Origin of the sequence: Aliiroseovarius halocynthiae, assembly GCF_007004645.1 — a bacterium.
Taxonomy (GTDB): domain Bacteria; phylum Pseudomonadota; class Alphaproteobacteria; order Rhodobacterales; family Rhodobacteraceae; genus Aliiroseovarius; species Aliiroseovarius halocynthiae.
This window is the reverse complement of sequence record NZ_ML660027.1, coordinates 1-92,543: the sequence shown is the minus strand read 5'-3', so window position 1 is coordinate 92,543 and position 92,543 is coordinate 1. Positions and strand designations below refer to the sequence as shown.

108 protein-coding genes, 2 tRNA genes and 2 riboswitches are annotated in these 92,543 nt (G+C 56.7%); of the genes, 47 read left to right on the top strand and 63 right to left on the bottom strand.

Annotated features, from left to right (window positions below):
- Nucleotides 1–60: 60 nt before the first annotated feature.
- The 15 genes from FIL88_RS16760 to FIL88_RS15675 all read right to left on the bottom strand — a co-directional run bounded on the left by FIL88_RS16760 (nt 61) and on the right by FIL88_RS15675 (nt 6,507).
- Nucleotides 61–207: a hypothetical protein gene (locus FIL88_RS16760; RefSeq protein ID WP_185960984.1), complete on the bottom strand. Its 147-nt coding sequence runs from the start codon at nt 205–207 to the stop codon at nt 61–63.
- 114 nt (nt 208–321) lie between these two features.
- The gene (locus tag FIL88_RS15740; protein WP_185960983.1) at nt 322–573 is read right to left on the bottom strand and encodes a hypothetical protein; all 252 of its coding nucleotides are present in this window, start codon (nt 571–573) and stop codon (nt 322–324) included.
- A gap of 117 nt (nt 574–690) precedes the next feature.
- Entirely contained in the window at nt 691–1,092 is a 402-nt protein-coding gene (locus tag FIL88_RS15735) for a hypothetical protein (protein WP_142854834.1), read from the bottom strand.
- 176 nt (nt 1,093–1,268) lie between these two features.
- Nucleotides 1,269–1,457, bottom strand: a complete 189-nt coding sequence (gene rpmD / locus FIL88_RS15730) for a 50S ribosomal protein L30 (RefSeq protein WP_108857538.1) — start codon at nt 1,455–1,457, stop codon at nt 1,269–1,271.
- A 13-nt stretch (nt 1,458–1,470) separates the two neighbouring features.
- Nucleotides 1,471–2,034: a 30S ribosomal protein S5 gene (gene rpsE / locus FIL88_RS15725; RefSeq protein ID WP_142854833.1), complete on the bottom strand. Its 564-nt coding sequence runs from the start codon at nt 2,032–2,034 to the stop codon at nt 1,471–1,473.
- 117 nt (nt 2,035–2,151) lie between these two features.
- The gene (gene rplR / locus FIL88_RS15720; protein ID WP_142854832.1) at nt 2,152–2,511 is read right to left on the bottom strand and encodes a 50S ribosomal protein L18; all 360 of its coding nucleotides are present in this window, start codon (nt 2,509–2,511) and stop codon (nt 2,152–2,154) included.
- A gap of 12 nt (nt 2,512–2,523) precedes the next feature.
- A complete protein-coding gene (gene rplF, locus FIL88_RS15715; RefSeq protein WP_142854831.1) occupies nt 2,524–3,057 on the bottom strand; it encodes a 50S ribosomal protein L6 in 534 nt (177 codons plus the stop codon).
- Between the two features lie 10 nt (nt 3,058–3,067).
- On the bottom strand, nt 3,068–3,460 hold the full coding sequence (gene rpsH / locus FIL88_RS15710; protein ID WP_142854830.1) for a 30S ribosomal protein S8: 393 nt from the start codon (nt 3,458–3,460) through the stop codon (nt 3,068–3,070).
- Nucleotides 3,461–3,472: 12 nt separating this feature from the next.
- Nucleotides 3,473–3,778: a 30S ribosomal protein S14 gene (rpsN, locus tag FIL88_RS15705; RefSeq protein ID WP_142854829.1), complete on the bottom strand. Its 306-nt coding sequence runs from the start codon at nt 3,776–3,778 to the stop codon at nt 3,473–3,475.
- 19 nt (nt 3,779–3,797) lie between these two features.
- The gene (gene rplE / locus FIL88_RS15700; RefSeq protein ID WP_142854828.1) at nt 3,798–4,361 is read right to left on the bottom strand and encodes a 50S ribosomal protein L5; all 564 of its coding nucleotides are present in this window, start codon (nt 4,359–4,361) and stop codon (nt 3,798–3,800) included.
- Complete coding sequence (gene rplX / locus FIL88_RS15695; protein ID WP_142854827.1) at nt 4,361–4,666, bottom strand: 50S ribosomal protein L24; 306 nt, start codon at nt 4,664–4,666, stop codon at nt 4,361–4,363. Before rplX ends, rplE begins: the two co-directional genes overlap by 1 nt.
- A 1-nt stretch (nt 4,667) precedes the next feature.
- Nucleotides 4,668–5,036, bottom strand: coding sequence for a 50S ribosomal protein L14 (gene rplN, locus FIL88_RS15690; RefSeq protein ID WP_013963207.1), 369 nt, complete (start codon nt 5,034–5,036; stop codon nt 4,668–4,670).
- An 88-nt stretch (nt 5,037–5,124) separates the two neighbouring features.
- Nucleotides 5,125–5,355, bottom strand: coding sequence for a 30S ribosomal protein S17 (rpsQ, locus tag FIL88_RS15685; protein ID WP_142854826.1), 231 nt, complete (start codon nt 5,353–5,355; stop codon nt 5,125–5,127).
- 14 nt (nt 5,356–5,369) lie between these two features.
- Nucleotides 5,370–5,570 carry a 50S ribosomal protein L29 gene (rpmC, locus tag FIL88_RS15680; protein ID WP_108857547.1) on the bottom strand — a complete coding sequence of 67 codons (201 nt, stop codon included), beginning with the start codon at nt 5,568–5,570 and terminating at the stop codon, nt 5,370–5,372.
- A gap of 202 nt (nt 5,571–5,772) precedes the next feature.
- Complete coding sequence (locus FIL88_RS15675; RefSeq protein ID WP_142854825.1) at nt 5,773–6,507, bottom strand: hypothetical protein; 735 nt, start codon at nt 6,505–6,507, stop codon at nt 5,773–5,775.
- A 144-nt stretch (nt 6,508–6,651) separates the two neighbouring features.
- On the opposite strand from FIL88_RS15675, the gene FIL88_RS15670 reads away from it, so the two are divergent.
- Complete coding sequence (locus tag FIL88_RS15670; RefSeq protein WP_142854824.1) at nt 6,652–7,275, top strand: TIGR02466 family protein; 624 nt, start codon at nt 6,652–6,654, stop codon at nt 7,273–7,275.
- Nucleotides 7,276–7,278: 3 nt separating this feature from the next.
- Here the strand turns inward: FIL88_RS15670 and FIL88_RS15665 are convergent, their stop codons facing one another.
- Complete coding sequence (locus tag FIL88_RS15665; RefSeq protein ID WP_142854823.1) at nt 7,279–8,037, bottom strand: CPBP family intramembrane glutamic endopeptidase; 759 nt, start codon at nt 8,035–8,037, stop codon at nt 7,279–7,281.
- 79 nt (nt 8,038–8,116) lie between these two features.
- Complete coding sequence (locus FIL88_RS15660; RefSeq protein ID WP_142854822.1) at nt 8,117–8,518, bottom strand: hypothetical protein; 402 nt, start codon at nt 8,516–8,518, stop codon at nt 8,117–8,119.
- A gap of 75 nt (nt 8,519–8,593) precedes the next feature.
- Here FIL88_RS15660 and FIL88_RS15655 point away from each other — a divergent pair, with 75 nt between their 5' ends.
- Nucleotides 8,594–8,950 (top strand): MerR family transcriptional regulator, encoded by a 357-nt coding sequence (locus FIL88_RS15655; protein WP_142854821.1) that lies wholly within the window; start codon nt 8,594–8,596, stop codon nt 8,948–8,950.
- A 212-nt stretch (nt 8,951–9,162) separates the two neighbouring features.
- Entirely contained in the window at nt 9,163–9,744 is a 582-nt protein-coding gene (locus FIL88_RS15650) for a hemerythrin domain-containing protein (RefSeq protein WP_142854820.1), read from the top strand.
- 150 nt (nt 9,745–9,894) lie between these two features.
- Here FIL88_RS15650 and FIL88_RS15645 read toward each other — a convergent pair whose 3' ends face one another.
- The 16 genes from FIL88_RS15645 to mutM all read right to left on the bottom strand — a co-directional run bounded on the left by FIL88_RS15645 (nt 9,895) and on the right by mutM (nt 24,846).
- Entirely contained in the window at nt 9,895–10,326 is a 432-nt protein-coding gene (locus FIL88_RS15645) for a hypothetical protein (protein WP_142854819.1), read from the bottom strand.
- Between the two features lie 218 nt (nt 10,327–10,544).
- A complete protein-coding gene (gene rplP / locus FIL88_RS15640; RefSeq protein WP_142854818.1) occupies nt 10,545–10,958 on the bottom strand; it encodes a 50S ribosomal protein L16 in 414 nt (137 codons plus the stop codon).
- Between the two features lie 13 nt (nt 10,959–10,971).
- On the bottom strand, nt 10,972–11,679 hold the full coding sequence (gene rpsC, locus FIL88_RS15635) for a 30S ribosomal protein S3 (RefSeq protein WP_142854817.1): 708 nt from the start codon (nt 11,677–11,679) through the stop codon (nt 10,972–10,974).
- Nucleotides 11,679–12,059: a 50S ribosomal protein L22 gene (gene rplV, locus FIL88_RS15630; RefSeq protein WP_142854816.1), complete on the bottom strand. Its 381-nt coding sequence runs from the start codon at nt 12,057–12,059 to the stop codon at nt 11,679–11,681. Before rplV ends, rpsC begins: the two co-directional genes overlap by 1 nt.
- A 3-nt stretch (nt 12,060–12,062) precedes the next feature.
- Nucleotides 12,063–12,341 (bottom strand): 30S ribosomal protein S19, encoded by a 279-nt coding sequence (gene rpsS / locus FIL88_RS15625; RefSeq protein ID WP_108857556.1) that lies wholly within the window; start codon nt 12,339–12,341, stop codon nt 12,063–12,065.
- Nucleotides 12,342–12,344: 3 nt separating this feature from the next.
- Entirely contained in the window at nt 12,345–13,187 is an 843-nt protein-coding gene (gene rplB, locus FIL88_RS15620; RefSeq protein ID WP_142854815.1) for a 50S ribosomal protein L2, read from the bottom strand.
- A 183-nt stretch (nt 13,188–13,370) separates the two neighbouring features.
- Nucleotides 13,371–13,748 carry a hypothetical protein gene (locus FIL88_RS15615; protein WP_142854814.1) on the bottom strand — a complete coding sequence of 126 codons (378 nt, stop codon included), beginning with the start codon at nt 13,746–13,748 and terminating at the stop codon, nt 13,371–13,373.
- A gap of 231 nt (nt 13,749–13,979) precedes the next feature.
- Nucleotides 13,980–16,397, bottom strand: coding sequence for a DNA topoisomerase (ATP-hydrolyzing) subunit B (gene gyrB, locus FIL88_RS15610; protein ID WP_142854813.1), 2,418 nt, complete (start codon nt 16,395–16,397; stop codon nt 13,980–13,982).
- A gap of 156 nt (nt 16,398–16,553) precedes the next feature.
- Nucleotides 16,554–17,174, bottom strand: a complete 621-nt coding sequence (locus tag FIL88_RS15605; protein ID WP_142854812.1) for a LysE family translocator — start codon at nt 17,172–17,174, stop codon at nt 16,554–16,556.
- Nucleotides 17,171–17,587, bottom strand: coding sequence for a VOC family protein (locus FIL88_RS15600; protein ID WP_142854811.1), 417 nt, complete (start codon nt 17,585–17,587; stop codon nt 17,171–17,173). The genes FIL88_RS15605 and FIL88_RS15600 overlap by 4 nt, the downstream gene beginning before the upstream one ends.
- A complete protein-coding gene (gene recF, locus FIL88_RS15595; RefSeq protein ID WP_185960982.1) occupies nt 17,584–18,693 on the bottom strand; it encodes a DNA replication/repair protein RecF in 1,110 nt (369 codons plus the stop codon). Before recF ends, FIL88_RS15600 begins: the two co-directional genes overlap by 4 nt.
- Before the next feature lie 36 nt (nt 18,694–18,729).
- Nucleotides 18,730–19,848 (bottom strand): DNA polymerase III subunit beta, encoded by a 1,119-nt coding sequence (gene dnaN, locus FIL88_RS15590; protein WP_142854809.1) that lies wholly within the window; start codon nt 19,846–19,848, stop codon nt 18,730–18,732.
- A gap of 136 nt (nt 19,849–19,984) precedes the next feature.
- Nucleotides 19,985–21,349, bottom strand: a complete 1,365-nt coding sequence (gene dnaA / locus FIL88_RS15585; protein WP_142854808.1) for a chromosomal replication initiator protein DnaA — start codon at nt 21,347–21,349, stop codon at nt 19,985–19,987.
- A gap of 604 nt (nt 21,350–21,953) precedes the next feature.
- Complete coding sequence (gene rpsT / locus FIL88_RS15580) at nt 21,954–22,217, bottom strand: 30S ribosomal protein S20 (RefSeq protein ID WP_142854807.1); 264 nt, start codon at nt 22,215–22,217, stop codon at nt 21,954–21,956.
- A 935-nt stretch (nt 22,218–23,152) separates the two neighbouring features.
- A complete protein-coding gene (locus FIL88_RS15575) occupies nt 23,153–23,929 on the bottom strand; it encodes an enoyl-CoA hydratase (RefSeq protein ID WP_142854806.1) in 777 nt (258 codons plus the stop codon).
- A 65-nt stretch (nt 23,930–23,994) separates the two neighbouring features.
- Nucleotides 23,995–24,846 carry a bifunctional DNA-formamidopyrimidine glycosylase/DNA-(apurinic or apyrimidinic site) lyase gene (gene mutM, locus FIL88_RS15570; RefSeq protein WP_142854805.1) on the bottom strand — a complete coding sequence of 284 codons (852 nt, stop codon included), beginning with the start codon at nt 24,844–24,846 and terminating at the stop codon, nt 23,995–23,997.
- 74 nt (nt 24,847–24,920) lie between these two features.
- Here mutM and ubiE point away from each other — a divergent pair, with 74 nt between their 5' ends.
- Together ubiE and ubiB are read left to right on the top strand one after the other, a co-directional pair.
- A complete protein-coding gene (ubiE, locus tag FIL88_RS15565) occupies nt 24,921–25,673 on the top strand; it encodes a bifunctional demethylmenaquinone methyltransferase/2-methoxy-6-polyprenyl-1,4-benzoquinol methylase UbiE (RefSeq protein ID WP_142854804.1) in 753 nt (250 codons plus the stop codon).
- Nucleotide 25,674: 1 nt separating this feature from the next.
- Nucleotides 25,675–27,204 (top strand): 2-polyprenylphenol 6-hydroxylase, encoded by a 1,530-nt coding sequence (gene ubiB, locus FIL88_RS15560; protein WP_142854803.1) that lies wholly within the window; start codon nt 25,675–25,677, stop codon nt 27,202–27,204.
- Here ubiB and FIL88_RS15555 read toward each other — a convergent pair.
- The 3 genes from FIL88_RS15555 to FIL88_RS15545 are packed head-to-tail and all read right to left on the bottom strand — an operon-like array spanning nt 27,190 to nt 30,244.
- Nucleotides 27,190–28,101: a phosphotransferase family protein gene (locus FIL88_RS15555; RefSeq protein WP_142854802.1), complete on the bottom strand. Its 912-nt coding sequence runs from the start codon at nt 28,099–28,101 to the stop codon at nt 27,190–27,192. The two genes, ubiB and FIL88_RS15555, sit on opposite strands and share 15 nt — an antisense overlap.
- Before the next feature lie 36 nt (nt 28,102–28,137).
- Entirely contained in the window at nt 28,138–28,818 is a 681-nt protein-coding gene (locus tag FIL88_RS15550; protein WP_142854801.1) for a flagellar hook capping FlgD N-terminal domain-containing protein, read from the bottom strand.
- A gap of 10 nt (nt 28,819–28,828) precedes the next feature.
- Nucleotides 28,829–30,244 (bottom strand): flagellar hook-length control protein FliK, encoded by a 1,416-nt coding sequence (locus tag FIL88_RS15545; RefSeq protein WP_185960981.1) that lies wholly within the window; start codon nt 30,242–30,244, stop codon nt 28,829–28,831.
- Nucleotides 30,245–30,520: 276 nt separating this feature from the next.
- Here FIL88_RS15545 and FIL88_RS15540 point away from each other — a divergent pair, with 276 nt between their 5' ends.
- The 6 genes from FIL88_RS15540 to FIL88_RS15515 all read left to right on the top strand — a co-directional run bounded on the left by FIL88_RS15540 (nt 30,521) and on the right by FIL88_RS15515 (nt 34,324).
- A complete protein-coding gene (locus FIL88_RS15540) occupies nt 30,521–30,817 on the top strand; it encodes a rod-binding protein (RefSeq protein ID WP_142854842.1) in 297 nt (98 codons plus the stop codon).
- Entirely contained in the window at nt 30,804–31,139 is a 336-nt protein-coding gene (locus tag FIL88_RS15535) for a flagellar biosynthesis protein FlgN (protein ID WP_142854799.1), read from the top strand. Before FIL88_RS15540 ends, FIL88_RS15535 begins: the two co-directional genes overlap by 14 nt.
- A gap of 203 nt (nt 31,140–31,342) precedes the next feature.
- Nucleotides 31,343–32,680, top strand: coding sequence for a flagellin (locus tag FIL88_RS15530; protein ID WP_142854798.1), 1,338 nt, complete (start codon nt 31,343–31,345; stop codon nt 32,678–32,680).
- 83 nt (nt 32,681–32,763) lie between these two features.
- Complete coding sequence (gene flaF / locus FIL88_RS15525; RefSeq protein WP_322788902.1) at nt 32,764–33,132, top strand: flagellar biosynthesis regulator FlaF; 369 nt, start codon at nt 32,764–32,766, stop codon at nt 33,130–33,132.
- Nucleotides 33,129–33,533: a flagellar biosynthesis repressor FlbT gene (gene flbT / locus FIL88_RS15520; RefSeq protein ID WP_142854797.1), complete on the top strand. Its 405-nt coding sequence runs from the start codon at nt 33,129–33,131 to the stop codon at nt 33,531–33,533. The genes flaF and flbT overlap by 4 nt, the downstream gene beginning before the upstream one ends.
- The gene (locus FIL88_RS15515) at nt 33,530–34,324 is read left to right on the top strand and encodes a DUF1217 domain-containing protein (RefSeq protein WP_142854796.1); all 795 of its coding nucleotides are present in this window, start codon (nt 33,530–33,532) and stop codon (nt 34,322–34,324) included. The genes flbT and FIL88_RS15515 overlap by 4 nt, the downstream gene beginning before the upstream one ends.
- 7 nt (nt 34,325–34,331) lie before the next feature.
- On the opposite strand, the gene FIL88_RS15510 is transcribed toward FIL88_RS15515, so the two are convergent.
- Nucleotides 34,332–35,657 (bottom strand): FliI/YscN family ATPase, encoded by a 1,326-nt coding sequence (locus FIL88_RS15510; protein ID WP_142854795.1) that lies wholly within the window; start codon nt 35,655–35,657, stop codon nt 34,332–34,334.
- Between the two features lie 81 nt (nt 35,658–35,738).
- Here FIL88_RS15510 and FIL88_RS15505 point away from each other — a divergent pair, with 81 nt between their 5' ends.
- The 10 genes from FIL88_RS15505 to FIL88_RS15460 all read left to right on the top strand — a co-directional run bounded on the left by FIL88_RS15505 (nt 35,739) and on the right by FIL88_RS15460 (nt 41,050).
- Entirely contained in the window at nt 35,739–36,131 is a 393-nt protein-coding gene (locus tag FIL88_RS15505; RefSeq protein WP_142854794.1) for a FlgB family protein, read from the top strand.
- Nucleotides 36,132–36,137: 6 nt separating this feature from the next.
- Nucleotides 36,138–36,530 carry a flagellar basal body rod protein FlgC gene (gene flgC / locus FIL88_RS15500; protein WP_142854793.1) on the top strand — a complete coding sequence of 131 codons (393 nt, stop codon included), beginning with the start codon at nt 36,138–36,140 and terminating at the stop codon, nt 36,528–36,530.
- Nucleotides 36,531–36,541: 11 nt separating this feature from the next.
- Nucleotides 36,542–36,832: a flagellar hook-basal body complex protein FliE gene (gene fliE, locus FIL88_RS15495; protein WP_142854792.1), complete on the top strand. Its 291-nt coding sequence runs from the start codon at nt 36,542–36,544 to the stop codon at nt 36,830–36,832.
- Complete coding sequence (locus FIL88_RS15490) at nt 36,832–37,101, top strand: flagellar biosynthetic protein FliQ (protein WP_142854791.1); 270 nt, start codon at nt 36,832–36,834, stop codon at nt 37,099–37,101. The genes fliE and FIL88_RS15490 overlap by 1 nt, the downstream gene beginning before the upstream one ends.
- A gap of 1 nt (nt 37,102) precedes the next feature.
- Nucleotides 37,103–37,822, top strand: coding sequence for a flagellar hook-basal body complex protein (locus FIL88_RS15485; RefSeq protein ID WP_142854790.1), 720 nt, complete (start codon nt 37,103–37,105; stop codon nt 37,820–37,822).
- 12 nt (nt 37,823–37,834) lie between these two features.
- A complete protein-coding gene (gene flgG / locus FIL88_RS15480; RefSeq protein WP_142854789.1) occupies nt 37,835–38,620 on the top strand; it encodes a flagellar basal-body rod protein FlgG in 786 nt (261 codons plus the stop codon).
- Entirely contained in the window at nt 38,620–39,054 is a 435-nt protein-coding gene (gene flgA / locus FIL88_RS15475; protein ID WP_142854788.1) for a flagellar basal body P-ring formation chaperone FlgA, read from the top strand. Before flgG ends, flgA begins: the two co-directional genes overlap by 1 nt.
- A 12-nt stretch (nt 39,055–39,066) precedes the next feature.
- Nucleotides 39,067–39,795: a flagellar basal body L-ring protein FlgH gene (gene flgH, locus FIL88_RS15470; RefSeq protein WP_142854787.1), complete on the top strand. Its 729-nt coding sequence runs from the start codon at nt 39,067–39,069 to the stop codon at nt 39,793–39,795.
- A gap of 11 nt (nt 39,796–39,806) precedes the next feature.
- Nucleotides 39,807–40,301: a flagellar basal body-associated FliL family protein gene (locus tag FIL88_RS15465; protein ID WP_142854786.1), complete on the top strand. Its 495-nt coding sequence runs from the start codon at nt 39,807–39,809 to the stop codon at nt 40,299–40,301.
- A 95-nt stretch (nt 40,302–40,396) separates the two neighbouring features.
- The gene (locus FIL88_RS15460; RefSeq protein ID WP_142854785.1) at nt 40,397–41,050 is read left to right on the top strand and encodes a GntR family transcriptional regulator; all 654 of its coding nucleotides are present in this window, start codon (nt 40,397–40,399) and stop codon (nt 41,048–41,050) included.
- Here FIL88_RS15460 and FIL88_RS15455 read toward each other — a convergent pair.
- From FIL88_RS15455 to FIL88_RS15415, 9 genes are all read right to left on the bottom strand, one after another.
- The gene (locus FIL88_RS15455) at nt 41,047–41,739 is read right to left on the bottom strand and encodes a fumarylacetoacetate hydrolase family protein (protein WP_142854784.1); all 693 of its coding nucleotides are present in this window, start codon (nt 41,737–41,739) and stop codon (nt 41,047–41,049) included. The genes FIL88_RS15460 and FIL88_RS15455 overlap by 4 nt on opposite strands.
- Nucleotides 41,736–42,572 (bottom strand): alkaline phosphatase family protein, encoded by an 837-nt coding sequence (locus tag FIL88_RS15450; protein WP_142854783.1) that lies wholly within the window; start codon nt 42,570–42,572, stop codon nt 41,736–41,738. The genes FIL88_RS15455 and FIL88_RS15450 overlap by 4 nt, the downstream gene beginning before the upstream one ends.
- A gap of 158 nt (nt 42,573–42,730) precedes the next feature.
- Entirely contained in the window at nt 42,731–44,368 is a 1,638-nt protein-coding gene (locus FIL88_RS15445) for an ABC transporter ATP-binding protein (protein ID WP_142854782.1), read from the bottom strand.
- Nucleotides 44,365–45,180, bottom strand: coding sequence for an ABC transporter permease (locus FIL88_RS15440; RefSeq protein ID WP_142854781.1), 816 nt, complete (start codon nt 45,178–45,180; stop codon nt 44,365–44,367). Before FIL88_RS15440 ends, FIL88_RS15445 begins: the two co-directional genes overlap by 4 nt.
- Nucleotides 45,177–46,133, bottom strand: a complete 957-nt coding sequence (locus tag FIL88_RS15435; RefSeq protein WP_142854780.1) for an ABC transporter permease — start codon at nt 46,131–46,133, stop codon at nt 45,177–45,179. Before FIL88_RS15435 ends, FIL88_RS15440 begins: the two co-directional genes overlap by 4 nt.
- Before the next feature lie 10 nt (nt 46,134–46,143).
- A complete protein-coding gene (locus FIL88_RS15430) occupies nt 46,144–47,733 on the bottom strand; it encodes an ABC transporter substrate-binding protein (protein ID WP_142854779.1) in 1,590 nt (529 codons plus the stop codon).
- Nucleotides 47,734–47,981: 248 nt separating this feature from the next.
- A complete protein-coding gene (locus FIL88_RS15425) occupies nt 47,982–50,636 on the bottom strand; it encodes a TRAP transporter large permease subunit (protein ID WP_142854778.1) in 2,655 nt (884 codons plus the stop codon).
- A gap of 11 nt (nt 50,637–50,647) precedes the next feature.
- Nucleotides 50,648–51,640: a TRAP transporter small permease subunit gene (locus FIL88_RS15420; RefSeq protein ID WP_142854777.1), complete on the bottom strand. Its 993-nt coding sequence runs from the start codon at nt 51,638–51,640 to the stop codon at nt 50,648–50,650.
- A gap of 115 nt (nt 51,641–51,755) precedes the next feature.
- Nucleotides 51,756–52,844 carry a TRAP transporter substrate-binding protein gene (locus FIL88_RS15415; protein WP_142854776.1) on the bottom strand — a complete coding sequence of 363 codons (1,089 nt, stop codon included), beginning with the start codon at nt 52,842–52,844 and terminating at the stop codon, nt 51,756–51,758.
- A gap of 365 nt (nt 52,845–53,209) precedes the next feature.
- Here FIL88_RS15415 and FIL88_RS15410 point away from each other — a divergent pair, with 365 nt between their 5' ends.
- From FIL88_RS15410 to FIL88_RS15350, 13 genes are all read left to right on the top strand, one after another.
- Nucleotides 53,210–53,668 (top strand): MarR family winged helix-turn-helix transcriptional regulator, encoded by a 459-nt coding sequence (locus tag FIL88_RS15410; RefSeq protein ID WP_185960980.1) that lies wholly within the window; start codon nt 53,210–53,212, stop codon nt 53,666–53,668.
- A 9-nt stretch (nt 53,669–53,677) separates the two neighbouring features.
- Nucleotides 53,678–54,745: an efflux RND transporter periplasmic adaptor subunit gene (locus tag FIL88_RS15405; protein ID WP_246066747.1), complete on the top strand. Its 1,068-nt coding sequence runs from the start codon at nt 53,678–53,680 to the stop codon at nt 54,743–54,745.
- Nucleotides 54,746–54,756: 11 nt separating this feature from the next.
- Nucleotides 54,757–57,801 (top strand): efflux RND transporter permease subunit, encoded by a 3,045-nt coding sequence (locus FIL88_RS15400; RefSeq protein ID WP_142854840.1) that lies wholly within the window; start codon nt 54,757–54,759, stop codon nt 57,799–57,801.
- 104 nt (nt 57,802–57,905) lie between these two features.
- Nucleotides 57,906–58,119, top strand: a riboswitch (cobalamin riboswitch).
- Nucleotides 58,120–58,207: 88 nt separating this feature from the next.
- Nucleotides 58,208–58,927 carry a (2Fe-2S) ferredoxin domain-containing protein gene (locus FIL88_RS15395; RefSeq protein ID WP_142854773.1) on the top strand — a complete coding sequence of 240 codons (720 nt, stop codon included), beginning with the start codon at nt 58,208–58,210 and terminating at the stop codon, nt 58,925–58,927.
- On the top strand, nt 58,914–59,846 hold the full coding sequence (locus FIL88_RS15390) for an ABC transporter substrate-binding protein (RefSeq protein WP_142854772.1): 933 nt from the start codon (nt 58,914–58,916) through the stop codon (nt 59,844–59,846). The genes FIL88_RS15395 and FIL88_RS15390 overlap by 14 nt, the downstream gene beginning before the upstream one ends.
- Nucleotides 59,847–60,854: a FecCD family ABC transporter permease gene (locus FIL88_RS15385; protein WP_142854771.1), complete on the top strand. Its 1,008-nt coding sequence runs from the start codon at nt 59,847–59,849 to the stop codon at nt 60,852–60,854.
- Entirely contained in the window at nt 60,844–61,608 is a 765-nt protein-coding gene (locus FIL88_RS15380) for an ABC transporter ATP-binding protein (RefSeq protein WP_246066746.1), read from the top strand. The genes FIL88_RS15385 and FIL88_RS15380 overlap by 11 nt, the downstream gene beginning before the upstream one ends.
- 79 nt (nt 61,609–61,687) lie before the next feature.
- Nucleotides 61,688–61,880, top strand: a riboswitch (cobalamin riboswitch).
- Nucleotides 61,881–61,963: 83 nt separating this feature from the next.
- Nucleotides 61,964–62,185 (top strand): glutaredoxin-like protein NrdH, encoded by a 222-nt coding sequence (nrdH, locus tag FIL88_RS15375; RefSeq protein ID WP_142854770.1) that lies wholly within the window; start codon nt 61,964–61,966, stop codon nt 62,183–62,185.
- Nucleotides 62,186–62,200: 15 nt separating this feature from the next.
- Nucleotides 62,201–62,614, top strand: coding sequence for a class Ib ribonucleoside-diphosphate reductase assembly flavoprotein NrdI (gene nrdI, locus FIL88_RS15370; RefSeq protein WP_142854838.1), 414 nt, complete (start codon nt 62,201–62,203; stop codon nt 62,612–62,614).
- A complete protein-coding gene (gene nrdE / locus FIL88_RS15365; RefSeq protein ID WP_142854769.1) occupies nt 62,596–64,719 on the top strand; it encodes a class 1b ribonucleoside-diphosphate reductase subunit alpha in 2,124 nt (707 codons plus the stop codon). Before nrdI ends, nrdE begins: the two co-directional genes overlap by 19 nt.
- A 14-nt stretch (nt 64,720–64,733) precedes the next feature.
- Nucleotides 64,734–65,705 carry a class 1b ribonucleoside-diphosphate reductase subunit beta gene (gene nrdF, locus FIL88_RS15360; protein WP_142854768.1) on the top strand — a complete coding sequence of 324 codons (972 nt, stop codon included), beginning with the start codon at nt 64,734–64,736 and terminating at the stop codon, nt 65,703–65,705.
- A gap of 149 nt (nt 65,706–65,854) precedes the next feature.
- Nucleotides 65,855–65,928 (top strand) — tRNA-Gly (locus FIL88_RS15355).
- A gap of 92 nt (nt 65,929–66,020) precedes the next feature.
- A complete protein-coding gene (locus tag FIL88_RS15350) occupies nt 66,021–66,707 on the top strand; it encodes a D-lyxose/D-mannose family sugar isomerase (protein WP_142854767.1) in 687 nt (228 codons plus the stop codon).
- 15 nt (nt 66,708–66,722) lie between these two features.
- Here FIL88_RS15350 and FIL88_RS15345 read toward each other — a convergent pair whose 3' ends face one another.
- From FIL88_RS15345 to FIL88_RS15325, 5 genes are all read right to left on the bottom strand, one after another.
- Nucleotides 66,723–66,914, bottom strand: a complete 192-nt coding sequence (locus tag FIL88_RS15345; protein WP_142854766.1) for a Trm112 family protein — start codon at nt 66,912–66,914, stop codon at nt 66,723–66,725.
- Entirely contained in the window at nt 66,911–67,555 is a 645-nt protein-coding gene (locus FIL88_RS15340; RefSeq protein ID WP_142854765.1) for an LON peptidase substrate-binding domain-containing protein, read from the bottom strand. The genes FIL88_RS15345 and FIL88_RS15340 overlap by 4 nt, the downstream gene beginning before the upstream one ends.
- A 27-nt stretch (nt 67,556–67,582) precedes the next feature.
- Nucleotides 67,583–68,485 carry a thioredoxin gene (gene trxA / locus FIL88_RS15335; protein WP_142854764.1) on the bottom strand — a complete coding sequence of 301 codons (903 nt, stop codon included), beginning with the start codon at nt 68,483–68,485 and terminating at the stop codon, nt 67,583–67,585.
- Nucleotides 68,486–68,615: 130 nt separating this feature from the next.
- Nucleotides 68,616–69,404, bottom strand: coding sequence for an exodeoxyribonuclease III (locus tag FIL88_RS15330; protein WP_142854763.1), 789 nt, complete (start codon nt 69,402–69,404; stop codon nt 68,616–68,618).
- Nucleotides 69,405–69,491: 87 nt separating this feature from the next.
- Complete coding sequence (locus tag FIL88_RS15325; RefSeq protein WP_142854762.1) at nt 69,492–69,869, bottom strand: VOC family protein; 378 nt, start codon at nt 69,867–69,869, stop codon at nt 69,492–69,494.
- Between the two features lie 85 nt (nt 69,870–69,954).
- On the opposite strand from FIL88_RS15325, the gene soxR reads away from it, so the two are divergent.
- The 3 genes from soxR to FIL88_RS15310 all read left to right on the top strand — a co-directional run bounded on the left by soxR (nt 69,955) and on the right by FIL88_RS15310 (nt 71,885).
- Nucleotides 69,955–70,419, top strand: a complete 465-nt coding sequence (gene soxR, locus FIL88_RS15320) for a redox-sensitive transcriptional activator SoxR (protein ID WP_142854761.1) — start codon at nt 69,955–69,957, stop codon at nt 70,417–70,419.
- A gap of 150 nt (nt 70,420–70,569) precedes the next feature.
- Nucleotides 70,570–71,274, top strand: a complete 705-nt coding sequence (locus FIL88_RS15315) for a hypothetical protein (RefSeq protein WP_185960979.1) — start codon at nt 70,570–70,572, stop codon at nt 71,272–71,274.
- A 119-nt stretch (nt 71,275–71,393) separates the two neighbouring features.
- Entirely contained in the window at nt 71,394–71,885 is a 492-nt protein-coding gene (locus FIL88_RS15310) for a hypothetical protein (protein ID WP_142854759.1), read from the top strand.
- An 80-nt stretch (nt 71,886–71,965) separates the two neighbouring features.
- Here the strand turns inward: FIL88_RS15310 and FIL88_RS15305 are convergent, their stop codons facing one another.
- Together FIL88_RS15305 and FIL88_RS15300 are read right to left on the bottom strand one after the other, a co-directional pair.
- On the bottom strand, nt 71,966–73,156 hold the full coding sequence (locus FIL88_RS15305; RefSeq protein ID WP_142854758.1) for an MFS transporter: 1,191 nt from the start codon (nt 73,154–73,156) through the stop codon (nt 71,966–71,968).
- A gap of 285 nt (nt 73,157–73,441) precedes the next feature.
- A complete protein-coding gene (locus FIL88_RS15300; protein ID WP_142854757.1) occupies nt 73,442–74,128 on the bottom strand; it encodes a response regulator transcription factor in 687 nt (228 codons plus the stop codon).
- 151 nt (nt 74,129–74,279) lie between these two features.
- On the opposite strand from FIL88_RS15300, the gene ribA reads away from it, so the two are divergent.
- Nucleotides 74,280–75,359 carry a GTP cyclohydrolase II gene (gene ribA / locus FIL88_RS15295; RefSeq protein ID WP_142854756.1) on the top strand — a complete coding sequence of 360 codons (1,080 nt, stop codon included), beginning with the start codon at nt 74,280–74,282 and terminating at the stop codon, nt 75,357–75,359.
- A 17-nt stretch (nt 75,360–75,376) separates the two neighbouring features.
- A complete protein-coding gene (locus FIL88_RS15290; RefSeq protein ID WP_142854837.1) occupies nt 75,377–75,865 on the top strand; it encodes a L,D-transpeptidase family protein in 489 nt (162 codons plus the stop codon).
- A 3-nt stretch (nt 75,866–75,868) separates the two neighbouring features.
- On the opposite strand, the gene FIL88_RS15285 is transcribed toward FIL88_RS15290, so the two are convergent.
- Nucleotides 75,869–76,522, bottom strand: coding sequence for a YggS family pyridoxal phosphate-dependent enzyme (locus FIL88_RS15285; RefSeq protein ID WP_142854755.1), 654 nt, complete (start codon nt 76,520–76,522; stop codon nt 75,869–75,871).
- 92 nt (nt 76,523–76,614) lie between these two features.
- A complete protein-coding gene (locus FIL88_RS15280; RefSeq protein ID WP_185960977.1) occupies nt 76,615–77,496 on the bottom strand; it encodes a porin in 882 nt (293 codons plus the stop codon).
- A gap of 295 nt (nt 77,497–77,791) precedes the next feature.
- Between FIL88_RS15280 and FIL88_RS15275 the strand changes: the two genes are divergently transcribed.
- The 4 genes from FIL88_RS15275 to holA all read left to right on the top strand — a co-directional run bounded on the left by FIL88_RS15275 (nt 77,792) and on the right by holA (nt 82,604).
- Nucleotides 77,792–78,322, top strand: a complete 531-nt coding sequence (locus FIL88_RS15275; protein ID WP_142854753.1) for a DUF3576 domain-containing protein — start codon at nt 77,792–77,794, stop codon at nt 78,320–78,322.
- A 73-nt stretch (nt 78,323–78,395) separates the two neighbouring features.
- Complete coding sequence (leuS, locus tag FIL88_RS15270; protein WP_142854752.1) at nt 78,396–81,098, top strand: leucine--tRNA ligase; 2,703 nt, start codon at nt 78,396–78,398, stop codon at nt 81,096–81,098.
- Nucleotides 81,085–81,582, top strand: coding sequence for an LPS assembly lipoprotein LptE (lptE, locus tag FIL88_RS15265; RefSeq protein ID WP_142854751.1), 498 nt, complete (start codon nt 81,085–81,087; stop codon nt 81,580–81,582). The genes leuS and lptE overlap by 14 nt, the downstream gene beginning before the upstream one ends.
- Nucleotides 81,579–82,604: a DNA polymerase III subunit delta gene (gene holA / locus FIL88_RS15260; protein WP_142854750.1), complete on the top strand. Its 1,026-nt coding sequence runs from the start codon at nt 81,579–81,581 to the stop codon at nt 82,602–82,604. The genes lptE and holA overlap by 4 nt, the downstream gene beginning before the upstream one ends.
- Here the strand turns inward: holA and FIL88_RS15255 are convergent.
- From FIL88_RS15255 to FIL88_RS15240, 4 genes are all read right to left on the bottom strand, one after another.
- The gene (locus FIL88_RS15255) at nt 82,601–83,776 is read right to left on the bottom strand and encodes a TIGR03862 family flavoprotein (RefSeq protein ID WP_142854749.1); all 1,176 of its coding nucleotides are present in this window, start codon (nt 83,774–83,776) and stop codon (nt 82,601–82,603) included. The genes holA and FIL88_RS15255 overlap by 4 nt on opposite strands.
- Nucleotides 83,773–85,098, bottom strand: coding sequence for a mechanosensitive ion channel family protein (locus FIL88_RS15250; protein ID WP_142854748.1), 1,326 nt, complete (start codon nt 85,096–85,098; stop codon nt 83,773–83,775). Before FIL88_RS15250 ends, FIL88_RS15255 begins: the two co-directional genes overlap by 4 nt.
- A 197-nt stretch (nt 85,099–85,295) precedes the next feature.
- Nucleotides 85,296–85,907, bottom strand: coding sequence for an enoyl-CoA hydratase/isomerase family protein (locus FIL88_RS15245; protein ID WP_142854747.1), 612 nt, complete (start codon nt 85,905–85,907; stop codon nt 85,296–85,298).
- Nucleotides 85,904–86,659 carry an SDR family oxidoreductase gene (locus tag FIL88_RS15240; RefSeq protein ID WP_142854746.1) on the bottom strand — a complete coding sequence of 252 codons (756 nt, stop codon included), beginning with the start codon at nt 86,657–86,659 and terminating at the stop codon, nt 85,904–85,906. Before FIL88_RS15240 ends, FIL88_RS15245 begins: the two co-directional genes overlap by 4 nt.
- Before the next feature lie 116 nt (nt 86,660–86,775).
- On the opposite strand from FIL88_RS15240, the gene FIL88_RS15235 reads away from it, so the two are divergent.
- From FIL88_RS15235 to FIL88_RS15220, 4 genes are all read left to right on the top strand, one after another.
- Nucleotides 86,776–88,122: a TldD/PmbA family protein gene (locus tag FIL88_RS15235; RefSeq protein WP_142854745.1), complete on the top strand. Its 1,347-nt coding sequence runs from the start codon at nt 86,776–86,778 to the stop codon at nt 88,120–88,122.
- Nucleotides 88,109–88,900, top strand: a complete 792-nt coding sequence (locus tag FIL88_RS15230) for an inositol monophosphatase family protein (RefSeq protein ID WP_142854744.1) — start codon at nt 88,109–88,111, stop codon at nt 88,898–88,900. Before FIL88_RS15235 ends, FIL88_RS15230 begins: the two co-directional genes overlap by 14 nt.
- Before the next feature lie 80 nt (nt 88,901–88,980).
- Nucleotides 88,981–90,021, top strand: coding sequence for a LacI family DNA-binding transcriptional regulator (locus tag FIL88_RS15225; protein ID WP_246066745.1), 1,041 nt, complete (start codon nt 88,981–88,983; stop codon nt 90,019–90,021).
- A 36-nt stretch (nt 90,022–90,057) separates the two neighbouring features.
- Nucleotides 90,058–90,134, top strand: a tRNA-Arg gene (locus FIL88_RS15220).
- Between the two features lie 10 nt (nt 90,135–90,144).
- Here FIL88_RS15220 and FIL88_RS15215 read toward each other — a convergent pair.
- The 4 genes from FIL88_RS15215 to FIL88_RS15200 form a co-directional block, all read right to left on the bottom strand.
- A complete protein-coding gene (locus FIL88_RS15215; RefSeq protein WP_142854743.1) occupies nt 90,145–91,083 on the bottom strand; it encodes a tyrosine-type recombinase/integrase in 939 nt (312 codons plus the stop codon).
- Nucleotides 91,084–91,330: 247 nt separating this feature from the next.
- Complete coding sequence (locus FIL88_RS15210) at nt 91,331–91,726, bottom strand: phage portal protein (RefSeq protein ID WP_185960976.1); 396 nt, start codon at nt 91,724–91,726, stop codon at nt 91,331–91,333.
- A 105-nt stretch (nt 91,727–91,831) separates the two neighbouring features.
- The gene (gene tnpB, locus FIL88_RS15205) at nt 91,832–92,053 is read right to left on the bottom strand and encodes an IS66 family insertion sequence element accessory protein TnpB (RefSeq protein ID WP_142854741.1); all 222 of its coding nucleotides are present in this window, start codon (nt 92,051–92,053) and stop codon (nt 91,832–91,834) included.
- Nucleotides 92,050–92,543 (bottom strand): hypothetical protein (locus FIL88_RS15200; protein ID WP_221931166.1); only part of this gene is annotated, 494 nt, incomplete at its 5' end. The genes tnpB and FIL88_RS15200, both read right to left, overlap by 4 nt.

The window sequence follows — 92,543 nt, the reverse complement described above, 5'->3', positions numbered from 1 at the left end:
AGAAAAAAGAAAAAAGCCCCAGCGATAAACGGTGGGGCTTTCCTTAACATTCAAAATCCATCAACCCTTGTGGCAGTCCTTCATGAATTCAGTCCACGTCGGAGTGCATTTTGAGTTCATGAAACGACGCGTTGCGGATTGCAGTGCTACGAACACGTCAGCGATGGCTGTGGCGAGTGGCGCAACAGGTGTGATAATCGAGTTCATCTTGGCGGTCCTACTAAAGGTATGTCAGTTGCCGCTCTGATAAGAGGGGGCCAGCAAGACAACCATCGCTGAATCGGAAAGTCCGGGTTGCAAGGTGTGCATGGGTGGTGAGGGTTAGGAGTGAATTGTCTCAATCCAAGCAACCCACTCCTCGGGAATTGAAACTGTTGTGATGTAAGTTTGCCGATCTTCTTCAGAAAGAGTGGAGAACCAATCCCGGAAATAATCCAGATACGTTTCACCCGCCCCCATACGCCATCCCATACTTGTTGGCGAATAGTTGGGAAATTCCGTCCATGGTGGTGCAAGTGGTCGAGGCAGAGCATCCAGCGCATTTTGCATGACCCGCAACTTCTTCTTAAGCATCGCCGACAGATCTGGCGGAATAGTTTCGCCTTCAAGCCTCCAGCTTCTCCCATCGTTCTTCATGCAGATAAGCTTACCTATTCTCCACGGTGTACTCTCTAACCCAGATCATAACCGCTACCAACGCTCATCGATCACAGTCAAAATTCCATCTTGGTAACCGATTGCTAGCCTTTGATCAGGGTGTTCCGAATAAATGTTGAACGGAGCAGGTCCATCACTTTTTTCCATCACCGTTGTTCCATCAGACCACCAAACATAGCCAGTCGCGATGAATTGAAGTTCTGGATTACTCTCAAGAATTCTGTCTTCGAATTCGTCTTGGATACTCGATGGGCCTGATGCCTTAATCATAGTGCTGAAATCTTTGCCCCCATAATACTCGCAAGAAACCATTTCTGCATCCTGCGGTAGATAGTCTTTGAGCGGACAATGGTTCCGTTCAGTCACAATGAGCATGATTGCAAGTGCTGCGATGGTGGAGGTCAAAGTAGCTACAATCTTAGCGCTGCGTTTCATGTTTCGAACTTCTCGCACCTAAACGAATACACAAAAAAACACCCCAGCCATTTCTGACCGGGGTGTCTCTAATCTTCAATGAAAAGTTTAAGCCGAAGCTTGGCCGGGGCTCCGCCCGTTCAAACCTCAATCGTTCCACTGGAACGATTGCCGGACCTTGCGGTCCGATCCGGTCTTCACCCCTTCTCTTCGATGATCTCAACCATGTGCGAGATCTTCGAGATCATGCCACGCACTGCCGGGGTATCTTCCAGCTCGCGGGTTTTGTGCATCTTGTTCAGGCCCAGACCGATCAGCGTAGCACGCTGGTCTTGGGGGCGACGGATCGGCGAGCCGACCTGTTTTACAACGATGGTTTTAGCCATTGGTCAGATCTCCTTACGCGTCTGCGGCTTCAGCCGGAGCGTCCGACTTAGCACCCAGAATGTCAGCAACCTTCTTGCCACGACGCTGTGCGACCTGGCGGGGGCTGGCTTCTTTCTTCAGACCGTCGATGGTGGCGCGGATCATGTTATAAGGGTTCTGCGAGCCGATCGACTTCGACACAACGTCCTTGATGCCCAGCATCTCGAATACGGCACGCATCGGACCACCGGCGATGATCCCGGTACCTTCAGGTGCGGTCCGCATGATCACTTTACCGGCGCCGTGACGACCTTCGGCGTCGTGGTGCAGGGTGCGGCCCTCTTTCAGAGGTACGCGGATCATCTGGCGCTTGGCTTGCTCAGTGGCTTTGCGAATGGCTTCAGGAACCTCTTTCGCTTTACCTTTACCAAAGCCGACGCGGCCTTTCTGGTCGCCAACGACGACGAGAGCTGCGAAGCCGAAGTTTTTACCACCCTTAGTGGTTTTCGACACGCGGTTGATCGCAACCAGGCGATCTGCAAATTCCGGAGCTTCGTCGCGGTCGCGGCGGTTCCGGCGGTTTTCACGTTCTGCCATGAGAACATCCTTTTATAAGGCGACGTCTTGCGCCATTTAACTCAATCCCAGTGGGCGCGGATGCACCCCCGGATTATCGGAGGGGCAGCGGATCACCGTTGCCCCTCTCAAAGTTTTTTAGAACTTCAGGCCACCTTCACGGGCAGCGTCGGCCAAGGCCTTCACTTTGCCGTGGAACAGGAAGCCGCCACGATCGAAGTAGCATTCTTCGATCCCAGCTTTTTTCGCGCGCTCGGCAATTGCGGCGCCCACTTTGGAAGCGGCGTCCACGTTGTTCTTGCCAACAACACCAAGTGCTTTTTCCAGCGACGAAGCCGAAGCAAGGGTAGTCCCTTGAACGTCGTCGATGATCTGCACGCTGATGTTTTTCGACGAGCGGTGCACCGAAAGGCGCAGCTTGCCGACATTGTGCTTGCGAAGTTTGTTCCGGACGCGCAGGCGGCGCTTGAGGAACAGGGTCCGTTTGCTGTTTGCCATCTGTCTGGTCCTTTACTTCTTCTTACCTTCCTTGCGGAAGATATACTCGTCTTTGTATTTGATACCTTTGCCTTTGTAGGGCTCGGGCTTACGCCATTCGCGGATGTTAGCCGCGGTCTGGCCGACGAGTTGTTGGTCGATGCCTTCAACGATGATGATCGTCGGCTTCGGAGCGGTGACAGTAACACCTTCCGGAGCAACGAAATCAACGTCATGCGAATAGCCAAGGTTCAGCTTCAGGGTGTTGCCCTGCATCTGAGCACGATAACCAACACCGTTGATTTCCAGCTCTTTCTTGAAGCCTTCGCTTACGCCGGTCACCAAGTTGGCAACCATCGTGCGGCTCATGCCCCACTGCTGACGTGCGCGCTTCGACTTGCCGCGCGGTTCAACCGACACGGTGTTGTCTTCAATCGCGATGGTCACATCATCTGTGGCGGTGAAAGTGAGGGTTCCCTTGGGGCCCTTCACTTCTACGGTCTGGCCCGACAAGCTGGCAGTTACGCCAGAGGGCAGCTCGACCGGTCGTTTACCAATACGAGACATCTAGACCTCCTTAGAAGACGGTGCAAAGCACTTCGCCACCAACATTCTGGTTGCGAGCGTTTGCATCGGACATGACGCCTTTCGAGGTCGAAACGATGGACACACCCAGACCCTGACGGACCTGCGGGATATCGTTCGAACCCATATAGACGCGACGACCAGGCTTCGATACTCGCTTCAATTCGCGAATAACGGGCGTGCCGTCGTAGTATTTGAGGCTGATTTCCAAGGTGGCGTGGCCACGCTCGTCAGTGCCTTTTTCGTAGCCGCGGATATAGCCTTCGTCAGCCAGTACATCCAGAACCCAGCCGCGCAGTTTCGACGCGGGGGTCGAAACGGTGGACTTGCCACGCATGTGAGCGTTGCGGATACGGGTGAGCATATCGCCGATAGGATCGTTCATATCTTCTCTCCCTTACCAGCTCGATTTCACCATGCCGGGGATCTGGCCAGCAGAGCCAAGTTCCCGCAGCGCGATACGCGAAACCTTCAGCTTACGATAGTAAGCGTGGGGACGGCCGGTCAGCTGGCAGCGGTTGTGCAAGCGTGTGGCCGACGAGTTACGCGGCAGTTTTGCAAGCTTCAGGCGGGCGGTGAAACGCTCTTCCATCGACTTGCTTTCGTCGTTTGCGATCTCTTTCAGCGCAGCACGCTTAGCAGCATATTTTGCCACCAGCTTTTCGCGCTTCTTCTCGCGTTCGATCATTGCTTTTTTAGCCATGTCTATTCCTTCCCGCGGATCAGCTGTTGAAGGGCATGTTGAAGTGCTTCAACAGGCTCTTTGCTTCCGCGTCGGTTTCAGCGGTGGTGGCAATCACGATGTCCATGCCCCAGGTTTCATCAACTTTATCAAAGTCGATTTCCGGGAACACGATGTGCTCTTTCAGGCCGGTGGCATAGTTGCCGCGACCGTCAAAAGAGGTACCCGATACGCCGCGGAAGTCGCGGATACGGGGCATCGCGATGGTGATCAGGCGGTCCAGGAATTCATACATCCGTTCACCGCGCAGGGTCACCTTTGCGCCGATGATCATACCTTCACGCAGACGGAACGGAGCGTGCGATTTGCGCGCTTTCGTACCAACGGCCTGCTGGCCGGCGATTTTGGTCAGATCTTCGATTGCCGACTTGGCTTTCTTCGAGTCCTTAACAGCTTCTGCACCGCAGCCGATGTTCAGAACGATTTTGTCCAGACGGGGGATCTGCATGTCGTTTTTATAGCCGAACTCTTCTTTCAGAGCGGCACGAATGCTGTCTTGGTAGACCGTCTTAAGACGCGGGGTGTAGTTTGCGTTATCCAGCATCAGACAGTCTCCCCGGTGGTTTTGGCGAAGCGTACTTTCTTGCCGTCTTCCTCGCGGAAGCCAACACGGGTCGCTTTACCGTTTTTGTCCAGCAGGGCCAGGTTCGACAGCTGGATCGGCATCGCTTTCGGGATGCGGCCACCTTGTGCGTTTTGGCTCTGACGGGTGTGGCGGATTGCCATGTTCACGCCGTCAACAACGGCTTTGCCAGCTTTCGGGTCAACCGACGAAATTTCGCCCTGTTTACCTTTGTCTTTGCCGGCCAGAACGACAACCTTGTCGCCTTTTCTCAACTTAGCAGCCATCTTACAGCACCTCCGGAGCCAGCGAGATGATCTTCATGAAGTTCTTCGCGCGAAGTTCGCGAACAACTGGTCCGAAGATACGTGTGCCGATCGGCTCGTTGTTGTTGTTCAGGATGACAGCAGCGTTGCGGTCAAACCGGATGGCGGTGCCGTCGTCACGACGGACTTCTTTGGCGGTACGTACGACGACGGCCTTACGGACGTCACCTTTCTTTACGCGACCGCGCGGGATGGCTTCCTTAACCGAGACAACAATGATGTCGCCAACGGATGCGTATTTACGCTTGGAACCACCCAGAACCTTGATGCACTGAACACGGCGAGCGCCGCTGTTGTCAGCTACATCCAGATTGGTTTGCATCTGGATCATGTGGTTTCTCCCGACCTTTGGGGCGCCGATGCATGGCGGAACCCCCAGGGTTTCGACTTGTTAAGTCGTCCGGGAAGGTAAGATAAACTTAGCCTTCCAGAACTTCCCAACGCTTGGTTTTCGACTTCGGTGCACATTCGATGATGCGAACCTTATCGCCTGCCTTGAAGGCATTCTTTTCGTCGTGAGCGCGATATTTCTTCGACTTACGAACGGTTTTCTGAAGCAGCGGGTGCTTGAAGCGGCGTTCAACCGAAACAGTCACGGTTTGCTCGTTTGCGGCGCTGGTAACAACACCATTCAGGATACGTTTGGGCATTCTTCAGGCTCCTCTTACTCAGCCGCAGCTTTGGCTTGTTCGCTCAGGATGGTTTTTACGCGCGCAGCGTCGCGGCGTACTTTACGCATCTGAGAAGTGTTTTCGAGGGCACCTGTCGCCTGCTGAAAACGCAGGTTGAAGCTTTCCTTTTTCAGCTCTGCCAGCTTTTCGCGCAGCTGGTCAGGAGACTGATCACGCAGTTCCTTGGCGTTCATTCGCCTTTTCCTTTCCTTGCACCAGAGAGCTCTTCCCGTCGTAGCGGAAGGTCACCCTATGTCTGGTGGGTTATATGCAATACACACGAATCCCGTTGCCGGGAATCCGCGAGATGTGCGTCTATAGGGTGGAAAGGGGGGCGGGGCAAGGGAAATTTTGGAGTTGCTCTCACGAAGATAGTCAGTGCGAGCAAACCAGCTATTAATCTAAAATCGAGAAACGATAAAGCTGCGGCCTACCATCGTAAATGTCCCTCGGAAGCTGTTGAGCATAAGCGTCACTTTGAACACCCTCTGCCCGAGCAAATTCAACCGCTTCACGGGCCTTCTCCTCAGATGTCCAAGTCGCAAGTGCAACCCCCCAAAACTTGCGATCGCCATATAAGAACACGAATGTACGCAGGTTCGGCCAGTTTTTTGATACAGTTTTCGCATGCGAAATGGCATTATCTTTACTTGAAAAAGACCCGATATAGGCAAACCAAGTCCGCTCGTCCTGATAGGTTTGCGGACGCGGCAACAGGTATGCTTCAGCATTCGAAAATCTCTCTTCCGAGGCGTCCGTCATCTCCGAAGGAGCACTTTCTGCTCGAGCCCCAGCTTCAGAATCGGTCAAGGTAGAACCCGTTTCGTTAGCGTCACTTTCTGTTTGATCGCTTCGATCGACAATAACTGGGGTTTCGTTTGCCAGCACAAAAATACCCAAAGAACCCACACAACTTATGACGATCAAGATGACAACAAAACGCAATCCATGGTGGGCATCTTTGAAAAACTGGTAAACAACTAGAAGCGTAGCCACCGCGAGAACTACGAATAATTTGAATGGTTCGTCCTGAATGTACTCCAGAACACGAATGTAGAAATCCTGTTCCACAGGACCGTGAGAAACTTGCGTCGAAATTACAGGGCCTTCCAAAGCACCGCCATCAGCCATAGCACGAAATCCAACTTCCTAAAACTACCTTGGACTATAGCTGCTTACGTCAAGCCCGCAAATAAAATCAGTTCGAGGTTCTGGGACTAGAAAATATTTCAATTTCCTGATGTGGCGTGCTCCGAATTGAAGTATCCCTGCCCCATGGCCAATATATCCTCCCTCTTCGTGACCCGCCTTTACCATGCTCAACTGTCCGAGTTTGACCCCAAGGTCAGCCAGGACGAGCTTTATGACAGCTGCTATTCCATCGCCGAGGATGACGAGGCAGGGCAGGAATGGTGCGAGGCCGAGGGGTATCCCGGCTACACCTCTTACGCGTCCCTGACCGACCTGCCCTGGCGTTTTCCGATCTTCAAGGATCTGGTCGACAGCTTGGACAAGCACGTCGCCGCCTTTGCCAAGGATCTGGAGTTCAATCTGGATGGGCGTGAATTAGTGCTGGAAGATATCTGGATCAACATCCTGCCGCCCGGCGGCTATCACTCGGCCCATATCCACCCACATTCGGTCATTTCCGGCACCACCTATCTGGCTCTGCCAGAAGGTGCCGGTGCACTGCGCTATGAAGACCCGCGTCACGTCCACATGATGGCCGCCCCCCCGCGCCACAAAACCGCCCGTGAAGAGCTGCAAAGCTTCATCACCAAGCGCCCCGCCGAGGGTGACGTTCTCCTGTGGGAAAGCTGGCTGCGCCACGAGGTGATGCAGAATACTGGTGAAGATGAACGCCTATCGGTGAGCTTCAACTACAAATGGGGTGAGTGATCCCTACCCGGCATGACCCGCGTCCGACGGCAACGGAATGGCGCGGGTTTGCCACCACAATATCGCGATCAGAACAAGTTCGATCGGCAGCGCCAAACCCGCAAGCGGTGTCTGCACCCCAAGAGCACTTCCTGCGACCAATGCAAAATCCCAAAGCGCGTGCCAGATGATCAAGGGCCACAGGTTGCCAATGCGTAACGCGATTGGGGCCAGCAACAGTCCGACAACAAATGTCAACACCAGCTGCACAACCATCGCCGACGGCGCAAGGCCCCCAAGCACGTTCACAGCGTGCAGGGACGAGAATGCCGCGGCGCTTAGCACCATCGCCGTTTTCACCCCAAATCGCTTTAGCGCCGCATGCAGCAACGCGCCGCGAAACATCACTTCTTCCGAGAAGCCAACCAAGGCCGTGGTCAGACCGATGACGCCCAACAGCCCCCATTGGGACGCTGAAAGACCGCCAGCGATCGCCGCGACCAGCACCTGAACAGTTCCAATCACGGCAATCAGCAAAAGCGGTAGTATCCAAAAAGTCTGCTTCCAACGGATTGGCCCAAACCCGTTCCGCGCAAAACCGCCAAGCGACAGAACAGCCGCGATGGCTATTCCCGTCAGGGCAACCTCGACCGCCCAAAGAACCCGCGTCATCTCGGGCATCTCGTAACTATACCCGAAACCGAAATGCATGATCGACATTCCGATTGCCATTGCGGCTATATAGGCGGCAGTAAAATAGATTGCTTTGCGGAACGGTCCCATAACTCACTTCTCACCATCGGTTTGTGACAGGGTTAGGCATCAATCGGGTATTCCGCAACTCCCGTGTCAAGAAATGCCATCACGCCTCGCGCGGCCTAAGCGGTAACGATTGCAGCACACCAAACGCGATCTCGATGATCACGACAGGCACCAAGATCGGCGATGCGCCGTGCCACAAAGCCACCAGCATCGCCGCCGAAAACAGCCAACGCGCAGCGGCATCATATCGGGCAAGCCGAACATCATCCCAACGTAAGCGAACCAGCGACCAGACGATCACGACCGACCCAGTGAAGTTCGCGAACATGACCCCAAGGGCCGTAAATGGCGGCAGCGCTTCGATCCCCAATGCGCCGTGCAACTGGTTCAGCGCCCAGAAAACCAAAAGAAATCCCGGATAGATCGCCAGGGGCGCGGTGACGATCAAATCATACCATGCCGAGGCTCGGTAAATCCGGTTTAGACGTGTTTCACATATCATTTTGCAGTCCTGCTGTTGATTTCGACAGCGCGTTGCTACACCTTTGAGCGCACTCTAAGGTCAAGTGGAAATCACATGAAGATCGGCGAAATTGCAGAACGTGTCGGGGTCAGCACCGACACTCTGCGCTATTATGAAAAACGTGGCTTGATCCGGTCAGACCGCCACACAAACGGTTATCGTGATTTTCACAAGGACGTGGCGGAACGGGTCCGCCAGATCCGTCTGGCACAATCTCTGGGCTTCTCATTGACCGAGATCGAAGCCCTTCTCAGCACGCTGGACAGCACCATCCCAGTAGACCAGCTGCGTCAGGTCCTTGACGAAAAACTGACCGAGATTAACCAGCGCATCAGCCAGCTGAAGCAACTTCGCGCCGCAATTAACCTGCGGTTAGAGCAAGCCTGCCCCCTAAACGTCCCCCGCGGGTAAGCTTGCGGGGCCACACGCCCAAATAATCTTAGCCACAATCCTCAACTTCAAAGTTGCTGCCCTTGCGCACACGGGGGTCACCTGAAACGCAAGGAAAACGTGGTATTCACATTAAAGGTCATTGGAATCATCCCGTAGCATCTTACCTGATGCAGTGGGCGGATCGGACGCCTGAACCCTAGCCAAGCCTTAATGCGCGCCCGGAGATTGTGATGAGTGACTTAAGTGATACCCCCCTGCCCCAACTGACCGTCGACTATGGTACCCGCCCGACCATGCCCGCGCTGCCCGAGGCAACGGATGATGATCGTCGTATGGGGCGACGGTTGGCGGCGATCCACCGGATGCATCTGAACGATGTGGGCCGGATCGGCATCGTGCTGGACCGGATCGAAGAGGGCGAGGCCTCGGGGCGCGATCTGTCCGACGCCTTGACCCAAGCCGAGTTCGCGCAGAACGTCCGCCAGTTCGGATCGCTGTGCGGACGGGAATGCAAAGTGTTGAACGGGCATCACGACATCGAGGAATACGCGCTATTTCCGGAACTTGCCGCGAAAGGCAACGACGCCCTGCGCGCCGTGGTCGAACGCCTGAAGGAAGAGCACAAGGTCGTGCACGAACTGCTGGTCCGCCTAGAACGCGCCGCGATGGCGCTGATGTTCGAAGTCGACGCCGAGAAGTTCAACGAGGCCCGCGCGGTGTTTCGACAACTGGAAACCGAGGTGCAGTCGCATTTCGGCTATGAAGAGAGCCAGCTGGAAGAAGCGATTGGGGTTTTGGGGATTGGGGTGTAGGGCCACGCCCGACCCTGGGTGGGCGTTTCGCTCCGGTCCTGTTTCGCGTGGCATTGCCGCACCGCGAACTTCTCTAAATTTCGAGACGTCGCAATACGCCCTCCCGTGGGGAGGGTCGGGCGTGGCCCGTGCGAGGCACGGGCCGTAGAACTACTTCTTGGATTTTCCAAATACCTCGTGACAGCGACTTAGATCCCAGTCACCGACGGTATCTTTGTGAGCTGCGATCTGCTTAATAACACCGCGACGGTCGGCAATCACTTTCAGCTGGCACTGAACATTATACGATCCACCACCATAGAAATTAGTAGTTGCGTATGAAGTTGCACCATAGTTGTTGAGTGTGGTGTTTGCAGTCGGTGGAACATAATAGTTCTTTGGTTCTTCTGCCCAGATGTAGATTGTTTCCCCAGCTTTCGTCCGGAACGAACGAACTGGTGGGCCATGCTGAAGGAAAAACGCATCCACCTGCGAACCTTGGTACTTTTGCGCAAGGACGTTGTTAGCTTGTTCAGTCGAGTTGCAGCTAGCAACCGTTAAGAATGAGCCGAAAACAACAGCTGTAAAAATCTTTTGCTTCATTTAAATCCATCTCTCTCAACCTCTCACAACCCCTAGTATCGTTGCGACTCGATCGTTTCAACTTTGTATCGTTATTCTGCCAGATGAACAGATGAAAAAGCCCCCGCCGATTTCTCGGCGGGGGCTTTCTATTCTTTCTACCGGGGTGCGGCCCGCGAGTTTCCTTCGGAAATTCGCTACACCGCGCGCCTCGATTTTGCTTTCAGCAAATTCGAGGTTTACCAGTCTTCACGAACCACGACGCGCGATTTGATCGGCAGTTTCATGGCAGCAAGACGCAGAGCTTCGCGAGCTACGTCGTCGTTGACGCCGTCGATCTCGAACAACACGCGGCCCGGCTTTACTTTGCAGGTCCAACGGTCCACGGAACCTTTACCTTTACCCATACGAACTTCGATGGGCTTGGCGGTTACCGGGGTGTCCGGGAAGATGCGGATCCATACACGACCCTGACGCTTCATGTGACGCGTCATGGCACGACGGGCAGCTTCGATCTGACGTGCAGTCACACGCTCAGGTTCCAAAGCTTTCAGACCATAGGAACCGAAGTTCAGATCCGAACCACCCTTGGCCAGACCTTTGATCCGACCTTTGTGCATCTTGCGGAATTTTGTACGCTTAGGCTGAAGCATATCTCATATCTCCTTAGCGACGGCCGCCGGCGCCACGGGGCGCGGGACCTTCCTGGAGCTCAGCTTGACGACGATCACGAGCAGCAGGATCGTGCTCCATGATTTCGCCTTTGAAGATCCAGGTTTTGATACCGATGATGCCGTAAGGCGTCATAGCTTCTGCATGTGCATAGTCGATGTCAGCGCGCAGGGTGTGCAGCGGCACACGACCTTCGCGATACCATTCGGTACGCGCGATTTCAGCACCACCAAGACGGCCAGCAACGTTGATACGAATGCCAAGGGCACCCATACGCATTGCGTTCTGCACGCCGCGCTTCATGGCACGACGGAAGGACACACGACGTTCCAGCTGCTGAGCAATCGATTCTGCAACCAGGGCAGCGTCCAGTTCGGGCTTACGAACTTCGACGATGTTCAGGTGCAGTTCCGAGTCGGTGATGTTGGCGATTTTCTTGCGCAGACCTTCAATGTCCGCACCTTTCTTGCCAATGATCACACCGGGACGAGCTGTGTGGATCGTCACGCGGCACTTTTTGTGCGGACGTTCGATGATCACACGGCTGATACCAGCCTGCTTGCATTCGGTCTTGATGAAGTCACGAATCTTCAGGTCTTCCAGAAGAAGATCACCGTAGTCTTTCGTGTCTGCGTACCAGCGGCTATCCCAGGTGCGGTTGACCTGAAGACGCATGCCGATCGGATTTACCTTATGACCCATTAGGCTTGCTCCTCAACTTGACGCACCTTGATGGTGAGTTCCGAGAACGGTTTAATGATCTTGCCGAAACGACCACGGGCGCGCGGGCGACCGCGTTTCATGGTCAGGTTCTTGCCCACATAGGCCTCGGCGACGATCAGTTCATCGACGTCCAGGTTGTGGTTATTCTCGGCATTGGCGATGGCCGACTGAAGGCATTTCTTCACGTCTTGTGCGATACGCTTGTTCGAGAAAGTCAGATCGGTCAGTGCACGATCAACTTTCTTGCCGCGGATCATACCAGCAACCAAGTTCAGTTTCTGCGGGGACGTACGAAGCATGCGGGTTTTCGCCATTGCTTCGTTATCGGCCACGCGGCGGGGATTTTTATCCTTACCCATGGCTTACTTCCTCTTCGCTTTTTTGTCAGCCGCGTGACCGTAATAGGTACGGGTCGGCGAGTATTCACCGAATTTTTGGCCGATCATGTCTTCGGTCACCAGCACGGGAACGTGCTTTTGGCCGTTATAGACGCCAAAGGTCAAACCCACGAACTGGGGCAAGATGGTCGAACGACGCGACCAGATCTTGATGACCTCGTTTTTACCCGACTCGCGGGTCTTTTCAGCCTTTTTGAGGACGTAAGCGTCAACAAAAGGGCCTTTCCATACAGAACGTGCCATATCTTAGCGGCCCTTCTTCTTGGCGTGACGCGAGCGGATGATCAGCTTCGACGACGCCTTGTTCTTGTTGCGGGTACGTGCACCTTTGGTCGGCTTACCCCAAGGAGTAACCGGGTGACGACCACCAGAGGTACGACCCTCACCACCACCGTGCGGGTGATCGACCGGGTTCATAACAACACCACGGACCGACGGGCGGATGCCTTTGTGGCGCATACGACCGGCTTTACCGTAGTTCTGGTTCGAGTTGTCAGGGTTCGACACGGCACCAACGGTGGCCATGCATTCCTGACGTACCATGCGCAGCTCGCCCGAGGACAGGCGGATCTGAGCGTAGCCACCGTCACGACCAACGAACTGAGCGTAAGTACCAGCGGCACGTGCGATCTGGCCGCCCTTGCCCGGTTTCAGTTCGATGTTGTGAATGATGGTACCGATCGGCATGCCCGAAAACGGCATTGCGTTGCCCGGCTTCACGTCGGCCTTGGCCGATGCAACGATGGTGTCACCAACAGCCAGACGCTGCGGTGCTAGGATGTACGCCTGCTCGCCATCTTCGTATTTTACGAGGGCGATGAAAGCGGTACGGTTGGGGTCATATTCGATCCGTTCAACCGTGGCTGAGACGTCAAATTTGTTACGTTTGAAGTCAACGATACGATAGAGACGCTTCGCACCACCACCTCGGCGGCGCGACGTGATCCGTCCGGTGTTGTTCCGGCCGCCCGACTTTGTCAAACCCTCAGTAAGGGCTTTGACAGGACGTCCTTTCCACAGCTCCGAACGGTCGATCAGAACCAGCCCACGCTGGCCCGGCGTCGTCGGTTTGTACGACTTAAGTGCCATGTTTACTGTCTTCCGTTTGCATGTGCGGGCAAATGGTTTGCCCGGATGTTATAGGGCCCCGAAGGTCCCCAAGTTCAAAATATCACAGGCCCCGGAACGAATCCGAGGCCGTAAGACTTGCGCGATCTATCAGGGTTGGGGGGATGTGTCCATAGTCAACAAGTGAATTTGCGACTATGTTTATCACAGCATTCCAAGTGTAATCGCCTTCTCCAACTCGGCTATCAGTGCTTCCAAATCCTTGCGCGCAGAACTCGGCTCCAAGATCACTATTCCGGCCAGCGCTCCCTGTATCGTCAGCAGATCGGAAATCTGTTGATCTGATGTGACCCGTCTTAGCTCTTGTTTCAGCCGAGTATATTGTCCCGCCTGATGTTGATCATTGCCGTGAACCGCATAATGGAACAGGATCTTTAGCCAACCATCACAGGCATGCGTCGCATAATCGTTAGATATGCCGGCAATCGGAGTTCCCGAAATACATTGGTCTGCCACATACTGGTCAGCCTGTGCCGCGAATACAGCGAACTCAGGATATGCGGTACGTAGATCGGTTGCCAAATTCTTCTCCAAATAGGTTTCTCTCACACGCCCAAGGCACATTTCGTGCATGTTATGATAACATATCGCCCATTTCAGAACTTTCTAGGCGGCAGGATATACAAGTTTCAGACACCCCACCACAGACCGCCCTGCCCCAGACATCACCGGGACAAGGCACTCGGATCGCCGCATGACCGTGGCCGCCCGACGCGCAGACATAAGGGGCTGATCGTGACGGTCTACACCAAATCAGAAATCCAAGTTCTCGACTGACAGTGCATTCTGCTGAATGAACTCACGGCGCGGTTCAACAACATCGCCCATCAGCTTGGTAAAGATGTCATCAGCCTCGGCCAGATCGTCCACTTTCACCTGCAACAAGGTACGGGCTTCGTGGTCCAGCGTGGTTTCCCACAGCTGGTCAGGGTTCATCTCGCCCAGACCTTTATAGCGCTGCAAAGTCAGGCCTTTTTCGCCTTCCGCCAGAATGGCGTTCAACAGGTCAATCGGCCCTTGAACCAAAAGCTCGCGATCCTTGCGCGACAGGTGCGAATGGTCGCTATAGATGTCGCGGGTGTCCTGCGACACTTCCGACAGACGACGTGCCTCGCCTGAACGCAATACTGCACCATCCAGCGTGCGGATTTCCTCGACGCCGCGCAGAACACGGGCCAAACGGATACCGTGATCTTGCGTGATCCGACCCTGCCAACCACGCTCATATTCCACGGCAACCTTGTCCAAACGGGCCGCCACATCATCTGCCACGCGCTGCAAATCAGCATCCGCACGGCCGGGGTCAAAAGCACCTGCAAGGGCAGCTTGCTCCAGAATGTTGCGCGGATAGTGAGTCGGAAATGCATCCAGAATACGCTTGAAGTTCCGGGCACCCTCAACAACACGGGCCAAGTCAGCGCCGGCGATTTCCTCGCCATTCTTAAGGCGCAGAACCGTTCCGTCGATCCCCTGATCAATCAGGTAATCTTCAAGCGCGATCTGGTCTTTGACATAGACCTCGGATTTGCCACGGCTGACCTTATACAGCGGCGGCTGCGCGATATAGAGGTACCCACCCTCGATCAACTCAGGCATCTGCCGGAAGAAGAAGGTCAAAAGCAGCGTCCGGATGTGCGCACCATCCACGTCAGCATCAGTCATGATGATGACCTTATGATAGCGCAGCTTGTCGATGTTGAATTCGTCGCGGCCAATCCCGGTGCCCAACGCCGTGATCAGCGTGCCGATTTCCTGACTGGACAGCATCCGGTCAAACCGCGCGCGCTCCACGTTCAGGATCTTCCCGCGCAGGGGTAGAACCGCCTGATCGTGACGCGAACGACCCTGCTTGGCCGACCCACCAGCCGAGTCACCCTCGACCAGGAACAATTCGCGTTTTGCAGGATCTTTTTCCTGACAATCCGCAAGCTTACCGGGCAGCGACGCCACATCCAGCGAAGACTTTTTCCGTGTCATCTCGCGCGCTTTACGGGCCGCTTCACGTGCCAATGCAGCCTCGACGATCTTGCCAACGATCATTCGGGCGATCTGCGGGTTTTCGTCAAACCATTCTTGCAGTTTCTCGTTCACCAAACCCTCGACTGCCGGGCGCACTTCGGACGAGACCAGCTTGTCTTTCGTCTGCGAGCTGAACTTCGGATCAGGCACTTTCACCGACAACACACAGGTCAGACCTTCGCGCGCATCGTCGCCGGTGAAGTTCACTTTTTCCTTCTTCGCCAGCCCGGACGAATTCGCATACAGGTTCAGCGTCCGTGTCAACGCACCCCGGAAGCCCGCAAGGTGCGTGCCGCCGTCTCGCTGGGGAATGTTGTTGGTGAAGGGCAGCACGTTTTCGTGGTAACCATCGTTCCACCACATCGCGACCTCGACCCCGATGCCGTCTTTTTCGCCGGTGACAAAGATCGGTTCTTCCATCAGCGGGGTTTTCGAGCGGTCCAGATACTTCACAAACTCTTTCACGCCGCCGTCGTAATGCAGTTCCGAGGTCAGCTTCTCGGCCGGGCGCTCGTCTTCAATGATGATGCGCACGCCCGAGTTCAGGAAGCTTAGTTCGCGCAGACGATTTTCCAGCGTCTTGAACTGATAATCGAGGTTCGAAAACGTGTCGGTTGACGCCAGGAACCGCACCTCGGTCCCGGTGCGATCACCGCAGTCGCCAACCACTTCCAGATGCTTCGCCGTCTCACCGCGTTCAAAGCGGGCGACATGCTCTTTGCCATCGCGCCAAACGCGCAGCTCCAGCCAGTCAGACAGGGCATTCACAACCGACACGCCCACGCCGTGCAGACCGCCAGAGACCTTGTAGGAGTTCGAGTCAAACTTACCGCCAGCGTGCAGCTGGGTCATGATAACTTCGGCTGCGGACACGCCTTCTTCGGGGTGAATATCCACCGGAATCCCGCGCCCGTTGTCATAGACAGAAACCGAGTTATCGGCGTGGATCGTGACGGTTACGGCGTCCGCATGACCCGCCAAAGCCTCGTCAATGCCGTTATCCACGACCTCGTACACCATGTGATGCAGGCCCGAGCCATCGTCGGTGTCACCAATATACATGCCGGGGCGCTTGCGCACCGCCTCTAAACCTTTGAGAACCTTGATGGATTCAGCGCCATACTCGGCACTGTTCTGCGCGTCATCAGCCATGTGGGCCTTCCTGTTATGTGTTCCCAAATATATAGAGAATCAGGCAGGGAATGTCACGCAAGTGACACAAGTTTTCCGCCTAGGACGGCGATGTTTTTCCGATGGCTTTTGCGCCTGTCGCCACCACCTTGGAATTCCACCAACGGACCGCGCGTCTCAGGTGAATGGAATGATGCATCCCACGATGATCAACAGCCCACCCGCAACCTGATTCATCCGCTGAACCGCCGCCTCGGATGACAGCAAAGCCCGCGCACGTCCGACAAAAAAAGCGATCATCAAATTGCCAACCAAAGGCACCACGAAAGACGCGGTCGCAATCAGCAGGATATCCTGTTTCGTCAGTGCCGAAAGATCAAAGAAGCCCGGCAATACCCCCATATAGAACAGGATGGCCTTGGGGTTTGCCAGGATCACGATCAGGCCGGCCAGGAACCCCGCCACCACCCCCGGCTGTGTCAACTTACCATCTGTGCGGATTTTGCCCTTCGCCGACCGCAAGATCGTGAACCCCATCCACAGGAAAAACAACGCGGCGACGATCTTCAGGGCAAACATTGCCCCATCGAAACTAGAGGCGATCCAGCCCATTCCAAGCGCCGCGGCAATCGCCCAGAAGAAATCTCCGATGGCGACCCCCATCGTCAGCGGCCATGCTTGCTTGAACCCACCCGCCAATGTGCGCGCCACCAGCGCCACCCAGACCGGACCGGGGGTTAGAAACAGGATGAACAGACCGATGATGTAGAAGCCAAGCTCGGTGAAGGTGATCGTCATGTTAGGTGGCCATCTTCGTCTAGTTCCCAATACGGGTTCATTGCGTATTCCCAGACATGCCCGTCGGGATCTGCGAAATAACCTGAATATCCGCCCCAAAATATCTTGTCGGGTCGCGTGACAACCGTGCCGCCTGCGGCGATTGCTGCGTCATAGGCCGCGTCAACTTCGGCCTCGGTGGGGAAGTTCTGGCCCAGCGTCATAGCGCCCACGCCAAGCGCTTCGACCGGGCGCTTCATGTCTTCGGCCAACCCGTCCAGCGTATAGAAACCGAACTTCATGCCGTTCATGTCATAGAACGCCACTTTTTCCATGACGTTCGACGGTTCCCACCCGATGGCGTTATAAAACGCAACAGCCCTGTTCAGGTCTTTCACTCCCAAAGTGATCAACGTCACGCGATTGGTCTTCATCCTGAAATCTCCTTCACATCCGAGACTCCATCGACCTCGGTCACTTCAAAATGGCTGGCGCGATCGCCCAGCTCGGTAAATAATTCCGGCCCGGTACCAGTCATGAAGGCCTGCGCACCCAGCGCGCAGATCTCATCGTACAGGGCAGCGCGGCGGTCTGCGTCCAGATGCGCTGCAACCTCATCCAACAACAGGATCGGGGGGGCTCCGAAATCCCGCGCCAGCGCGCGACCATTGGCCAAGATCAGCGACACCAAAAGCGCTTTCTGTTCGCCCGTCGAACAATCCCGCGCCGCCACGCCCTTGGCGGCATAGACGGCCGCCAGATCCGAACGGTGCGGGCCAACCAATGATCGACCCGCCAGCAAATCACGCGAACGGCTGTCCGCAAATGCCACGGCCAGATCACTTTCACTGCCCGGTAATACGCTTTCATCCGCCTGAACCAATGACAGATCCGCAACCGGAAAGGCCGTTTCCGCCTTCGCCTGCGCCTCTTGCAATTGTTCTAGACACTCAGTGCGATTTTCAATGATCCGCGCACCTGCCTGCGCCATCTGCGCCTCAAGCGCGCCGTACCAATGGGCGTCACGCTGCCCATCTTTCAGCAACCGATTGCGTTCACGCATCGCTTTTTCATAGGTCAGAACCGCATCGGCGTGGCAGGGCTCGAAGCTCATCGTCATGCGATCCAGAAACCGCCGCCGTCCCTCGGCACCTTCGACCCACAGCCGGTCCATCACCGGCACCAGCCAGACAATCCGTGCGATCCGGCCAAGCGCAACCTGCGCGGCGGCCTTCCCGTCGATCTTCACCTGACGCGAGGCCCCGGCCTCTAGCCATGTCTCGACCTCGTGCATCTGATGCAGACTTTGCAGCACGCCAGAGATTTTCCAGCCCAGCGCTTCGGGCTTGCGGATCATCTCGTCCAGCGCGGCCCGGCGCAGCCCGCGCCCGGGGGACAGCATCGATACGGCTTCAAGGATGTTGGTTTTCCCAGCCCCGTTGCACCCATGAATGGCAACAGGCCGCCCATCCAAGGATAGGCGGGCCAGCTTGTGACTGCGAAAATGGCTGAGTGTCAGCTCGCGAAGGGCGAGTGTCATCACGCCCTCCTTTTCAACGCTTCAAAGACCCGTTGGTCACACGCGCATCGGCATAACGACGTAAACGGCACTGGTATCATTGCCTTCACGCATCAAGGTCGGATCGCCCGAGGAATTGAACATGAAGACAGCGTTTTCACGATCTACCTGGCTGGCGATTTCCAACAGGTACTTGGCGTTAAAGCCAATCTCCAGACGCTCGTCGCTGTAAGCCACCGCCAGCTCTTCTTCCGCCGCACCGGCATCCGGGGCATTCACGGACAGAACCAGACGGTCTTCGTCCAGCTGCAACTTCACCGCACGCGAGCGTTCGCTGGACACGGTGGCCACGCGGTCCACAGCCTGCGCGAATTCCGAGGCATCAACTTCCAGCTTGCGCGTGTTACCCGATGGGATCACGCGGGTGTAATCGGGGAAGGTGCCGTCGATAACTTTCGAGGTCAGAGTGATGACCGGGGTCGCAAAGCGCACTTTGGTTTCCGAAACCGACACAGCAATCGTCGCGTCGTCGTCATCCAGAAGCTTGCGCAGCTCGCCGACCGTTTTACGGGGCACGATGACGCCCGGCATCTCTTCTGCACCGGGGGGCAAATCGGCGTCGATGCGGGCCAGACGGTGACCGTCAGTCGCAACCGCACGCAGAACCTTGCCGCCCTCGGCATCCGACACGTGCATGTATACACCGTTCAGATAGTAACGAGTCTCTTCCGTCGAGATTGCAAATTTCGATTTGTCGAACAGACGACGCAGAACTGGCGCCGGGGCCGAGAAATTGGCCGAGTATTCCGACGATGCCATCACCGGGAAATCTTCCTTGGGCAAGGTCGCAAGCGAGAAGCTGGAGCGGCCAGCCTCGACGCTTAGGCGTCCGGTGGCACCATCATCGGTCAGTTGAACCAAAGCCCCGTCGGGCAGTTTTCGCACGATTTCATGCAGCGTCACAGCCGACACGGTCGTTGCGCCCGCGCGTTCGACCATGGCGTCGGTTTTGTCGACCACCTCGATATCCAGATCGGTGGCACGGAAGGACACGCTGTTGCCTTCGGCTTCTATCAAAACGTTAGCCAAGATTGGAATGGTGTTCCGGCGCTCAACCACCGATTGCGCCTGTGCCACGGCCTTCAGAAGCGCGCCGCGTTCAATACTGATCTTCATGTCCCACTCCTGACAGATACCGGGGCGCAGACCATATCAGGATCCCCGCCCGGCTCAATTCTTTATTCGGAATGTCCGCTTCTTTCTTGGGCGGGTCAAGGCTTTAAGGCCTTAATCCCTCCAATTCTGGTGCGGTTTACGCTTCCAATGCGCGGCGCAGCAACTCAAGATCTTCTGCGATTTGATCATCGACGCCCTTCAGTTCGTCGATCCGCTTGACGCCATGCATGACCGTGGTGTGATCCCGACCGCCAAAACGACGCCCGATTTCCGGCAGCGACCGCGAGGTCATGTGCTTTGCCAGATACATTGCCACCTGACGTGGACGTGCAATGGTACGCACGCGCTTGGGACCGATCAGATCAGACAGACGGATGTTGTAATGCTCGGACACTTTGCGCTGGATCTCTTCCACGGTGACCTTGCGGTCCGACGCACGAAGGATATCCCCCAGACAGTCCTGTGCCAACTCCAACGTGATCTCGCGACCCACAAGAGACGCGAATGCAAACAGACGCATCAAGGCGCCTTCCAGCACACGAACGTTGGTCGAAATGCGATGCGCCAGGTATTCCAGCACGCCATCGGCAATCACCAAGCCTTTATACTGCTCGCGATAGGCATTGACCTTGGTTTGCAGCACACCCAAGCGCAATTCATAGTCGGTCGGGTGCAGATCCACTACCAGCCCGCATTGCAGGCGGCTTTTGATGCGATCCTCAAGATCCTTGATCTCGCCTGGCGCACGGTCAGCCGAGATGATGATCTGTTTGTTCTGGTCCACCAGCGCGTTAAACGTGTGGAAAAATTCTTCCTGCGTGCTGTCCTTGCCTGCGATGAATTGAACGTCATCCACCATCAGCACATCGACCGAACGGAACAGCTGTTTGAAGTCGATCATCTGCTTTTCACGGATCGCCTGAACGAAGCGATACATGAATTGCTCGGCGGAAAGATAGACAACGCGCAGGTCGGGCTGACGCGTCTTCATCTCATGCGCGATGGCGTGCATCAGGTGCGTTTTCCCCAGACCAACGCCACCGTACAGGAACAACGGGTTAAACGTGACGGGACCGCCTTCACCGACGCGGCGGGCCGCTGCGTGGGCCAGCTCGTTCGGCTTGCCGACCACAAAGCTGTCAAAGGTGAAACGTGCATCAAGCGGCGCACCGGGCAGATCGCTGATGTCTGGCTTGGCAATGGAAGGCGCGGGGGTGGCGGCTTTCTCGGTCGGTTGTGCCGCAGGGCGCGGTTTGACCTTCTCCGGCACCGTAAATTCGAGACGCGCAACTTTGACGCCCTCGGTGTTCAGATGGTTCAGAATTTGATCCCCAAAATTCTGACTAACCCAATTTCCCAAGAAGTTCGTCGGAACCAAAAAGCGCGCAACGCCACCTTCAAGTTCCGCAAATTCCAAGGGTTCAATCCAGCTGGTATAGTTGTTTTGTCCCACTGCTTTTTGCAGCTTGTTTCGGACCTTGCCCCATTCTTCGTTCGTCATTTTACCTCGACCCAGCGTTTGTTCTTGAAGACCGCCCAAGACAGTCCTTCACAGGCACTAATATCCTATTCACACGCCGCACGTGCGGCGCACCCCTTCGTCGCGAAACACGAAATCCACAGCCCGCTGGCCACGAGCTTGATTTGAACGCCGCGCCAAACAGGAACCGTGCAATATGGTTACCCATATTGACGAGGTGTCCGTTCGGACGTTCGGAACTTGACAGTCTGCTCGACCACCCTTGCAGGCAGGGCGGCAATGCGCCTTGCTAGGCCCCTTTGCAGGTCGGCGCATAGCAGGCAATGGGATTTGACCTCAAAGAATCAAATCCTAATGTGGCAAAAGGGGATTTCCCCTTATAATTCGTGAGTTTGCCCCACGTTTGTCTGATAGTCCCAAGTCGGCGAAGTGAATCGCTGAAGGCAAGCTAGCAACCTGTCAGCGGGGCACGCAATAGAACTTCATGCTTGACTCTGCCTTTCCCAAAACGAATCCCAAACACGGCTGGCAAAATCAAATTTCTTGGCAGACTTAGCAAAAAGAGCGTGCCCAATTGGACACGCTCTTTTTTTGTTTTCGGATGCTGATCAGCAGTTAAGCTGATTCAGCCCAGTGCTTTTACACGTGCGCTCAGACGCGAAATTTTACGCGACGCGGTGTTCTTGTGGTAAACCCCTTTGGTGACGCCACGCATCAGCTCGGGCTGGGCCGCTTTCAGGGCAGCAGCGGCTGCGTCTTTATCACCCGTTTCCAGGGCTTCTTCTACAGCGCGCAGGAAGGTGCGGATGCGCGAACGGCGGGCTTTGTTTACAGCGAAGCGGCGCTCGTTCTGGCGGGCACGTTTTTTAGCTTGGGGCGAATTTGCCATGTGTCTGATCCCTCTTTCGGGTGTGTTACGTTGTCAAAGCTGCGCGTACAGCACCCGACCGGGTTCAGAACCGGTGATTCTGGCCTAAGCGGGCCTCACGCGCATGGATGGATCGTCATTTATCCGATCCAGAAACAAATGGAAAGGCGTAATTAGTCAAAGTTGTGTGTTCGGAAAGGAAGGCTGTACTTGTTCGAAAATGCATTCACTTTATCTCGTAGCCTGTTTTTGAACACATGCCATTCCCGACAATATCGCTTGTCCAATCCGCATCGCCCTCGTCTGGATGAACGATAGGACCGACGGGAAAAGCATAACCACCGCCCTGCTCTGACAGCCAGCAACGGATCAATACATCCACTGGTGCCCAAATACATTGACTGTGCCTCAAGCAATTCTGCGCTCCGCGCCTACTCCAGAGCAATCCAAATGTACCATAAGGAAACCTGTAGGATCTTTGAAGCGTGTGGGTGAAGCCATTAAGCAAAATGTCAGCCACAGTCGTCACAATTGAATCTGCGGCTGCCCGAGATTAACAAGAGACCAATCAGCGTCGACTTCGTTCAACACATGCACGGTACGCGCACAAAACTCCAGGAGCCCGGATGGGGGGAGTACATCATCCTCCAAAACAACCCCAGATTCTGCGCCTGAGGCTAAGAAACTTTCAGCGGCTCGAATGTGGCTAACGAACCACCCAATCTCGCCCGGAAGGACATCGCGCCCGATCGCTGTCGCACATCTCGAAACCATGGACCGACGCACCGCGGGCGTCACAGGCTTCGACACGTCTGTACGGTAGCGAAATGCGCTCGCAATGCGTGGCAAATTTTGCCATGCGACCAACGCTATCCAGAAGATTTATTACAAGGACTTCGGCCATTAATGCCCAATTTCCCTGATACTTTACTGTCTGTTCTCCACCAGACAATCAGTCACCTATCGCGGAACTGCGGTTCACGTTTTTCGTTGAATGCGGCCATGCCCTCTTTCTGGTCCTCGGTCGCAAAAAGCGAATGGAAAACGCGGCGCTCGAACAACAGGCCTTCGGTCAGCGGCAGTTGCTCGGCGCGGTTCACGGTCTCTTTGATGGCCATCACAGTGATCATCGATTTCTCGGCAATCTTTGCAGCAGCCGACATGGCTTCGGACATCAACTTCTTCGCGGGCACCACGCGGCTGACAAGGCCGGAACACTCGGCTTCCTCGGCATCCATGAAACGGCCAGTCAGGTTCATATCCATTGACTTGGCGCGACCGACCAGTTTGGTCAGGCGCTGCGTGCCACCAATCCCCGCCATCACACCAAGATTCACTTCGGGCTGACCGAATTTAGCAGTGTCCGCCGCAATGATGAAATCGCACATCATCGCCAGCTCGCAGCCACCGCCCAGCGCATAGCCCGATACGGCCGCGATGATCGGCTTGCGAATACGCATGATCGCCTGCTCTTCCGCGGTGAACAGATCGCCCGCGAAGACATCGACAAAGCTTTTCTCGGCCATCATCTTGATGTCTGCGCCGGCGGCGAATGCCTTTTCCGATCCGGTGATGACGATGCAGCGCACCTTGTCATTGGCTTGCGCCTCGGCCAGCGCCTCGCCCAGTTCACCCAGCAGCTCCAGGTTCAAAGCGTTCAGGGCGTCCGGCCGATGCAGTTTGACCAGTGTAACGTGATCTTCGGTTTCAACGATGATGTTTTTATAGGCCATGGATGTCCTGCCTTTGTCGCAATTGGTTGAGGCGGAGTCCTAGCACGCCACCCCGTTGGATCAAGTTATCTTTGGCATTGCGGGCAATAGAATGTCGAGCGCCCAGATTGGGATATTCGCGCGATTTCCTTTGTGCAGCCTGATGTGACGCAACGTTCACCTTCACGGCCATAAACGCGGAAATTGTGTTGAAAATAACCAAGATCGCCATCTGCCTGTCGGTAATCTTTCAGCGACGACCCACCGCTTTCGATGGCGTCCGACAACACATCGCGAATGATCGGAACCAAACTGGCAACACGCTGTTTCGCGATCTTCGCCGCCTTGCGTGTGGGATGAATCCCAGCCCGAAACAGCACTTCACAGACATAGATGTTACCAAGCCCCGCGATGATTCCCTGATCCAAAAGCGCCGTTTTGATTGGAGAGTTCTTCGTGCGAAGCGCCTCAACCAGATACGATTCGTCGAACTGGTTGCCTAGGGGTTCCGGCCCCAAGACGCGGATCAGCTTGTGATCATCCAGCGCACCCGTCGGGCACAGATCCATAGCGCCAAACCGACGCGGGTCATTGAACGTCACCCGCGCCCCGTTCTCCATATCAACGACCACGTGGTCATGCTTTTCAGGCGCGGGGTGTTCGTGATGGAACTTGCCGAGCTTATGGCCCGAGATCAGCATCCGCCCCGACATCCCCAGATGCACGATCAGCGTCTCATCCGTATCCAGATCCACCAACAAGTATTTTGACCGTCGCCCCAGCCGCGCAATCGTTGCGCCGGTCAGCCGTTCGGCCATCCGATCCGGAAACGGCCAGCGCAATCCTTCGCGCCGCGTTTCGGCCTTCGCAATCCGCACGCCCTCCATAACGGGCAACAAACCGCGACGTACTGTCTCGACCTCCGGTAATTCGGGCATGTTCAAAGCCTCTCCATTGTGCGTGCCTTACTGTCGCGATATGAGGGATCAACCGCAAGAAGCGAGTATGCCCAATGAGCACGTCAGACAACCGCACCACACATTTCGGGTTCAAAACCGTGAACGAAGACGACAAGGCCGGAATGGTTCATGGCGTCTTTACTAATGTGGCTTCGAAATACGACATCATGAACGACGTGATGTCTGTCGGCATTCACCGCGTCTGGAAAGATGCGATGATGGATTGGCTGACCCCGCGTGACGGGCAGCGCCTGTTGGATGTGGCAGGCGGGACCGGCGACATCTCGTTCCGGTTTCTTGGCCGCGCTCCGGGGGCTGAAGCCGTTGTTCTGGACATGACCGAAAGCATGCTGGTCGAAGGCCGGCAACGCGCTGAAGCCTCGCATCTTGCTGATCATCTGGACTGGGTTGTTGGCGACGCGATGGCCCTGCCGTTCGAAGATAACAGCTTTGACCGCTATACGATCAGCTTCGGCATCCGCAACGTGACCCGCATCCCGGACGCCCTGAAAGAGGCGTATCGCGTGCTGAAGCCCGGCGGACGTCTGATGGTGCTGGAATTCAGCCAGCTGCCGGATGAGGGCATGCAGAAGCTTTATGATCTCTATTCCTTCAACGTCATTCCCAAGATGGGGCAACTGATCGCAGGTGACGCGGATAGCTATCAATATCTGGTCGAATCAATCCGCAAATTCCCGGATCAAGACAGTTTCGCTCAGATGATCCGCGAAGCAGGATTTGACAACGTGAAGTATCGCAATCTGTCGCTGGGCATCGCTGCCCTGCATTCTGGGTGGAAAATCTAAGATGCGTGGCCCCCACAACATCTGGCGCCTGATCCGAACTGGCGCAACCTTCCAACGCACCGGCGCAATGGGTGTCGTACTGGACGCGATGAAAGCCCCGCCTGCCATCCGCATCGCGGCACATGTGGTTGGCTGGCCCTTTGCGTGGCTTGGAAAGAAGGGCGACCCCAATCTGCCCCCCGTGACCCGCGCGATTACCGCGCTTGGTCCTGCCTACATCAAGTTCGGCCAGATCATGTCGACGCGCCCCGATGTGGTTGGTCCCGAGCTGGCAGACCAGTTGCAATATCTGCAAGACAAGCTGCCACCCTTCGAGCAATCCGTTGCACGTCGCATGATCGAGAAAGAGCTGGGGATCGACATCGACAGCGTGTTCTCCGAATTCTCGGAACCCGTCGCTGCCGCCTCGATCGCGCAGGTTCACAAGGCGCGCTTGGCTGACACAGGTGAAGCAGTCGCCGTCAAGGTGCTGCGCCCCGGCATCGAACGCGCATTCCGCACCGATATTGACGCCTTCCATTTCTCGGCCCGCGTGATCGAGATGCTGCTGCCCTCGACCCGCCGCTTGCGCCCGACCGATGTGGTCGAGCACTTCGAAAGCGTCGTGATGGGCGAGCTGGATTTGCGCCTTGAAAGCGCATCAGCCAGCGAATTCGCCGAAAACACAGCGAAGGACGATGGTTTTGTCGTGCCCGAGGTGAACTGGGGCCTGTCCGGCCGCACCGTCATGACCCTTGGCTGGGGCGAAGGCATTCCGGCCAACGATTTGGACGCCATCCGTGCATCCGGTTTGGACATGAAGCATCTGGGCGAACGTGTGTTGCAGCTGTTTCTGTCCCACGCATTGCGCGACGGGCTGTTTCACGGGGATATGCATCAAGGCAACCTGAAATTCGCCGCCAATGGCGACATAATCGCGCTGGATTTCGGGATCATGGGGCGGATCGACGAATACACCCGCCGCGTCTATGCCGAGATCCTGTATGGCTTCATCACGCGCAACTATCGCCGTGTCGCCGAGGTGCATTTCGAAGCTGGCTACGTTCCTGCCGACCGCGATGTCGAAGAATTCGCCCGCGCCCTCCGCGCCGTCGGCGAGCCGATTTTCGGCATGAATGCTACACAAATTTCGATGGGGCGCTTGCTGGCGTATCTGTTCGAAGTGACCGAGAAATTCGGAATGGAAACACGGACCGAACTGATCCTGTTGCAACGCACAATGGTCGTGGTCGAGGGCGTATCCCGGTCCCTTTCCCCGGACATCAACATCTGGAAGGTCGCCAGACCCGTGGTGGAAAGCTATATCTCGAACTCGATCGGGCCAAAGGCGTTGTTGCAGGATTTGGTGCTTACAGCCCGCGTTCTTGCCCGTTTTGGCCCCCGTTTGCCTGAACTGGCAGAAGCCGCTTTGATCCGCCAATCCGAAGCACATGCAGAAAGCGACCGTGCCCGACCGTTGCGTGCGATGAGTTATGTTACCCTTGGTGGCGGACTTGCATTGGCGGCGGTCTGGATCTCAACCCTGCTCTGACGCGCGGATTTCGAGATCCGCAACCGCGCCATAGGCCGCGTCGCCTTGCGCGGTTTTCCAGTGGCAATAACACGCCATCCTCCAATGAAAGAGTGGCGCCAGCGCTTTGTAGCGGGCAACGCCAACCGCATCCCCCCCGGCGGCCTCGTAGGCGGCAAGGAACGCGGACCGTTCTTCCGCCGTAAGCGGCCGGTTGCCATAAAGAACCTGCATTGCGGGTGACAAAAAGATCGCAAGATCTGCCGCAGGATCGCCAATACTTGGACATTGCCAGTCGATCAGACGCAGGCCGTCCTTGGCGTTCACGATATTGCCCGGCACCACGTCTCCATGCAGAAACCGCCGCGTCGGATTTGGTGCGGCCTTGGACATTGCGGGCGGGCGCGGCAAATCAACTTTCGCAGCACGCGCCATCGCCTCGGTCTCGGCAATCAAAGTTACGGGCGAGGTGATCGTCTCGGGCAGTCCTTCAGGTGGAAGGGTTTGGTGAAGCCGAGCCATCAAGATGGCCACATCTTTGACATCGCCGCGCCAAGCAGCGCCCTCGATGTGGCGATACAGCACGCTTGCACCCAGCGCGCTGTCCATGAACGCCACGAAGTCGGGGGCAATACCAGAGCCAGTCAAGTGCTTCAGCGCCAGCGCCTCGCGCGTGCCATCATTGGCAAATAAAGGTGTGACGGCCGCGTCATCATAAAGTTTGCAGACCAAATCAGCCCGCGCGTCATCGAACGTGATTCGCCAGACTGGATTGCTGCGCCCCCCGAAAAGCTGGGTCCATATTGCCCCTTCAGGAACATGCCCATCTTCTTGCCAAATCAGCGCCAACGCCCGCTGAAGCGCATCATGGTCATGCACGGGGAGCATACTTACAGAGTTGGTATCGCGCAGCGTCATGCGCCTTGTATAACCCGCAGTTCAGGGGGCGAAAACTTATTCCGCGGCCTCACGCAGGGCAGAAACGGCATCTGCTGTCACACGTTCACCGCTTTCCAGCACCAACCACAACTGCCCACCATTGTTTTGCGTCTCAACAATGCGCCCATAGCTTTCTACGGGATCCGTCGAAAGGTGTAACCCGTTGCTGCGGCTTGTCAGCTCGAACGAATAGACACCATGTGGGAAGCTTTGTCCGGTTCCGTCCAACCCATCCCATTCGACGGGATCCGTCGAAACTGGCAACGGCTTGCTGTCGACAATCGTGCCTTCCGCGTTTTTCACCACAAGAATGACTTCGTCCGCAGCGGCAACCGGGTTCGGCGACAGCGTGATGGGATCACCATCAAATTGAACGGGGGCAGCGACACGCGCCTCTTTGCCGACCCAATCTGCGATATCTGACATCCCCATCAAGCCCAGCTGAACACCCATGTTCTTCAAAAGATCATTCGTGCGCACCTGCTGCTCAACACCCGAGAACGTGGCCAGTTGCACCGCATAATCTGTCGATTCAATCGGGTTCAATGGGTCTTGGTTCTCCATCTGAGCCGTCAGCATCACCAGAAAGGTTTCGAAATCAGACGATATTTTCGGCCCATCCGATCCCGACGCCTGTACATAGTCGGCGGGCGGGGCGGTCAACGCTGATGGCATGGCTGTTGGGGTTACACTCATGCTGTGCTCCTTATACTCGAATATCCACGCCGGTTTGACCCGCGACGTTCAACACGATCGGCGTGTCATCCGCAGGTCCGGCAAGGGTGTTATGCGTGTCAGTTTCCGCGAACCCCGGCCTGCCATCACCCGAGGGTGATCCGTCGCCGCCGTCCGCAGTTTGCTGTTGAAAAGTAAAGCTGACATCCGACAGACCGGATGTTCGAAGATCCTGCGCCAACTGATCGATATGTCGACGCATCAGATCCAGCGTATCGGGGCGTTCGAAACTTAGCGTCACATGCATCGAGGAACCATCAGACTGAAACGACATCCTAAGCCGCCCTAACTCCTCGGGGCTGAGCGTAAGTTCCACAGGCCGGTCCGGTTGCTGTCGAATAATCTCGGAAATCTGGGCTGAAACCATGCGCGGAATCTCAGGCCCGCGGGCTGGTGGTGATTGCTTCGATTCACTGGACTGGATCGAGACATGATCGACACTTCGAAACCCAATATCGTCTTCAATCGACTGTTCAGCATCAACCTCGGACTGCATAGCCATGACAAAGGGATTGGTCTGGGCGATTTGAACCGCCATATGGCTTGGAGCTGTGTCGCCGGTGGTGGATTGCGCGACAGTACGCTGACCCGTCACACGCGCCTCGCCACCTGAATTGGTATATTCCCTTGGCGTTTGATCGTTATCCGTTGCGACATCGACCGGCACAGCCGGGTTCGCCATGGCCTGCGAACTGCTTTCGGTTTGGGCTATCGCCGGGCGATTGACGGGCATGATACTCGGGGGTGTTGAAGGCCCCTCTTCAAGCAGTCGCAGATCGGCGCCCACCTCTTTCCCAGCAAACCCCATCACCCCAACCTGCACGGTCACGGGCGGGATCATTTGGGTTGATGATGTTGGCGTCGCATTCGGCATCCGATCAACGGCATGCTTTGCCGTCGCCGTGTCAGCCCGCGTTGCGTGGTTTAATGCGTTCTGCGCTTCAGGGCCATGGCCTTTAGCGTCAGGATTTTCGATGCGTCCTACGCGATTCTCTGGCAGCAACCCGATGGCGGTCTCGACACTCACTTGCGCTTGCTGCTCTGTAAGACCCTGTGCGGGCAGAGAGACAGGCACGCTTCCTGCCGGCAAACCGGAATCAGGTCCTTCATAATTTCGCTTATTCAACTCTGACGTGGCGGTGGTTTCGGTCAGGCGTGCTCCCGGCATCTCTGGCATCACATCCTGCTGAGCTTTTGCCCGAATGGCGGCATCACTGCCGCCCAAACCATCCACTTCAGGAACACGTCGAACCTGCTGGCCCCCATCCACCTGAGCAAAGGGAGTATCGGCCGCTTCCAATTCTTCGCGATTCGCGGTGTCGAGAGTGGGGCTAGGCTCTTCAAAACCCGCCTCGTCGGAAAACGTCTCGGGGTCCTGAGCATCCACAGCATGCTCAGGAGGCAACACCGCTTGCTGTGCAAGAAACACAACATCAAACGTCGCCGCCTCACTTACGCCTGCGCGCCCGCTCCCCTCTGGCACAGGGGGGGGAAGATCATGGTCCGTTTGCCCCATCTGGGGGGGGAGAGGTCGTGCAATCTGCATCTGGTCCGTCCGGGAGTTCTGCCTCGGTTGAATTCAGAATTGCAGACGGGAATTACCAAATCTTTACTGGTGTTGGGGATAGTTGGAAAAACCGCGATCAATTTGAAAGGTCAGGCGATGGATCCGATATCAGGCCTTGCGACGCCTCTAACGACACAAAAAACCGCCCCTCAAGAAAGCGATGGTGCTTTGTGGGATGCGGCGAAAGAACTTGAGGCAAGCTTTCTTTCCGAAATGCTAAAATCCGCCGGCATTGGCAAAACACCGGACAGTTTCGGAGGGGGAATCGGTGAAGATCAGTTCGCCTCGTTTCTGCGACAAGAACAAGCGCGCACCATGGTCGATAGCGGCGGCATTGGCCTGGCTCAATCACTTTTTGAAGCATTGAAGGAGCAATCAGATGTCTCACGTTGATGCCCTGCTATCTCTCTTGGACGATGAGCGTCGCTTGATTTTAGATGGTGACCTTTTGGCCCTGCCAAAACTGGGGCTGGCGAAAGAACAAGCGCTATCCGAACTACGCCATCATACTCCAAGCCAAAGCCAGCTTGTCAGAATCCAGACCGTTCTTGCGCGCAATCAGCGCCTGTTATCCGCTGCGGCAAATGGGATTCGCGCCGCACAGAACAGAATTGATGCTATTCGAAACCCAGATCGAAGCGTCAAAACATATACGCGTGCGGGCGCTGCACAAACCATCGCGCCAACACCTTCCAGCTTCGAGAAGCGTGCGTGACCAGATCAGTTTAACTCAACTTGTGGGTAACTGGGGCAGAACGATTCAGCATTCCTTCAGAATTTCCATCGCAGGGTCGTCAGGCACCCAGGCGGGTGGCGCAGCCGACAGTTTCGGCCTGCAGATGTCAGAAGGCAAAGGTCCCCACATGAATCGGGGTCATGAAAACAGGCGCAAAGCGCCTAAGATTGAAGGAACTAAAGATGTCCAGCATTTTGACAAACAACAGCGCCATGGTGGCCCTGCAAACGCTGAAATCTATCAACTCGAACCTTGCCTCTACCCAGTCGGAAATCTCGACCGGTAAAGCGATTAGCTCGGCCAAAGACAACGCCGCTGTCTGGGCCATCTCGAAAGTCATGGAATCTGATGTGAAGGGCTTCAAGGGCATTTCGGAAAGCCTTTCGCTGGGCGAATCGACCGTCGCTGTTGCGCAAAAAGCCTCGGAAACGGTGACCGATCTGCTGACACAGATGAAGGGTAAGATCGTTGCTGCTCAGGAAGAGAACGTGGACCGTTCGAAACTGCAGACCGACATTGCCGCGCTGCGCGATCAGATCGGCTCGGTTGTGAATGCAGCCCAGTTCAATGGTCTGAACCTGATCGACGGCTCAAGCACTGACACAATGGACGTTCTCGCGTCGCTGGATCGTGATTCGTCGGGCAACGTGACCGCGCGCCATATCGAAGTCGGACGTCAGAACCTGTCCGTGACCACTCCGGTGACCTCGGCCGCGTTCGGGACAACGGACCCAGCGTCGCAGGCAGCAGGTAACGCGCTGATTCAAGCGGGTGCGAACAACACCCAGATTGACGACACAGCTTTTGATCCGACGTCGCCGGTCGCAACGATTGCAGATGGCGGCAACCTGACCTTCACCATTGGCTCGGTCAGCGAAGGCGATAGCTATCAGGTCATTCTGGATGATGTGAATGTCAATGTTGCCGGTGGCGGCACATCGTTGGGCCAGCGAACCTTTGAATATGTCGCTGGTGCCAATGACGGTACTGCTGATGTTGCGCAGCAACTGGTGTCACAGATCAGCTCGTTCTTCGCGGCGGCAACCGGGTCGGCTGAAGGCTACTCGATTGCTCAGGGAACAGGCGGCAACACCAACCAGTTCACCATCACGAATGGAGCGGGCGGTGCGGCCGGCAACATTAACGTGGGCGTACGCGCACAAACCGGCGGAACACCGGGCACCACAACGGCCTCTGGTGGCCTGGGTAGCCTGCAGACCATCGACGTGACCAACGACGCTGGTGCAACAGGCGCTCTGACCGCAATCGAGGGATTGATCGACCAGTCGATTGATGCCGCTGCAGCCTTTGGCTCGGCTCAGGGTCGGATCGAGACGCAGTCGAACTTCATCTCGTCTCTGTCAGATTCGCTGACCTCGGGCATTGGCGCGCTGGTCGACGCCGATATGGAAGCGACCTCGGCACGTCTGCAAGCCCTGCAGGTTCAGCAGCAGCTTGGCACCCAAGCGCTGTCGATCGCAAACCAGGCGCCGCAGAACATCCTGTCGCTGTTCCGCTAAGGGCATGATGCGGGGCGCCAAAAGGTGCCCCGTACTCCCTTGATTGACCTTAATCGTTTCCGGAAGGACATCCTTTGACCGCTATGAACATGACCAAAACGGCTTATGCGGCAACTCAAAACACCGTACGCACCCCGCGCGGCATCGAATACGAAGCTTTCGCTCGTATCACACATCGCTTGAAGTCTTCGGCAGAGAAAGGCCGCAACGAATTCGGGCAACTCGCACAAGCAATCCACGAAAATCGCCAGCTCTGGACTTTGCTGGCCGCCGATGTCGCCGCCGCAGAAAACGGCCTACCCGCCGGCCTACGTGCCCGCATCTTCTATCTTTATGAATTCACCAACCAGCATTCACGCAAAGTTCTGAAAGACCCTGACGAGGTCGGAGTCCTGGTTGAAATCAATACCGCCGTCATGCGCGGCCTGAGACAGAAGGCAGAAGCAGCATGAGCGGCCTTGTTCTGAAGCTCAGCCCGAAAGAACGTGTGCTCATCAACGGTGCCGTGATCGAAAACGGTGATCGCCGATCGCGCCTGTCAATCGTCACACCCAATGCAAACATTTTGCGACTGAAAGATGCCATCCACCCAGAAGAAGCAAACACGCCTGTACGGCGCGTATGCTATATTGCACAGTTGATCCTGTCGGGTGACGCCGCACAAGATGAAGGCCGCTTGCAGCTTCTGCGTGGGATTGAGCAGTTAAGTCAGGTCCTTACCGACATTGACAGCCGTTCGATACTGGATGCTGCAAGCAGCGCCGTGGTCGATGATCAGTATTACAATGCGCTGAAGCAGCTCCGATCTCTGCTTCCGCGTGAACAGCGCCTGTTGTCGGCGCGCTACGCATGAGCTTTCAGCCGGTCATACCGTTCAGCGGCGCGGCCGGCTGGTCCTTTCTGCAGCGCACAAAGGAAACTCAGCAAACTGCGTTTGAGAGTAGTGCTGTTCTTCAACGGGACGTGAAGTACTTTGAAGAGAAGATTGGCAACATAGATACCGCAGAACAACTTGTTAGTGATCGTCGACTTCTGTCCGTCGCATTGGGCGCTTACGGGTTAAACGACGATATTAACAATACCTATTTCATCCAGAAAGTGCTGGAGGATGGGACCATTGATCCAAGCGCTTTATCGAACAAACTGTCTGACAAACGGTATTACGAGATGGCCAAGGATTTCGGGTTTGGTGATCTTGGCATTCCAAGCACTCAAATTTCGGATTTTGGTGTGAAAACCATCGATTCGTACAAAGAACGCCAGTTTGAGATTGCCGTCGGAAACCAAAGTCAGGACATGCGTCTGGCAATGAGCTTGGAGCGCGACCTGAGCAACATCATCAACAAAACAACAAGCGAGTCTGGGAAGTGGTTCTCGGTCATGGGGAACCCGCCTTTGCGGCAGGTATTTGAAACCGCGTTGGGGCTGCCCACCTCCTTTGGAACGCTTGATATCGATAAGCAGCTGGGCATATTTCAAGAGAAATCCGAACGGTATTTTGGCGACCAGACGGTCGATCAGTTTAAGGATCCTGATCGGTTGGACGAACTTACGCGATTATTCCTTGCACGATCACAGATCGCACAAGGGGCTGCGGCTTACAGTTCGAACTCCATCGCGCTAACCTTGCTGCAGAACATCTGACCAAGCCCTAATCCTGCGCCAAACACGCCTGTAACCGCGCGAAGCTGGCGCGTGTATCCACAACTTCAGGCGCGGCAAGAAATTCGTCGATCTGCGACCAAGCCCCAACTGCATGATCCAGTTCTGCATCAGTTCCAGCGGAGTACAGCCCCGCCTGAATCATCATCTCTGAACGATCATAAAGTCCCATCAACCGGCGCCCTTGCAACAACAGTGCGTTCTCATCCTTGGTGGCCGCATCAGGCAAAGCCCGCGAAACCGAACGCAAGATGTCTATTGCTGGAAATCGGCCGCGCTCTGCGATCTTACGGTCCAAGACAACATGCCCATCCAGAACGCCGCGCAAGATATCCGCCACTGGTTCTTCCATATCGGATCCGGCCACAAGCACCGAAAACACGGCCGTAATGTCGCCAGCTGATCCAACCCCTGGGCCCGAACGCTCACACAGCGAAGTAATCTGTTGGGTGGTCGATGGTGGAAACCCACGTAAATTCCCGGTCTCGCCTGAAGCCAATGCGATCTCTCGGTGAGCTTCAGCAAATCGCGTGATGCTGTCCGCGAGAAACAGGACCTGCCGACCCAAATCGCGAAAGTGTTCCGCCACGGCCATCGCCGTCCACGCGCATCGGCGGCGCATCATGGGTGACTGGTCTGAGGTCGCGGCCACCACCACCGCACGCTTCATGCCCTCTTTTCCCAATACACGGTCAACAAATTCGCGCACTTCGCGTCCACGCTCGCCGATCAGGGCGATAACCACCACATCCGCATGTACGCCGCGCGCAAGCTTGGCAAGCAACGTAGATTTCCCGACACCTGACCCGGCAAATAATCCAATGCGCTGACCGCTGACGATCGGAAGGAAGGTGTTAAACACAGTCATTCCAGTTTCAAGCCGATCCCCAAGGGGGCGGCGCGCCGTCGGATTTGGTACGTCGCTCTTTAATGCGCGTGCGCGCACACCTTGCAAAATCGGCGCCCCATCAAGGCTGTGCCCCAATGGATCCACCACGCGCCCAACCCAACTGTCGTCTGGCGCAATGCTGGTGCCGCCCAGCAAGACGACCTCGTCTCCGATCTGCAGGCCGGCACAGTCCCCATCTGGCAGCACGCTGACAGCTTCACCGGTCAGACCCAAGACTTCACCCATGCGCGCATCGGCTATGCGTGGTCGGATCTGCACCAGATCCGCTTGCGCTGCGACCTTCGTCAAACCCGAGACGCGAACAACGCCTTGTTGGATTCCAGTCACGCGCCCAATCGGCTGCACAACCTGCGTAGACGCGACCGCTGCAGACACCTGTTCAAATCCAACATTATGCACCGGCATTCTCCTAAAATTTTCACTGAAACTGTTTATAAAGGAATCAGGGTTAAGCCTTGGTTGAAGCCAATCGAGGGAGAAGCCCCGATGTTTGAAAAATTGACTATATTTGCCAAGGCTAACCACCTTGCATTGCATGCCGCGGCACGACAGTCCGTCATCGCACAGAATGTGGCGAACGCGGATACGCCGGGCTATCGCGCCCGTGATGTTGCCTCGTTTTCCGAAACCTATAGGCCCGATCAGGCCGATCAGATGCGTGCAACACGAACTGGGCATTTCGGTGCGCCGGGCGATGCAACAGCCAAACCTGAAATAGATACAGTATACCGCCCCGGCGCGACATCGCCCAACGGCAACTCGGTCTCGCTTGAAACCGAAATGATGATGGCTGCCGAGGCCAAACGCGATCATGACATGGCGCTGGCCGTTTACAAATCAACACTGGGCATAATGCGCAGCTCGTTGGGGCGGAGGTAACGCTGGATGAGTGACCTTCGAAATTCCGTCGCCGCCGCAGCGTCTGGCATGCAAAGCCAGGCTCAACGCCTGCGACATGTCTCGGAAAACATCGCAAATGCGGATACGCCGGGTTACCGCCGCAAGATGGTCAGCTTTCAGGCCGCCATTGATGGTGGTCGCCCAACTGGTCTGGTGGAAACGGGTCGCGTGCAGTTGGATAAAACTGCCCTGCCCGCCATCTACGACCCATCCCATCCCATGGCTGACGATACCGGGCATTATGAAGGCTCGAATGTCGATTTGATTATCGAGATTGCGGACGCGCGCGAAGCGCAGCGCAGTTATGAAGCCAATCTGAAAATGTTCGACCAGTCACGTCAGATGTCACGCGGCCTGTTGGACCTGCTGCGACGCTAGGAGAAATAATTATGGACATTCGCGCGACCCTTGCCTCGCAACAATACGCAGCCTCGCGTCAGGCGGCCGAGCCAAAGGCGAATAATGAACAAAAAGTGAACAATTTCGCCGGGGTCGCGCAAGACTTTGCGCAAACCCTGCAAAACGGCGAACAAACGGCAATGGCCGCCCTGTCGGGTGATGCTGATCCCCATGCGTTGGTGCAGGCTCTGGCTCAGACCGAGCTGGCAGTCGAAACCGCCGTCACTGTTCGTGACAAAGTCGTCGAAGCCTATCAAGAAATTCTAAGGATGCCGGTCTGATGATGGATGAAATCATCTTCTATGACACATTACGGGCCGGACTGTGGAACGCGGTTCTGATCTCGATCCCGATCTTGTCGGTGGCGTTGATCGCGGGTCTGATCGTGGGCCTGTTTCAGGCACTGACGTCGATCCAGGAAATGACCCTGACTTTCGTCCCAAAGGTGGCCGCCATTCTTGTCGTGTTCTGGGCCAGCATGGGCTTTATGACCGAAACGCTGGTCAGCTTTTTCCAATTGCGCGTCATTCCACTGATTGCGGGGGGATAAGATGGATAATATCGGCTATACATCCCTGACCCGGCAATCCGGCTTGATGCGTGAAATGCAGAGCATCGCCAACAATATTGCCAATTCGTCGACCACTGGGTTCCGGCGCGAAGGTGTCATTTTTTCCGAATACATTCATGCGCTTGAGCGGCAGGATCCATCACTGTCGATGGCCACCGCCAACACACGTGCGCTGAATTTAGAGCAAGGCGCGCTGACCCAAACGGGGGGGACATTTGACTTTGCCATCGAAGGTGACGGTTTTTTCCTGCTGGACGGGCCGACTGGGCAATTTCTAACCCGCGCTGGGGTTTTCACACCCTCCGCAGAAGGCGAACTTGTGACCCCAGATGGCTATCGACTGTTGGATGGCGGGGGATCGCCCGTTTTCATTCCTCCCGATGCGACATCTGTTTCGCTGTCATCTGACGGCACATTGTCTGCCGATGGGCGGGCCTTGGCGCTGATCGGTCTGTTCTCGCCGGTCGATCAAACCGATCTTCAGCATCGTGACGGTGTTCGGTTCGAAGCCCCCGGAGGCGTTGAACCCGCCCTAAGCGAAGCCTCGATTCTGCAAGGGTATGTCGAAGGGTCAAACGTCGATCCCATCGCGGAAATCGCCCGGATGATCGAGGTGCAGCGCAGCTATGAGCTGGGTCAGAAATTCATGGAAAAAGAAGACGAGCGTATCCGCTCGGTCACGAAAACCGTCTTGGGATAACAGGAGACCTAAATGCGCGCTTTGAACATTGCAGCAACCGGGATGCTGGCCCAGCAGATGCGGGTCGAAACGATCTCGAACAACTTGGCGAACATGTCGACCACGGGATACAACACCCGCCGGGCGGAATTCGCGGATCTGCATTATCAACAAGCCACCCGTGCTGGTACGATTAATGCCTCGGACGGGACCGTCCTGCCCACGGGCGTGCAGCTGGGGTTGGGTGTACGGCCAACTTCAGTCACGATGATGGTGCAACAAGGGACGCTTGCGCAAACAAATGGCAAGCTGGATCTGGCAATTGAAGGCCTGGGGTATTTCGAAGTCACTCTGCCGTCGGGCGCATCCGGGTATACCCGCGATGGAGGACTGAAATTGTCCGGCGATGGATTGATCGTAACCTCGGACGGCTATCCTGTCTCGCCCGAGATCACCGTGCCTAGCGATGCACGCGATATCTCGGTCAATGCAGACGGCGAGGTCTATGCCTATTTCGAAAACACCGTCGAGCCGCAGCTTCTTGGGGCATTTACGATGGCCAACTTCACCAATGACAAAGGGCTGGAAGCGATTGGATCAAACTTATTTCGTGAAACACCCGCCTCGGGTCCGGCATTTGTCGGCGCCCCCGGCGAAGATGGGCGTGGAACCTTGCGTCAGGGATATCTGGAAAACAGCTCGGTCGACGCAGTGCGCGAAATCACCGAACTTATTGCCGCTCAACGCGGGTACGAGTTGAACTCGAAAGTCATCACCGCGGCAGACCAGATGCTTGCGGCAACCACACAGGTGCGCTGATGAGGCAACTATTGATTCTCCTTTTGATAAGTCTCGCGCTGCCCGCAAGTGCCGATACCGTCGTCACCGCCCGAAACCTGCGCCCCGGGATGATTGTTACCGCACAAGACGTGAAACTGGTGGCGACCGACCTTGCCGGCGGGTTTCAGTTGCTTGAGGACGTTATTGGGCAAGAGGCCCGCGTGGTGCTGTATACTGGTCGCCCTGTTCTTCCGAACGACATTGGTCCACCTTCGGTGATTGACCGAAACCAAATCGTCACGCTGGTCTATACGGCAGGCCCCATGACCATTCTGGCCGAGGGGCGCAGCCTTGGGTCCGGCGCAATTGGGGATCGGGTGCGCGTAATGAACCTGTCATCACGCACCACAATCACTGGCTCGGTCTCAGCCAACGGCGACGTCATCGTCTCGAACTCTCACGCCCAATTTTGACAAGGAAACCCAATGCGTCTGACACTGCCCATCCTGATACTATCCATAGCTGTAACCGCATGTTCCCGAATGGAAAATGTTGGCAAAACTCCGGAGCTAAACCCCGTCGAAATGAGCGCCGAGCATCAGGCAATGAGTGCCTCAGCCTTGCCGCAGGACATCCCGCCGCAGGGTACCGTAGATCGCTCGTCCCTGTGGAGCGGCGGGCGCCAATCTCTGCTTGGCGATCGGCGTGCCCAACAGTCGGGCGACATCCTGACTGTGGTAATCGAAATCAATGATCGGGCGGAGTTCTCTAATAGCTCGTCGCGGGCACGCGGTGCCTCCGAAGATATGGGTGTTCCCAACCTGTTTGGAATACCGCAATCAGTCGACAAAGATTTACCTGAAGGTGCATCCCTTGCAAACGCCGTTGGCTTGTCGTCGAAAAGCTCGTTCAAAGGCAATGGCTCTGTCAAACGGAACGAAAAACTCGAACTGCGAGTGGCCGCCACCGTTCTAGGCACATTGCCCAACGGTGTGTTGCAGATCCAAGGCACGCAAGAGGTTCGGGTCAATTTCGAACTGCGCGAACTTCTGGTCACAGGCTTCGTCCGCCCCGAAGACATCTCGCGCCAGAATGAGATTCCGTATGACAAGATCGCGTCTGCCCGAATTTCCTATGGCGGTCGCGGGCAGATCAGCGACGTTCAGCAGCCACGCTATGGCCAGCAGGTCGCAGACATCATCCTGCCATTCTAAGGGGGAATTCAATGGGAAAGCTTATCCCGATTATTCTGGCCTTGTTAGGCCTGGGCGCCGGCGCTGGCGCTGGCATGATGCTTCAACCCGAACCCGAGCCTGTCGTGATGAACCCTTGCGGTGATGTTGACCCAGATAAGCACGGGGATACCAAAGAGAAAATAGCCGACGAAGCGCCAACTGACACCGAATTTGTAAAGATAAACAATCAGTTCGTGGTGCCGGTCGTCGCAGATGGAAGAGTCTCGTCGCTGGTTGTTCTGTCGTTGAACGTCGAGGTGGACCTTGGCGGGCGGGAAGCCGTTTACAAACGCGAACCCAAGCTGCGGGACGAATTCCTTCAAGTGATGTTCAACCATGCCAACACTGGCGGGTTTGACGGCATGTTTACACAGTCCAGCCGTTTGGATCCGCTGCGCGCGGCCCTGCTTGAAGTGGCGCAATCCATCCTTGGGAAAAACGTTAAGGATGTATTGGTTACCAACATCGTACGTCAGGACACATGATGGCTTAGGCTTTACACATCTTCGTTATCAGTGGACGATGCGAATTGCTTCGGGAACGAGAATAACGATTGCTAGTCTGTATGGGGGATCAGTTTATGCAGTTAAAATCCGTAGACGTGTCAAAGACAGCTTCAGCGACAACAATCATTTTCGATGCTTTGAAACAAGCCATTGTCGAGGGCGAACTAGAGGACGGCACACCTTTGCGTCAAGACGAGATTGCCAAGATGTTCAACACCTCTCGGATTCCGGTGCGTGAAGCCATCTTGAAACTGGAAGAGCACGGATTGGTCACGTCGAAGCGATACAAAGGCGCGGTGGTGTCGTCTTTGACGCAAGACGAGGTACGTGAAATCTTTGATTTCCGGGCATTGCTTGAATCCAATGTGATTGCAAAGGCTGTTCCAAAGATGGATGATCAGGTCTTGCGCAAAGCCCGCGGGTACTATGAGGCCTTGGCAACCTCGACAGATCCTTCCGAATGGGGGGATTTGAACCGAAAATTTCACGAAACCCACTATGCGGCCAGCGGCCTGACATATCATCTGGCGGAAATAGACAATGCGCTCAATCGAATTGACCGCTATCTACGCGCCCGCATTTTGATGGACAACGGAGTCGTGCGTGCTGATAGCGACCATCAGGAGATCCAAGAGGCTTGCGAGGCTGGCGATGCCAATAGAGCTGCTGAACTAACCTTTAGGCATATTGAGAAGGCGCGCGAAAAGTTGTTGGCGTTTCTGGACTAACTGTCTTCGAACCGTGTGGTGATTGTACCAAGCCCTTCGATTTGCCCGACGCAGGTATCGCCGGGTTGAAGCGGGCCGACATTTTCTGGCGTGCCGGTGAAAATCAAATCTCCGGCGCAAAGCTCTACCAGCGTCGACAAATAGGCGATCACATCGGCCACTGGCCAGATAAGATCCGAAATATCCGAGCTTTGGCGCGTTTCTCCATTCACGCTGAGCGAAATCGCGCCCTGTGTGATATGACCGACGGCCTTGACGGGATGAAGTGCTCCGCAGGGGGCAGAACGGTCAAACCCCTTGGCCATGTCCCATGGACGCCCTGCCGCTTTCGCCGTGGCCTGAATATCGCGGCGGGTCAGATCGTTACCAACGGCATAGCCCCAGACGTGCTCCAATGCCTCAGACGCAGCGATGTTTGCGCCGCCCTGACCGATGGCCACAACCAGTTCGACCTCGTGATGCAGATTTGACGTGCCCGGTGGGAATGGAATACTTGCCCCATCCTGAACCAACGCATCTGCGGGTTTCGAAAAGAAGAAAGGCAGCTCCCGATCCGGATTCGCCCCCATCTCGCGGGCGTGGGCGGCATAGTTCTGTCCGACACAGAAGATCCGCCGCACTGGGAACCTTTGATCTGAACCAACGATCGGAAGATACGGCTGCGCGGGAGCGGGAATGGCCCAAGTCATTTCAGGAACACCTTGCCTTTCATCGTATCTGCAATCGGCGCACCCAACAGGGACAGAACTGTGGGCGCAAGCTGAGTCTGGCACAGAACATCGCTGTCATCGACCACCTCTGCATCCCCGAAATAGTAAAGCGCGACATCTTGTTGCAGGTCTTCGTGCCCGCCGTGATGGCCGCGATCTGTCTGGCCGTGATCGGCCGTGACGATCAAATCATACCCCTGATCCCGCCAGCGCTTGATGAAGGGGGCCATCTGTTCATCCATCATGAAGCACGTGTGATCCATTTCTTGGCAGTCATGCCCAAAGCGGTGCCCCATGCTGTCCAGCGTGCAGGTGTGCAGGATGCCATAGTCGATCCCCTTGCGTTCACACAGCATGGTCAACGTGCCGAACAGATCGACATCCGCCGGTGTGCATTGGTTGATCATCCCATAGCCGGTCATGGTGTGGAACCGGCCGTGATTGATCGACGTGCTTTCAAGCTCGTCATATTCCACATCCCGCACGACGTCGAAGGGCGCACGATTGAAGAATTCAGACCAGAAGGAATGGGTCACCGCACCTGTGACGCCACCAGCCTTGCGGACTTGGCTGAAAATGTCGTCATGCGACAGGCGGAACACATCGTGGTTGCCTGTGCAGCCATGTTCCTGCGGCGTAACACCGGTATGGATCGAAGCATAACAGCTGGCCGAGGTCGACGGCAGCACTGCCCGCATCTTCAGAAGCTTAGCATCGCCGGACTGCACCCAGCCTTCCAGATTGCCAAACAACCGACGCCAGTTGCGGTGCGGCACCCCGTCGATGATGAGAAGCAGGAGTTTTCTGTCCATGTCAGCGCCCTTCCAGTTTGCGCGGTAGTTTTCCCCAGACTAGGCGAGGGCGGTCACGGATTTATGTAACAGCCGCGTCAGAATGGGTCGGTTTTGTACCGGGAAAAGAAAACCGGGGGCGTATTCGCAACGCCCCCGGTGCTTTCGAAATCCAGCGATTAGTTGCCAGCGCTTTCCATTTTTCGGTTCTGCACGACCTCTTCCAACCACCCAAGACGCATCTCGGGAACAGAACTCAGCAGCAGGTCAGTATAATCATCAAACGGAGGCGCCAGCACGTCAGCTTTCGGGCCATAGCGCACCACGCGACCCTGATACATCACAGCAATTGAATCCGCGATGGCCTTCACCGTCGCAAGGTCATGGGTGATGAACAGATAGGCCACGTTTTCGATCTTCTGAAGATTCTCCAAAAGTTTCAGAATGCCATCCGCAACCAGCGGATCCAGCGCCGAGGTGACCTCGTCACAGATGATGACCTTGGGCTTCGCGGCCAGCGCGCGGGCGATACAGACACGCTGTTTCTGACCACCAGACAATTCTGCCGGATAGCGGTCCATGAACTCTGGACCCATCTCGATTTCTTCCAGAAGTTCCAGAATCCGCTTCTTCTTCTCAGCACCACGCATGCCGAAATAGAACTCAAGCGGGCGGCCGATGATCGTCCCGACGGTCTGGCGTGGGTTCATGGCCACATCCGCCATCTGATAGATCATCTGAAGCTCGCGCAGATCCTCGCGCGAGCGGCCTTCCAGATCCGACGACAGGTCACGCCCGTCGAAATGGATCTTGCCTTCGCGTGGTGGCAACAGGCCGGTGATCACGCGGGCCGTGGTTGATTTGCCGGACCCGGATTCGCCCACAACCGCTAAAGTTTGGCCGGGGTGAAGCTCCATCGTGACATTGTGCAAAACGTCAAAATTCGTGCCCTTATAGCGGGCGGTGACGTTTTCCACGGTCAAAACGGGATTATCCGTGGGCGGCTTGCCATCATGCTGCGTCGAACGAACCGACACCAGATCGCGGGTATATTCCTCAACGGGATGGTTGATGATCTGATCCGTGGTGCCATGTTCAACCATGTCACCCATGCGCAGTACCATGATCTCGTCCGAGACTTGGGCAACCACCGCAAGGTCATGCGTGATATAAAGCGCGGCCACGCCGGTATCCCGAATAGCTTCTTTGATCGCCATCAACACGTCGATCTGCGTGGTGACGTCCAGCGCTGTGGTGGGTTCATCGAACACGACCAAATCAGGCTCGGGGCACAGGGCCAAGGCCGTCATGCAGCGCTGCAACTGACCACCCGACACCTGGTGCGGATAGCGATCGCCAATGTTCTCGGGATCCGGCAAACCCAGCTTGGTAAACAGCTCGACCGCGCGGGCTTCGGCCTCTTTCTTCGAGAATTTGCCCTGATGCAGCGAGGCTTCGATCACCTGCTCCAAGATCTTCTTCGCGGGGTTGAAACTGGCCGCAGCCGACTGGCTGACATAGGTCACTTCAGTCCCGCGAAGCTTGCGCAGATCTTTCAGGTTGGTGCCTAGGATCTCGCGACCATTGACCCAAACCTTGCCGCCGGTGATCTCGACCCCGCCACGGCCATAGGCCATCGAGGCCAGACCGATGGTGGATTTGCCAGCGCCGGATTCACCGATCAGCCCCAACACCTTGCCCTTCTCAAGCTCGAAGGACACACCGTGTACGATGTCGATATTCCGAGGCTTCTCGCCGGGCGGATAGATCCGCGCGCCGATTTTCAGATCTTCGACCTTCAGAAATTTCTCGCTCATCCGCGGCCCCCTTTCAGGCTGGTGGTGCGGTTCAGCACCCAGTCGGCAACAAGATTCACGGAGATCGCCAGCGTCGCGATAGCAACGGCGGGCACAAGGGCAGCCGAGATGCCATAAACGATACCGTCTTTGTTTTCCTTCACGATGCCGCCCCAGTCAGCGTTTGGCGGTTGTACGCCAAGACCAAGGAACGAAAGCGTCGACACGAAGAGCACCGCAAAGATGAACCGCAGACCCATTTCGGCCACCAGAGGAGACAGCGCATTGGGCAGGATTTCACGGAAGATGATCCAGCGACGGCCTTCGCCACGCAGCTTCGCGGCTTCGACAAAGTCCATGACATTGATGTCCACAGCGACCGCACGGGCCAAGCGATAGACGCGGGTCGAATCCAGAAGACCCATGACCAGGATCAGCATGAACAGTGTCACCGGCATGACCGACAGCACAACCAAAGCGAAGATCAGGGTCGGGATGGACATGATCAGGTCGACGAAACGGCTCATCAATTGATCAACCCAGCCACCGACCACCGCAGCTGTAAAGCCAAGGATCGAGCCAAGTGTGAAGCTGAGGATCGTGGCAGCCGTGGCGATAAAAATCGTCGTCCGTCCGCCATAGATCATGCGAGAAAGCAGATCACGACCGATATTGTCGGTGCCCAGCCAGTGCTCGGCGGATGAGGGCTCCCAGACGTCACCAACGATTTCAGTCATCGGATAGGGCGCAATCAACGGGGCGAAGATCGCCATGAAGAAATAAAGCCCTGTGAAAAACAGGCCAATCAAGGCCGCGGGGGGTATTCTCATCATTTCGGATGCCTCAGCCTTGGGTTAGCCAGGATCGACACGATGTCAGCCACCATGTTCAACCCGATATAGACTGCCGCGAAGATCAGACCGCAGGCCTGCACAACGGGCACGTCACGTTTGGCCACATGGTCAACCAGATACTGGCCCATGCCGGGGTACACGAAGACCACCTCGACAACCACGACGCCCACGACAAGGTAAGCAAGGTTCAGCATAACCACGTTCACCACCGGCGCGATGGCGTTCGGAAAAGCGTGGCGCGCGATGACCTGAAAGCTTGTCAGGCCCTTCAGTTCAGCCGTTTCGATATAGGCCGACTGCATCACGTTCAGAATGGCGGCACGTGTCATGCGCATCATATGTGCCAGCACAACCATGGTCAGTACCGTCACGGGCAGCGCAATTGCGCTAAGTTTTTCGCCCAGCGACATGCTGTCATAGATCGTAGAAACGGTGGGCGCCCAGCCCAGTTTCACACCAACAAAATACATCAGCAGATAACCAATCAGGAATTCGGGGATCGAAATCGATGCCAGCGTTACTGCCGAAATCAGCTTATCAGGCCAACGCTCGCGATAGCGTACTGCCAAAAGGCCAAGGAAAATGGCCAGTGGGACGGCAACGACGGCGGCCCAGAAGGCCAAAAACAGCGTGTTTTTCAATCGCCCGCCAAGGCTTTCGACAATATCGCGCCCATTGGTCAGCGCCGTGCCAAGATCACCCTGAAGCGCACCAAACAACCAGTTGAAATAGCGCGTGGTGGCGGGCTGATCCATGCCGAGCTCTTTGCGCAAGTTGGCGAGGGATTCAGGAGTAGCAGCTTGACCAAGGATGCTTTGGGCGACGTCGCCCGGCAAGATGGTCGTACCGACGAAGATCAGTACCGAAGCTGCGAGGAGCAGAAGGATGCTCAGCGCCAAGCGCTGAGCAACCAGTTTTAAAATGGGATGCATGGAGCGGACCTTACGCGTCCAGCCAGCATTTGATCGGAGCCCACGAATACATCAGGAACCCGTTCGGATCGTCTTCATAACCCACGACTTGCTTCGATACGCCATCAACGAAGTCGTTGAACATCGGAGCGATCAGGCCGCTTTCGTCACGAACCAAGTGACCCATGCGCGAATACATCTCTTTGCGCTTCGCTGGGTCCAGTTCGCCACGCGCCTTGATCAACAGATCGTCGAACTCGGCGTTGTTGAAACGGGTGTCGTTCCAGTCGGCCTGCGAATGGTACGCGGTGGTGTACATCTGGTCCTGAACCGGACGGCCGGACCAATAGGACGCACAGAACGGCTTGGCGTTCCAGACTTCCGACCAGTAACCATCCGACGGCTCGCGTTTGATTTCCAGCGGAATACCTGCAGCAGCGGCGGACTGTTGGAACAGCTGAGCTGCGTCCACAGCACCGGCAAATGCAGCATCCGACACGTGCAGTACGATGGGCGAGCCATCATGGCCCGATGCCTTATAATGCTCGGCGGCTTTCTCGGGATCATACATACGCTGTTCGAACGAATCGTCGAAGAACGGATAGGCTGCGTTGATCGGCATATCGTTCCCGACCGAACCAAAGCCACGCAGAACTTTTTCAACCAGCTCTTCGCGATTAATGGCGTATTTCAGTGCCAAACGCAGGTCTTTGTTGTCAAAAGGTGCAGTATTACCATGCATGACAAAGACATAGTGTGCGCGACCGGCGACGTTGCGAACTTCAAGGTTCGGGGCGCGGTTCAAAAGGCTGGCAACCTTGGGATCAACACCGTTCACCATGTGAACCTGACCCGATTGCAGGGCCGACATACGGGCGGTGTTGTCGTTGATGACCAGCAGCTCAACCTCATCCACGTGGCCACGGGTGTCATCCCAATAGTTCGGGTTCTTCTTGAATGCGTGGCGCACACCCGGCTCGTCCACCTCAATGGTGTAAGGGCCGGTGCCGATGCCTGCATTCGGGTTATCAAATCCACCATCAGGCTGAACAACAAGGTGCCAGTCTGCCATCAGGTACGGAAGGTCAGCGGTGGGGTTTTCCATTTCGACGGTGAAGGTGTCACCTTCGGCGCGCATATCTTTGATGCCCTGAAGCACACCCAGCGCACCCGATTTCGAATCTTCGTTGGCGTGACGCTCTACGGTGCGCAGGAAGTCTTCCGACGTCACGGTCTTGCCATTGTGGAATTCAACGCCCTGACGGACTTTGAAGTGCCATGTCTTCGCATCAGGAGTGCTTTCTACGCTTTCAGCCAAACGCATTTCGACGCTACCATCGGCGGCCACGTCAACCATTTGGTCACCGTAAAGGCGCAAATTCATACCCGGAACCTGCGTCGCGGCGGGTGCCGGATCCAACGTATTGGTGCTTTCGCCACCCATCATACCCAGCTTCATGGTGCCGCCCTTTTTGGGCCCGGCCGCCAGAGCCGCAGAAGACAACATGGTGCTTGCAGCGGCAGCCGAAACGCCTAGCGCACTTGCACGACCCATGAAGTCGCGGCGTGACAGCTTGCGATCAGCAACACGTTTGGACAGATATTCGAGTTCATTTTTCATTGAAGGCTCCCTAAGTGGTCGGCGTGTGACGATGGACCGCCGTATTATTAGTTCAGCCAATAGAGTTGCGCAGAACCCGACCCATCGCAAGGGCGGATACCGACTCTCGGTCACAAGTTTGCGACATGACACGCCCCTTTGCGACATTTTATCTGCAAAATCCGCTGCCTGTGTTCGCAGCAAGTGCAAAGAAAAGGGCCGGATAAAATCCAGCCCTTTCAAATATTTATATGTGCCTATCTATCAGATCAGAAGTTAAGAGAGATATCCCGGTGATAGGCGGTGCACGATGCCATTTCGAGCGCCTGATCCCGCGTAAAGCGCGGCTGCTGGCGGATACCCAAAGTATCCTTTATGCCATCCATATAGGCATTCAAGCCATCGCGCAGCTTGGCATCTGCCTCGGCCCGCCATGCAAGCTGACCTTCATAAGCAGCGACCGCATCATCGTAAGCAGCCAAGGCTTTGTCCCGATCTGGTGTCTTAGATTTCAACGCCTTACGGGCTTTGCTTAGCGCCTTCTTCACGTCATCTGCACCCTCGACCTTGCCAAAGACTTTCGACAGCTCGTTCACCAGCTCTTGCGCTTCTTTCTCTGGCGTCGACATGATCGTCACTTTCATGTCGCGCAGATCCTGCTCAAGCGCCACAAACGCGTCGTTGGCGTCCAGCACAGCTAAAACCGACATCGGAGCCTCCCACGCACCATCCGCAGCACGGCGATACTTGGACCGCGCGCTGTTTTCAGCTTTGGTGAGCGTTTGGAACTCTTTGTGCACGCCTTCCCAGCTTTCCGGGATTCCAGCACGCAGATGCTCGATCTCGGCTTTCAAAGCAGCAACCTTCGTGTCCAGCTTGGCCTTGTCGGCGGCCTGACTTTCATCACGCATCCGGCTGGCCTGCTTTTCAAGCTCGGCAACCTCGTGCTGGATGTTGCGGATCTGCTTTTCTATGCCGCGCACCAACCGCAGTTGCGGTCGATACTCGCCCGATGCCGCCTGCACGCTGTCCGCAGATGCAAACGCCGTATCCAGCTCGGTCAAAGCCGCATCCGCGGTGTCGAAACCGTCGGTCAGGTCATCTGCCAAATCCTTCGGCAGTACCGACAGATCCAAACCGCGCGCTGCTGCGATCGCATCGCGGGTGGCCGAACTTTCGGCAAGTTTCTGGCCCACGTAGTCTTCGACGCACAGCTGCAGTTTTGGGTTGCGCGGCGGCGGGCTGCTTTCCGACAGGAAGCTGACGCGGTTGGGCAGATAGTTCACCAATGGCGGATACAGACCTACGATCACCAGCGCCGCAATCTGAAGCGAGATGAAGGCAATCACGCCCTTATACATCTGCACCGTTTTCACGATCGCAGGGGCCACGCCACGCAGATAGAACAACGCAAACCCGAACGGAGGTGTCAGGAAGCTGGTCTGAATGTTCAGACCAATCATCACACCCAGCCAAACGGCGGTGATGTTCGCTTCGGGATCGGCCAGCAGGATCGGGGCCACGATAGGCACAACCACAACCGCGATCTCGATGAAGTCCAGAAAGAAACCCAGAACAAAGATCACCAGCATGACGATGAAGAATTGTGTCCAGAACCCGCCGGGCAGACCCAGCAGGAATTCTTTCACCAGATCCTCGCCCCCGAACGCGCGGAAGGCGGCGGTCAGCATGGCGGCACCCAGAAGGATGATGAACACCAGCGACGTCGTCTTTGCTGTTTCCAGCATGACGCCCGCCAAGGTGTTTTCAATCTTCAGAACACGCCAGCAGGACCAGATCAGTGCAACCAAAAGCATGATCGACCCAACCGCACCAAGGATGATGCCCAACCGGTCCGAGCCATCCTCGATCGCTTTCACGTTCATGTCGAAATTGATCAAGGCAATGGCAAGCACGGCCAGCGATGCAATCGCCAGAAGCGCCGGATAATAGAGCGACTTGTTGGCCTCGGGCAGTCGATATCCCGCCATGATCATCGCGCCAGCAGCACCAATGGCGCCGGCTTGGTTCACGGTGGCGACACCGGCGATGATCGACCCTAGAACAAGGAAGATCAGCGCCAGAGGCGGCACCAGAGTGATCAGCATATTCTTCAAGAAAGCGCCGTCATACTTGCCGTCATAGGGCACAGCAGGCGCCTGTTTCGGCTTCAGGATCGCGTAGACAAGGATGTACAGCATGTACAGGCCCACCAGCAGCAGTCCCGGAATGAACGCACCCAGAAACATCTCGCCGGCGGAGGTTGATCCTACGTCGAAAACCGACGGCATGGACAGCTCGCCCGTGGCTTCTTTGTGCAGCGCCTTACGCGCAGTCGACGCTTGGTCGGTCGCGGATGCCAGCTGGTCGGCCAGAATGATTAGCACGATCGAGGGCGGAATGATCTGTCCCAGCGTGCCCGAGGCCGCAATCGTACCGGTCGCCAGCGATGGCGAATAGTTGTTGCGCAGCATTGCTGGCAGCGAAATCAAGCCCATCGCCACAACAGTCGCACCAACGATCCCGGTGGTGGCCGCCAGCAGCGCACCCACGAAGACAACCGAGATGCCCAGACCACCCGGCACCGGGCCAAACAGTTGTGCCATCGTGACCAGAAGGTCCTCGGCGATTTTCGAGCGTTGCAGCATGATGCCCATGAAGATGAACAATGGGATGGCGATCAGGGTATCCCTCTCGACCTCCCAATAGACGCCCCTAAGGTTCGTCACCCCCGCGGACAGCCATTGGTTTGGCCCGCCCGAATGGAAATAGGCATCAGTCGAGCCTGCAAAGATGTAACCGGCACCGGCGGCAAGGCCGATGGTGATGATGGCTGCACCCGGAAGCGCAAAGGCCACGGGATAGCCGGACCCAAGGGCAGCGGCCATGATCAGGATAAGAAGGGCTAGGAAGTAGAATTCCATCTGTCGTGTCCTTAATGAGCCGCCGGGGCGACTTCACGGTGTCCGGGCTCGTCACGTTTGTCGGCGACGGCCTCAAGGAAATAGCTGACGAACTGGATCAGCATGGTGATGGCAAACACACCCAAGAAGGCGGCCATCTGGTATTTGATGAACATGCCCACGCCACCAGCCTGCGAGATTTCGAGGTTGATGATAGGGCTGTTGATGATCGAGGTCTTGCCATTGAACCCAACTGCGAGGATCACCCAGACGGTGCTCATTCCCAGTACGATCGATCCGAAAGCGTTCACAAAGCCACGTGTGGTGCGGCCAAATCCGGCATAAAGCACATCCACACGGACGTGGCCTTCTTCGAACAGGGTAAAGGCCGAGGCAAACAGGAACAGGGCCGCGTACCAGTAGCGCACGAGGTCACCCATAAGTGCCTGCTCATAGCTGAACACAAAGCGCGAGATCACGATCAGCAGCTCAGCCGCAACAATCATCAGGGCAAGCCATGTAAAGCCCAGCGTGCGGGTAAACAGCGCGACCACAAAACCCGACGCGATCAGCGGAATATGGATATAGGGACCAACCCAACGCGATTTGCTGAACAGTTTGGCGGTGTCTTCGCCGAACATGCCCGCCAGAATGCCTTCGACCCGCATGAAGGCGATGGCACAGTCGGCGATGCCAACCAGCAGAACAGCCCAAAACATGGCGCGAATCAGATAAACGTTGAACTTGTGGATCTTCATCGCATCCCAGCGCAGCGCCGTGGCTTTCGTGCTGAGGACATAGAAGGCTGCAAGGGCAACGCTGACGATATAGACTGCCAGATTAGCCCAGCTGCCCCCCGTCGCACCGCCTTGGAATATCGGTTTTGCGCCCGGCATGCCGAAGCCTACGACCAGTACGTTGTTTACCAGAAACGCAAACAGGAAGCCAAGCATGCCCCATGCAAACAGCCGTGCGGTGATTGCCGGGCTGCCTTCGCGTGAAATGTCGGAAAAATCGGTTGCCATCAGCTCCCCCGAAGTCGGTTGGTATAAGGCGTCCGGGCAGTGGTCGCCCATGGTGCCTTAAAAAAGAGCGGGACCATTTCGGCCCCGCTCAGATTGTTTTTCAGCGATCTGCGGCTTACTCGCCCAGACCCAGAACGCGGTTACGCTGGTTGATATAGCCCACTTCGAACTGAGCCATCATGGTACCCATCTCGCGGAGTTTGCCTTGGAAGTCATCATTGACCCGTGCAGCCAATTCCGAATGGTCGCGGGTTTCTTCAAACACTTCCTCGGCAGCTTCGCCGAAGCTGTCCCAAACATCGTCGTTAAACGCGCGAACCTGAACGCCTTGCTCGTCAACCAGCTTGGCCAGATATTCGCCGTTCTTCGCAATGTTTTCTTCGTGCGATGCAGCGTGCTCTTCGTTACATGCCGCTTCGATTACAGCACGCTCCCAGTCGGAAAGACCGTCATAGAATGCGCGGTTCATGCTGAAGGACAGACCTCCACCCGGCTCGTGCATACCAGCGGTGTAGTAGTACTTGGCCGCTTCGTAGAACTTCATGAAATAGTCGTTGTACGGACCAACCCACTCGGTCGCGTCAATGGCGCCCGACACTAGGTTTTCATAGATCTGCGAACCGGGCACCGAAACCGTCGACGCACCAAGCTTCGACAGAACCTGGCCACCCAGACCGGGAATACGCATCTTCAGACCCTTCAGGTCATCTGCGCTTTCGATTTCTTTGTTAAACCAGCCGCCAGCCTGCGTACCGGTCGACCCAGCCGCAAGAGCTTTCAGGCCGAATTCGCCCGAGACTTCGTCCCACAGTTCCTGACCGCCACCAAATTTGATCCATGCGTTCCACTCGGGTGTCGACATACCGAACGGTACCGACGTGAAATAGGCAAATGCAGGGTGCTTACCGGTGAAGTAGTACTCGGCACCGATATAGGCCTGTGCGTTGCCGGATGCGACTTCGTCGAAGACGTCAAAGGCACCAACACGTTCGCCGGAGGCAAAGTACTCAACATTCAGGGCGCCGTCGGACAGTTGACCGATGCGAGCGGCCAGGCGCTGGGCCGAAATGCCCAGACCCGGGAAGTCCCGCGGCCAGGTCGATACGATGGTCAGGGTCTTGCCACCTTGGGCAAGTGCGGGCGTTGCAAGAGCGGTTGCACCAGCGCCCAGCGCTGCACCCTTTAGAAACTTACGGCGTTCCATATTGGAATCTCCTCCTCCGAGTTCTCAATTTTTTCTTCTGAGACGCACAGGAAAAGCACTGGCCCGCCTGCGCTGCCACGCCAATTACTACTCAGGTTTTAACGGATTTCAATTGGAATCTGCTTAACTGGTAAAGTTTTTTTACCAATTACCACGTATCCCGTTGTCAGCCAAACATAACTGACACCAAGATTTTAATCCCACAGTTGAATTGAACCGCACTTAAGCGCCGATTGGTATTCTTTTCTTGCCCCATGGCTGCTTGACGTTACGTCCGAATCCCATCCTCTCTTGCTTACTTTAACATCTGGACATTTCACTTTCTGAACTATATGCGCTTACTCACACAAAAAGGAATCTACGCCATGAATGCTCATTCTGATCTCAATACGGATGACGTGGAGCCGGAACTGCATGCTCTGATGGGTGTCTTTTCACTGTACACCTATATCGACACCAACATGCGTCAGCAGGGTGTCGACTGCGATGGCCCCGGTGTTGAACGCAAGGTGCTGGTTAAGCTGGACCGTCCGAAAAGGATCGGCACACTGGCCCGCGACATCAGCGCGCTACCCTCGACCATGACGACCGTTGCGGATCAGATGGAAGAGCGCGGCCTGATCGAACGCGTCCGCGACCCGAAAGACCGCCGTGCGTGGCTGCTGTGCCTGACCGAAAAAGGTCACGAACAACGACGCGAGATTGTTGGCCTTGCAGACACCCTTTTGCATGAGACATTGGGACTTTCGGAAGACGAAGTTAAAGCCTTCGCCAAGGTCTCGTTGAAAATACACATGAAAATCCAAGAACTGAATAACGGTTAAGTGATGCATATGACCCGTCTTACCAAACCCATCGTTGCCGCCACATTGGCAACCGCATTGACCTTTGGCGCAGCCATCGCCCAAGACAGCACTGCCCAAGCTGACGGGCTGAAACCCGTCAAACTGATGACCATCTCGGAAAACCAACAAGCGTTTTCGCGCACCTTCTATGGCAAGGTTGTTGCCCGTCAGTCCATTGACCTAGCCTTTCAGGTTGGTGGACAGATCGTCGAATTCCCAATCATCGAAGGCGAGATCCTGCCCGAAGGCAGCCTGATCGCACAGCTGGATCAGGAACCCCTGTCTTTGGCACTGGAACAGGCGACTGTGCAGAAGGATCAGGCAGATCGGACGCTGGAACGTCTGACGAAACTGCGTGGCAATACTGTCAGTCAGGTGACGATCGACGATGCTGAAACGCAGGCCAATCTGGCGGACATTGCCTTCCGCCAAGCCCAGAAGAATTTCAACAACGCCACGCTTTACGCCCCATTTGATGCCTTGGTGGCGGCCCGCAACGTCGGCAACTTCAACACTATCGGCGCTGGCACCCCCATCGCCCGCCTGCATGACATGAGCGAAATTCGCATCGAAATCGACGTCCCCGAGATTCTGTTCCAAACCGCCGGTGAAGAAGAAAGTATCGAAATCAACGCCCATTTCGCAGGGCACCCGGAAATCTATCCGCTGGAGATCCGCGAGTATAACGCCGAAGCCGCTGCTGCCGGCCAAACCTATCGTCTGACGTTGGGGATGGCGCCGGTGGATACTTTGCGCGTTTTGCCGGGATCGTCCGTAGATGTGCGCATCAGCGCGACCACGGACGCCTCGGAAATCAAACTGCCCGCGACGGCCATCGCGATGGATCCGCAGGGCAACACGCAGGTCATGCGTTTTGTTGACGGCGTGGATGGCACAGGCACCATTGCCGCAACGCCCGTGCAGGTTTCCACTGCGCCGGACGGCAGCTTCATCGTGACCTCGGGCCTGTCCGATGGGGACGTGATCGTCGCCGCTGGCGCATCCTCGGTTGAGGATGGCGAAGCTGTGCGCGTCTTCAACGGCTTTGCGAACTGAGGTCCACCATGCTGAATATCGCCCGCGCCTCGATCGAGAAGCCACTTTATACATGGCTGATCATCCTAACCATGCTGTTTGGCGGCACTTATGGCTTCTTTAATCTGGGCCGTCTGGAAGACCCCGCCTTTACCATCAAACAGGCCGTTGTGGTCACACAATACCCCGGCGCAAGTGCCGAACAGGTTGCGACCGAAGTGTCCGAACCCCTGGAAAGCGCGCTTCAGAAGATGGAAGAGGTCGACAAGATCACATCGACCAACCGCCCCGGTGAAAGCCGAATTGATATCGAGATCAAGTCGACCTATCCGGCCGAAACACTGCCCGACATCTGGACGCGCTTGCGTGCCAAGATCCGCGACACGTCGCGCAGCTTGCCGTCTGGCGCAATGGCCCCGTTTGTGAATGACAGTTTCGGGGATGTATTCGGCCTGTATTACGCAGTCACCAGCCCCGGCTTTACCGACGCCGAGCGGCATGAGCTGGCCACCTTCCTGCGCCGCGAGCTTCTGGTCGTGGATGGTGTGGCCGATGTCGATCTGGCCGGCCTGCCCGACGAAGTGATCTATATCGAGCCCAACATGACGCTGGCCGTAAATCAGGGCATCCCACCCAACGCGATTGCCGGTGCGGTTTCGACCTCGAACTCGGTCGCGGCGGCTGGTGGGCTGGACAGCGACGCGGGCCGCACCATGTTCCGTGCGCCGGAAGGGTCCGAGACGATCTCGGATATCGCGTCGCTGAATGTGGGCGTGAATGGCGTTCTGGTGAACATCGCAGATATTGCATCGGTCACCCGCGAGCGCATAGCAAATCCAACCCAGATTATCCGTTTCAATGGGGAAGAGGCCTTTACCATCGCCATTGCGGGTCTTGAAAGCGAAGACATTGTTGAAGTCGGCCACCGCGTCGACGCCCGCCTTGCCCAGCTTGGCGAAGACATCCCACATGGGATCGATCTGCACCCCATCTATCAACAGCACTTGGTGGTCGAGCAAAGCGCGAACGATTTCCTTGTGAACCTTGCCATGTCGGTGGGGATCGTAATCGTTGTTCTGGGCGCTTTCATGGGGTGGCGCGCTGCCGTCGTGATCGGCACGACCCTGCTGCTGACCGTGGTGGGCACAATCCTGTTCATGTGGCTCTTCTCGATCGAGATGGAGCGCATTTCGCTGGGCGCTCTGATCATCGCGATGGGGATGCTGGTGGACAACGCCATTGTTGTGGCCGAAGGGATGCAGATCTCGATGCTGCGTGGGCGCAACTCGCGTCAGGCGGCTGATGATGCCGCCAAGAAAACGCAGATCCCACTTTTGGGGGCAACTGTGATCGGCATCATGGCCTTTGCTGGCATTGGCCTGTCACCCGATTCCACCGGCGAATTCCTGTTCTCGCTCTTCGCCGTCATCGGCATTTCGCTGATGCTGTCATGGGTGCTGGCGCTGACGGTGACCCCGCTGTTGGGTCACTATCTGTTCAAGCACGATACCCAGAACGCCGAAGATGCCTATAACGGTCCGTTCTTCCGTCTGTACAAGCGCACGCTGGATCTTGCGCTGTCGGCCCGCTGGCTTGTGATTGCCGCACTCGTGGCCATTACGGTGGTGTGTTTTGCGGGCTTTGGTCAAGTGAAACAGCAGTTCTTCCCGAATTCGAACACGCCATTATTCTTTGTCTATTACAAGCTTCCTCAGGGCAGTTCGATCCATCAGGTGTCGGATGATCTGGCCCAGATGGAAGCGTGGCTGCTTGAGCAGGAAAAAGTCGTGTCGATCGCGTCCTACGCCGGGCGCGGAGCCTCGCGTTTCATGCTGACCTATGACGGTGGCAAGGATAACCAAAGCTATGGTCACCTGATCATCCGAACCGAAGTTCTGGACGACATCCCGGACCTGCACGCACGGCTTGAGCATTTCGGTAATGAGACCTTCCCTCACGCCGAATTCCGCGTGCAGCGTCTGGTCTTCGGACCCGGCGGCGGGGATCCCATCCAGGCGCGTTTTTCGGGCAATGACCCCAAGGTCCTGCGCGAACTTGCCACGCAAGCCACGCAGATCATGCGCGAAAACTCGGACAGTCTGCTGAACCTGCGCACCGACTGGCGCGAGCAAGAACTGGTGATCGAACCCGTCTATGCCACCGAACGCGCACAGACCGCCGGCGTAAACCGCGAGGACATCGCGTCCACCCTTCAGTTTGCCACTGACGGTCAACGTGCAGGGATCTATCGCGAGCGGGATCGCCAAATCCCGATCATCATGCGTAAACCACAAGACGAGCCGTTCAATATTTATGATCAACTGGTCTATTCCCCTGTAGCCCAAAGCCACCTGCCGATCGAACAGGTGACGGACGGGTTCAAGGTGCGTGCAGAAAACACCCTTGTGCACCGCCGCAACCGCGTTCCCACGATCTCGGTCGGGGCGGATGTGGTGCCGGATGTGACCCCCGCACAGGCGCATTCCGAAATCCGCGCCGCGGTCGAGGCGATGCCGCTGCCCGACGGCTACAAACTGGAATGGGGGGGCGAATTTGAAAACGCCCGCGAAGCGCAGGCCAGCCTTGGTGCGCAATTGCCGCTGAGCGCACTGATTATGGTCATGATCTCGATCCTGCTGTTCAACGCGATCCGCCAGCCGATCATCATCTGGCTTTTGGTGCCGATGTCGGTGAACGGCGTTGTTGTTGGGCTTCTGGGCACCGGCCTGCCCTTTAGCTTCACGGCACTTCTGGGTCTACTCAGCCTGTCAGGAATGCTGATCAAAAACGGCATCGTTCTGGTCGAGGAAATCGACCTTGTCCGCGCCGAAGGCAAAGCCTTGCGCCCCGCGATCATCGAGGCTTCAGCCTCAAGGGTCCGCCCCGTGGTCTTGGCGGCTGTGACAACCATCCTTGGCATGGCACCACTGCTTGGCGACGCGTTCTTCGTGTCGATGTCGGTCACGATCATGGGCGGGTTGGCATTTGCATCAATCCTGACCTTGGTTGCCGCGCCGGTGTTCTATTACGTGTTCTTCAAGCGCGACGAAAACCGCGAAGCCAGTCTTGCAACTTGAACAGCCCAACTTGCAGGCGCAGAAAAAAGGGCGGCCCTCGGGGCGCCCTTTATCTTTGGCGTAGCACAGGCCACACGAAGGTGATTGACAGTTCAGCAAACGAACGGTTACTTGTCCGCGATGGTTTCCGTTGCGCCAAAGGCCGTGCGGAATGAAAAGGGAACACGGTGAGGAAGAGCCAATAGGCGCCAATTCCGTGACTGCCCCCGCAACTGTAAGCGGAGAGCAAGGCTGAATATACCACTGGGAATTCCCCGGGAAGGTCAGCCAAGCCAAGACCCGCGAAGTCAGGAGACCTGCCATCTTTGACGTGTAACCAACCGGGCGGAGGGCCCGTGGAGGATAAGATGACAGATTTCCGTGGGATGTCCCGCCGTGCCTGCCTGCCTCCATCAAAGAGGCAGCGATGGACGCGTATCTTTATCTGATTTCAGCCAGCTATGTCAGCCAGGCCAAGTTTCGTGATCTGGCTGAGACGTTGATCCGTGCAGCGCCCTGCACTGCTGACGCCGTGCGACTAGAGGCGTCAGGCGACGGGATGTGGCACGCATTGGACGCGTTGACCGCGCAGGGTGCCACACGCATTGAACTGCGCCCCATCGGCCTGCCCTTTTCCCAAAGCCTTCAAAAATGGCTGCCCAGTGCCGCCGGAAGCTGGCTGGATCGACAGGGCCCAAGCGCACCCAACCTGTTTATGGCAGCCGCACTCCAAGCGGACACCCGCGTAGTACATTCTGCCGCCCGTGCGCGCGTTGCCCTGACACGCATTCGCCCCCAAACGAACGGAGAGCGTGGCAAAGGCTGGGATACACCGCCCGCCTTTCGTCACCATCTTCTGGTCTGCACCGGGCCACGTTGCCACCTGAAAGACGCCCCGTCACTTGTCGAGGCAATGAAGGCCGAACTCGGCCGCGCGCGGGTACGCTCACACTGTCTGGTGACCACCACTGGCTGCCTGTTTCCCTGCAATGCAGGCCCCGTGATCGTCCACTATCCGCATGGCAACTGGTATCGCGTGGCCGATCTGAACGACATTCGCACATTCGTCGCGCAGGCCCTGCGCGCGAACACCATCCCCAAACACCTTCTTATTCATCAAACAGAGGACCACCATGAACCTGCTTAAAGCACTCATCCCGCTGGCGCTCAGCACATCCGCGGCCATGGCCGATGCCGTTACCGTTTCCAACTGCGGCACGGATCACAGCTATGACACGGTACCGACACGCGCGATCACCCTGAACCAGCAAGCCACCGAAGTGATGCTGGCGCTGGGTCTGGAAGGATCGATGGTGGGCACGGCCTATCTGGACGACGCGATCCCCACACAGTGGAAAGACGCCTATGACAGCGTCCCCGTTCTGGCCGAAAAATATCCCGCTGCCGAAGTGGTTTTGGCTGAAGAGCCCGACTTCCTGTTCGCAGGTTTCGGCTCGGCCTTCTCGGAAGACAATATGGGCGCAGCACAGAAATGGCATGATCTGGGTGTCGGCACCTATTTGGTCGATGCATCCTGCAAGACCTACCACCCGAAAAACGTTCCGCTGACCATCGAGCCGATCCTGAAAGACATCGAGGTCATCGGCGACATCTTCCACGTGGAAGACCGCGCTGACACTTTGATCGCCGAAACCAAGGCCCGTATCGACGCCGTCGGCAACAACCCGGCGGGCGCTGGTCGCTCGGCGTTCATCTATGACAGCGGCACCGACACGCCCTATTCGATCGGTTGCTGTGGTGGCCCCGCTTTGGTCGCCAAAACCGCCGGCCTGAACAGCATCAGCGCTGATGTCGAAGGCACGTGGGTTGATCTGGCCTGGGAAAAGGTCGTCGCCACTGATCCCCAGGTCATCGTGCTGATCGAAGCCGATTGGTCCACCGCCGCCGAGAAGCGCGAATATATGGAGCAAGACCCGGTTCTGTCCGAACTGACCGCAGTGAAAGAGGGCAAGTTCGTCATCGTGCCATTCTCGGAAACCCTGCTGGGAATGCGCTTCGCTGACGGCGTCGAGACCGTGAACGCTCAACTGGCCGCGATGAAGTAAATGGCAATCCGGTTCCCGATCCTTTTCCCCGCAGCGCTTCTGGCGTTGGTTCTGGTGGCTTTAGCCGGTGTCCTATGGGGCACGGCTGAAATCAGCTGGGCTGACCGCGCCGCCATTCTAATGCGCGAAGATGATGTCCCGCGCGGGCTGTCTTTGATCATCTGGCAATGGCGGATTCCGCGTGTGCTGGCGGTTGGGGTGATCGGGGCCGGGTTGGCCTTGGCGGGGGCGTTGATGCAAACGGCCCTGCGCAACCCGATGGCGGACCCTTACCTGATGGGTCTGTCCTCGGGCGCGTCCGCCGCAGCGGTGGGTGCCATCATCTGGCTGCCCAGCTGGATCACTGACAGTTTCGGTGTGCCTGCAATTGCTTTTATGGGCGCGGCGCTGGCTTTTGTCATGACGCTGGGCCTATCCAGTCGGCGCGGCGAACCCCTGGACCCGTTGGTCGTCATTCTGGCGGGCGTCGCGGTGTCGCTGATGTTTCAATCCCTGACCGCATTTTTCCTGTATCTGGGCGATCCCCAAGCCGTGCGCAGCGCGCTTGGCTGGCTGATGGGAACCGCCGCCAATACCGAGTGGCACGAACTGCCGCTGATTACACTCGCGTTGCTTCTGATCGCGGGCTGGGCCCTGCTGAACGCCAACGCTCTGGACGCGACCCTGCTGGGGGAAGAGCGTGCGCAAGCCCTTGGCGTACATACAGGACGGCTGCGCATGTGGATCTTTCTGGCCACCGTCACACTGACCGGTCTGGCCGTGTCAGTTGCCGGAATCGTCGGCTTTATCGGCCTGATCATCCCGCACATGGCCCGTCTTTTGACCGGCGCGCGCCATCGGGTCTTGCTGCCCCTTACACTTGTGCTGGGCGCTTTGGTCCTGATTGCCGTCGATCTTCTGTGCCGCACTTTACTGGCCCCCGAAGAACTGCCATTGGGGGTACTGCTGGCGCTGTTCGCCGCGCCGCCCTTCATCATGATTTTACGAGGTCTGCGCCGTGCTTCATGAAGCCGTCGAAACTGAAATCGCCCTTCGGATCCAAGACCTGTCGGTCAATATCGGGAAGACGCCCTATGTGCAGGGCGCGTCCCTCAGCGTGCCAACGGGCCAGATCCACGGGCTGCTCGGCCCGAACGGCGCCGGGAAAACCACGCTTCTGCGCACGCTATATCACGCCGCAACCGCCAGCACTGGCACCATCCACGCCTTTGACCGCGCGATCACCGATTACAGCCCCTATGAATGGGCTAAGCGCGTAGGGGCCTTAGTGCAAAGTTCGGGCCTGCTGGCTGGGCTGACACCACAAGATATTGTCGAGATCGGTCTGTCCATTCTGGAACTTGATAAATCCGAGCTGATCGACCGCCGTGACGATGCCCTTGCCTTGGCCGGGCTGACCGACAAAGCCACACAACCCGCCAGCAATTTATCGGGCGGAGAACTGCAACGCTGCTATTTTGCACAGCTTCTGGCCTGCGACCCCGAAATCTATATCTTGGACGAGCCCACAAACCATCTGGACCTTCACTATCAATTGGTCCTATTGGACGAGGTGAAACGCCGCGGACGCACCGTTTTGATGACACTTCATGACCTGTCCTTGGCGATGCGCTATTGCAACACCGTCTATCTGATGTCGCAAGGTCAGATCGTGGGTCGCGGCGCTCCGCAACATGTGCTGACGCGCGAAATATTGATGCAATACTATCAAGTGGATGGCCAATTTCACGGCGCCGCTTTGACCCTGCAAGGGCCGGTATAACCCTTCGCGAAGCACCAGTTGTCCAAAAGAAATCCCTGTCAAGCGATATCTATATATTGACAGTTTGACCCCCAAAACCCCAATATGCTGTTGCTTCGGTTCTTTCGATTCCTGTTGAAAGCTAAGAGGGAAGTTGGTGGAATTCCAGCACTGCCCCCGCAACTGTAAGCGGTAAGCACGGCTGATTACGCCACTGGGGGGATTACACTCCGGGAAGGCCAGCCAAGCAATGGCCGCAAAGTCAGGAGACCTGCCGCAAGCGTGTAAAGTTACCACGAACGGAGGGTTTGGAGGCAGATTTGCGGGAATTTCCCAGCGCTGCGTCCGCGACCCTGACAACAAGGACCGAGGACTGATGAGCATCATCGTATATTCCAAACCCGCTTGCGTACAATGTACCGCGACCACCCGTGCCCTGGATGCAAAAGGTGTGGATTATAACGTGGTCGACCTGACGCAAGATGACGCGGCAATGGCCCGTGTGACGGATCTGGGGTATCGCCAAGCACCCGTCGTTGTGGCCGGTGCTGACCATTGGTCGGGTTTCCGTCCCGACATGATCGCCCAACTGGCTTAAGCTGTGGGCGCAGAACTGGCGCTGATTTATTACTCGTCTAAATCGGGGAATACCGAACGGTTTGTAACGCGGTTGGGGTGGCCTGCCGCAAGGATTCCGATTGACGCCGACGCGCCTTTGCCCGATCAGGGGGACCCGTTTGTACTGATCTGTCCGACCTATGCCGATGGCGAAGGGCGTGGTGCAGTACCAAAACAGGTCATCCGTTTTCTAAACGACCCTGCCCGCCGCGAAAAACTGGTGGGTGTGATCGGAACGGGCAACAGAAACTTCGGTGCGACCTACGCCATGTCGGGTCGCATCATCGCCGATAAATGCAAGGTACCGCTACTTTGTTCATTCGAGCTGGCCGGCACCGACACTGACATCGCCCGCATCCGCGAGGGCCTGACTAAACTGGGGAAAACACTATGCTCGACAGCGACCTGAACACGCTGGATTACCACGCATTGAACGCCATGCTGAACCTGTATGATGGGGATGGCAATATCCGCTTCGACGCCGACCGCATGGCCGCACGACAGTATTTCCTGCAGCACGTGAACCAGAACACTGTGTTCTTCCATTCGCTGGACGAGAAACTGGGCTATCTGGTCGAGGAAGGCTATTACGAAGCTGCCGTTCTGGATCAGTATTCCAAGAACTTCATGCGCAAGATCTGGGACGAAGCCTTTGCCAAGAAATTCCGCTTCCCCACCTTCCTTGGCGCCTTCAAATATTACACATCCTACACGCTGAAAACCCGCGACGGGCAGCGTTTCCTTGAACGCTATGAGGACCGCGTGGTGATGACCGCGCTGGCATTGGCGCAAGGCGACGAAGATCAGGCCATGGCCTATATGGAAGAGATCCTGTCGGGCCGTTTCCAACCCGCTACGCCGACCTTCCTGAACGCAGGCAAAGCGTCGCGCGGCGAGCTGATCTCGTGCTTCCTTTTGCGTCTGGAAGACAACATGGAAAGCATCGGACGCGGTATCAACTCGGCGCTGCAACTGTCCAAGCGTGGCGGCGGTGTGGCCCTGCTGCTGACCAACATCCGTGAACATGGCGCACCGATCAAAGGCATCGAGAACCAGTCATCCGGCGTGATCCCGGTGATGAAGCTTCTGGAAGACAGCTTTTCCTATGCGAACCAGTTGGGTGCCCGTCAGGGTGCCGGGGCCGTGTACCTGAACGCACACCACCCCGACATCATGCGTTTCCTCGACACCAAGCGCGAGAACGCGGACGAGAAGATCCGCATCAAAACGCTGTCGCTGGGCGTGGTGATCCCAGACATCACCTTTGAACTGGCGAAGAAAAACGCCGACATGTACCTGTTCTCGCCGCATGACGTCGAGAAAGTCTATGGCGTGCCCTTCTCGGAAATCTCAGTCACCGAGAAATATGACGAGATGGTCGAAGACAAACGTATCCGCAAGACCAAGGTCAACGCGCGCAGCTTCTTCCAGACCATCGCCGAGATCCAGTTTGAATCGGGCTATCCCTATGTGATGTTCGAAGACACGGTGAACCGGATGAACCCGATCGACGGGCGCATCAACATGTCGAACCTGTGCTCGGAAATCCTGCAGGTAAACGAGGCGTCGAAATTCAATGACGACCTCAGCTATGACCACCTTGGCACTGATATTTCCTGCAACCTTGGCTCGCTGAACATCGCGAAAACCATGGACGGCAAGGATCTGGGCCAAACGGTTGGCACCGCCATTCGCGCGCTAACCGCAGTGTCGGAAATGTCGGCGATTGACTCGGTGCCTTCTGTGCGTCGCGGCAATGATGAAAGCCACGCGATCGGTCTTGGTCAGATGAACCTGCACGGCTTCCTTGCCCGTGAACATATCCACTATGGCAGCCCGGAAGGTGTTGAATTCACGTCCGTTTACTTCGCAGCCGTGGCGTTCCATGCCATCCGTACCTCATGCGATCTGGCGCGCGAGCGTGGCGAAAGCTTCAATGGATTCGAGCGCTCGGACTACGCATCGGGCACGTTCTTTGACAAATACACTGACCGCGATTGGCAGCCAGAAAGCGAACGTGTGACGGCTTTGTTTGACGGCATCACCCTGCCCACCCGCGACGATTGGGCAGCGCTGAAGGCTGATGTCATGAAATACGGCCTTTATAACCGTAACCTGCAAGCGGTGCCGCCGACCGGCTCGATCAGTTATATCAACAACTCGACCAGCTCGATCCACCCGATTGTTTCGAAAATCGAGATCCGCAAGGAAGGCAAAATTGGCCGAGTCTATTACCCCGCCGCCTTCATGGATAATGACAATCTGGAATACTATCGCGACGCCTATGAAATCGGGCCCGAGGCGCTGATCGACACCTACGCCGCCGCAACCGAACACGTGGACCAAGGCCTGTCGCTGACGCTGTTCTTCCCGGCCGAAGCCACAACCCGCGACATCAACAAAGCCCAGATCTATGCCTGGAAAAAGGGCATTAAAACAATCTATTACGTGCGCCTGCGCCAAGATGCCCTTGAGGGCACCGAGGTTCAGGGCTGCGTATCCTGCACGCTGTGATCAGAGAGAAGACCATGAAAGATATGCCTCAAACCAAGATCCCGCGCGCGATCAACTGGAACCGCCTGGACGATGACAAAGACCTCGAGGTCTGGAACCGTCTGACCGTGAATTTCTGGCTGCCGGAAAAGGTTCCGCTGTCCAACGACATTCCCAGCTGGGCGACCCTGACGGATCACGAGAAAGAGCTGACCATCCGTGTTTTCACCGGTTTGACGCTGCTGGACACGATCCAGAACACCGTCGGCGCGCCGTCACTGATGCCCGATGCGGTGACGCCGCACGAAGAGGCCGTGTTGACCAACATCGCCTTTATGGAAGCGGTCCACGCACGCAGCTATTCATCGATCTTCTCGACCCTGTGTTCGACCAAGGAAATCGACGAGGCCTTCCGTTGGTCCGACGAAAATCCACATCTGCAAGCCAAGGCGAAAGCCATTCTGGATACATACGCGCCGGGCAATGACCCGCTGAAGCGCAAGATTGCATCGGTGTTTCTGGAAAGCTTCCTGTTCTACTCAGGCTTCTATCTGCCCATGTACTGGTCAAGCCGCGCCAAGCTGACCAACACCGCCGACCTGATCCGCCTGATCATCCGCGACGAGGCCGTGCATGGCTATTACATCGGCTACAAGTTCCAGCTCGGATACGAACAGCTGGATGAAGCGCGCCAGCAGGAACTGAAAGACTATGCCTTCAACCTGATGTTCGAGCTTTACGGCATCGAAAACCAGTATACCGAGGAACTGTACGACCAGATCGGCCTGACCGAGGACGTCAAAGTCTTCCTGCACTACAACGCCAACAAAGCCCTGCAAAATCTGGGGTTCGAAGCGCTGTTCCCGCCGGAAGTGTCCGAGGTGAACCCGGCAATCCTTGCCGCCCTCAGCCCCGACAGCGAAAACCACGACTTCTTCTCGGGCTCGGGATCATCCTATGTGATCGGCAAAGCAGTCGCGACGGAAGACGAAGACTGGGATTTTTGATCCAGCGACACACCGCAGAAGGAGGCACGATATTGCCTCCTTTTTCATGTCTAGCCGGTGGATCAGGACTGCGCGCAACAAAGCGCCCTGCAATTTATGATCGACACTTGACGCTCAGAAACCGATCCCATATGTCGGGACCACACGGCGCGGGCGTTGTGTAGTGGTAAGACCTTAGCCTTCCAAGCTAATGACGCGGGTTCGATTCCCGCCGCCCGCTCCAAACCTTCCAGACATCGCATTACTTACACCCTGACGGGGCTGGCATTTCCTTTCGTGATCCTTATGGTTAGCGCAAACATGAAGGGGTAGCCCATGAAACGTTCGCGCATCAACACCATCATGGCTCAGGCCGACGACCTGATCCGTCAGCACGGCTTCACCTTGCCGCCTTTTGCCTATTGGACGCCTGACGAATTCCGTGCCCGTAAAGACGATGCACGCCACCTGATTGATGCGCGCTGCGGCTGGGACATCACTGACTATGGTGATGGGCGGTTTGACGACATGGGCCTGTTTCTGTTCACCCTGCGCAACGGGCGTCTGGATGATCTGCAACGCGGGACGGGCATGTGCTATGCCGAGAAGCTGCTGATTTCACGGCAAGATCAGCTTAGCCCGATGCATACCCATGTGATCAAGGCCGAGGACATCATCAACCGGGGCGGCGCAACGCTGGCGGTCGAGCTGTTCGGCTCGGATGACGATGGGAACTTCGCGCCTGATCGCGGCGGCGTTGTGCAATGCGATGGCGTTTCACGCAGCTTTGCCCCCGGCGAGAAATTGCGCCTACAACCTGGCGAAAGCGTCACCCTGTTGCCGGGCGACTGGCACGCTTTCTGGGGCGACGGCGGGGATGTCCTGATTGGCGAAGTCTCGACCGTCAATGACGACGAAACCGACAATGTCTTCCGCGAACCGATTGGTCGTTTCGCCGAGATCGAGGAAGACGAAGCCCCAACCCATCTACTGGTCAGTGACTATGCGACGTGGATGGAGTAACGCGCAAACCTGACGTCAGTCTTCAATCTTGCGCGCTTCATCCACCAGCATCACAGGAATGCCGTCCCGGATTGGAAAGGCCAGATTGGCCGCCTTTGATAGCAGCTCTTGCTTGTCCGCGTCATAGGTCAGCTGCGTCTGCGTAACCGGGCACACCAAAGCCTCGATCATGCGACGATCAAACTTGGTCTCGGATGGGGTGGTCATTGAACTTTCTCCTCGCCCGCGCCTGTGCGCAGCGCAAATTCCATAAGAGTTACAAGGGTTTCGCGTCTCGTGGGCAGTGACGGGGCCTCTAGCAAGGCCTGTTTGTCTTCTGGAGCAAAGGGGCACAGCATGGACAAGGCGTTGATCATCAACTCGTCTTCGGCCGCCTCAAGGCTTTCCCAATCGGTCTGCAACTCCTGAAGGTTGAAATAGCGCGTGAGTAGCGCCAGAAATGCCTCGCGGTTCAGGCCTGTGTCATGCTCCGGTTTGCCAAGGTCACGGTCGAAACTCTCCCACCCCATCTGCGCTTTCAGATAGGGCATGAACCCACTTTCCACTTGCCCCAGACGAAACCGCGACACCCCGGTCAGCGTGACCATATAGCGCCCGTCTTCGGTTTCGGTGAAGGATGTGATCCGACCCGCACAGCCGATGCTGTGCAGCCGCGTTTCCTCGCCGCACTCCTCACCAATGGGTTGGATCATCCCAATCAGCCGCTCGGGCGTTTTCAGCACGTCATCGACCATCGCAAGATAGCGCGGCTCGAACACATGAAGCGGAAGCCGGCCACGCGGCAAAAGTAGCGCGCCCGGCAGTGGGAAGATCGGAAGGGTATCTGGAAGGTCAGCTGATGAGATCATGACACCAGTCTAGCGCGACTTACCCATTCACACAAAGATCATCGACGACAGCTTGCGACGGCCCGTCAAAGCGATCGGATCCTTGGCGTCCAAAGCGTCAAAAAGAGTGAACAACTGCTGCTTTGCCGCTGCATCATTCCAGTCTCTATCCCTGCGGAAAAGCTCTAACAGTTCGTCCACAGCGCCCTGCACATCTCCGTCTGCATTCATCGCAACGGCAAGATCGAAACGCGACTGGTGGTCGTCGGGGTTGGCGTCAACTGCGGCGCGCAGTTCGGCCAATGGTCCGGCACTTTCAGCCTGACGTGCAAGCTCGATTTGGGCACGTACGGCTTCGATTTCGGGCGCATCCGAGATCTCGGCCGGGGCGCCATTCAGGGTCGCTTCTGCATCATCCGCGTTATCAACGGCCAGATGCGTGCGGGCCAGACCAGCATAGGCTGCGACCGAGTTCGGGTCTTCTTCAAGGATCGCAGCATAGGTTTGGGCAGCATCCTGCACCTCGCCCGCTTCCAGCATCTCGTCAGCAGCGGCAATCGCATCCGCCAGACCACCGTCGCCGCCAAGCTCTGCAACACGGGCTACGAAAGCGTTGATTTCACTGGGCGGAACAGCGCCCTGGAAACCATCGACAGGCTGGCCCTGAAAGAACGCATAGACGGTTGGGATGGATTGCACGCGCATCTGGCCTGCGATCATCTGGTTTTCATCCACGTTCACCTTGGCCATGCGAACTTTGCCGCCTGCTTCGGTTACTGCGGCTTCCAAAGCTGGGCCAAGTGTCTTGCACGGGCCGCACCACGGCGCCCAGAAGTCGACGATCACAGGCACTTCTTGCGAGGCCTCGATCACGTCCTGCATGAAGGTTGCCTCCGAGACGTCTTTAATCAGCTCTGCAGCACCATCAGTCTGTCCAAGTTCGATTTCCATGTCAGCACGTCCTTAATCTCTGTGTTGCATCTTAAATGGAGCAACCCCGCCGCCCTTGCAAGACCACTGCTTTTTCTTGTCCAAAATATCCTGGGGTGAATGCGCATCGCGCAGAGGGGCAAAGCCCCTGCTACAGATCAAAGCTTGCGAAAACCGGCGCGTGATCGGACGGCTTTTCCCATCCACGCGCATCGCGCATCACGCGCGAGCCATGGCCCGCATTTGAAATATCGGACGTGGCCCAGACGTGATCCAGACGACGTCCTTTGTCGGCGGCGTTCCAGTCCTTGGCGCGATAAGACCACCAACTGTAAAGCTGTCCTTCGGGAATATCCTGCCGGGTAATGTCGACCCAACCAGCGGCATCCTGAACATCGCCCAGTGCCTCGACCTCGATTGGTGTGTGGCTGACGACTTTCAATAGCTGTTTATGAGACCAAACATCATCCTCGCGCGGGGCGATGTTAAGATCCCCAACAAGGATCGACTTCTGCGGCTTGGCTTTGCTGAAATGGTCGCGCATGCCGGCAAGGTAATCAAGCTTCTGGCCGAACTTCTCGTTCACCTCACGGTCGGCCACGTCGCCGCCCGCAGGAACATAGAAGTTATGCACCGTCACGCCGTTCTCAAGCTGTCCGGCGATATGACGCGCGTGACCCAAATCGGCGAAATCGAAGCTTTCGGTCTCGACCATCGGGATGCGCGATAGGATCGCAACGCCGTTATAGCCCTTCTGCCCCCGCGCAACCATGTGGGTGTATCCCAGCGCCTTGAAGCCTTCCATCGGAATCTTGTCGACCGGGCTTTTGCATTCCTGCAGGCACAGTACATCGGGTGCTTCCTCTTCCAGAAGCTTCAGCACAATCGGTTCACGCAGGCGAACCGAGTTGATGTTCCAAGTGGCAAGGGTGAAGCTCATGATATCCTCCGGTTTCGCACGCTTGCTGCGACCCTACACCGAGAAACATATAGTGAACAGGGGCGAGTTTCATCCCGCCCCATTTCATCAGGCATAAGACACGACTTCCCATTCCACGCCATCATGGTCGTCAAAATAGAAGCGTTTGCCCGGTTCATAGTCCCCGTGATTATGCGGCTTGAACCCGGCAGCTTTCGCGCGCGCTTCAACGGCGTCAATGTCATCGACAACAACACCAACATGGTTCAACCCGGCGCGGGTTGTATAGGAATGCAGGGGGTCTTTGATATCCATATTGGGCGTGTATAGAGCCACATAACTGCCCTCATCCCCTACATGGGCGGTATAGCCGCCTGACATCGCATCGCCTTCCCAGCGGATCTTCCAGTCGAACACCGCGCCCAACCATGCGGCCGTCGCCTTGGGGTCGCTTACGGTTACATTCACATGTTCTAGAATTGCCATTTTGGCCTCCTTGATCTTCGTTGCGACTCGGGTGATAATTCCTAAAGTTAACTTTAGCTCAAGATTTTTCTTTCGGAGATATCACATGGAGCGCAGGAACGAGATTTCGATTGGCACCTTGGCAGACCGCACCGGGCTGGCCGTGTCAGCAATCCGGTATTACGAGACCCAAGGACTGGTCGCGCCGGAACGAAATGCGGGCGGGCAAAGGCGGTTTTTACGATCCGACATCCGCCGGTTAAGCTTTGTCATGATCGCGCAGAAGTTCGGCTTCACGCTGGACCGCATCCGCGAGGTATTGGGGCGGCTCCCGCAAAGCCGCACACCTACCGCCAAGGACTGGACCGAGATCTCGCAAGACTTCCGTGCGGAACTTGATGAACAGATCGACGCCCTAACCCGCCTGCGCGACAAACTAGACGGCTGCATCGGCTGCGGCTGCCTGTCGCTGGACCGCTGCGCGCTGTACAATCCAGACGATGTGGCGGCGGATAAAGGAGCAGGTCCGCGGTATCTAATGGGGGACGAGGCTGTGAGACCGGAGGGATAAGCTCCACATCTTCTGGTTGTGAACGCCCAGCTTCTCCTCCGCTATCCCTTAAGCATTATTGGAGTTTATGTCTTGAGAAGTGTATGGCGACCGGAACGACGTAATCGGAACATCGGAACCAAACATTCCGGCTATTCGCAATCAAACGACATGCGGATCCCGGAAAGCTGGCATGACAAACATGGAAATGCATCCATCTACTATGAACGGCTTGCGGACCCCGCGATTGAACAGGTCACCATCGGGGAACATCAGTTGACAATTATGTACGAAACCCCGCATGAGGGATTTTCGTACGGGTGTTCGCCAGCCGACATACATAAAATGCTGTCACTTGCGGTCGACCACGTGCCTTGTCTGCCCGACATCATCGCCTTCCGGCAACCCACACGGAACCAGCAGCAACAACAGCCAGTCTGGGGGCGGTATGTATACCACGCCGAGTTCGGCGACCATAAGGGCAGCGCCATCATTGTGGAAGCGCAAGAGCTTAGTGCCAAACTGAAATGGTCCAAACGCATGTCACTTGCGGGTCGGGATGAGTTCAGCCGTCTGGTCCGCGATGGCCATGTCTTTACAGAAACCAAGCGATGTTTCGAAGCGACGCTTTCGGAAGACAGCATTCGTGGCACCATCTTATTCCGTACGATCCTGCACGAACTTGGGCACCTTGCTGACTACCATCAGAAGGTCGACGATGAAAAAACTGCACTTGCCTATGACTATGGCCTAGCCAGACAGCTTTACTTCGCGCGGCCTTCATCCGAACGCGAGGCATTTGCCCATAGGTTCGGCGAAGAGTTGCGGGATGCATTGGTCAAACAAGGCGAGGTCCCATTCGCACCACAGGAATAGAATGACCATCGTTTGGCACAAAAGCCTCGCAGGCTACCGACACCCTCTGTGCATTCGCTTTTTCATTCGCTAGCTTTGCTCCAAACAAAACCCCGACAGTAAAGTGGTTAACACCTGATATGAAATTTCTGTCCCGCCTCATTCGAAAGCCAACTTTGTTGAAGCTCGAACTGATACCGCATCACGGCATAGGCCCCATTCTGTTGGGTATGACGAGGCCCGCGATTACCGCAGCGATGAAGTCATGCGGATTTGACGTCACTTCGAGCGCACATGGCGGTCTTTACTTCCTTGAGAACTCGGTCATGGCCGAGTTTCAACCCGACGGAACAGCGTCCTTTATCGGTGTGGCACCACATCGAGATCTCGAACTAACGTTTCAAGGGGTCGATCTGTTCAAGAAGCACGCCGATGAGGTTTTCAAGCTGTTCGAAACGCACGAGGGTGAAACCGCCACCGATGTCGACCCGCACGAACACCTATTCCCGAAGCAGATTGTCACACTGTGGGATCCGGATACGCAGTACGATCTGAACGCGGAAACCATGCCTGTTTGGGGGCAAATCGGGATTGGAAACGCGCAGTATATGACAGATTGCGCGGCGTTATAGGATGGCGACTCATTCCGTTTCAAACAGGCAGGTCGAACAATGACCAAACACCAAATCAGCCATTATCTTGCACGCCTCGGTCAAACATCTCGGCGCCCAGCGGTTTCACGGACATGCGGCCCACGTTTCCGTCGACCGACCACCAGCACCATTATGGCAAGGACCGCTATGCCAGACGCCGCTCGGATTGCCGTTTGGAAATCATATATTTGGGCAGTGAAACCCACCAGTGGCCCTCCAAGCAAGCCGCTGACCATCAATGTGTTCCAATATATTGCCGTCGCCCGTGCCGGACGGTCTTCAGCGAACGACTGCAGATAGCTAATGCCCAGGCTCGCATATAGCCCATAGTACAGCCCTTCCAATGCAGCCCCGATCAGCATCTCGGGCATGGATTGCACCATAGCCAATACTTGGATCGTGGTTGCCGCCAGCAATGTAGTCACCAAAAGCGCGGGCCACATACCAAACTTCTTGATGATCATCGGGGTTGAAAATATCGCGATAACTTCGACAAATGTTTTAACGCTGAACGCCAATCCCGGTGCAAAGCCAGGCAAGCCAACCTCCTGCACGTAAAACAGAGGCAGCGATGAGAACGTGATCGCATGGGCCAGCGACAGACAGAACACAAAGGCAGCGGCCAGCCACAGGTCTATGTTCATGTTGCTTGCAGTGCCTGTATCGTCAGTGAGCTGTTGCACCTCAGCCGAGATGCTTCTGGGCAATACCCTCCACCACAGGACAACCCACAACACCGAAATTAACAATGCGGTGTTAAACACCACCCCTGTACCAAGGTGCTCGGCGATCAGAAAGGTCAGCGCGGGGCCGATCATCCACGCAGTCGAGGTGGTGGCACGCATGTGGGCATTGAAACTGCTGCGTTCTATATTAAGCTTCCGCGCCACCTCGCCACCAAGACTGAACATCGTCGAGGTTGCAGATGATCCTACGCCAAAGCCCGCGACCCCGAAGGAAAGCGCCACCCAGAGTGTCGGTGAAAGAGACAATGCTGCCACGGCAATCATGTACCCAAACGCGGCGACCCCGACCAAGGGAAAGGCGCGACTGCCACTGTCAATTTGCTTTGCGAACTGCCGATTCACCAAGACCGTTAGGCTTACGGCCATCAAAGAATAGCAGCTAAGAATCCAGGGCTTATGACCAAGGCTTTCAACCAAGAAGAAACCCATGAAGGGTACGATCATCGAGCTACAAAGCGTGCCAGCGAACAACAGGAGTAAGAATGGGAAGCGGTGCTCAAACATGGTCAAAACTCTCCGAGGGATGGCTCGGGAGCTTCCCCGTACCGGCCTGTGACTTCAACCAAATTTTGTAAGCGTTTTGTGACGATTCCCCAAAGCTGTTGACCAATTCGTCCGCACAAAAACCGGGCCCCGCGGGCCCGGCCAGTCTTACAGGGAGGAATGTGCCCTTGTACGTTTTGCGGATCAGATGTGATCAATAACGCTGTCTCTCGCTTCGCTCGAATGCGCAATTGATCGCTTAATCTAGTTGTCCGCAGAAACGCACCCCCTGGACACGAGGGATCTTTAGGCGTTCAGACGATAGCCACCGCTTTCTGTCACCAACAGCCGAGCGTTCGAGGGATCTGGCTCGATCTTTTGGCGCAGGCGATAGATGTGGGTTTCCAGCGTGTGGGTGGTGACGCCGGCGTTATAGCCCCAGACCTCGTGCAGCAGCACATCACGCGCCACGACGCCATCATTCGAGCGGTAAAGGAACTTCAGTATGTTCGTCTCTTTCTCGGTCAGGCGGACTTTGCGATCATCTTCGGTCACCAGCATCTTCACGGACGGCTTGAACGTATACGGCCCAAGCTGGAATACGGCGTCTTCGGATTGTTCGTGCTGGCGCAGCTGGGCGCGGATGCGGGCCAGAAGCACTGGGAACTTAAAGGGCTTCGACACATAATCATTGGCGCCCGCGTCCAGACCCAGAATGGTATCCGCGTCGGTGTCATGCCCCGTCAGCATCAAAATCGGGCATTTCACCCCCTGTTTGCGCATCACGCGGCACAGTTCGCGCCCGTCCGTGTCAGGCAGGCCCACGTCCAGGATCACAAGATCATAGAGCGCCTCTTTGGACTTAACGATCGCCTCGGCCCCGTTACCAGCTTCGAAAACGTCGAAATCCTCGGTCATCAAAAGCTGTTCGGCTAACGCGTCGCGCAGATCCTCGTCATCATCAACCAGCAAAATCTTCTTCAACGTGGACATGGCGCCCTCCTTTGTCGTGTTGCATTCAGATTTGTGGGTGCGCACGGAAATGACAAGATATGCAACAAAAGTCTCACGGCCTCGTGTCATTTGACCGGCAAATGTTTCATATCATGTCAATCCGTCCTATTTAGGGCACGAGAGGATCACGATGACACTTGCCCCAAATCAGACCGAACTGCTTGCCCGCGCCCGTGCCGATCTGCGGATGGGGGTGCCGGTCGTGCTGCGGCTGGACGGGCGGGATGTCATCGCCGCCGCCGCCGAGACCTTGTCTGGCGGGCGTTTGGGCAGCTTGCGCGATCTTGGGGATGCCGTGTTGGCGATCACGCCGCGCCGCGCCGAGACGCTGAAAGCGCGGGCTTATTCCGACCGGGTGGCGCGGATCGAGCTGCCTTCAGATGCAGATACACGCTGGATCGCGTCAGTCGCTGACCCCGCAGATGACCTGTCACACCCGATGAAAGGCCCTTTCCGCACCTGTCGTGGCGGGGATGACGCGCTTGAGGCACATGCGATTGCACTGTGCAAAACTGCCCAGCTTTTGCCCTCGGCTTTGGTGGTTGAAACGCAAGACGCCGATGCCTTGGCCCTGACGCATGGCCTGACGCAGGTGCATTTGAACCCAGAAACGCTCCGCGATTTGCATTTGGCGCCGGTGGTCCATGCACGCCTTCCTATGCAGGTGTCCGAGGCCGGTCGACTGCATATTTTCCGCCCCGAAGACGGCGGGGAAGAGCACTATGCCGTCGAGATCGGCCGTCCCGCGCGCGACAAACCCGTTCTGGCGCGACTGCATTCCGCCTGTTTTACAGGCGACGTATTGGGCAGCCTGAAATGCGATTGCGGTCCGCAGCTGAACGCGGCGCTGGCTGCGATGGGCGCGAATGGTGCGGGCGTACTGCTGTATCTGAACCAAGAGGGTCGCGGAATTGGGTTGGCCAACAAGATGCGCGCTTATTCACTGCAAGATCAAGGGTTTGACACGGTCGAGGCCAATCATCGCCTTGGCTTTGAAGATGATGAACGCGACTTCCGCATCGGGTCGGAAATTCTAAAATCCATGGGGTTTTCTCAGGTCAAACTGATGACCAACAACCCGCGCAAAGTGGCCATGATGGAAGATAACGGCGTCAAAGTGGCCGAACGCGTGCCGCTGAAAGTCGGGGAAGGCGCGCATAACGCGGCCTATCTGGCAACGAAAGCCGCGAAATCCGGGCACCTGCTGTGATCCCGCGCCGCCACGATATGGTCGTCACTCGCTGGGGTGCACGTTTCATGGGGCGACGGTTCCCCGTGGCTATTGGCCGGGGCGGCATGACGGATGACAAGCGCGAGGGCGACGGGGCGACCCCGCGTGGCATTTGGCACCTTGTGGGCGGGGCCTATCGCGCAGATCGTCTGTGTTTTCCTGCAAGCTCACTGAATCTGAACGCCATCGGTCCGATGGATATCTGGTCCGATGACCCCGATGATCCAGCCTATAATCATGGCACACGCGCGCAGAATTATGTCTACAGCCACGAAAAGATGCGCATGACTGCGCCGCTATACGACATCGTGCTGTTCAGCGACTGGAACTATCCAAACACAACAGCCGGCGAAGGGTCGGCAATTTTCGTGCATCAATGGCGCAAACCGCGCCACCCAACGGCTGGCTGCTTGGCGTTTGCCCCAAATGACCTGCGCTGGTTTCTGGAACGCTGGACCCCGCACAGCCGGATCATCGTTAAATAGCGATCAGCCGTAGTCTCGTTCGCCAAAAATCGCCGAGCCCACACGCACATAGGTCGCGCCCTGTGCAATCGCGCGCTCGAAATCACCGCTCATTCCCATCGAGAGACCATCGAATCCGTGCTGCTTTGCAAGCTTCGCAAGCAGCGCAAAATGAAGGCTGGGTTCTTCGCCTGAGGGCGGAATGCACATCAATCCCTCGACTGGCAGATTCAGCGCGCGACATAGAGCGACAAGGTCGTCCAACTCGTCAGAAAGCACGCCCGCTTTCTGGTCCTCTTCGCCCGTGTTCACCTGAATAAACAGGCGGGGACAGTGTCCTTCCTCCTCGGCAATACGCGCAATCGTGCGTGCCAGTTTTGGGCGATCGACCGAGTGGATCACATCAAAAAGCCCCATAGCCTGCCGGGTTTTGTTGGTTTGCAGCGGGCCAATCAGGTGCAGCTCAACACCATCAAACTGCGCTTTCAGATCAGGCCACTTTCCCGCAGCCTCTTGCACCTTGTTTTCACCAAAAACACGGTGCCCTTCTTGCAGCACGGCCACAACACGTTCTAGCGGCTGCACCTTGGATACAGCGATCAACTGCGCCGATCCGGGGGCGCGATCCATGCGCGCCTCTTCTTTGGCGATACGGTCTTGAATGTCTGAAAGTGGCATGGGTTATCCTGTGCATATCTCCGCACCAGATGTCCCAAAAGAAAAGAGCGGGCGCAAGGCCCGCTCTTCCCATTCCGAATAATCCGTTAGGATTAGAAGGACATTTTGATACCCAGATCGGCTTTGGTAACACCTTTGATCTCGCCAACGCCGGCTTGCAGCGAAGCACCGCCACCCAGATCATAGGCAACACCCAGACCGTAGGCTTCGGTTGCGAGCTCACCGGCTGCGAGGGCTTTATTGGTGTCCGAATAAGCCGCAGTTACGGTAACTGCGCCCATGGTGTAAGCGGCAGTGACACCGTAGTCATGGATCTTAGCACCGGAACCGGTTGTGCTCGAATACAGGCCAGCCAGCGCGATATCGCCAACATTTGCACCCAACTGAACGTGAACAGCATTTACACCAGCGGCTTTGCTGTAGCCCAGACCGGCCGAGTAGTCGCCCATGGTGTACTTACCACCAACTGCCCAGTCATTGTTGCCGCCTGCAACCATGTTGTACGACAGAGCAGCTTTGAAGTCACCAAAGGTACCTTCATACAGCATGTTGGCTTTCGAAGCGCCGCGCAGAGTTTCTGCGACGTTATCGGTGCCCAGACCGGTCAAACCGATATCCGACAGGCCAGTTACGGTTTGAGCAGCGTTGTCAACTTCACCAACCGAGAACTTACCGAAGCCACCTTCGACATAGACGATGGTCTTGTCGATGATTTCTTGATTTTCAGTGTTCTTGCTGCCATCAAAGCTGCTGCCAGCGGTGATGTCGAATTTAGCGCCGAACGACAGGCCGCCGTCGGTTTCACCAGTCATGGCAACCGACAGGGTGGTTTCAGCTACGGTGGACCATTGGTCAGCAGCGGATTTATCGTATTTGAAGCCCATTTTGGCTGCGCCGGAGAAGTCAACATCTGCTGCTGCTGCTACGCCTGCGGTTGCGACCAGAGCGGTCGAAGCGAAGAGAATCTTTTTCATTTCGTTTTCCCTCATATTTCAAGAGTTAGCCTCAATTCAGGGGAATCCGAATTGAGTATGCTTGGGTAATTCCACCTTTCCGGCCCGCATTGCAAGCTGACAGGAACGCTGAAAACCGATTGCGGGCTGCATTGGTGCTTCTATGCCACAGTTTCTTTCGCCCATCTGGCGAAAACCCGATTTATCAAGCGATTCTTCTATATATGGGCGTATTTTTGGCGTTGGGGAAAACGCTTGCCCGCCCGCAGGTGCTTATATACTAACAAGAGGAATTTTTAGCATATGGGGCTGTTTCATGAGCATCCTTAAGACTACTGCTTTTGGCCTTTCAGTGATTGCTGTGATTGGCCTTTCAGCTTGCGGCGGCAGCCGAGGATCGGTTGGGTCCGCCGGATCGGGCAACGTTTTCGGAGGCGGCTCGGGAAGCAAGCAACAGCAAGCACAGGGCACGCGCGACACGCCTCCTCCTGAGGAAAAGCGTGAAACCATCTGGGATCTGTTCAAAAACGTCGACGATCCCAACACCACGGTCGAAGTAAACCGTTATATCTGGAATGCATCGCTGGATGTGCTGAGCTTCCTGCCGGTTCAGGCCGCTGACCCGTTCTCGGGTATCATCGTGACCGGATATGGCCGTCCGCCCGGCGGCGGCGCTGCCTATAAGGCCACTATATATGTGCGTGACCCCGCATTGGACGCCCGTTCGCTGTCGGTTGCGCTTTATACAAGCGGTGGTCGCCCCGCCAGCGCCGAGGCTGTGCGCAAAGTCGAGGACGCGATTCTGACCCGCGCCCGCCAGCTACGTATTCGTGACGGCAAGCTCTAGACCCGGAACGACCAGACTTATAAGACATGCGCCGGGCCACTCGCCCGGCGTTTTCACATCAAGGACCAGACCTATGTCGCGTTACACCGCCGCCGATATCGAACCGAAATGGCAACAAGCCTGGGACGAGGCTGGAATTTTCACCGCCACGCGCGATGAAACGAAGCCCAAATACTATGTGCTTGAGATGTTCCCCTATCCGTCGGGCCGCATTCATATGGGGCACGTGCGCAACTATACGATGGGCGATGTGATCTCGCGCTATAAATCCTCGTGTGGGTTCTCGGTTCTGCACCCGATGGGCTGGGATGCTTTCGGTATGCCCGCCGAAAACGCGGCGATGGCGCAGGGCGGCCACCCCGGCACGTGGACCTATGACAACATCAAGACCATGAAAGGTCAGATGAAGCCGCTGGGTCTTTCGATTGATTGGAGCCGCGAATTCGCCACCTGTGACCCGGAATATTACGGCCAGCAGCAGGCGATGTTCATCGACTTCATGGAAAAAGGGCTGGTTTACCGCAAGAACGCCACGGTGAACTGGGATCCGGTCGACATGACGGTTCTGGCCAACGAGCAGGTCATCGACGGCTGCGGCTGGCGATCCGGTGCGCCGGTGGAACGTCGCGACCTGACGCAATGGTTCTTCAAGATCTCGGATTATTCGGGTGAACTGCTGGATGCGCTGGACGGTTTGGACAACTGGCCCGAGAAAGTGCGCACCATGCAGGCCAACTGGATTGGCCGCAGCCAAGGTCTGCAATTCAGCTTTGAGCGTGTGGATGGCAGCGACGGGATCGAGGTCTATACGACGCGCCCCGACACCCTGATGGGTGCCAGCTTCGTCGGCATCTCGCCCGACCACCCGATTTCGAAGGCGCTTGAGGCCGAAAACCCGGAAATTGCAGCGCAGCTTGTCGAAATGCGCAAAGGCGGCACCACTGCCGAAGCCATCGAGACCGCCGAGAAGCTGGGTTATGACACCGGCATCCGCGTGAAGCACCCGCTGAACCCAGATTGGGAGTTGCCGGTCTGGATCGCCAACTTCATTCTGATGGATTACGGCACCGGCGCGATTTTCGCCTGTCCGGCCCACGACCAGCGCGATTTGGACTTCTGCCGTAAGTATGACCTGCCAGTGAAAGACACGTTCCTGTCGTTGGACGATCCCAAGCCGGTCGAAAACGAAGCCTTCGTGCCGCCGAAAACCGAGAAGGTGAAATGGGTCGACCACTTCGCCGGTCTGGACGAGGCAACGGGTGAAGAAGCCATCGAGGCCACGGTGAAATTCGCAGAGCAAGCCGGATGGGGCAAAGGCGTGGAACAATTCCGCCTGCGCGATTGGGGTCTAAGCCGCCAGCGTTATTGGGGTTGCCCAATCCCTGTTGTCCATTGCGACGAGTGCGGCGTGGTTCCCGAGAAAAAGGAAAATCTGCCGGTCAAACTGCCCGAGGATGTGTCGTTTGACGTACCGGGCAACCCGCTGGACCGTCACCCGACATGGCGCGATTGCGCTTGCCCATCCTGCGGCAAGCCCGCCAAGCGTGAAACCGACACGATGGACACGTTTGTCGATTCGTCCTGGTATTATGCGCGCTTCACCTCACCGCACGCGGCCACGCCGACCGATTTGGAAGAGGCGTCCTATTGGATGAATGTCGACCAGTATATCGGCGGCATTGAGCACGCGATCCTGCACCTGCTCTATTCGCGCTTCTTCGCGCGCGCGATGAATATCTGCGGCCACTTGCCGGAAAAAGCACGCGAGCCGTTTAATGCGCTGTTCACGCAGGGCATGGTGACGCACGAAATGTACGTAGGCTCTGAAAAGATCGAGGCTGGCGAAGATGCTGAAACAGCAGATGGCACCCCTGCCAAACTGGTCTGGCATGCGCGTCCTGTGTATTATTACCCGGAAGACGTCGTCCGCTTTGAGGATTCCGGAAAGCCAATGGCATTTTCAAAGAAAGACGTCGAAGAGGAAGGTCTCGACCCCAATGACACGTCATCACTCATTAGATGGTGGCGTGCGCAAGATGAACTAGATCCGTCTGATGAACCCAAACGATTGCGTGTTTATCCTTCAGCCAAGATGTCGAAATCGAAATGCAATGTCGTCGACCCGGTAAACATCATCGACGCCTTCGGTGCCGACACCGCCCGTTGGTTCGTGCTGAGCGATTCGCCCCCCGAACGCGACGTAGAATGGACCGCGTCGGGCGCCGAAGCTGCCGCCAAGCACCTGTCCCGTGTCTTCGCAACAGCCGTGAAGATCGCCGATATGGATGACGCCGACGGCAATGATGAAGAGCTGCTGCGCGCCATGCACAAAGCCATCCACGACGTGACCATGGGCATTGAAAGCTTCGGCTTTAATGCGGCCATTGCAAAGCTTTACGCCTATCAGAACGCCGTCTCGAAATCGAAGGCCGGTGGCAAGGCGCAAAAGCTGGCCATGCGCACGATGGCACAACTGATGTCCCCCATGACGCCGCACCTGTCCGAGGAAATCTGGTCAATGCTGGGCGGCGAAGGTCTGGTCGCACAGGCCGCGTGGCCCATTGCCGACGAAGCCATGCTGGTGGAGGACACTGTCACCTTGCCGATCCAAATCAACGGCAAGCGCCGTGCGGAAATCAGCGTGCCCAAGGACATGGCAAAAGACGAGGTTGAAAAACTTGCGCTGGCCGAGGATGCTGTCGTCAGGGCGCTGGATGGTAAGGCCCCTAAGAAAGTCATCGTTGTTCCGGGACGTATTGTGAATGTCGTCGTTTAATCGCCGCCTCTTCCTGACCTCTGCCATTGCCGGGTTCGCTCTGGCCGGGTGCGGATTTACCCCCGTGCATGGCCCAGGGGGATCAGCCGAAGGTTTGCGCGGCGCTGTCACAATTGCCGCGCCGAATGACGAAAATGGATATGCGTTCGTGAAGCGGATGGAGGAACGGCTGGGTCGCAACCTGACGGCGCCCTATTCGCTGGCCTATACCATCACCACACGCACCGAAGGCGTGGGGGTTACACCTCGGCAAGAAATCACCCGCACGCAGGTGCTGGGCGCGGTAGAGTTCACCGTGACCTCTGTCGCAACGGGCGAGGTAATCGAAAAGGGCACCGTGTCCAACTTCACCTCCTATTCGACCGAGGGTTCGACCGTGTCGACTGCCGCGGTCGAACGTGACGCGAATCGTCGTTTGATGGTGCTGCTTGCCGATCAGATCACCACGCGTTTCCTCGCCACCTTCTCAGGCTGGAGCGAATGAAGCTCGCGCCTCGGGACGCTAGCGGATATTTCGCAAAGCCCGACCCCAAGCGGATGGGCGTTCTGATTTTCGGGGCCGACGCAATGCGTGTGGCCCTGAAACGTCAGCAACTGATTGCTAATCTGATCGGCCCAACTGGCGAAGACGAGATGCGCCTGACCCGCATGCCCGCCGCCGATCTGCGCAAAGACCCCGCAATGCTGTCGGACGCGATCAAGTCGCAAGGCTTCTTCCCCGGCCCGCGCGTGGCCTTCGTGGAGGATGCAACGGATACGCTGGCCAAAATCATCACTCCGGCCATAGCAGACTGGCAGGAAGGTGACGCGCAGGTCGTGGTGACGGCGGGCTCGCTGACCGCTCGTTCTGCCCTGCGTAAGCTGTTTGAAGGGCACCCAAATGCCTTTGCCGTGGGGATCTATGACGATCCGCCCACACGGGACGAGATCGAAGCCGACCTGAAACGCGCCGGCGTCGGGCAGGTCGGACCCGAAGCGATGGACGATCTTCTGGGCCTGTCGCGCGATCTGGATCCTGGGGATTTCCGTCAGACGGTGGAGAAGCTGGGGCTGTATAAATTGTCCGATCCTTCGCCCGTCACACCCGATGATGTGCTGGCGGTCGCGCCCGCCTCGACCGAGGCGGCGTTGGACGATCTGCTGCACGCGGTGGCCGAGGGGCGTTCAGGCGAAATAGGCCCTATTCTTGCGAAATTGCAGGCGCAGGGCGTTGCCGCCGTGGGGCTGTGCATCGGCGCCACCCGGCATTTCCGTGCGCTGCATGGCGCCAGTTCGGATCCCGCTGGACCGGGCCAAGGCATCAACCGCCTGCGCCCGCCGGTGCATTTCAAATCGCGTGACCGCATGGTGCGTCAGGCCAGCAAATGGGGGCTTCGGCGGCTGGAACAGGCGCTGGAGGTGTTGATCGACACGGATCTGACCCTGAGATCCGCCCAGAAGGCCCCGCAGATGGCGCTGATGGAACGGACGTTGATCCGGCTGTCCATGATGGGCGGTCGGCGCTAAGCCAGTGCATATGCCGCCGCAGCACGGCCCGCATGACGCCCTGTGGCAAGGCAGGTGGTGATCAGATAACCGCCTGTTGGGGCCTCCCAATCCAGCATTTCACCGCAAGCGAACACGCCCGGCAGCGCTTTGATCATCAGACCATCATCCAGCGCCTCGAACGGCAGGCCACCCGCGGTCGAGATTGCCTCGTCCATCGGGCGTGGTCCTTGATGGGAGATCGGCAGGGCTTTGATCAGGGCGGCGAGTTCAGCAGGGTCCTGAGGTAACGGACGCGAAAACTCCTGCATCAGGGCTAACTTCACAGGATCCAGCTTCAAAGTTTTCCGCAGGTGATTTGTCAGGCTCGCCTTACCACGGTGCCGCGACAGGCGGGCGGTAATGTCGTCAAGGTTTCGGCCCGGCAGAAGATCCAGCACCAAGGATGCACCATCGCGCATCGCGCGACTGACCGCATAGATGGCGGATCCTTCGATGCCACGTGATGAAATCACGAATTCGCCCTGTACCGATTGATCCCCGGCGGTGACACGCACGGATTTCACGGGGTGGCCAAAGTGGCGCTCCATATGGCTGCTCCACGCAACCACAAAGCCCATATTGGCGGGCAGGAACGGAGCACAAGAAACACCGTTTTCAGTAAGGATAGAGACCCATTTTCCGTCAGACCCCAACCGCGCCCAGCTTGCGCCGCCCAGCGCAAGGACAGTCACGTCGGGATGCAGTGTTTGCGGACCCTCGGGCGTTTGAAACTGCATCGCACCATCACCCATTCCGACCAAGCGCCAGTTCCGGCGCAGCTGCACCCCCGCTTGATCCAACCGCGCCAGCCAATTTCGCAGCAGTGGCGAGGCTTTCATCACCTTCGGAAAGACGCGCCCAGAGGACCCTGTAAAGACCGCTTGCCCCAATTCTCGCGCCCAGTCCTGAACCGCCTCGGGTCCAAAGGAAGCCACAATATCACGCAGGCTGTCAGATCCACAAATATGGGACAAAAATGCCGAAATAGGCTCTGATTTTGTCAAGTTCAGCCCGGATTTTCCCGCCATCAAGAACTTGCGCGCCGGAGAGGGCTTGGCGTCAGCAACAATGACCGACAGCCCCGCGCGCGCAAGTTCTTCGGCGGCCATCAGACCCGCAGGTCCCGCCCCAATGACAAGAGCTGTCTTCAAGAGTTCTTGGCCCCGTCGTTCAGCATCTCGACAACGCGGTGCGGATAGGGGATTTCTATGTCATTGGCCTTGAGTGCTTTCCAAATCTGCATCATGACACGTGGCGTAAACTTGTTTCGACCATCATCGATGCCGTTCACCCAGAACTCTAGCGCGAAATCAACGCCGCTATCGCCAAAGGCACGCAGTTCGCAATCGGGCATGTGTTCTTCACTGTCGGTCAGGATGAAGTCCAGCTTGGTGACAGCTTCTTCGATGATACCCGGCACGGCTTCGATGTCAGCCTTATAGCTGACCGAGAACGGCGCCTCGTAGCGATTGGCGCTGCCCGCGTCCGAAAAATTCACCACGCGGGTCGTAATGAAATGCTCGTTTGGGACGACGATCCATTTGCCGTCAAACGTCTCTAATATGGCGGCACGGGCAGTCATTTTGACAATCGTACCGGCCTCGCCCCCGTCCAGTTCAACATAATCGCCAACCGTCGCCTGCCCTTCCAGCAGAAGAATAATGCCCGAAATGAAGTTCGAGGCGATCTGCTGCAACCCGAAGCCCAGTCCGACGCCAATCGCCCCCCCAAGCACCGCCAACGAGGTCAGATTGACGCCCATGATATTCATCAGGATCAGGAAGGCTGCACCGAAAATGCCAATCTCAGCCGCCTTCACGGCCAGCTCGCGCGTGGCGGGGCGCATCTCTTCCTGCTTCTTAATGGCCTGCGCCGTCTGGTCGTTGGACCAGCGACCCAGCCAGAAAATGACACCGCCCAGAACGGCAAATCGAATGGCGAACAGCAGCGAGAAGCTCATGTTGCCAAGCGGCACGACCGTTTCATCCAATTTGGTGGTGACAAGATCCAGCAGACCCACAGTATACAGCGCGGCCATTGGGATCAGGATGTACTTGCCCAACAGTTTCAGGAACGGATCTTTGATGATCTCACGCGCAAAGGCACGGACGGCAAGGAACAGGAACACGCGTTTCCCGAAGGCGATAACTGCGCCCGACCCAAAGATCGAGCGCGTGACCTGTTCACCAAGCGCAGTAAAGGCCCAGGCCAGAAGCGGCATCGTCAGGGGCAGAAAGATCAACGCGAACAGACGCAGCTTGGAAATCGGATGGTTGCGATCCCCATTTGGGGTCAGGATGCGGGTCAGAAAGGGTTCAAGCTTCTTATCGGTATAACGTGCGGCCAAATAGGCGGCGACAAGCAGCCCAAACTGGGACCACGCGGCGGGCGACAGAAGCCAACCTTCGGCGATCTCCCACCCTTGGTTCAGATAGCCCAGCGCGGTGTCCACGATCTGAGGTCGATTCTCCATCTGCTTTTCCTTGCCTTCACACGATCACTGACAAAACCCTTAGAAAGGGATAGCGGTTTACCCCCGAAGAGCAAGACTTCCTTGCCGGATTACGCGCTGTGCGGGCGGGCGTTTCCCACGGATCTGACGCAGAACCGCGACCACCTGCCCCCAAACCAGAGGGCAAATGACAAGGTCGGGCTGGATTAGAGCCTAGTTCAGCGGATCATCCGCTTCATTGCCGCCACATGATCAGCGCTTTGCAAACGCGCATGGTCTGCAAGTTCCAAGGCGGCATCCATCAGGTTATCCACCTCGACCACACGGTCAATCAAACCCCAGGACAGCGCCTCGTCCGTCCGGATTTTCTGGCCCGCCATCAAGATCATCTTGGCCCGTGCAGGACCAACCAACGCAGTGAGGCGTGCGGGATCAGACGGCTGAGGCAAATAGCCCAGCTTCATCACCGGATAGAAAAACTTGGCGCTTGCAACCGAGATGCGCAGATCGCAGGCCAGCGCCATTCCAAAAGCACCGCCAGCCAGCGTCCCATTCAGGGCGGCAATGGTCAGACAGGGCGCAGCTGCGATAGCGGCAGACAGACGCTCCCACACATCATCGGTGGCCAAACCGGCCTTTGCCTCGTCCAAATCAGCCCCGGCCGAAAACACCTTGCCCGAACCGGACAGGATCAGCACCCGCGCGTCCCCCGCCGCGTCCTGCGCGATCTGGGCCAGCTCTTCCAACATCGCTTTGGTCAGCGAGTTTGCTTTGTCCGGGCGGTTGATGGTCACCACCCAGACGCCATCGTCTTTTGTCAGATCTATCATCCGAATACGTTCGCCCGCTTTCTGATGTCTACATCGCGAAGCGAAATCTCTTGCCCCAGATATTCGTCGGCATCTTCCGAACACATCCACAACAGCGCGCGGGCGGGCCATTCGGCGGGGATGTGATCGTCCCAGTTCAACTGCGCAACCGCATTCACGCCCGAGGCCTTGATCTCGCGTTGCATTTGGGTGGCGACGGTACCTGGGGACAGACCGATCGCGCGGACACCCTTGCCCGAGGTTTCAAGGTGCAGTGCTTCATTGAACATATGCACGCCCGCTTTCGACGTGCAGTAATGCGCCCAGCCCTCGAGCGGGCGGTGCGCCGCCCCGGAACTGATGGTCAGGATCGACCCGCCGCCCTGTTCGATCATATAGGGCAAGGCCGCTCTTGCGCCGTAATAGACACCTTTTAGGTTCACGTCGATGACGTGACCCCAGCCCTCGGGGTCCGAGGTTTCAAGCGGACCGATGGGTTCAATCACGCCCGCATTGTTGATCAGCACATCGACCGTGCCGAAGCGTCCGTGGGCCAAATCGATGGCGGCCTTCACCTGGCTCCAATTCGACACGTCGCACGTCACAGCCAAGGCACGCTCGCCAATTTCTGCGGCGATGGCTTGGATTTGTGACGCACTGCGAGCTGTCAGAACCACATTCGCACCGGCCTGCGCAAAGATGTGCGCGGCGGCTTCTCCGATCCCGCGGCTTGCGCCGGTGATCACAACAGTTTTCCCAGTCATATCATGCATATGGTGCCCTCCCTTCCTTGGATGCTAGCGCAGCATTCACACAGATGCCAGAGACACATCTTGCGAGCGCGAGGTGCAAGGGTTACCTGAGAGGCACGTAATTGAAAGGACGCCCTATGCGCGCATCGCTTGACAGCCTGACCCAACAGCTTTTGGACGCCGCCCAGAAGGCCGGTGCGGATGCGGCAGATGCATTGGCGGTGGATGGAACGTCGGTGTCCATCGACGTGCTGAACGGCAAGCTGGAGCACGCCGAACGGTCCGAGGGCGTGGATATCGGGCTGCGCGTGATGCTGGGCCAGCGACAAGCCTGCGTTTCGGCATCGGATGTGTCCGAGGCGACGATCAACGCGATGGCCGAGCGTGCCGTAGCGATGGCCAAGGAAGCGCCCGAAGATCCCCATATTGGGCAGGCTGATCCGGCTGAACTGGCGCGTGATTGGGATTTGGAAGCCCTAGAGATGGCTGACCCAAGTGCCGAACCGGACCCCGCAGCGCTGGAACGCGATGCGCTGGAAGCCGAGGCCGCAGCGTTGGCCGTCGAGGGCGTATCGCAGGTCAGCAGCTCGTCAGCGGGCTATGGGCGGCACCAGTTCCATCTGGCCTGCTCGAACGGGTTTTCGGGTGGGTATGGCCGTACCAACCGCGCTATCTCGACCGTGGCGATCACCGGCGAGGGCGCGACGATGGAACGTGACTATGCCGGTGAGATGCGCATCTTTCAGGCCGATTTGCCCAGCGCACAGGAAATCGGCACCAAAGCGGGCAATCGCACCGTCGAACGTCTGGGCGCAAAGAAACCGCCGACAGGTGCCTATCCGGTGCTGTATGACGAACGGATTTCTGCGTCCCTGATCGGGCATCTGCTGAGCGCCTCGAACGGCGCGATGATTGCACGCGGATCATCTTGGCTTCTGGACGCTTTGGGTGAACAGGTTCTGCCCGACGGGATTGACCTGATCGAGGATCCGCACCGCGCCCGCATTTCCGGCTCGCGGCCCTTTGATGGTGAAGGCCTTCCCACTCAGCTGCGCAAGATCGTCGACAACGGACAGCTGACCGGCTGGACAATGGACATCGCCACAGCACGCCAGTTGGGGATGCAAAGCACCGCCAGCGCATCACGCGGGACGTCTGCGCCGCCCTCGCCTTCAATCTCGAATGTGGCTCTAACGAAGGGAAATTCGACGAAAGAGGATCTGATCGCGCAGATGGGCACCGGGCTGTTGGTGACATCGATGATCGGGTCCACGATCAATCCGAACACGGGCGATTATTCGCGCGGGGCGTCGGGTTTCTGGATCGAGAACGGCGAAGTTGCCTATCCCGTCAACGAATGCACCATTGCGGGCAATCTGCGCGACATGCTGAAGCGGATCATCCCGGCGAATGACGCCGAACCGCATCTCAGCCGCATGATCCCCAGCCTGCTGGTCGAAGGGATGACCCTTGCCGGTGACTGATGACCTGAAACTTCTAATCGACGCAGCCGAAGCCGCGGGCAAGATCGCCTCGGGCTTTTTCCACGGATCGGCCGAGCGCTGGGACAAACCCGGCGGGCAAGGCCCCGTGACCGAGGCCGATCTGGCCGTGGATCGCATGCTACGCAACGAACTGACCGGCGCACGACTCGACTATGGCTGGCTGTCAGAAGAGACCGAAGACGACCCCAGGCGCCTTGAGGCCGAACAAGTGTTCATTATCGACCCGATCGACGGCACGCGCAGCTTTATCGAAGGCTCGACCACATGGGCGCACTCGCTGGCCATCGCACGAAACGGGATTGTTGAAACCGCCGTGGTGTACCTGCCCGAACGTGGCAAACTTTATGCAGCCACACGCGGACAGGGTGCCACGCTGAACAACGCCCCGTTGTCGGTCAGCACGACATCGACACTGGAAAATGCGACGGTTCTGGCCGCCAAACCCAACTTCGCGCCCGATTTATGGCGGGACAAAGACGTTCCACCCGTCAAACGCAGTTTCCGCAGCTCGCTTGCTTATCGACTTTCGGTGGTCGGCGAAGGGCGGTTCGACGCCATGATGACCCTGCGCCCAACTTGGGAGTGGGACGTCGCGGCCGGGTCGTTGATCGTGGAAGAGGCCGGCGGCATCGTAAGCGATCAGGTCAATGGACCTGCGCGATTTAACAACCCACACCCCCAGCTGCGCGGAATGGTGGCGGGCACTCCGCCTGTACAAGACGCACTGGTTACACGGTTAGCGGAACCGTTAGCCTAACATCCCTGTTAAATTGGGGCATTGCCAAGAAGGTATCTATCGCTAACATATGTCAAACCTCATATGACAAGGATGCCTTCGTGACAGATAGCAACACCCCCCCGAACCGCCGCCCCCTGACCCTTCGTGACGTATCTGAAGCCTCGGGTGTCAGCGAGATGACGGTCAGCCGGGTGTTGCGCAATCGCGGGGATGTCAGTCAGGCAACACGCGACCGCGTACTGGAAGCTGCGAAGACTCTTGGCTATGTGCCCAACAAGATCGCTGGCGCCCTTGCGTCGCAGCGCGTGAACCTTGTGGCTGTGATCATCCCGTCCTTGTCCAATATGGTGTTCCCCGAGGTCATGATGGGCATCAATGAAGTACTGGATGAAACGCCCTTGCAGCCCGTTGTCGGTGTCACGAACTACGACCCGCAGCGCGAAGAAAAGGTGCTGTACGAGATGCTGTCCTGGCGCCCATCCGGTGTGATTATCGCGGGGTTAGAGCATTCCGACGCCGCCAAATCGATGCTGAAAGCCGCTGGCATCCCCGTCGTCGAAATCATGGATACCGACGGCGAGGCAATCGATGCTTGTGTCGGAATTTCCCACCGCCGCGCCGGTCGCAAGATGGCCAAGGCCATTCTAAAGGCAGGTTACAAGAATATCGGCTTTTTGGGCACCAAGATGCCTCTGGACCACCGCGCCCGCAAACGGTTCGAAGGCTTCACCGAAGTTCTGGCGAAGGAAGGCATCGAGATTTCTGATCGCGAGTTCTATGAGGGCGGATCCGCCTTGGCCAAAGGCCGCGAGATGACCGAAGTCATGCTTGAGCGCACGCCCGAGCTGGATTTCATGTATTACTCGAACGACATGATCGGCGCGGGCGGGCTTCTGTACTGTCTGGACCAAGGCATCAACGTGCCCGGTCAGATCGGTCTTGCCGGCTTTAACGGCGTTGAACTTCTGGATGGCTTGCCGCGACAACTGGCCACAATGGACGCCTGCCGCAAGGAAATTGGCCGCGCCGCAGCCCAAATCATCGCAGATCGCAGCGGAGAAAGCGGCGATACCGGCGGCGGTGAGCGGATCGAACTGTCACCGAAGATCGCTGCCGGACAGACCCTGAAACGCCGCTAGACAACCCAGCCCTGCTTACCTATTCCCTACACCAACGGCCCCGTGGCTCAACTGGATAGAGCAGCCCCCTCCTAAGGGGCAGGTTGCAGGTTCGAATCCTGCCGGGGTCGCCAAATTCTCATTTTATCTTTTTCTTTTCAGATATTTGAAGGGTTGATTTGCCCAACCTTTGCTTTGGTTGGACAAATTTTCGAGCAGATTCAGCGCAGAAGACGCTAGAGTCATGCGATTTGCAGCCGCAATGTAGCGCCGCGCCTCATGGTGGGATCTGTGACCGAGAAAAGCCGCAATCTGGGCTTCAGTTGCTCCAACCTCGGCCAAACGCATAGCTCCATGCTTTCGTAAGCCGTGCGTTCGGCACTCAGTTGGCAACCCTGCCGCCTGCACCATTTTGGCAAACCAATTCCCAAAGCCCTCAGTCGTGTACGGTGTGCCATCTTGCCTGCAAACAAACACTTCGCGGGTTTCACTGATTGCGGTCAGTTCACGGGTCAGGTCAGGCAATTTCGCCAAAGGCAACTCAACTTTGCCACCGGTCTTTCCTCGCGCATAGCGAATTACTCCACCGCGAATGTTCAGTGGCCCCATACGAGCTGCATCTTGCCTTGCCGCACCAGTTCCCAGAACTAGCTCAAACGCAAGTCGTTGCTTTGTGCCAGTGGCGTAGAAGTCACGAAATTGGGCTACCTGCTCATGTGTCCAAGTATGGTATCCGTCTGTCTCGATCCTATGCCGGTCAACGTCGTTTGTTGGGTGAGAACCTTTAAATCCATGCTTCTTACTGGCCCATTTGTAGAGCTGGGAAAGGTCTTTATGCAGCCGATTGGCGGCCTCCAGACCACCCTTCCTGTCCATTAGCGCCGTTACGTGCCGGGGCAGAAGGTCTGCATAGTAAGCAGGTCCGATCGCCTCGCGTATCCAATCCAAGCGCCTCCGCTTTGCGTATTGCGTCGTCTTGGCCAGATCACGAAAGGCGCGATTGCCGAGATAATCCTCAATTAAGAATGCAATGGTGCGCTTATCAGTTCCTGATTTCCGTTCTCGAGGGGACGCAATCGCCATTTCGTATAGTGTTCGAAATTCGTCTGATCCGTAGATTGCATCGATGTTACAATCAATTCTACGCCCCTTGATTGTGCGACGCAGACGCCAGCGAACCTTGCCGTGTCGATCGGTAGCTTTCGTTACTCCGGGAACCTGCTTCTACGCTTTGCCATTGCTGCCCCTCAGCATTTCATCAATATCCGGCCCGTTCGATTTTGCCGGTATTTGACCCTCGCGGTAGACAGTGACTTCGCCAGTATCATGGTTAACAGTGTACGCCCCAATGACAAACCCGATCACGCTCACCTAGCTGGGTCATATTGAGCGGTGATAGGTATTCGTCACCATTCTCAATCTCGCGCAGATTCTCCCAGCCTCGAATTTCGTTGGGGCTGAGCCATCCCCATTCGCGACCGATGCGGTAAGCCTCATAGCGGGCCTTCAGATCACCACGCAACAAGCCTGCGAGGTCATGTTCTACAAAGTGCCTCTTGCGTCCTTCGGCGGTGAGTAAAGCGGCATTCATGGCCTGTTCGATGGCCGTTGGCGGGACACTGAAGGTCCGGGCCACATCCATGTTACTGAGCTTGCGACTTTCCAAAAACTCTGCATCCTTGGAAGACAGCGACAGGCTCTTCCAATCCACTCCGCCATCAAGCACCAAGATCCCGGATGGCCCAGGAACTCCGCAAGCGATGGGTCCGATGTAGTAACAGCTTGGCGATGTTCGCGGCCGAAAATCGGGATAGAAAGCTCATTGCNTTTGCTAAGAGAGTGTTTGTTGCTCATCGTAGCCACCGAGGAGTGGACGATGAGAAAGACAACGAAGAGCCCTGGCGAGAAGATCGTCAAAGATATCAAACGCACCGCTGAACGGATCGAGGTCAAATTCGTTCTGAACAATTGCTGCCAAGCCATCCATGCCTTTTCGGAAATCGACCGGTTTAGTCGCGACATAGAATTTAAAGTTGCCAGCTGGAGAGATCATGATCCACCACCTAGAGTCTTTAGTATCTGCACAATACCTTCCACCGGGTAGTTTGCAGGAAGCGTCAAATCAAAACCTTTGCAATGGACCCTTATGTCGCCAGCTGAGCGCTGAGTTGAGCGATCATCGTCCGACAACGTAAGCTGCGCAAAAACAGGCTCGGCCGGGTGGATTGTTTCGTTCAGAGATTCCACCTTACCGTATTCCCGCCGCCATTGCTTGGCTGTGAACTGATCTGTTTTGCAAACTTCCGAGAGCTCTTTAACGCTCAATTCTTTTGAGCGAATTTTGTAAACCATGGCTCGTTTGAATTTAGCAGGCCACATACGTCGACCATCTTTCCGCACCTGGATAGAATAGCCGTAGGCATGGAAAACCTTGCTGATTTTCTTGTCACTTGAGAGGTCGTTGTGGACGTGCGTGTTCACGATACCTGTATCCTTTTGGGTATCGTATTGTTTCGACCGTCCCGGCGACAGTCGCTCCTTGT

Bases quoted from the DNA above. Each gene is read 5' to 3' on its own strand.
- FIL88_RS16760 (WP_185960984.1), bottom strand. From the start codon at position 207: ATGAACTCGATTATCACACCTGTTGCGCCACTCGCCACAGCCATCGCT.
- FIL88_RS15740 (WP_185960983.1), bottom strand. From the start codon at position 573: ATGCTTAAGAAGAAGTTGCGGGTCATGCAAAATGCGCTGGATGCTCTG.
- FIL88_RS15735 (WP_142854834.1), bottom strand. From the start codon at position 1,092: ATGAAACGCAGCGCTAAGATTGTAGCTACTTTGACCTCCACCATCGCA.
- rpmD (WP_108857538.1), bottom strand. From the start codon at position 1,457: ATGGCTAAAACCATCGTTGTAAAACAGGTCGGCTCGCCGATCCGTCGC.
- rpsE (WP_142854833.1), bottom strand. From the start codon at position 2,034: ATGGCAGAACGTGAAAACCGCCGGAACCGCCGCGACCGCGACGAAGCT.
- rplR (WP_142854832.1), bottom strand. From the start codon at position 2,511: ATGGCAAACAGCAAACGGACCCTGTTCCTCAAGCGCCGCCTGCGCGTC.
- rplF (WP_142854831.1), bottom strand. From the start codon at position 3,057: ATGTCTCGTATTGGTAAACGACCGGTCGAGCTGCCCTCTGGCGTAACT.
- rpsH (WP_142854830.1), bottom strand. From the start codon at position 3,460: ATGAACGATCCTATCGGCGATATGCTCACCCGTATCCGCAACGCTCAC.
- rpsN (WP_142854829.1), bottom strand. From the start codon at position 3,778: ATGGCTAAAAAAGCAATGATCGAACGCGAGAAGAAGCGCGAAAAGCTG.
- rplE (WP_142854828.1), bottom strand. From the start codon at position 4,361: ATGCTGGATAACGCAAACTACACCCCGCGTCTTAAGACGGTCTACCAA.
- rplX (WP_142854827.1), bottom strand. From the start codon at position 4,666: ATGGCTGCTAAGTTGAGAAAAGGCGACAAGGTTGTCGTTCTGGCCGGC.
- rplN (WP_013963207.1), bottom strand. From the start codon at position 5,036: ATGATCCAGATGCAAACCAATCTGGATGTAGCTGACAACAGCGGCGCT.
- rpsQ (WP_142854826.1), bottom strand. From the start codon at position 5,355: ATGCCCAAACGTATCCTGAATGGTGTTGTTACCAGCGCCGCAAACGAG.
- rpmC (WP_108857547.1), bottom strand. From the start codon at position 5,570: ATGAACGCCAAGGAACTGCGTGATCAGTCTCCTGACCAGCTGCGCGAA.
- FIL88_RS15675 (WP_142854825.1), bottom strand. From the start codon at position 6,507: ATGGCTGATGGCGGTGCTTTGGAAGGCCCTGTAATTTCGACGCAAGTT.
- FIL88_RS15670 (WP_142854824.1), top strand. From the start codon at position 6,652: ATGGCCAATATATCCTCCCTCTTCGTGACCCGCCTTTACCATGCTCAA.
- FIL88_RS15665 (WP_142854823.1), bottom strand. From the start codon at position 8,037: ATGGGACCGTTCCGCAAAGCAATCTATTTTACTGCCGCCTATATAGCC.
- FIL88_RS15660 (WP_142854822.1), bottom strand. From the start codon at position 8,518: ATGATATGTGAAACACGTCTAAACCGGATTTACCGAGCCTCGGCATGG.
- FIL88_RS15655 (WP_142854821.1), top strand. From the start codon at position 8,594: ATGAAGATCGGCGAAATTGCAGAACGTGTCGGGGTCAGCACCGACACT.
- FIL88_RS15650 (WP_142854820.1), top strand. From the start codon at position 9,163: ATGAGTGACTTAAGTGATACCCCCCTGCCCCAACTGACCGTCGACTAT.
- FIL88_RS15645 (WP_142854819.1), bottom strand. From the start codon at position 10,326: ATGAAGCAAAAGATTTTTACAGCTGTTGTTTTCGGCTCATTCTTAACG.
- rplP (WP_142854818.1), bottom strand. From the start codon at position 10,958: ATGCTTCAGCCTAAGCGTACAAAATTCCGCAAGATGCACAAAGGTCGG.
- rpsC (WP_142854817.1), bottom strand. From the start codon at position 11,679: ATGGGTCATAAGGTAAATCCGATCGGCATGCGTCTTCAGGTCAACCGC.
- rplV (WP_142854816.1), bottom strand. From the start codon at position 12,059: ATGGGTAAGGATAAAAATCCCCGCCGCGTGGCCGATAACGAAGCAATG.
- rpsS (WP_108857556.1), bottom strand. From the start codon at position 12,341: ATGGCACGTTCTGTATGGAAAGGCCCTTTTGTTGACGCTTACGTCCTC.
- rplB (WP_142854815.1), bottom strand. From the start codon at position 13,187: ATGGCACTTAAGTCGTACAAACCGACGACGCCGGGCCAGCGTGGGCTG.
- gyrB (WP_142854813.1), bottom strand. From the start codon at position 16,397: ATGGCTGATGACGCGCAGAACAGTGCCGAGTATGGCGCTGAATCCATC.
- FIL88_RS15605 (WP_142854812.1), bottom strand. From the start codon at position 17,174: ATGACGATCACCTTCACCGAGCTTGGCTTCTACATCATCGGTCTGTTC.
- FIL88_RS15600 (WP_142854811.1), bottom strand. From the start codon at position 17,587: ATGAAGACCAATCGCGTGACGTTGATCACTTTGGGAGTGAAAGACCTG.
- recF (WP_185960982.1), bottom strand. From the start codon at position 18,693: ATGACACTCGCCCTTCGCGAGCTGACACTCAGCCATTTTCGCAGTCAC.
- dnaN (WP_142854809.1), bottom strand. From the start codon at position 19,848: ATGAAGATCAGTATTGAACGCGGCGCGCTTCTGAAGGCCGTGGCACAG.
- dnaA (WP_142854808.1), bottom strand. From the start codon at position 21,349: ATGACGAACGAAGAATGGGGCAAGGTCCGAAACAAGCTGCAAAAAGCA.
- rpsT (WP_142854807.1), bottom strand. From the start codon at position 22,217: ATGGCAAATTCGCCCCAAGCTAAAAAACGTGCCCGCCAGAACGAGCGC.
- FIL88_RS15575 (WP_142854806.1), bottom strand. From the start codon at position 23,929: ATGGCCTATAAAAACATCATCGTTGAAACCGAAGATCACGTTACACTG.
- mutM (WP_142854805.1), bottom strand. From the start codon at position 24,846: ATGCCCGAATTACCGGAGGTCGAGACAGTACGTCGCGGTTTGTTGCCC.
- ubiE (WP_142854804.1), top strand. From the start codon at position 24,921: ATGAGCACGTCAGACAACCGCACCACACATTTCGGGTTCAAAACCGTG.
- ubiB (WP_142854803.1), top strand. From the start codon at position 25,675: ATGCGTGGCCCCCACAACATCTGGCGCCTGATCCGAACTGGCGCAACC.
- FIL88_RS15555 (WP_142854802.1), bottom strand. From the start codon at position 28,101: ATGACGCTGCGCGATACCAACTCTGTAAGTATGCTCCCCGTGCATGAC.
- FIL88_RS15550 (WP_142854801.1), bottom strand. From the start codon at position 28,818: ATGAGTGTAACCCCAACAGCCATGCCATCAGCGTTGACCGCCCCGCCC.
- FIL88_RS15540 (WP_142854842.1), top strand. From the start codon at position 30,521: ATGGATCCGATATCAGGCCTTGCGACGCCTCTAACGACACAAAAAACC.
- FIL88_RS15535 (WP_142854799.1), top strand. From the start codon at position 30,804: ATGTCTCACGTTGATGCCCTGCTATCTCTCTTGGACGATGAGCGTCGC.
- FIL88_RS15530 (WP_142854798.1), top strand. From the start codon at position 31,343: ATGTCCAGCATTTTGACAAACAACAGCGCCATGGTGGCCCTGCAAACG.
- flaF (WP_322788902.1), top strand. From the start codon at position 32,764: ATGAACATGACCAAAACGGCTTATGCGGCAACTCAAAACACCGTACGC.
- flbT (WP_142854797.1), top strand. From the start codon at position 33,129: ATGAGCGGCCTTGTTCTGAAGCTCAGCCCGAAAGAACGTGTGCTCATC.
- FIL88_RS15515 (WP_142854796.1), top strand. From the start codon at position 33,530: ATGAGCTTTCAGCCGGTCATACCGTTCAGCGGCGCGGCCGGCTGGTCC.
- FIL88_RS15510 (WP_142854795.1), bottom strand. From the start codon at position 35,657: ATGCCGGTGCATAATGTTGGATTTGAACAGGTGTCTGCAGCGGTCGCG.
- FIL88_RS15505 (WP_142854794.1), top strand. From the start codon at position 35,739: ATGTTTGAAAAATTGACTATATTTGCCAAGGCTAACCACCTTGCATTG.
- flgC (WP_142854793.1), top strand. From the start codon at position 36,138: ATGAGTGACCTTCGAAATTCCGTCGCCGCCGCAGCGTCTGGCATGCAA.
- fliE (WP_142854792.1), top strand. From the start codon at position 36,542: ATGGACATTCGCGCGACCCTTGCCTCGCAACAATACGCAGCCTCGCGT.
- FIL88_RS15490 (WP_142854791.1), top strand. From the start codon at position 36,832: ATGATGGATGAAATCATCTTCTATGACACATTACGGGCCGGACTGTGG.
- FIL88_RS15485 (WP_142854790.1), top strand. From the start codon at position 37,103: ATGGATAATATCGGCTATACATCCCTGACCCGGCAATCCGGCTTGATG.
- flgG (WP_142854789.1), top strand. From the start codon at position 37,835: ATGCGCGCTTTGAACATTGCAGCAACCGGGATGCTGGCCCAGCAGATG.
- flgA (WP_142854788.1), top strand. From the start codon at position 38,620: ATGAGGCAACTATTGATTCTCCTTTTGATAAGTCTCGCGCTGCCCGCA.
- flgH (WP_142854787.1), top strand. From the start codon at position 39,067: ATGCGTCTGACACTGCCCATCCTGATACTATCCATAGCTGTAACCGCA.
- FIL88_RS15465 (WP_142854786.1), top strand. From the start codon at position 39,807: ATGGGAAAGCTTATCCCGATTATTCTGGCCTTGTTAGGCCTGGGCGCC.
- FIL88_RS15460 (WP_142854785.1), top strand. From the start codon at position 40,397: ATGCAGTTAAAATCCGTAGACGTGTCAAAGACAGCTTCAGCGACAACA.
- FIL88_RS15455 (WP_142854784.1), bottom strand. From the start codon at position 41,739: ATGACTTGGGCCATTCCCGCTCCCGCGCAGCCGTATCTTCCGATCGTT.
- FIL88_RS15450 (WP_142854783.1), bottom strand. From the start codon at position 42,572: ATGGACAGAAAACTCCTGCTTCTCATCATCGACGGGGTGCCGCACCGC.
- FIL88_RS15445 (WP_142854782.1), bottom strand. From the start codon at position 44,368: ATGAGCGAGAAATTTCTGAAGGTCGAAGATCTGAAAATCGGCGCGCGG.
- FIL88_RS15440 (WP_142854781.1), bottom strand. From the start codon at position 45,180: ATGATGAGAATACCCCCCGCGGCCTTGATTGGCCTGTTTTTCACAGGG.
- FIL88_RS15435 (WP_142854780.1), bottom strand. From the start codon at position 46,133: ATGCATCCCATTTTAAAACTGGTTGCTCAGCGCTTGGCGCTGAGCATC.
- FIL88_RS15430 (WP_142854779.1), bottom strand. From the start codon at position 47,733: ATGAAAAATGAACTCGAATATCTGTCCAAACGTGTTGCTGATCGCAAG.
- FIL88_RS15425 (WP_142854778.1), bottom strand. From the start codon at position 50,636: ATGGAATTCTACTTCCTAGCCCTTCTTATCCTGATCATGGCCGCTGCC.
- FIL88_RS15420 (WP_142854777.1), bottom strand. From the start codon at position 51,640: ATGGCAACCGATTTTTCCGACATTTCACGCGAAGGCAGCCCGGCAATC.
- FIL88_RS15415 (WP_142854776.1), bottom strand. From the start codon at position 52,844: ATGGAACGCCGTAAGTTTCTAAAGGGTGCAGCGCTGGGCGCTGGTGCA.
- FIL88_RS15410 (WP_185960980.1), top strand. From the start codon at position 53,210: ATGAATGCTCATTCTGATCTCAATACGGATGACGTGGAGCCGGAACTG.
- FIL88_RS15405 (WP_246066747.1), top strand. From the start codon at position 53,678: ATGACCCGTCTTACCAAACCCATCGTTGCCGCCACATTGGCAACCGCA.
- FIL88_RS15395 (WP_142854773.1), top strand. From the start codon at position 58,208: ATGGACGCGTATCTTTATCTGATTTCAGCCAGCTATGTCAGCCAGGCC.
- FIL88_RS15390 (WP_142854772.1), top strand. From the start codon at position 58,914: ATGAACCTGCTTAAAGCACTCATCCCGCTGGCGCTCAGCACATCCGCG.
- FIL88_RS15385 (WP_142854771.1), top strand. From the start codon at position 59,847: ATGGCAATCCGGTTCCCGATCCTTTTCCCCGCAGCGCTTCTGGCGTTG.
- nrdH (WP_142854770.1), top strand. From the start codon at position 61,964: ATGAGCATCATCGTATATTCCAAACCCGCTTGCGTACAATGTACCGCG.
- nrdE (WP_142854769.1), top strand. From the start codon at position 62,596: ATGCTCGACAGCGACCTGAACACGCTGGATTACCACGCATTGAACGCC.
- nrdF (WP_142854768.1), top strand. From the start codon at position 64,734: ATGAAAGATATGCCTCAAACCAAGATCCCGCGCGCGATCAACTGGAAC.
- FIL88_RS15350 (WP_142854767.1), top strand. From the start codon at position 66,021: ATGAAACGTTCGCGCATCAACACCATCATGGCTCAGGCCGACGACCTG.
- FIL88_RS15345 (WP_142854766.1), bottom strand. From the start codon at position 66,914: ATGACCACCCCATCCGAGACCAAGTTTGATCGTCGCATGATCGAGGCT.
- FIL88_RS15340 (WP_142854765.1), bottom strand. From the start codon at position 67,555: ATGATCTCATCAGCTGACCTTCCAGATACCCTTCCGATCTTCCCACTG.
- trxA (WP_142854764.1), bottom strand. From the start codon at position 68,485: ATGGAAATCGAACTTGGACAGACTGATGGTGCTGCAGAGCTGATTAAA.
- FIL88_RS15330 (WP_142854763.1), bottom strand. From the start codon at position 69,404: ATGAGCTTCACCCTTGCCACTTGGAACATCAACTCGGTTCGCCTGCGT.
- FIL88_RS15325 (WP_142854762.1), bottom strand. From the start codon at position 69,869: ATGGCAATTCTAGAACATGTGAATGTAACCGTAAGCGACCCCAAGGCG.
- soxR (WP_142854761.1), top strand. From the start codon at position 69,955: ATGGAGCGCAGGAACGAGATTTCGATTGGCACCTTGGCAGACCGCACC.
- FIL88_RS15315 (WP_185960979.1), top strand. From the start codon at position 70,570: ATGCGGATCCCGGAAAGCTGGCATGACAAACATGGAAATGCATCCATC.
- FIL88_RS15310 (WP_142854759.1), top strand. From the start codon at position 71,394: ATGAAATTTCTGTCCCGCCTCATTCGAAAGCCAACTTTGTTGAAGCTC.
- FIL88_RS15305 (WP_142854758.1), bottom strand. From the start codon at position 73,156: ATGTTTGAGCACCGCTTCCCATTCTTACTCCTGTTGTTCGCTGGCACG.
- FIL88_RS15300 (WP_142854757.1), bottom strand. From the start codon at position 74,128: ATGTCCACGTTGAAGAAGATTTTGCTGGTTGATGATGACGAGGATCTG.
- ribA (WP_142854756.1), top strand. From the start codon at position 74,280: ATGACACTTGCCCCAAATCAGACCGAACTGCTTGCCCGCGCCCGTGCC.
- FIL88_RS15290 (WP_142854837.1), top strand. From the start codon at position 75,377: ATGGTCGTCACTCGCTGGGGTGCACGTTTCATGGGGCGACGGTTCCCC.
- FIL88_RS15285 (WP_142854755.1), bottom strand. From the start codon at position 76,522: ATGCCACTTTCAGACATTCAAGACCGTATCGCCAAAGAAGAGGCGCGC.
- FIL88_RS15280 (WP_185960977.1), bottom strand. From the start codon at position 77,496: ATGAAAAAGATTCTCTTCGCTTCGACCGCTCTGGTCGCAACCGCAGGC.
- FIL88_RS15275 (WP_142854753.1), top strand. From the start codon at position 77,792: ATGAGCATCCTTAAGACTACTGCTTTTGGCCTTTCAGTGATTGCTGTG.
- leuS (WP_142854752.1), top strand. From the start codon at position 78,396: ATGTCGCGTTACACCGCCGCCGATATCGAACCGAAATGGCAACAAGCC.
- lptE (WP_142854751.1), top strand. From the start codon at position 81,085: ATGTCGTCGTTTAATCGCCGCCTCTTCCTGACCTCTGCCATTGCCGGG.
- holA (WP_142854750.1), top strand. From the start codon at position 81,579: ATGAAGCTCGCGCCTCGGGACGCTAGCGGATATTTCGCAAAGCCCGAC.
- FIL88_RS15250 (WP_142854748.1), bottom strand. From the start codon at position 85,098: ATGGAGAATCGACCTCAGATCGTGGACACCGCGCTGGGCTATCTGAAC.
- FIL88_RS15245 (WP_142854747.1), bottom strand. From the start codon at position 85,907: ATGATAGATCTGACAAAAGACGATGGCGTCTGGGTGGTGACCATCAAC.
- FIL88_RS15240 (WP_142854746.1), bottom strand. From the start codon at position 86,659: ATGCATGATATGACTGGGAAAACTGTTGTGATCACCGGCGCAAGCCGC.
- FIL88_RS15235 (WP_142854745.1), top strand. From the start codon at position 86,776: ATGCGCGCATCGCTTGACAGCCTGACCCAACAGCTTTTGGACGCCGCC.
- FIL88_RS15215 (WP_142854743.1), bottom strand. From the start codon at position 91,083: ATGGCGATTGCGTCCCCTCGAGAACGGAAATCAGGAACTGATAAGCGC.
- tnpB (WP_142854741.1), bottom strand. From the start codon at position 92,053: ATGATCTCTCCAGCTGGCAACTTTAAATTCTATGTCGCGACTAAACCG.